This is a genomic window from Cupriavidus sp. 21MJTG02-4, from assembly GCF_057798975.1.
Map to the genome: position 1 here is coordinate 166,851 of NZ_JBYOJP010000003.1, position 113,112 is coordinate 279,962.

The 113,112-nt window shown below is 63.5% G+C and carries 108 protein-coding genes and 3 pseudogenes (2 of these 111 running past the window's edge); 40 read left to right on the plus strand and 71 right to left on the minus strand.

Annotated features, from left to right (window positions below; translation table 11 throughout):
- The 6 genes in view from AC3FKH_RS07105 to AC3FKH_RS07130 are tightly spaced (at most 48 nt apart) and all read right to left on the minus strand, a layout consistent with a single transcriptional unit that may run on beyond the window.
- Positions 1-431, minus strand: the 5' portion of a protein-coding gene (locus AC3FKH_RS07105) for a maleate cis-trans isomerase family protein (RefSeq protein ID WP_488674150.1). 340 nt of this gene lie to the left of the window's left edge; 431 of the gene's 771 nt are visible here — the first part of the coding sequence; it begins with the start codon at positions 429-431; the stop codon falls past the left edge of the window.
- The gene (locus AC3FKH_RS07110) at positions 428-934 is read right to left on the minus strand and encodes an acyl-CoA thioesterase (RefSeq protein WP_488674152.1); all 507 of its coding nucleotides are present in this window, start codon (positions 932-934) and stop codon (positions 428-430) included. Before AC3FKH_RS07110 ends, AC3FKH_RS07105 begins: the two co-directional genes overlap by 4 nt.
- Entirely contained in the window at positions 931-2,640 is a 1,710-nt protein-coding gene (locus AC3FKH_RS07115) for an AMP-binding protein (RefSeq protein ID WP_488674154.1), read from the minus strand. The genes AC3FKH_RS07110 and AC3FKH_RS07115 overlap by 4 nt, the downstream gene beginning before the upstream one ends.
- Before the next feature lie 28 nt (positions 2,641-2,668).
- Entirely contained in the window at positions 2,669-2,941 is a 273-nt protein-coding gene (locus tag AC3FKH_RS07120) for a hypothetical protein (RefSeq protein WP_488674156.1), read from the minus strand.
- The gene (locus tag AC3FKH_RS07125) at positions 2,938-3,591 is read right to left on the minus strand and encodes a VOC family protein (protein ID WP_488674158.1); all 654 of its coding nucleotides are present in this window, start codon (positions 3,589-3,591) and stop codon (positions 2,938-2,940) included. The genes AC3FKH_RS07120 and AC3FKH_RS07125 overlap by 4 nt, the downstream gene beginning before the upstream one ends.
- Positions 3,592-3,639: 48 nt before the next feature.
- A complete protein-coding gene (locus AC3FKH_RS07130; RefSeq protein WP_488674160.1) occupies positions 3,640-4,920 on the minus strand; it encodes an alpha/beta fold hydrolase in 1,281 nt (426 codons plus the stop codon).
- A 217-nt stretch (positions 4,921-5,137) separates the two neighbouring features.
- Here AC3FKH_RS07130 and AC3FKH_RS07135 point away from each other — a divergent pair, with 217 nt between their 5' ends.
- Positions 5,138-5,860 (plus strand): TetR/AcrR family transcriptional regulator, encoded by a 723-nt coding sequence (locus tag AC3FKH_RS07135; RefSeq protein WP_488674162.1) that lies wholly within the window; start codon positions 5,138-5,140, stop codon positions 5,858-5,860.
- A 7-nt stretch (positions 5,861-5,867) separates the two neighbouring features.
- Here AC3FKH_RS07135 and AC3FKH_RS07140 read toward each other — a convergent pair whose 3' ends face one another.
- Positions 5,868-6,803: a LysR family transcriptional regulator gene (locus AC3FKH_RS07140; protein WP_488674164.1), complete on the minus strand. Its 936-nt coding sequence runs from the start codon at positions 6,801-6,803 to the stop codon at positions 5,868-5,870.
- 13 nt (positions 6,804-6,816) lie between these two features.
- Between AC3FKH_RS07140 and AC3FKH_RS07145 the strand changes: the two genes are divergently transcribed.
- The 3 genes from AC3FKH_RS07145 to AC3FKH_RS07155 are packed head-to-tail and all read left to right on the plus strand — an operon-like array spanning position 6,817 to position 10,134.
- The gene (locus AC3FKH_RS07145) at positions 6,817-7,824 is read left to right on the plus strand and encodes an alpha/beta fold hydrolase (RefSeq protein ID WP_488674166.1); all 1,008 of its coding nucleotides are present in this window, start codon (positions 6,817-6,819) and stop codon (positions 7,822-7,824) included.
- 46 nt (positions 7,825-7,870) lie between these two features.
- Complete coding sequence (locus tag AC3FKH_RS07150) at positions 7,871-9,070, plus strand: porin (RefSeq protein ID WP_488674168.1); 1,200 nt, start codon at positions 7,871-7,873, stop codon at positions 9,068-9,070.
- Positions 9,067-10,134, plus strand: coding sequence for a Bug family tripartite tricarboxylate transporter substrate binding protein (locus tag AC3FKH_RS07155; RefSeq protein WP_488674170.1), 1,068 nt, complete (start codon positions 9,067-9,069; stop codon positions 10,132-10,134). Before AC3FKH_RS07150 ends, AC3FKH_RS07155 begins: the two co-directional genes overlap by 4 nt.
- 109 nt (positions 10,135-10,243) lie before the next feature.
- Here AC3FKH_RS07155 and AC3FKH_RS07160 read toward each other — a convergent pair whose 3' ends face one another.
- The 4 genes from AC3FKH_RS07160 to imuA all read right to left on the minus strand — a co-directional run bounded on the left by AC3FKH_RS07160 (position 10,244) and on the right by imuA (position 17,163).
- A complete protein-coding gene (locus tag AC3FKH_RS07160) occupies positions 10,244-11,245 on the minus strand; it encodes a zinc-dependent alcohol dehydrogenase family protein (protein ID WP_488674855.1) in 1,002 nt (333 codons plus the stop codon).
- Positions 11,246-11,460: 215 nt separating this feature from the next.
- Positions 11,461-14,784: an error-prone DNA polymerase gene (locus tag AC3FKH_RS07165; protein WP_488674172.1), complete on the minus strand. Its 3,324-nt coding sequence runs from the start codon at positions 14,782-14,784 to the stop codon at positions 11,461-11,463.
- Positions 14,781-16,367, minus strand: a complete 1,587-nt coding sequence (locus AC3FKH_RS07170) for a Y-family DNA polymerase (protein WP_488674174.1) — start codon at positions 16,365-16,367, stop codon at positions 14,781-14,783. The genes AC3FKH_RS07165 and AC3FKH_RS07170 overlap by 4 nt, the downstream gene beginning before the upstream one ends.
- Complete coding sequence (imuA, locus tag AC3FKH_RS07175; RefSeq protein ID WP_488674176.1) at positions 16,300-17,163, minus strand: translesion DNA synthesis-associated protein ImuA; 864 nt, start codon at positions 17,161-17,163, stop codon at positions 16,300-16,302. Before imuA ends, AC3FKH_RS07170 begins: the two co-directional genes overlap by 68 nt.
- A 411-nt stretch (positions 17,164-17,574) precedes the next feature.
- On the opposite strand from imuA, the gene AC3FKH_RS07180 reads away from it, so the two are divergent.
- The 3 genes from AC3FKH_RS07180 to AC3FKH_RS07190 all read left to right on the plus strand — a co-directional run bounded on the left by AC3FKH_RS07180 (position 17,575) and on the right by AC3FKH_RS07190 (position 20,434).
- Entirely contained in the window at positions 17,575-19,146 is a 1,572-nt protein-coding gene (locus AC3FKH_RS07180; RefSeq protein ID WP_488674178.1) for a hypothetical protein, read from the plus strand.
- Positions 19,147-19,271: 125 nt separating this feature from the next.
- The gene (locus AC3FKH_RS07185) at positions 19,272-19,457 is read left to right on the plus strand and encodes a hypothetical protein (protein ID WP_488674180.1); all 186 of its coding nucleotides are present in this window, start codon (positions 19,272-19,274) and stop codon (positions 19,455-19,457) included.
- 506 nt (positions 19,458-19,963) lie between these two features.
- A complete protein-coding gene (locus AC3FKH_RS07190; protein ID WP_488674182.1) occupies positions 19,964-20,434 on the plus strand; it encodes a hypothetical protein in 471 nt (156 codons plus the stop codon).
- Between the two features lie 123 nt (positions 20,435-20,557).
- Here AC3FKH_RS07190 and AC3FKH_RS07195 read toward each other — a convergent pair whose 3' ends face one another.
- The 8 genes and pseudogenes from AC3FKH_RS07195 to AC3FKH_RS07230 all read right to left on the minus strand — a co-directional run.
- The gene (locus tag AC3FKH_RS07195) at positions 20,558-20,797 is read right to left on the minus strand and encodes a DUF2789 domain-containing protein (RefSeq protein WP_488674184.1); all 240 of its coding nucleotides are present in this window, start codon (positions 20,795-20,797) and stop codon (positions 20,558-20,560) included.
- A gap of 37 nt (positions 20,798-20,834) precedes the next feature.
- Positions 20,835-21,032 carry a hypothetical protein gene (locus AC3FKH_RS07200; RefSeq protein WP_488674186.1) on the minus strand — a complete coding sequence of 66 codons (198 nt, stop codon included), beginning with the start codon at positions 21,030-21,032 and terminating at the stop codon, positions 20,835-20,837.
- Positions 21,033-21,105: 73 nt separating this feature from the next.
- Complete coding sequence (locus AC3FKH_RS07205; protein ID WP_488674188.1) at positions 21,106-21,804, minus strand: hydrolase; 699 nt, start codon at positions 21,802-21,804, stop codon at positions 21,106-21,108.
- Between the two features lie 301 nt (positions 21,805-22,105).
- Positions 22,106-22,840 carry a peptide-methionine (S)-S-oxide reductase MsrA gene (msrA, locus tag AC3FKH_RS07210; protein WP_488674190.1) on the minus strand — a complete coding sequence of 245 codons (735 nt, stop codon included), beginning with the start codon at positions 22,838-22,840 and terminating at the stop codon, positions 22,106-22,108.
- 36 nt (positions 22,841-22,876) lie between these two features.
- Positions 22,877-24,709, minus strand: coding sequence for a cytochrome c biogenesis protein DipZ (locus tag AC3FKH_RS07215; protein WP_488674192.1), 1,833 nt, complete (start codon positions 24,707-24,709; stop codon positions 22,877-22,879).
- 40 nt (positions 24,710-24,749) lie between these two features.
- Positions 24,750-25,268, minus strand: coding sequence for a peptide-methionine (R)-S-oxide reductase MsrB (gene msrB, locus AC3FKH_RS07220; protein ID WP_488674194.1), 519 nt, complete (start codon positions 25,266-25,268; stop codon positions 24,750-24,752).
- A 409-nt stretch (positions 25,269-25,677) separates the two neighbouring features.
- Positions 25,678-26,724 carry a phosphate ABC transporter substrate-binding protein PstS gene (gene pstS / locus AC3FKH_RS07225; protein ID WP_488674195.1) on the minus strand — a complete coding sequence of 349 codons (1,047 nt, stop codon included), beginning with the start codon at positions 26,722-26,724 and terminating at the stop codon, positions 25,678-25,680.
- Between the two features lie 337 nt (positions 26,725-27,061).
- A pseudogene (locus AC3FKH_RS07230) lies at positions 27,062-27,274 on the minus strand (polyphosphate kinase 1); the annotation flags it as partial.
- A 224-nt stretch (positions 27,275-27,498) separates the two neighbouring features.
- Between AC3FKH_RS07230 and AC3FKH_RS07235 the strand changes: the two are divergent.
- Together AC3FKH_RS07235 and AC3FKH_RS07240 are read left to right on the plus strand one after the other, a co-directional pair.
- On the plus strand, positions 27,499-27,777 hold the full coding sequence (locus AC3FKH_RS07235; protein WP_488674196.1) for a DUF3562 domain-containing protein: 279 nt from the start codon (positions 27,499-27,501) through the stop codon (positions 27,775-27,777).
- An 80-nt stretch (positions 27,778-27,857) separates the two neighbouring features.
- The gene (locus AC3FKH_RS07240; RefSeq protein ID WP_488674197.1) at positions 27,858-28,088 is read left to right on the plus strand and encodes a hypothetical protein; all 231 of its coding nucleotides are present in this window, start codon (positions 27,858-27,860) and stop codon (positions 28,086-28,088) included.
- Positions 28,089-28,520: 432 nt separating this feature from the next.
- Here the strand turns inward: AC3FKH_RS07240 and AC3FKH_RS07245 are convergent, their stop codons facing one another.
- The 8 genes from AC3FKH_RS07245 to AC3FKH_RS07280 all read right to left on the minus strand — a co-directional run bounded on the left by AC3FKH_RS07245 (position 28,521) and on the right by AC3FKH_RS07280 (position 39,107).
- Positions 28,521-29,588: a porin gene (locus tag AC3FKH_RS07245; protein ID WP_488674857.1), complete on the minus strand. Its 1,068-nt coding sequence runs from the start codon at positions 29,586-29,588 to the stop codon at positions 28,521-28,523.
- A 1,277-nt stretch (positions 29,589-30,865) separates the two neighbouring features.
- Positions 30,866-31,807: a VOC family protein gene (locus AC3FKH_RS07250; protein WP_488674198.1), complete on the minus strand. Its 942-nt coding sequence runs from the start codon at positions 31,805-31,807 to the stop codon at positions 30,866-30,868.
- Between the two features lie 61 nt (positions 31,808-31,868).
- Positions 31,869-32,711, minus strand: coding sequence for a fumarylacetoacetate hydrolase family protein (locus AC3FKH_RS07255; RefSeq protein ID WP_488674200.1), 843 nt, complete (start codon positions 32,709-32,711; stop codon positions 31,869-31,871).
- 41 nt (positions 32,712-32,752) lie between these two features.
- Positions 32,753-33,724 (minus strand): alpha/beta hydrolase, encoded by a 972-nt coding sequence (locus tag AC3FKH_RS07260; protein WP_488674201.1) that lies wholly within the window; start codon positions 33,722-33,724, stop codon positions 32,753-32,755.
- A gap of 11 nt (positions 33,725-33,735) precedes the next feature.
- The gene (locus AC3FKH_RS07265; protein ID WP_488674203.1) at positions 33,736-35,073 is read right to left on the minus strand and encodes an amidohydrolase family protein; all 1,338 of its coding nucleotides are present in this window, start codon (positions 35,071-35,073) and stop codon (positions 33,736-33,738) included.
- Between the two features lie 4 nt (positions 35,074-35,077).
- Positions 35,078-36,577, minus strand: a complete 1,500-nt coding sequence (locus AC3FKH_RS07270; protein ID WP_488674205.1) for an FAD-dependent monooxygenase — start codon at positions 36,575-36,577, stop codon at positions 35,078-35,080.
- Between the two features lie 61 nt (positions 36,578-36,638).
- A complete protein-coding gene (locus tag AC3FKH_RS07275) occupies positions 36,639-37,709 on the minus strand; it encodes a porin (protein ID WP_488674206.1) in 1,071 nt (356 codons plus the stop codon).
- A 96-nt stretch (positions 37,710-37,805) separates the two neighbouring features.
- On the minus strand, positions 37,806-39,107 hold the full coding sequence (locus tag AC3FKH_RS07280; protein WP_488674208.1) for an MFS transporter: 1,302 nt from the start codon (positions 39,105-39,107) through the stop codon (positions 37,806-37,808).
- Positions 39,108-39,288: 181 nt separating this feature from the next.
- Here AC3FKH_RS07280 and AC3FKH_RS07285 point away from each other — a divergent pair, with 181 nt between their 5' ends.
- Positions 39,289-40,296, plus strand: a complete 1,008-nt coding sequence (locus AC3FKH_RS07285) for a LysR family transcriptional regulator (protein WP_488674209.1) — start codon at positions 39,289-39,291, stop codon at positions 40,294-40,296.
- Positions 40,297-40,397: 101 nt separating this feature from the next.
- On the opposite strand, the gene AC3FKH_RS07290 is transcribed toward AC3FKH_RS07285, so the two are convergent.
- From AC3FKH_RS07290 to AC3FKH_RS07310, 5 genes are read right to left on the minus strand one after another with little or no spacing between them, the layout of a single operon-like run.
- Positions 40,398-40,874, minus strand: coding sequence for a nuclear transport factor 2 family protein (locus AC3FKH_RS07290; RefSeq protein WP_488674211.1), 477 nt, complete (start codon positions 40,872-40,874; stop codon positions 40,398-40,400).
- Positions 40,871-41,623 (minus strand): alpha/beta fold hydrolase, encoded by a 753-nt coding sequence (locus AC3FKH_RS07295; protein ID WP_488674859.1) that lies wholly within the window; start codon positions 41,621-41,623, stop codon positions 40,871-40,873. Before AC3FKH_RS07295 ends, AC3FKH_RS07290 begins: the two co-directional genes overlap by 4 nt.
- Positions 41,624-41,628: 5 nt before the next feature.
- Positions 41,629-42,738 (minus strand): 4-oxalomesaconate tautomerase, encoded by a 1,110-nt coding sequence (locus AC3FKH_RS07300; protein ID WP_488674212.1) that lies wholly within the window; start codon positions 42,736-42,738, stop codon positions 41,629-41,631.
- A gap of 13 nt (positions 42,739-42,751) precedes the next feature.
- Complete coding sequence (locus AC3FKH_RS07305; RefSeq protein WP_488674214.1) at positions 42,752-43,456, minus strand: 4-carboxy-4-hydroxy-2-oxoadipate aldolase/oxaloacetate decarboxylase; 705 nt, start codon at positions 43,454-43,456, stop codon at positions 42,752-42,754.
- On the minus strand, positions 43,453-44,217 hold the full coding sequence (locus AC3FKH_RS07310; protein ID WP_488674216.1) for a PIG-L deacetylase family protein: 765 nt from the start codon (positions 44,215-44,217) through the stop codon (positions 43,453-43,455). Before AC3FKH_RS07310 ends, AC3FKH_RS07305 begins: the two co-directional genes overlap by 4 nt.
- 57 nt (positions 44,218-44,274) lie before the next feature.
- Here AC3FKH_RS07310 and AC3FKH_RS07315 point away from each other — a divergent pair.
- Positions 44,275-44,370: pseudogene (locus tag AC3FKH_RS07315) on the plus strand (IS5/IS1182 family transposase); the annotation flags it as partial.
- 580 nt (positions 44,371-44,950) lie between these two features.
- On the plus strand, positions 44,951-45,427 hold the full coding sequence (locus AC3FKH_RS07320) for a MarR family winged helix-turn-helix transcriptional regulator (RefSeq protein WP_488674217.1): 477 nt from the start codon (positions 44,951-44,953) through the stop codon (positions 45,425-45,427).
- Positions 45,428-45,723: 296 nt separating this feature from the next.
- Here the strand turns inward: AC3FKH_RS07320 and fdhA are convergent, their stop codons facing one another.
- The 8 genes from fdhA to AC3FKH_RS07360 form a co-directional block, all read right to left on the minus strand.
- Entirely contained in the window at positions 45,724-46,926 is a 1,203-nt protein-coding gene (gene fdhA, locus AC3FKH_RS07325) for a formaldehyde dehydrogenase, glutathione-independent (protein WP_488674219.1), read from the minus strand.
- 489 nt (positions 46,927-47,415) lie between these two features.
- On the minus strand, positions 47,416-48,801 hold the full coding sequence (locus tag AC3FKH_RS07330; RefSeq protein ID WP_488674221.1) for a LysR family transcriptional regulator: 1,386 nt from the start codon (positions 48,799-48,801) through the stop codon (positions 47,416-47,418).
- The gene (locus tag AC3FKH_RS07335; RefSeq protein ID WP_488674223.1) at positions 48,777-49,811 is read right to left on the minus strand and encodes a PDR/VanB family oxidoreductase; all 1,035 of its coding nucleotides are present in this window, start codon (positions 49,809-49,811) and stop codon (positions 48,777-48,779) included. The genes AC3FKH_RS07330 and AC3FKH_RS07335 overlap by 25 nt, the downstream gene beginning before the upstream one ends.
- 14 nt (positions 49,812-49,825) lie before the next feature.
- Positions 49,826-50,926, minus strand: a complete 1,101-nt coding sequence (locus tag AC3FKH_RS07340) for an aromatic ring-hydroxylating dioxygenase subunit alpha (RefSeq protein WP_488674225.1) — start codon at positions 50,924-50,926, stop codon at positions 49,826-49,828.
- A gap of 19 nt (positions 50,927-50,945) precedes the next feature.
- Complete coding sequence (locus tag AC3FKH_RS07345) at positions 50,946-51,305, minus strand: protocatechuate 3,4-dioxygenase (protein ID WP_488674226.1); 360 nt, start codon at positions 51,303-51,305, stop codon at positions 50,946-50,948.
- 10 nt (positions 51,306-51,315) lie between these two features.
- Complete coding sequence (locus tag AC3FKH_RS07350) at positions 51,316-52,221, minus strand: gallate dioxygenase (protein WP_488674228.1); 906 nt, start codon at positions 52,219-52,221, stop codon at positions 51,316-51,318.
- Positions 52,222-52,258: 37 nt separating this feature from the next.
- Positions 52,259-53,350, minus strand: a complete 1,092-nt coding sequence (locus tag AC3FKH_RS07355) for a Rieske 2Fe-2S domain-containing protein (RefSeq protein WP_488674229.1) — start codon at positions 53,348-53,350, stop codon at positions 52,259-52,261.
- Between the two features lie 45 nt (positions 53,351-53,395).
- The gene (locus AC3FKH_RS07360; RefSeq protein ID WP_488674231.1) at positions 53,396-54,352 is read right to left on the minus strand and encodes a PDR/VanB family oxidoreductase; all 957 of its coding nucleotides are present in this window, start codon (positions 54,350-54,352) and stop codon (positions 53,396-53,398) included.
- A gap of 219 nt (positions 54,353-54,571) precedes the next feature.
- On the opposite strand from AC3FKH_RS07360, the gene AC3FKH_RS07365 reads away from it, so the two are divergent.
- A complete protein-coding gene (locus tag AC3FKH_RS07365; RefSeq protein WP_488674233.1) occupies positions 54,572-55,237 on the plus strand; it encodes a GntR family transcriptional regulator in 666 nt (221 codons plus the stop codon).
- A 116-nt stretch (positions 55,238-55,353) separates the two neighbouring features.
- Here the strand turns inward: AC3FKH_RS07365 and AC3FKH_RS07370 are convergent, their stop codons facing one another.
- Positions 55,354-56,415: a porin gene (locus tag AC3FKH_RS07370; protein ID WP_488674860.1), complete on the minus strand. Its 1,062-nt coding sequence runs from the start codon at positions 56,413-56,415 to the stop codon at positions 55,354-55,356.
- A gap of 192 nt (positions 56,416-56,607) precedes the next feature.
- Positions 56,608-58,005 (minus strand): MFS transporter, encoded by a 1,398-nt coding sequence (locus AC3FKH_RS07375; protein ID WP_488674235.1) that lies wholly within the window; start codon positions 58,003-58,005, stop codon positions 56,608-56,610.
- Positions 58,006-58,506: 501 nt separating this feature from the next.
- Here AC3FKH_RS07375 and AC3FKH_RS07380 point away from each other — a divergent pair.
- Entirely contained in the window at positions 58,507-59,262 is a 756-nt protein-coding gene (locus tag AC3FKH_RS07380) for a GntR family transcriptional regulator (RefSeq protein WP_488674237.1), read from the plus strand.
- 59 nt (positions 59,263-59,321) lie between these two features.
- On the opposite strand, the gene AC3FKH_RS07385 is transcribed toward AC3FKH_RS07380, so the two are convergent.
- The 6 genes from AC3FKH_RS07385 to AC3FKH_RS07410 are packed head-to-tail and all read right to left on the minus strand — an operon-like array spanning position 59,322 to position 66,463.
- Complete coding sequence (locus AC3FKH_RS07385) at positions 59,322-59,708, minus strand: Zn-ribbon domain-containing OB-fold protein (RefSeq protein WP_488674238.1); 387 nt, start codon at positions 59,706-59,708, stop codon at positions 59,322-59,324.
- Between the two features lie 2 nt (positions 59,709-59,710).
- Positions 59,711-60,898, minus strand: coding sequence for a thiolase domain-containing protein (locus AC3FKH_RS07390; protein WP_488674240.1), 1,188 nt, complete (start codon positions 60,896-60,898; stop codon positions 59,711-59,713).
- A gap of 25 nt (positions 60,899-60,923) precedes the next feature.
- The gene (locus AC3FKH_RS07395; protein ID WP_488674242.1) at positions 60,924-62,660 is read right to left on the minus strand and encodes an acyl-CoA dehydrogenase family protein; all 1,737 of its coding nucleotides are present in this window, start codon (positions 62,658-62,660) and stop codon (positions 60,924-60,926) included.
- 14 nt (positions 62,661-62,674) lie between these two features.
- Positions 62,675-63,436: an SDR family NAD(P)-dependent oxidoreductase gene (locus AC3FKH_RS07400; protein ID WP_488674244.1), complete on the minus strand. Its 762-nt coding sequence runs from the start codon at positions 63,434-63,436 to the stop codon at positions 62,675-62,677.
- A 45-nt stretch (positions 63,437-63,481) separates the two neighbouring features.
- On the minus strand, positions 63,482-65,638 hold the full coding sequence (locus AC3FKH_RS07405; RefSeq protein WP_488674245.1) for an acetate--CoA ligase family protein: 2,157 nt from the start codon (positions 65,636-65,638) through the stop codon (positions 63,482-63,484).
- Between the two features lie 33 nt (positions 65,639-65,671).
- A complete protein-coding gene (locus AC3FKH_RS07410) occupies positions 65,672-66,463 on the minus strand; it encodes a crotonase/enoyl-CoA hydratase family protein (RefSeq protein WP_488674247.1) in 792 nt (263 codons plus the stop codon).
- A gap of 622 nt (positions 66,464-67,085) precedes the next feature.
- Between AC3FKH_RS07410 and AC3FKH_RS07415 the strand changes: the two genes are divergently transcribed.
- Positions 67,086-67,616 (plus strand): MarR family winged helix-turn-helix transcriptional regulator, encoded by a 531-nt coding sequence (locus AC3FKH_RS07415; protein ID WP_488674249.1) that lies wholly within the window; start codon positions 67,086-67,088, stop codon positions 67,614-67,616.
- Between the two features lie 258 nt (positions 67,617-67,874).
- Here the strand turns inward: AC3FKH_RS07415 and AC3FKH_RS07420 are convergent.
- Both AC3FKH_RS07420 and AC3FKH_RS07425 read right to left on the minus strand, forming a co-directional pair.
- Positions 67,875-68,084, minus strand: a pseudogene (locus AC3FKH_RS07420) (IS30 family transposase); the annotation flags it as partial.
- A gap of 79 nt (positions 68,085-68,163) precedes the next feature.
- A complete protein-coding gene (locus tag AC3FKH_RS07425) occupies positions 68,164-68,460 on the minus strand; it encodes a hypothetical protein (RefSeq protein WP_488674900.1) in 297 nt (98 codons plus the stop codon).
- Here AC3FKH_RS07425 and AC3FKH_RS07430 point away from each other — a divergent pair.
- Complete coding sequence (locus AC3FKH_RS07430; RefSeq protein WP_488674862.1) at positions 68,353-69,444, plus strand: sensor histidine kinase; 1,092 nt, start codon at positions 68,353-68,355, stop codon at positions 69,442-69,444. The genes AC3FKH_RS07425 and AC3FKH_RS07430 overlap by 108 nt on opposite strands.
- Positions 69,445-69,475: 31 nt before the next feature.
- On the opposite strand, the gene AC3FKH_RS07435 is transcribed toward AC3FKH_RS07430, so the two are convergent.
- Positions 69,476-69,955, minus strand: coding sequence for an SgcJ/EcaC family oxidoreductase (locus tag AC3FKH_RS07435; protein ID WP_488674251.1), 480 nt, complete (start codon positions 69,953-69,955; stop codon positions 69,476-69,478).
- A gap of 196 nt (positions 69,956-70,151) precedes the next feature.
- Between AC3FKH_RS07435 and AC3FKH_RS07440 the strand changes: the two genes are divergently transcribed.
- Complete coding sequence (locus AC3FKH_RS07440; RefSeq protein WP_488674253.1) at positions 70,152-71,207, plus strand: LacI family DNA-binding transcriptional regulator; 1,056 nt, start codon at positions 70,152-70,154, stop codon at positions 71,205-71,207.
- Between the two features lie 157 nt (positions 71,208-71,364).
- Here the strand turns inward: AC3FKH_RS07440 and AC3FKH_RS07445 are convergent, their stop codons facing one another.
- From AC3FKH_RS07445 to AC3FKH_RS07455, 3 genes are read right to left on the minus strand one after another with little or no spacing between them, the layout of a single operon-like run.
- Positions 71,365-72,072: a sulfite exporter TauE/SafE family protein gene (locus tag AC3FKH_RS07445; protein ID WP_483713949.1), complete on the minus strand. Its 708-nt coding sequence runs from the start codon at positions 72,070-72,072 to the stop codon at positions 71,365-71,367.
- A 2-nt stretch (positions 72,073-72,074) separates the two neighbouring features.
- On the minus strand, positions 72,075-73,538 hold the full coding sequence (locus AC3FKH_RS07450) for an amidohydrolase family protein (RefSeq protein WP_488674255.1): 1,464 nt from the start codon (positions 73,536-73,538) through the stop codon (positions 72,075-72,077).
- A gap of 20 nt (positions 73,539-73,558) precedes the next feature.
- Complete coding sequence (locus tag AC3FKH_RS07455) at positions 73,559-74,890, minus strand: uracil-xanthine permease family protein (RefSeq protein WP_488674257.1); 1,332 nt, start codon at positions 74,888-74,890, stop codon at positions 73,559-73,561.
- A 317-nt stretch (positions 74,891-75,207) separates the two neighbouring features.
- On the opposite strand from AC3FKH_RS07455, the gene AC3FKH_RS07460 reads away from it, so the two are divergent.
- From AC3FKH_RS07460 to AC3FKH_RS07485, 6 genes are all read left to right on the plus strand, one after another.
- Positions 75,208-76,056, plus strand: coding sequence for a MurR/RpiR family transcriptional regulator (locus AC3FKH_RS07460; protein ID WP_488674258.1), 849 nt, complete (start codon positions 75,208-75,210; stop codon positions 76,054-76,056).
- Positions 76,057-76,092: 36 nt separating this feature from the next.
- A complete protein-coding gene (locus AC3FKH_RS07465; protein WP_488674260.1) occupies positions 76,093-77,334 on the plus strand; it encodes a diaminopropionate ammonia-lyase in 1,242 nt (413 codons plus the stop codon).
- Entirely contained in the window at positions 77,331-78,578 is a 1,248-nt protein-coding gene (locus AC3FKH_RS07470; protein ID WP_488674262.1) for a M20 family metallo-hydrolase, read from the plus strand. The genes AC3FKH_RS07465 and AC3FKH_RS07470 overlap by 4 nt, the downstream gene beginning before the upstream one ends.
- Before the next feature lie 46 nt (positions 78,579-78,624).
- A complete protein-coding gene (locus AC3FKH_RS07475; RefSeq protein ID WP_488674264.1) occupies positions 78,625-79,569 on the plus strand; it encodes an N-carbamoyl-D-amino-acid hydrolase in 945 nt (314 codons plus the stop codon).
- 122 nt (positions 79,570-79,691) lie between these two features.
- Complete coding sequence (locus AC3FKH_RS07480; protein ID WP_488674863.1) at positions 79,692-81,023, plus strand: MFS transporter; 1,332 nt, start codon at positions 79,692-79,694, stop codon at positions 81,021-81,023.
- Between the two features lie 17 nt (positions 81,024-81,040).
- The gene (locus tag AC3FKH_RS07485; protein ID WP_488674266.1) at positions 81,041-82,213 is read left to right on the plus strand and encodes a YgeY family selenium metabolism-linked hydrolase; all 1,173 of its coding nucleotides are present in this window, start codon (positions 81,041-81,043) and stop codon (positions 82,211-82,213) included.
- A gap of 39 nt (positions 82,214-82,252) precedes the next feature.
- Here AC3FKH_RS07485 and AC3FKH_RS07490 read toward each other — a convergent pair whose 3' ends face one another.
- The 5 genes from AC3FKH_RS07490 to AC3FKH_RS07510 form a co-directional block, all read right to left on the minus strand.
- Complete coding sequence (locus AC3FKH_RS07490; RefSeq protein WP_488674267.1) at positions 82,253-84,601, minus strand: acetamidase/formamidase family protein; 2,349 nt, start codon at positions 84,599-84,601, stop codon at positions 82,253-82,255.
- Positions 84,602-84,706: 105 nt separating this feature from the next.
- On the minus strand, positions 84,707-84,898 hold the full coding sequence (locus AC3FKH_RS07495) for a DUF1427 family protein (protein WP_483734003.1): 192 nt from the start codon (positions 84,896-84,898) through the stop codon (positions 84,707-84,709).
- 13 nt (positions 84,899-84,911) lie between these two features.
- Positions 84,912-85,133 carry a XapX domain-containing protein gene (locus AC3FKH_RS07500; RefSeq protein WP_483734002.1) on the minus strand — a complete coding sequence of 74 codons (222 nt, stop codon included), beginning with the start codon at positions 85,131-85,133 and terminating at the stop codon, positions 84,912-84,914.
- Positions 85,134-85,218: 85 nt separating this feature from the next.
- Complete coding sequence (locus AC3FKH_RS07505; protein WP_488674270.1) at positions 85,219-86,244, minus strand: acetamidase/formamidase family protein; 1,026 nt, start codon at positions 86,242-86,244, stop codon at positions 85,219-85,221.
- Between the two features lie 540 nt (positions 86,245-86,784).
- Complete coding sequence (locus tag AC3FKH_RS07510) at positions 86,785-87,207, minus strand: hypothetical protein (RefSeq protein ID WP_488674272.1); 423 nt, start codon at positions 87,205-87,207, stop codon at positions 86,785-86,787.
- Between the two features lie 477 nt (positions 87,208-87,684).
- Here AC3FKH_RS07510 and AC3FKH_RS07515 point away from each other — a divergent pair, with 477 nt between their 5' ends.
- A complete protein-coding gene (locus AC3FKH_RS07515) occupies positions 87,685-89,019 on the plus strand; it encodes a glycosyltransferase family 2 protein (protein WP_488674274.1) in 1,335 nt (444 codons plus the stop codon).
- Complete coding sequence (locus AC3FKH_RS07520; protein WP_488674276.1) at positions 89,016-89,957, plus strand: hypothetical protein; 942 nt, start codon at positions 89,016-89,018, stop codon at positions 89,955-89,957. The genes AC3FKH_RS07515 and AC3FKH_RS07520 overlap by 4 nt, the downstream gene beginning before the upstream one ends.
- On the opposite strand, the gene AC3FKH_RS07525 is transcribed toward AC3FKH_RS07520, so the two are convergent.
- Both AC3FKH_RS07525 and AC3FKH_RS07530 read right to left on the minus strand, forming a co-directional pair.
- The gene (locus AC3FKH_RS07525; RefSeq protein WP_488674278.1) at positions 89,944-90,426 is read right to left on the minus strand and encodes a nucleoside deaminase; all 483 of its coding nucleotides are present in this window, start codon (positions 90,424-90,426) and stop codon (positions 89,944-89,946) included. The genes AC3FKH_RS07520 and AC3FKH_RS07525 overlap by 14 nt on opposite strands.
- Positions 90,427-90,548: 122 nt before the next feature.
- Complete coding sequence (locus AC3FKH_RS07530; RefSeq protein ID WP_488674865.1) at positions 90,549-90,839, minus strand: EF-hand domain-containing protein; 291 nt, start codon at positions 90,837-90,839, stop codon at positions 90,549-90,551.
- 276 nt (positions 90,840-91,115) lie between these two features.
- Here AC3FKH_RS07530 and AC3FKH_RS07535 point away from each other — a divergent pair, with 276 nt between their 5' ends.
- Positions 91,116-92,027 carry a sterol desaturase family protein gene (locus tag AC3FKH_RS07535; RefSeq protein WP_488674280.1) on the plus strand — a complete coding sequence of 304 codons (912 nt, stop codon included), beginning with the start codon at positions 91,116-91,118 and terminating at the stop codon, positions 92,025-92,027.
- Positions 92,028-92,096: 69 nt separating this feature from the next.
- Here AC3FKH_RS07535 and AC3FKH_RS07540 read toward each other — a convergent pair whose 3' ends face one another.
- Positions 92,097-92,699, minus strand: a complete 603-nt coding sequence (locus AC3FKH_RS07540) for a glutathione S-transferase family protein (protein ID WP_488674282.1) — start codon at positions 92,697-92,699, stop codon at positions 92,097-92,099.
- A 60-nt stretch (positions 92,700-92,759) separates the two neighbouring features.
- Entirely contained in the window at positions 92,760-93,068 is a 309-nt protein-coding gene (locus AC3FKH_RS07545) for an aminotransferase class I/II-fold pyridoxal phosphate-dependent enzyme (RefSeq protein WP_488674284.1), read from the minus strand.
- 265 nt (positions 93,069-93,333) lie between these two features.
- On the opposite strand from AC3FKH_RS07545, the gene AC3FKH_RS07550 reads away from it, so the two are divergent.
- The 8 genes from AC3FKH_RS07550 (at position 93,334) to catC (ending at position 99,620) form a co-directional block, all read left to right on the plus strand.
- Complete coding sequence (locus AC3FKH_RS07550; RefSeq protein ID WP_488674286.1) at positions 93,334-93,969, plus strand: FMN-binding negative transcriptional regulator; 636 nt, start codon at positions 93,334-93,336, stop codon at positions 93,967-93,969.
- 180 nt (positions 93,970-94,149) lie between these two features.
- Positions 94,150-95,040, plus strand: a complete 891-nt coding sequence (locus AC3FKH_RS07555; RefSeq protein WP_483713935.1) for an MBL fold metallo-hydrolase — start codon at positions 94,150-94,152, stop codon at positions 95,038-95,040.
- A gap of 71 nt (positions 95,041-95,111) precedes the next feature.
- Positions 95,112-96,026 carry a LysR family transcriptional regulator gene (locus AC3FKH_RS07560; protein ID WP_488674289.1) on the plus strand — a complete coding sequence of 305 codons (915 nt, stop codon included), beginning with the start codon at positions 95,112-95,114 and terminating at the stop codon, positions 96,024-96,026.
- A gap of 128 nt (positions 96,027-96,154) precedes the next feature.
- Complete coding sequence (locus tag AC3FKH_RS07565; RefSeq protein WP_488674291.1) at positions 96,155-96,853, plus strand: 3-oxoacid CoA-transferase subunit A; 699 nt, start codon at positions 96,155-96,157, stop codon at positions 96,851-96,853.
- A 4-nt stretch (positions 96,854-96,857) separates the two neighbouring features.
- Positions 96,858-97,520: a 3-oxoacid CoA-transferase subunit B gene (locus AC3FKH_RS07570; protein ID WP_488674293.1), complete on the plus strand. Its 663-nt coding sequence runs from the start codon at positions 96,858-96,860 to the stop codon at positions 97,518-97,520.
- 90 nt (positions 97,521-97,610) lie between these two features.
- Complete coding sequence (locus AC3FKH_RS07575; protein ID WP_488674295.1) at positions 97,611-98,897, plus strand: MFS transporter; 1,287 nt, start codon at positions 97,611-97,613, stop codon at positions 98,895-98,897.
- Positions 98,898-98,966: 69 nt separating this feature from the next.
- Positions 98,967-99,308 (plus strand): 4-carboxymethyl-4-methylbutenolide mutase MmlI, encoded by a 342-nt coding sequence (mmlI, locus tag AC3FKH_RS07580; RefSeq protein WP_488674297.1) that lies wholly within the window; start codon positions 98,967-98,969, stop codon positions 99,306-99,308.
- 36 nt (positions 99,309-99,344) lie between these two features.
- The gene (gene catC, locus AC3FKH_RS07585; RefSeq protein WP_488674298.1) at positions 99,345-99,620 is read left to right on the plus strand and encodes a muconolactone Delta-isomerase; all 276 of its coding nucleotides are present in this window, start codon (positions 99,345-99,347) and stop codon (positions 99,618-99,620) included.
- Positions 99,621-99,632: 12 nt separating this feature from the next.
- Here the strand turns inward: catC and AC3FKH_RS07590 are convergent, their stop codons facing one another.
- From AC3FKH_RS07590 to AC3FKH_RS07600, 3 genes are read right to left on the minus strand one after another with little or no spacing between them, the layout of a single operon-like run.
- The gene (locus AC3FKH_RS07590) at positions 99,633-100,856 is read right to left on the minus strand and encodes an aminotransferase-like domain-containing protein (protein WP_488674300.1); all 1,224 of its coding nucleotides are present in this window, start codon (positions 100,854-100,856) and stop codon (positions 99,633-99,635) included.
- A 13-nt stretch (positions 100,857-100,869) separates the two neighbouring features.
- A complete protein-coding gene (locus AC3FKH_RS07595; protein ID WP_488674302.1) occupies positions 100,870-101,895 on the minus strand; it encodes a DUF1338 domain-containing protein in 1,026 nt (341 codons plus the stop codon).
- A gap of 42 nt (positions 101,896-101,937) precedes the next feature.
- On the minus strand, positions 101,938-102,930 hold the full coding sequence (locus tag AC3FKH_RS07600) for a Bug family tripartite tricarboxylate transporter substrate binding protein (protein ID WP_488674304.1): 993 nt from the start codon (positions 102,928-102,930) through the stop codon (positions 101,938-101,940).
- Positions 102,931-103,092: 162 nt separating this feature from the next.
- On the opposite strand from AC3FKH_RS07600, the gene AC3FKH_RS07605 reads away from it, so the two are divergent.
- Together AC3FKH_RS07605 and AC3FKH_RS07610 are read left to right on the plus strand one after the other, a co-directional pair.
- The gene (locus tag AC3FKH_RS07605) at positions 103,093-104,025 is read left to right on the plus strand and encodes a LysR substrate-binding domain-containing protein (RefSeq protein WP_488674306.1); all 933 of its coding nucleotides are present in this window, start codon (positions 103,093-103,095) and stop codon (positions 104,023-104,025) included.
- Between the two features lie 230 nt (positions 104,026-104,255).
- Positions 104,256-105,359 carry a BON domain-containing protein gene (locus tag AC3FKH_RS07610; RefSeq protein ID WP_488674307.1) on the plus strand — a complete coding sequence of 368 codons (1,104 nt, stop codon included), beginning with the start codon at positions 104,256-104,258 and terminating at the stop codon, positions 105,357-105,359.
- Positions 105,360-105,543: 184 nt separating this feature from the next.
- On the opposite strand, the gene AC3FKH_RS07615 is transcribed toward AC3FKH_RS07610, so the two are convergent.
- Positions 105,544-105,948 (minus strand): SRPBCC family protein, encoded by a 405-nt coding sequence (locus AC3FKH_RS07615; RefSeq protein ID WP_488674308.1) that lies wholly within the window; start codon positions 105,946-105,948, stop codon positions 105,544-105,546.
- 115 nt (positions 105,949-106,063) lie between these two features.
- On the opposite strand from AC3FKH_RS07615, the gene AC3FKH_RS07620 reads away from it, so the two are divergent.
- The gene (locus AC3FKH_RS07620) at positions 106,064-106,528 is read left to right on the plus strand and encodes a YaiI/YqxD family protein (protein WP_488674309.1); all 465 of its coding nucleotides are present in this window, start codon (positions 106,064-106,066) and stop codon (positions 106,526-106,528) included.
- A 21-nt stretch (positions 106,529-106,549) separates the two neighbouring features.
- Here the strand turns inward: AC3FKH_RS07620 and AC3FKH_RS07625 are convergent, their stop codons facing one another.
- Together AC3FKH_RS07625 and AC3FKH_RS07630 are read right to left on the minus strand one after the other, a co-directional pair.
- Positions 106,550-107,920, minus strand: coding sequence for an APC family permease (locus tag AC3FKH_RS07625; RefSeq protein ID WP_488674867.1), 1,371 nt, complete (start codon positions 107,918-107,920; stop codon positions 106,550-106,552).
- 5 nt (positions 107,921-107,925) lie between these two features.
- Positions 107,926-108,846: an ATP-dependent Clp protease proteolytic subunit gene (locus AC3FKH_RS07630; RefSeq protein ID WP_488674310.1), complete on the minus strand. Its 921-nt coding sequence runs from the start codon at positions 108,844-108,846 to the stop codon at positions 107,926-107,928.
- Between the two features lie 182 nt (positions 108,847-109,028).
- Between AC3FKH_RS07630 and AC3FKH_RS07635 the strand changes: the two genes are divergently transcribed.
- Complete coding sequence (locus AC3FKH_RS07635; RefSeq protein ID WP_488674311.1) at positions 109,029-109,595, plus strand: hemerythrin domain-containing protein; 567 nt, start codon at positions 109,029-109,031, stop codon at positions 109,593-109,595.
- A 2-nt stretch (positions 109,596-109,597) separates the two neighbouring features.
- On the opposite strand, the gene tolA is transcribed toward AC3FKH_RS07635, so the two are convergent.
- Both tolA and AC3FKH_RS07645 read right to left on the minus strand, forming a co-directional pair.
- Positions 109,598-110,371, minus strand: coding sequence for a cell envelope integrity protein TolA (gene tolA, locus AC3FKH_RS07640; protein WP_488674312.1), 774 nt, complete (start codon positions 110,369-110,371; stop codon positions 109,598-109,600).
- Positions 110,372-110,607: 236 nt separating this feature from the next.
- Complete coding sequence (locus AC3FKH_RS07645) at positions 110,608-110,778, minus strand: hypothetical protein (protein ID WP_211949625.1); 171 nt, start codon at positions 110,776-110,778, stop codon at positions 110,608-110,610.
- Between the two features lie 246 nt (positions 110,779-111,024).
- Between AC3FKH_RS07645 and AC3FKH_RS07650 the strand changes: the two genes are divergently transcribed.
- A complete protein-coding gene (locus AC3FKH_RS07650; RefSeq protein ID WP_488674314.1) occupies positions 111,025-112,731 on the plus strand; it encodes an ABC transporter ATP-binding protein/permease in 1,707 nt (568 codons plus the stop codon).
- Between the two features lie 185 nt (positions 112,732-112,916).
- Positions 112,917-113,112, plus strand: partial view of an MFS transporter gene (locus AC3FKH_RS07655; RefSeq protein WP_488674316.1) — the beginning only. 1,043 nt of this gene lie beyond the right edge of the window; only the first 196 of its 1,239 coding nucleotides appear in the window; it begins with the start codon at positions 112,917-112,919; its stop codon lies beyond the right edge, outside the window.

The window sequence follows — 113,112 nt, forward strand, 5'->3', positions numbered from 1 at the left end:
TCGGTCAGCGGTTTCATGTACGGCGCCATCAGCGCAATCCGGCGCGCGCCCATCGACTTCAGGCCCGCAACCAGCGCGCCTGCCGATGTCATCACCGGTGCATCGCAGTGGTTCTCGCGCGCCACGCGCAACAAGTCCTGCTCCACCTGCCGGTGGTAGCCGGGGCCCATTGCCATGATGGCGACCAGGCAGGCCGTGCTCATCACGTCGACGCGCGCGTCGGCCAGCTCGGCGGCACAGCGCAGCCCTTCCCGGTTCATGGCCTCCAGTTCTTCGCGCACCACGCGGTGCATGCGCATGCGGCTCGAATGGAAAGTGAATCGATCCGGCAGGATCTGTTCCCGCGCACGCAGCATCGCCGGGATCTCGGTTTCCATCGTCGTGTTGGAGCTGGGCACGATCTGCCCGATGCGGTAGGTACGACTGTTCATGCTGGTTGGCCTCGATGAGATGGGTTGGCGCGCGGATCGGTATTGCAAGCGGTCTCGCAGTGGCGCCGGTACTGTTCCAGTGCGTTGCGCAGCGCGGCGGGCACGCTGATCGCATCGCGCGTCCCGCGGCGCACGCAGATCGGCGTGAGGCGGGCGACGAAAGCGGTCTCGCCGCCTTCGCTCATGCGCGCGGTGATCGCCAGCGTGTAGGTCCGCGTGCCGATGGCCTCGACCGAAACCTCGATATCGATCGATTCATCCGGCCACAGCGAGCGGCGGAAGTCGAATGCCAATGCGCGCGTCGGCGTGCCGAATCCAAGCTCGTCCTTGGCGTGTTGCGGGAGCCCGCCAAACAGACGCTCGTAGAACAAGTCCGCGGTGGCAATCACGTACTCCGAAAAGCATGGCGTGTAGACCACGCCAGCCGGATCGCATTCGCCCCACCTGATGCGCCGACGCACGGTGAACGGTGTATCGGCAACTACGGCTTCGGTACAGGTCATGCCGAGACCCTCCGTTCATCTGCTCCCTGACTACCCGTCTCCTCATCGAGCCGGCGTGCCACCATTGCCCGCAGCGCACCCTTGTCGACTTTCCCGACGCGAGTCACCGGAAACTCCTCGACGACTTCGATGCGCTCGGGACACTTGAACTTCGCAAGCCCCTGCTCGACCAGAAAAGCGGCCAGCTCCGCCACGCCGGGTGCCGCCTGCCCCGCGCGCAGGATCAGGTAGATGCAACCCTTCTCGCCGTAGAGCGGGTCCGGCATCGCCACGAGCTTGGCGTCCGCCACCGCCGGATGGCGGCTGACATACGCTTCCACCTCTTCCGATCCGATCTTCTCGCCGCCGCGGTTCACGTTGTCGCGCAGCCGGCCTTCGAAGGCGAAGCAGCGCAAGCCGTCGATGACACGTTCGGTCATGAGGTCGCCGGAGCGCACGAAGCCGTCCCGCATCAGCGTTTGTGCTGACGCTTCGGGCGCCTGGTAGTAGCCCCGCAGGCTCGACGGACCGCGGAAGCACAGTTCGCCGGGCGTTCCCTGCGGGGCCGGCTCGTCCGTTCCCGGCACCAGCAGGCGGATCTCGTCATCCGGGCAGCCGGAGAAGCCTTGCGTGCCGTGGCGGACCGCCGCCGGGAAGCGCGCGCCCGCGCCCAGCAGCAGCCCTTCGGTGGTTCCGAACAGGTTGAAGCATGGCACCCCGAGGTGAGCTTCCAGCGCGTCGGCACGCGTCATCGTGCCGAACAGTTCGAGCGATGACAGATCGTGCCGCGCGATCTCCTGATAGGCGATCATCTGCGGCGCGACCGGTCCGATGGACATGCCGTGCGTGATGCGATGCTGTTCGATCAGTTCGAGCATGCGCGCGATGTCCACGCGCGGCATCAGCACCGACGTCATGCCGCCGGCCACAACCGGCACCAGCACGTATAGCTGGCCGGCGTTATGCAGCAGCGGCAGCGACCAGATCAGGCGGCTGTGCTCGGTCTGGCCGAGCTGGCGCATGCAGGCCAGCGCATGGCCGATGTACTCCGCATGGAAGCGTGGAATGATCTTCGGCACGCCGGTGGTGCCGCCGGACAACTGGAAGCTGAGAACGTCCTGGCTTCCGATCCGTACCCCGGCCAGCACAGCCACCGCTGTTTCGTAGGGGATGCCGTCGATCAGCGCGTCCAGGCCGTGCTCATCCGGCCGGGCCTGCCCCGGCATGGGGTTGCCGCGCGCCACGATCAGGTGTTGCAGCGAGGGATGGCGCTGCGCCATGCCGCGCGCAAATCCGGCCAGGTCGAAGGCGGTGAAGTCGGCCTGCACGAAGTAGGCACGCGGTTCCGCCTGCGCGGACAACTGGCCAATCTCGACTTCGCGGTATTGCGGCACCGCGCATACGGGAATCACGCCGGCCTTGTAGCAGCCCATCAGCGCCACCACCGTATCGATCGTGGTGCCCATCTGGAAGATTGCGCGATCCCCTGGCCTGAGACCAAGCTGGTGCAGTGCGGCGCCAAGGCGCTCGCTGCGCTCGTCGAGTTCGGCGAAAGTGATCGAGCGCTCGTCGCTGATAAAGGCGAAGCGGTCGGGGTGACGCCGCGCTGCCTTGCGCAGCGCGCCGCCGAGCGTGTCGTCTACCCACGCGCCGGTCTCGAAGTACCTGGCCGCGTCCGCTGGCGGGCAATACACCACGCCTTGGATCGGAAACTGAATTCCGGTCATGCTTGTCTCCTGCTTTGTATTCTGCTTGTCAGGCGGTCTCTTGACCACGTGGCACGATGCGCACCGTGTCGCGGCCGAACGACTCGATCCTTCCATCGAGGCCGCCGGTGAAGAGGCCATACCAGACGGCCGGCTTCAGTCCCAGTGCGCGACGCCCGAACTCGACAGGCTCGCCCGAGGCAATCACGGTATAGTCGCCGAGGTCGCTGACGTGGCAGGCCGGCATGCGGCGCGCGGCTTCCGCCAGCGAGGCGAACTCGGGCACGTTCAGCACGAAGATGCGCAGCGAAGACTTGCTCATGCGTGACACTCCTGGCCCAGGTTCAGGCGGCGGCCCAGGATCTCTGCCTTGCGCAGCCAGATATCATCGATCGAGGTCACGCGTGCGTCGCTGGCTTGCGCCTCGTCCTCCAGTTCGATGGCCGCGGACAGCGTCGCATCGGCATCGCGGGCGTCCAGCGCTTCGAGCGGCCGCAGCTTGCGCGTGATCTCGATGAAGTAGCCGTTCGGGTCGCGGAAGTAGATCGATTCGATCACCTCGTGCGCGGTTTCCGTGGACACCACCACGCCGCGCGCTTCCAGGCGCGCCTTCCATGCCTGCAGTTCTTCCTGCGTATCGACCAGCCATGCCGTGTGGGTGGCATCGAAAACGTGGTCGTCCGGGCGCGGCGGCTGGCTGGCCCGGCCGGCCAGGACCTCCGGCTCGACGCTGCCAAGGTAGTAGAAGAAAGCGATGGTGCTGCCGTTGCCGCTGTCGAAGAAAAAGTGCAGGAAATCGGGGTGCGTCGCGGTGCCCCAGCCACGCGCCGAGATGGTGTGGATCAGCGGCAGGCCGAGGATGTCGCGATAGAACGTGACTGTGTCCTTCAACCGCCAGGTCGGCCGGGCCGTATGGTCGACGCCGCGCAAGCGCAGCGGGGCGGCGTCAGGCCGGGTGGAACTTGCATGCATCGTTGCGTCTCCGGAAAAGTCCAAATCGGGTGCGTTATTGCGGATGCGTTATTGCGGGAAGGTTTCTCGCAGCCACGCCTGCAGCAGGCGTCCGGCCTTGTAGCGGCCCGGCTCTTCGCCTTTGGCCAGCGCGCGGCCATGGTGGTCGCCACGAACACGGTGGCATTGCTTTTCGGCACTGCCAATGCCGTGGAAGATGTCGGCGATGACCGTCGGGAAGCAGGCCTGGTCACCCGTGTACTCGATCAGCAAGGTGGGCTGGCTGATGGCCGGGGCCGTGCGGGACAGCGCGGCATTCGACGACAGCCCCGACCACGTCGACAGCCAGCTCTCGGGCGAGCAGGTGCGCGCAAAGCCGACCGAGCCGTAGTTGGAGGCGAACGGGTCCGCGCCCCAGAGCGACCCGTACTTGCGATCGGACGGATCGAGCGACAGGTCGAAGCAGCGCAGGTCGGCATCGGTGCGCCAGACCGTGAAGAGCTGCGTATGGGCGGCGCGGCGGCGGATGGCATCGCTGACGGTAGCGGGATTGCGCTTCACTTCGGCACGCGCATCCATGCGCTCGGCGATCATCGTCCTGGCCAGTTCGTCCAGGCGCTGCACCCGTGCCATCTGCGCGGCGCGATAGCGCACGACGAAGTCAGCGCGATAGCTCGATGAGGCAGGGGCCGGCGCAAAGCCGTTGGCCGCGGAGAATGCATCGAGCGCCGCGTCGACGGACAGCGGATCGCGCTCGTCGGCCACCGCAGGATCGATGCAGCCTTGCAGCAGCACGCCCTGGCCGGGGTGCGGCGCGACGAAGACGACGCCGTCCACCGCCGGCATCAGCGCCGACGCAAGATTGGTGGCGCGGCCGCCGGGCGTCCGGCCGATGCGCGCTGCGGGCGCGGCATTCGACTGCTGGACGTACAGGGCATACAAGCCGCTGCCGCCCGAATTGCCCAGCAGCACGATGCGGCGAAAGCCCGCTTCACGCAGGAAGCGCACACCGGCCGCCACGTCGTACAGCGCGAATTCATGCTCCAGGCGCTGGTCGTTGCCGACCGAACGCGGCGACTGCGACCACGCCGCATAACCCGCTTCGACGATGTCGGGAATCAGGTAGTGGCAAGCCATGAACTCGCGGGGATGCATGATGCAGACCACGGTATCCGGCTGGCCGGCGGCATAGAGCGATCCGCTCGTGGCCGCACCATCCTCCGTGCGCAGCACTACGTTGCGCGTCACGGTGCCGGGTGGCACGTCACGGGGATTCCAGTCCGTATTGAGAAAGCCCGCAACCGGGCCGGAAGGCGCGGGCGAAGCGCTGGGGGGCGTCTTGATTGTCATCGTCACTCACTCCGTTTTTTACAGAATAGTCCATTTTTCGACGCATACGTAAATATTTTTCGTACACGTCGAAATTCCCGCTAAAAGTCGCGTATTGAGCACGAAAATGCGATATTCGAGCGCACCAAGATGCCGATCCGGCACTGGCACCCGGTCGATTTTTTGGTTATCGTGATGAACTTCTCGACGCCTGCGTCGAAAATGCGAATGACAAGCGATGGCGAAGACACAGACGAAGAGCGATGCGTTGCGGGAATCGATCCTGGAGGTGGCGACCCGCCTGTTCATCGAGCGCGGTTTCGACGGCACCGGGCTGAACGACATTGCCGACGCCGTGGGATTGAGCCGCCCGGCGCTGTACTACTACTTCAAGAGCAAGGAAGCGATTCTTGATGAACTGACCACCGCGGTGACGCGTACCGCCGCCGATCTGGCTACGGAGGCGATCCCCGAAGAGATGCGCACGCCTGCCGGCATCCTGCGTCACCTGGTGATGCGTCACGCGATGCTGATCCTGTCCCACCCGTTGCAGTTCAGGGTAGTGGAGCGCAATGAGAACAACCTGCCGCCGAAGCAGCGCAAACTGGCCGAGCAATCGCGGCGCGCCGTGCTCGCCCAGTTCCGGCAAGCCATCGAGTCCGGTATCGACCAGGGGCGGTTCCGCGTGATGGATGCCAAGGTCGCGGCATTCTCGATCATCGGCATGTGCAACTGGACGGGGTGGTGGTTCAGTCCCGCCGGAGAGGTATCCATGGAGGACGTGGCCGGCCAGATCGCGGACATGGCATTGCGCGCGGTGGAGTTGCCCGCCAGCCGCGCCCTGGACCAGCCTGGTCCGGCGGCCATCCTGCAATTGCTGCGGGACGACCTGACGCTGCTGGAGCGCAGCCTGGAGGCGCCGGCCGCGACCGGGGGTGGCCCTGCGGGCAGCGGCGGCTAGTCGATACCTAATCGATACCGACAGTCACACCTTCCGAGCCAGACTTGTGCAATGCCGTACGCAGCCAGCCGATGAAATCGCGCGCCGCTGCGGTCATCAGATCCTCGTTTGGATAGGCGACGCATATCGCGCCGCGCGGCGTGCCGCCGGCCACATTCAGTCGACGCATGGAGCCGGCCCGAAGGCGCTCATTCAGCACCTTCGCGCCGGCATCGCTCCAGGTCGACACGACATTCAGCCTTGTCACCAACTCGGCGTAGACATAGGCGGACGTGCACCGCAGCACCCGAGCCGGCGGAGCCAGAGCGTGTGCGGCGAAGAGCGTCCGCATGAGGCTGGATTCGTCACTTGCGGCATCGAGAACCATCCATTGCATCGCCTGCAGGTCCTCGACCGTGACATCGAGCGGGCCTACATACAAACGGCTAACCGCCAGCGCCGAGCCGATTTCATATAGCGGCTCAATCTTGTAATAGGCAGCGTCTTCGAGGAATCCATACTCGGGAAACAATGCGACATCCAGGCTGCCATCGTTGAGGCCGGCCACGATCTGCGCCCTGCGCAGCTCCACGATACTGACCTGCACCTCCGGACGAGACTGCGTGAACGCAGTCATGGCGTCGACAAACGTACCCGTCGCCGACGCCGGTGTGATCGCAATGCACAGGCGACCGCCAATGGTTCCGCGCATGGCTTCGGCCGCATCGTAGATCCGTCCCACTTCCCGGTCGATGACCTGCGCCCGCTTCAGCATCGCTGCGCCGAACTCCGTCAGCGAGGCGCCGCGCGCCGCCCGTACCAGCAGCGGCAGGCCAAGCTCGCCCTCCAGCTCGATGATGGCGCGGCTGACCGCTGGTTGGGTCACGCAAAGCCGTCGGGCTGCGCCTTGCAGGCTGCCCGTTTCAGCGACCGCTCGCAGCGCCTGTAGTTGCTTGAGTTTCATGTCGGAACCGTGGATGGCAAGCCTTCGTGAAAACGATAGCAAGGATGCCTGGGTGCGGCAATCGGCTCGAACGCAGAGCATGGATGAAACCCATGACCTGAGCGATAAGAAAAACGCATGCCCCAAAGAATTTCTGGTTTGTGCCACAAGCCTCGCTGTCGAACAATGCCTCCACCCCAACAACAGCGGTGGCGTCCCGTCACCGACAAGGAGGCCCGCCATGCCTACGATTCAACGCAACGACACTACGCTCTACTACGAAGTACACGGCTCAGGCTATCCGGTGGTCTTTATTCACGGAGGCGGCGGCAATACGATGGCGTTCTATCAACAAGTACCGCATTTTCGCGATCGCTACCGAGTCATCACTGTCGACCTGCGAGGCTTCAAGAACTCGGTGTGCGCGCCGGGCATTGTCTCGCATCCCGTCGATTTCCCCGACGACCTGCGCGCCATTCTGGACGCCGAGAACATTGCTTGCGCCGCGCTGGTCTGCCAGTCCCTGGGCGCCTGGGCCGGCCTTCCCTTCGCTGTCCGGCATCCGGACCGGGTGTCCTGCCTATTCATCAACGGTTCCCCCACGCCTGCCTACTCGGAAGAGAACTGGCAGACCCTACGACGCGCCACAGGCATCTTCAATCGCGCCAAATCCGAACGGGATGCCGGCATAGGCTGGAACCGAAAGACAATTCAGGAACGTCCCGATGTGGCGTTCCTCTACAGCCAGATCAAGCAGCTCAATCCGGGCTTCGATTCCACGCCAATGGCGGATGACTGCGTCAAGCTGCATCCGCGAGACCTGGCCGGCTACGCGGTACCAACGATGATCGCTGGCGGATCGCACGACGATTTCCTCAATCCGGAAAGCCACCTGCATGTGGCAACGCTGATCCCCGGTGCCGAGTCCCATACCTTTCCAGACACCGGGCACTCAACCTACTTCGAGGACGCCGAGACGTTCAACAAGGTAGTGGACGCATTTCTCTCGCGCCATGTGCCACTCGACGGTGTCGCACCGTAAACGTCGCACCCCGCCACGCCTCACTATCTCCCGACGAAGCTTCCACATGAATCCCAAAAGTGTATTCCGCACGCTTGGTGCGGCCGGGGTACCGTTCTCCTTCTCTGTGCTCGCGCATGCCTCCTATATCTCGCCCATCGTGGCTGAGCAGCCCGAGTACGCAGGAGCAGTACCGCGCCCAGGCGTAACCCTCTACGGTGTCGTTGACGCGGCGCTCAACTACCAGAACGCCGGTGGAAAATCCGTCGTCCAACTGCAAAGTGGTGGCAAGTCGACGTCCCGGTTCGGCTTGATGGGCAAGGAAGACCTCGGAGGCGGGCTGGCTGCGGAATTCAGCCTCGAGAATGGGTTCAACGCCGACACCGGCGCACCCGGCGCGTCCGGTGTGCTGTTCAACCGGCAGGCGTGGGTGGGGCTGGCCTCCACCACGCTTGGACAGTTGCGGCTCGGCAATCAGGACAACGTGGGCTACCCCATCTTCCTGGACCCGTTCGGGCAGGTTGGCACCAATTCGATCTACACCTCGCTCGGCTATGCCGTCGTGCAGACGCCCACAGGCACCAGCTTCAATGCCGACCTTGGCCCGGGCGCCACTCAAGTGGCGCCCCGGGTAGCCAATGCAGTCTCATGGAATTCGCCACGTATTGCAGGCTTCAACGTCAAGCTGCTGCATGCGTTCAGCAACGCCGCATCGGCTCCGCGTACCAGCAATGACGGCGCCATGTTGACATGGGCACGCGGACCGGTAGCGCTTTTCGGGACCTATAACCGTGTCTGGAGTACGCCGGTCATGCTGGCACCCGGACAGGTGCCCACGTCGGTCCGCAACGACCTGTATAGCGCTGGTGCGCTATACGATTCCAGCACCTGGGTGGTAATGGGCGGCTATACGCAAAATGCTCCCCGTCTTGCCGGGGACGGCATTGCGCGCAACTATACGATTGGTGGCATCGTCCCATTCGGCCGGCATGTGTTGCGGGCATCGTTGCTCTACCGTGACACCTCTGGCGTGCGCGACCGCCTCGGACAACCCGCAAAGGATGCCGGCTTCGGCGGCATGTTTGGATATGACTACCTGCTGTCCACGCGCACCAGCCTGTATGGACGCGCCGGTTTCATCCGCAACTACGGTATCTCGACAGTCCCCTTCAATGGCAACAGCTTGCCGACGATCGAGGGCAGCACCGTGCCGCGCACCGGCATCAATCCGATCACGCTCTCTGTTGGCATGACTCACGCCTTTTGAAGCAGACCTGGCATCGCGCCCATTTCAAGGCGCAGCCGCCCTGCGCCTTCGACAATTTTCCGATGAGATCCAGCATGACTACACGTCGTCAGTTCCTTGCCAGCGTCAGCGTTGGCGCGTACACAGTTGCCGCAGGTACAAATACCGCCTGGGCTCGCAACACCTTTCCATCGCGCCCGGTGCGGCTGGTCTGCGCGGCGCCGGCTGGAGCGCCGATCGACGCCATTTCGCGCAAGCTTGCGGAATTGCTGTCTCGCCGGCTCGGCGTTGCCGTGGTTGTGGAGAACAAGGCCGGCGCAGTTGGCGTGCTGGCGGCCTCCGACGTGGCGCGCTCCACCGATGGCCACAGCTTCCTGGTCACGACCAACTCGCCTCTGGTGACAGCACCCGCGGTCATGAAGTCGCTGCCATACGATCCGGCCACCGCCTTTGCGTTGATCAGCAAGATTGGCGCAAGCCCCGTTGTGTTGGTTGCCAACCCAGCCTTCAAGGCGAACTCGCTTGCCGAACTGATCGCGGATCTCAAGTCCGGAAGGACCAAGGCCACCTATGGATCATGGGGCCCCGGCACCATGCCGGTCCAGGTGATGGAAACGTTTGCCCGCAAAGCTGGCGTGAAGCTGACCGAGATCCCGTATCGCGGATCGCCGCTTGCCCTGCAGGACGTGCTCGCCAACCAGGTCGATATGACATTGCTGTCCCCGCATGTAGCGGCTCCGATGATTGCCGAGAGAAAGCTCAAGCCTCTTGCGGTAGTAGGTAAGCACCGGGCGAAGTCGCTGCCCAACGTGCCAACCTTTTCGGACGCCGGCTTCGGCGACTTCATCTTTACCAATGCCACCTGGGCTGGCATTGCGGGTCCTGCCAGGATGGAACGCGCCACACTGGATCGCATGGCGAGCGAGGTCCAGGCATGTGTCCGCGATCCGGCAATGGAGAGCTACCTGACATCCATCGGTTTCGAAGCCGTGGGCAATACGCCGGCAGCATTTGACGCAGAGTTCCGGGCCGAACTTGCAGTCATACCCCCGCTCCTTCGGGCGCTGGGCATTTCCCCGCAATAAGAGCGGCTTACAAAACTCTCCATCAGGATAGAGACGTCAGAAGAGCGAACTGGCGAAGAACTAAGAATAAGGTAAGCCGCGGGGTTGGATAGCCACACCCCGCGAGCGCTCAGATGTCCAATACGATCTTGCCGAAATGCCGCTGTCCCGCCTGGTAGCGAAACGCATCGGCGATCTCATGCAGCGGAAACTGGCGGTCGATGACAGGCCGGATGCCCGTGGCATTCAGCGCCCGCACCATGTCAAGCTGATGGCGCCGGCTGCCGACAAGCAGGCCCGTGATCCGCAACTGCTTGCGCAGGATCATCCTGACGTTGAACGGCGAATCCGCACCCGACAGGACGCCGATGATGGCCACGTGCCCACCGGTACGTACCGCAGCAACCGACTGTTCCAGCGTCGCCGCGCCACCCACTTCAATGACGTGATCCACGCCGGCGCCGCCGGTCAGCGCCCGGACTGTATCGCCCCACCTGGGGTCGTCACGGTAGTTGATCACATGGTCCGCACCGAGACTGCGCAGGCGCTCAAGCTTGTCGTTAGAGCCTGAGGTCGCAATCACGCGGGCCCCTGCCGTCTTGGCAAACTGCAGCGCGAATATGGACACGCCACCCGTGCCCAAAACCAGCACCGTCTCTCCGGGCTTCAGAGCGCCGTCAACGAACAGCGCCCGCCAGGCGGTCAGCCCGGCAGTGGTCAGCGTCGCCGCCTCGGCGTGGCTATAGCCATCCGGCGCGTGCGTGAAAGCCGTTGCGGGGAACGTCACGATGTCTCGAGCAAAGCCGTCGATCCCATCACCGGGAACGGTGGCAAAGTCGGACAGGGCAGGTTCACCATCGAGCCATGTCGGGAAGAACGTGCTGACCACGTGGTCGCCGACCGAGAATTCCTTCACGCCTGCGCCCACTTCCGTGATGATCCCCGCGCCATCCGACATCGGAATGCGCCGCACTTCCCCGACTCCGCGGCTGACGACGCCGAAGTCGTGATAGTTCAGCGAGCTGGCGTGAATACGCACTGTGACTTCACCAGGGCCGGGCGGTTGCGCTGCGACTGTTCCCAGGACCAGGCGGTCAAGCCCTCCAGGTGGCTCGAGGTAAATGGCTTTCATGGCGGTCAATGGTGTTTGCTACGGAGGCTTTCACAACGGGAGTTGCTTCACGGATCACGAGTATTGGCGAAGATGCGGCTGGCCATTTGATATTTCGGGACCAACGCTTGATGCGTCGGGACATCCGAGGGGAAACCCCCGCACCAACGGTTCGGCAGAACGAAGGGGATGACCGCTCCGGGTCAATCAGTCACCTGGCGCATCGGTCCTGTGGCTCAGTGAAAATCGCGGCTCCCCACCATCAACCGCCCCAGCATCGGACTCAGGTCGATCAGTTCCTGCGCCACGAGATGGCGCACCTCGCCCTGCCGCTGCCAGATACCGACCACGCCCAGCAGCGTCGCGCCGAGCACCTCCCTGCGCTGCCGCTCGATCAGGTCGGGCCAGTAGATCAGGTTGACGGTGCCGGTTTCATCCTCGATGGTGGCAAAGATGGTGCCGCTGGCCGTGGCGGGCCGCTGCCGCACGGTGACGATGCCGCAGGCGCGCACGCGCCGGCCATTGCGGCAATGGGAAAGCTGCTCCGCCGTGGCGTAGTCCATGGCATCGAGCTTCGCGCGCAGCAGCGCAAGCGGATGCGACTTGAGCGACAGCCCCGTGGTGGCGTAGTCGGCGGCCACCTCTTCACCGAGCCGGGGCGCCGGCAGCGACAACTGCTGCTCGATCAGCGGCGCTTCATGGAGCAGGTCCCGATGCGCCACCTGCAGCGCCGCGGCGCTGGCCTGCCAGCGGGCCTGGCGCCGGTTGCCGGCCAGTGCCGCCAGCGCGTCGGAGGCAGCGAGTACATCGATATCGTGCCGGTCCAGCCGGGCACGCAGGGCCAGGTCTTCGACGCTGTCGAACCGGCGTTGCGCACGCGCGGCCTCGATGCGCAGCGCGGCGTCCTCGCGCATGCCCTTGACGCGGTTCATGCCCAGGCGTACGGGCGGCTTGCCGGCGCCGGTCTGGCCGGGCGCGGGTTCCAGCGCGCTGTCCCAGTTGCTGACCGTGACATCGACCGGCAATGCCACCACGCCATGACGCGCGGCATCCTGCACCAGTTGCGACGGCGAATAGAAGCCCATTGGCTGGCTGTTCAGCAGCGCGCACAGGAATGCCGACGGGTGGTGGCACTTGAGCCACGCGCTGATATAGACCAGCTTGGCGAAACTGGCCGCATGGCTTTCCGGAAAGCCGTATTCGCCAAACCCCTCGATCTGCTTGCAGATGCCCAGCGCAAAGGACATCGGGTAGCCGTGCCCGGTCAGGCCTTTGATCAGCGCCTCCTGATGCCGGCCCAGGTCGCCCCGGCGGCGCCAGGCGGCCATCGAGCGGCGCAGCTGGTCGGCCTCCCCCGGCGTGAAACCGGCCCCGTCGATGGCTAGCTGCATCACCTGTTCCTGGAAGATCGGAATGCCCAGCGTGCGGCCCAGCACCTTCTCGATCACGTCGTCATAGTAGGCCGGCGGCTTCTTCATGAGGCGGAACGCTTCACGCCGCTTCAGGTACGGATGGACCATGCCGCCCTGGATCGGCCCCGGCCGCACGATGGCCACTTCCACCACCAGGTCGTAATAGGTGCGCGGCTGCAGGCGCGGCAGCATCGACTGCTGGGCGCGCGATTCGATCTGGAACACGCCAACGGTGTCGGCATGGCAGATCATCTCGTAGGTCTCCTCGTCTTCCTTCGGGATATCTTCCATCCGCGCCGGCACGCCGGCGCGGGCCAGGTTTTCGTCCGGATTCGGAATCATGGCCAGCCCGCGCCGGATGGCCGACAGCATGCCCAGCGCAAGTACGTCCACCTTGAGCAGGCCGAGCGACTCCAGGTCGTCCTTGTCCCACTGGATCACGCTGCGCTCGGCCATGGCCGCGTTCTCGATCGGCACCAGCCGCGACAGCTTGTCGCGCGCCATCACGAAGCCGCCCACGTGCTGCGACAGGTGGCGCGGAAAGCCATGCAGTTGCGTCGTCAGGCTCGCCCACTGCTGCACCGCCGGCGATTCGCGGTCCAGCCCGTAGCGGCCGATGCGGTCCAGGAAGCCCTGCCCGCTTTCCCACCACGCCTGGCCCTTGACCACCTGCTCGACCACGCTGGCATCGATGCCCAGCGCGCGCCCGACGTCGCGCAGCGCGCTGCGCGAGCGGTAGGTGATCAGCGACGCGGCCAGCGCGGTGCGGTCGCGGCCGTACTTGCCGTAGATGTACTGGATGATCTCTTCGCGCCGCTGGTGCTCGAAGTCGACGTCGATATCGGGCGGCTCGTCACGTTCGCGCGAAAGAAAGCGGCCGAACAGCAGGTTGGCCTGCTCGGGGCTGACCTCGGTGATGTAAAGGCAGTAGCAGACCAGTGAATTCGCCGCGGAGCCGCGGCCCTGGCACAGGATGCCCAGCCTGCGCGCCTCGCGCACGATGTCATGCACGGTGAGGAAGAAATGCTCATATTTCATTTCCTCGATCAACTTCAGTTCGTTTTCGAGCTGTTCCTCCCACTCCGGCTTCAGCCCGTTGGGGAAGCGCACGCGCTTGCCGGCCTCCACTTCCTTGCGCAGGTAGCTGATTGGCGTCTCGCCTTCGGGCACCAGTTCCTGGGGGTACTCATAGCGCAGCGAATCGAGCGAGAAATCGCACAGCGCGGCAAGCTTCAGCGTCTGCGCCAGCGCCTCGCGCGGATACAGGCGCGACAGCACCTGCCGCATGCGCAGATGCTGCTCCGCATTGGGCGCGAGCGCCATGCCGCATTCGGGCAGCGGCTTGCCCAGCCGGATCGCGGTCAGCACATCGGACAGCGGCTTGCGCGAACGCACGTGCATGGTCACCGCGCCCGATGCCACCAGCGGCACGCCGGACTGTGCGGAAGCCGCCTCGACCCGGCTGCGATGCAGCGCATCGGCATGGCCTTGCAGTTGCTCCAGCGCGAGCCATGCGTGCTCGCCGAAGACCTCGCGGCACCATTGCGCCTGCGCCAGCAAGTGCGCCGGATCGGGGCAGTAGTCCGGCAGCAGCACGGCCATGCAGCCCGGCATGCCGCGCAGGTGGAGCAGGTCTTTATCGGGTGCCGAGAGGTCTTCCGGATGCAGCCGGTAGCTGCCCTTCTGCGCGCGCATGCGGCCCAGCGTGATCAGCTCGCACAGGTTGCCGAAGCCTTCGCGATGCTGCGCAATCAGGATCAGCCGTAGCGGCGGCCGTTCGTCCGCGCCCGCTGGCGCGGTCAGGCTGAAGCGGCTGCCGATCAGCAACTGGAAGGCACTGGCGGCTGCGGCGTGTTCCTTCAGCGCGTTGAGTTCGCCGTCGTCCTGCGCGTCGCCGGCGGCCTCGCAACGTTCGACTGCCTCGTGCAGTTGCTTGCGCAGTGTCTTGATGGCGTCATGCGCACGCGCGGTACCGGCCACCGAGCATTCGTCGGTCAGCGCGATGCCGCGGTAGCCGAGCTGGAAGGCGCGCTCGATCAGTTCGACCGGATGCGACGCACCGTTCAGGAACGTGAAATTGGAGATGCAGTGCAGCTCGACGTAGTCGGGCAGCGTGGGCAGCCATGCGGACAGCTCGGGCACGCTCATGCGAACAGCCCATGCAGGAACCAGCGGTACTCGCCGCCATCCTCCTGCCCGTCGCGTCCCGGATGGCCGGGGCGCTCGCGATAGACCCAGCAGCGCAGGCCGTCGGCGCGCTCGGCGATGAAGTAGTCGCGCGTGGCCAGGCCGCCGTCCCACCAGCCGGCTTCGATGCGCTCCGGCCGGGTCAGCATGCTCAGCGGCCCGCCGTGGTTCGGGCGGTGGTTGCGCACCGGCAGCGGCTGCGGTTGCGGCAACAGCCACAGCGGGCGCTCGGGCAATGGCGGCAGCGGCGCGTCCGCCGGCTTGCCGGCGGCCTCATCGAGCGGGCGCCAGCGGTTGGCGCACTCGGGCCGGTGGTCGGCCAGCGGCTGCGGCTGCAGCACGTTGTCGCGGCCCAGGCGGGCCACCAGCGTGTCGAGCACGCGGCCGAGTTCGGCCGGCGTGCCGCCGGGCTCGGGGAACAGCGCGTCGCTTTGCGGCAGGTATTCGGCCATGGCTTCCACGCGCAGCGCCAAGCCTGTCACCGGGGCATGGAAATTCAGCTTGTCGAGCTTTTCGCGCAGCAGGCGCGACAGGTGCGCCGGATCGCGGCTGGGCTGGGCCAGGCCCACCATCACGGGCGTGCCCACGGTATCGGCGCCGAGCCGGTAGCGCTCATGTTCGAGCACCAGCACGCAGCGCGTCACACCGGCCTGCTGCACCGCCAGCCAGCCGGCCAGCGCCAGCAGCAGGCGCTGCGCGCCGGCCAGCACGCCTTCGGCCGATTCGATGCGGCCCGGCAGATCCATGCGCTGCGCGAACGCGGGCGGCGCGGCGAACCAGGTGAAGCTGGCTGCCGCCTCGCCATAGGCCTGGTCCAGCCGGGCCAGCAGTGTCGGGCCCAGCCGGCGTGACAAGCCGGCGCGCGGCAAGCGCCGCACCTCGCCCAGCGTGCGGCACCCGATGCCGTCGAGCCAGGCCGGATCGGCCAGCAGGCGCAGCGCCTCGACCGGCAGGCGATCCAGCAGGCGTCCCGTGCGCGCGGGCTGCACTGCCCGTCGCGCCGGCCGCACGATGCCGCGGCGGGTGCGGCGCATGGGTTGGCGCGCGAGCCATGCCGCGCCGTGGGCCGTGGCCCCGCTGCCCACCTGCGCGAACGTGCCGAGTTGCCGCACGCACGCGCGCACCGCCCGGCACAGCGCGCGGTGGCCGCCGAACAGGCGCAGGCTGGCGGTGACGTCGAGCATCAGCGTGGCCGCTTCCGGGTCTTCATCGAACGTGACGAGGGGCGTGAAATGCAGCAGCGCCAGCGCCGCCGCGTGCAGCAGCCCGGCTTCGGCGGCCGGGTCGCGCTCCAGTTGCACCACGTCGGCCGAGAGCGCCTGCACGCCGCCGCGCCGCATGCCGAACGCCACGCCCAGCGCCATGGCCGGGGCGTTGGCGAGCATCACGCGCTCGCGCTCCATCACCACCACCGGCACGGCATGGTGCAGCGTGCCGAGGGGTGACGAAGGCGCGGAGGAAGGCGCCGTGGCCGGCTCAGGCCAGCTCGGCTGCAGCGCGTCCAGCGACAGGCGCGGCAGATGCACCGCGATCCAGTACGACATGGGCGGAACCTCCCGCAACAACAGGTGAAACAGCCGGAGCCGGCGCGGCATGGCCGCCGCGGCGAGCGCCCTCCAGGCCATCCAGCCGCAAGCGCAGCGGTGCTTCGCGCACCGGGCCGCGCCGCTTGTGGAAAACGATGGACAGTTCGTTGCCCGGCAACGGCGACAGCAGCAAGCGCAGCACGGCCGGCGACGACTCGCGCAGTGCCGCGGCCGGGCGCATGGCCCACACGGCGGCGTCGCCGGCCTGTGCCAGCACTTGCAGGCGGCGCATCGCCTCGGGCCGCGCGGCCGGCAGCCACACCAGCACCGCGCCGAACGCCTGGCTGCGCAGCATCTGTTCGGCTGCCCACAGGACGTCGGCCTGCTGCGCCTGCTTGCCGGCGCTGGCGGCGGCGCGCACCCAGTAGAGCTGGCGGGCCGGCAAACCCGCCGCGGCCAATCCCATTGCATTGGGCAGGTAAGGCGGCCCCACCAGCCCGATGCGCCGCCCCGCCGCCGCCAACGCCCGCAGCGCCGGCAGGAGCAGGCGCAGTTCGCCCGCTCCGCCCTGCGTGGTCAGCAACTCCGTCACCCCGCCCACGGGCCAGCCGCCGCCGGGCAGTTCCGCCGCCAGCGTGGCATAGCCGGCCGGCCACACCGGCTGGCTGCCGGCGCGGCCAAGCTGGCCGGCACGCCATAGGCTGGGGTAGCGATGCTCGAGCGCGGCCACGGCATCCTCCCGGCTTGGCGGAGGATGCCGGGCAGGCGACGGGAAAGCGGGAGCCTCCGCGGCGGGGGCTGCGGGTGCGATCATGTGGAGTTTGAGTCTCGCCGAGGTGGCGAATGGTGTTTTTACGATAACTGTATATTTATACAGTATCGGTCGGAACGCAAGGGGGAGGTGGAATGTGATCGGGCCCAGGTGATCCAGCGCGAGGATCGGCGTGAGCCAGGGAGGACCGTTGTCGGCCACAACCTGCCTGTCGCCGGTTCTCCAAAGCAGCCACCCGAGAGGCAGTTCCGCTCTCAAACCAGACAGTCGGGCTACGGAAGCACGTCGGCCAAATGACCATGGGCCTCCGGCCACAATGGGGGCGGCAATGTGGCCGGTTACCTGCCGTTCGGCTGTGAGCGGCAACGGTGTTTGCCGCAATCGCGATTTTGATACTTAGTAAAGAAGCAGTCACCTCGGTAGGATGGCGACAGCTTTTCTTAAGGAAGAAATATGCGGCCAACAACTAATCAACTGCCGACGCTAGGCTACTTGCACAAGGTCGTGTGCGACTGCCTAGGACTGTGGAACAGCGATAGCGAAGATGTTACTTTCCACGTCTCCGCCACGGAGAAAGATCGACGCACCGCGTTGCGGCAGGCTTTCGAGGCAATTAAGAAAGAGGATGGCGGGTACGGATCTCTCGACGACCTGATCGCGGTGACTACCCATTTTGCCCCCCAGGACACGCAGAAGGTCAAAAAAAGCAGAACGATCCAAGCCTACGTAAACCACCTTTCAAAAACCGACTTTGAATCCGTCGATGAATATAGTGAGTTAAACCAATACATCGAGGCTCTAATCACCGAGCGTTACGCCCTCTGGGGCGTTTCCGAACTGGCGGTAAGATTTTACATATCAGCGCTTGGTCACTATCGGGAGTTCGTTAGAGAGTACGCCTGCAATGCGCAGAGCCAGACGCACAGCTTTCAGTGTTTTCTCAGTCAAGATCTTCGCGCGCTGTCGAAGACACTAACCCGCGAACTATTACCAGACGACGCCTGGCCAGATGCGGATCTGAATGAGCCGTGGCCCTTGAAAGGGTTCGCGGATGGTGCTTGCCGGGTCACCGGTATTTCACTACATAAACTTCATCAGTACCACGAGTTTCAGCAAAAGGAGCCGCTCAAAGAGAAAGCATGGACCCGTGACTTCACCGCCCAGCATGTCAACACTCGGTCCAAACAAGTGATTGATCGACTACGTAAGCACCACAGGATGAAGTGGGAAACCTTTTATCCAACCCTTCAACCGCTTACCTACCGCCTGCCGAAGGCTGTCAGCGAAAACGCTTTCGCGATTCACGCGTTTGCGGCAATGATCGCGCACAACCTTAATGTCCATGTGGCAGCTTACGGGCCATTCGCGCCCCCGGCGCGAGGCCGCTTGACGAACGACCCGGTAGAGCACAGCCACTCAATCCCCAGCAGCGACTTGATAGATCTGCAAATCAACGGCTACACCATTACCGATGAATCTGTCGCTCAACACGCGCCCTACCGCTATCGAGCTCTGCTCGACGGGATCAGGAGCTTACCTGGGTCACTCAACCTCGCTGCAGACATTCCGGGCAGCGCTGAGCTAGTCTACAAGAATGAATATAGGCGGTTCACTGAAGCGGCTTGGCATGTAACGTTAGAGAACGCCCCCGGTTGGCTCACCGAATGGGCACGCGCTCGGGATGCGATGTTTACCCGTGACAGCCTGCTGGCTCTCACGCACTTCAAGTCTGCGCTTGAACAGGCAAAGTACGCCGCAGGGCCACTTTTCATCTCTTTTTACATTCAAGTCTGTGCGTTCTGCAAATCTCAGTATCGACTGCTTTCCGAGCGAAATGAGGTTGAGTTGTTCGATCGCTTTTACGAAGGCTTGGGCCAGGGCGCAGCAAACTATGCAGGATTGATGGGCTACACCCCACAGCACGTGCGAGACCCCAAAACTCTGACGCCCCATACAACGCTACCTCTGAAGACTCAGTGGATTATCAGAGAAATCGACGCTTATGCAAGAACCTTACGTAGCTGAAACGCCCCGAATTCCAGGGGCGTGTTCCAGGTAGGCATGAAATTCAAAATGCATCACTAAGCCGGAGAGTGATGTAACCCTTAGTGATCCGGCAAGGAGATAGAAAATGAGCAAAGGTGGCGGTAATGGCGGTGGCCTTAGTGGTGGCTCCCAAGGCGGTGGCGGCAAAGGTGGCGGATCATCTGGAGGTGGCCGTGGCCAAGGGAATGGCGGTGGATGGCCCAGTGGAACAGGGAAACCATCCGGTGGAGGGCGCAGCAATGCACCCGCTGGCGGTGGGGAAAAGTAAGTCTGACGCTGGTTTTGCCTAACAACTCCGTCGAGAGGGTTCGCCCGCAAGCTGCGCTTGTGGGTTCCCCTTGCGGCTTCGCCGCTGTGGCGGCCCATCACGTCAAACATTAACTAGCAAGGAGGTTTCATGGCTTATCACTATCAATGCGCAGAGTGTATTGCGCTCTGCACCTAGAAGCAGCACGAGAATGACGAACCCGTATACAGCGTCGTAAACGGCGATCTTTGCTGACGACTTGTCCATGAGTGGTCGCCGGGAATGGCTGCTGTTCTTTTCTTTGTTACCCGACTTCCGGCTACGTGCTGAACGAAGGTCCGTTGAGGGTCGAGAACAGCCGACCGCACCGGGCCTCGCAACACAGTGCTGGGCAAGGGCCGCCCTCGCTACCCCGGTGCACGAGGCGTGCCCTGCATTGGCTCGGCAACCGAACCCATGCGGACCCGGCGACGCTTCCAGAGTGGCACTTGACATCTCTGCCGGCGCGAACTTTGCTTGCGATAGGAAGCGGCCCTCCAGTTATCGCCCATGTCCTTGCAGATGCCTCCTTCGCCCTCCGCCCATACTTGGGCTCTACACTGCACGCTCTTTCGCGGGCAGACGCCGCCGCGCGCATGCCTGTACCTGCTCGCGGACCTGCGCCGGGGCGTCGCGCTGTCGGCCGTACTGGCCGAGCAGCCGCTGGGTTGTACCTTGGCCGCATGGCTGGAGGCGGCCGCTATCGGCAGGCCCCGGCCACGGGCGCTGCAGTCGACCGAGTTGCCCTCGGAGCAAGACCGGCGGGCTCTTTGCGCATGGATTGCGGCCTACGACGTTGTTCTAGAGCCGCAGAATCTGGGTGGGCGCTTCTGGAAGCCTGTCGATCAACTCCTGCAGTCGGCATGGGAAAGCCTTGGCCTGGCGCCCGGCGCAGTCGGCGAGATGCCGACCTGGTCCGGCGCGCAACAGGGTCTGGACCGCTGGTTTCGCGAACATTGCCAGCACCTCAGTGGCGTGTGAGACCGCGTGCAGAAGGCGTCTGCGATATTGGCTACCCGCTGGAAGTAGCAGTGGCACCACCGCTTGCCACCGCGGATTTTTTCAACCACGCCTTGCGCCACGTGCATTCGAGACGTCGAAAGATCAGGCAATACCTCGCAGCGCCAGATTCAGTTGGTCAATGACGGGTACCCAGTCAGCGTCATCGATGAATTCGTCTCGCAGCAATGCCGCCTGAGATGGTGTCCAGAATGGCGCCTCGCATAACTCGATGCTGCGCGGTAAAGGTGAGTGTGCGGCAATGAACTCGCCGATGGCGGCTTCGTCGGTAGGTAACCCAAGTTGGGCGAACAGATCGACGAAGGTCGGAAACTGCTTGGTCATGATGGTTTCTCTTTTGAACGCGCACCGCGACGTTGCGTCATGTCTGGGGCAGCAACACCAGGCCCAACCTCGGCGAGCGCTTGTTGAACGCGCTGCGTGCGACCAGGGCACAAACCGCCAGCGTTCCAGCCAGTACCCCGAGGGACGACGAGGTGTGCCCGTGAGATGAAAATCCCGTCGCGAACGCGACGGCGGCCATTTCCAGCTTACGACCGAGTTTGTGATTGCGTGCCATAGCGGTTGCCGCCCTTCGCCTGCGCTCATTCATGGTGGCCCGGCTCTCAATGCCGCGCCACCGACCGTGGATATCAGTACTCAGTCACCGGCGCATGCACCGGAGCGATCGATTGGTGCGGCGTCTGCGTGCGCTGGGCGGCTTTGTGCACCATCGTGTAGGCGTAGTCGATGCCCATGCCGTAGGCGCCTGAATGTTCCTTGGCCAGGCCGGTCACGGCGTCGTACGTGTCGCGGTTCTTCCAGTCGCGCTGCCATTCGAGCATGACCTGCTGCCAGGTCACAGGTACCACGCCGGCCTGGATCATGCGCTGCATGGCGTAGTCATGGGCTTCCTTGCTCGTGCCACCCGAGGCATCGGCCACCATGTAGATCTCGTAGTCACCTTCCAGCATCGCGCTCAGTGCGAAGGTCGTGTTGCAGACTTCGGTCCACAGGCCGGCGACGACGATCTTCTTGCGGCCGTTGGCGGCCAGCGCGTCGCGCACCTTCTGGTCATCCCATGAATTCATCGAGGTGCGTTCCAGCGTCTGCTTGCCGGGAAACACGTCGAGCAGTTCAGGGTAGGTATAGCCGGAGAACGATTCGCTTTCCACGGTGGTGATGGTGGTCGGCACGTCGAAGATCTTCGCGGCCTTGGCCAGACCCACGACGTTGTTCTTCATGGTCTGGCGGTCCATCGACTGCACACCGAAGGCCATTTGCGGCTGGTGGTCGATGATGATGAGCTGGCTGTTGCGCGGGGTCAGGACTTGCAGCTTGGCGTTCGACATGGGTGGTCTCCGGTGAATTAATTCAGTCAGTTTGAAGTTTTGATCTGGCAGTTCCTTCGCGAGCAGCACTGCCACGTGCAGAACTATAGCGACCGCCACCCCGGAGAAAGTGGCGTATCGCTGTCATAGTTATTCAAAATTACTGAATATGAGTCCTCATCATCAAAACCACGCCTGCCACGGCCAAATTGCAAAGCTGTAGTGGTGTAGTCGGGCTAGAATCGAAGTCGGAGACCGGCCAGTGGAGGGTCGGACTCAGCTATCAATGCTCCCCGGCCAGCGGGCGCCCCGTACCCCAGTCTCAGGCCCCGGACCTGCTCAGCAACACGGGATCGTTGCGATAGAGATCGGGAAAGATCTGCTTCAGGTTGCCGATCTTGGGCAGGTCGTTGATCACGATGTATGGGTGGTGCGGATTCTTCGTCAGGAAGGCCTGGTGATAGGCTTCGGCCGGGTAAAACCCCTTGTAGTCCTCCACGCGCGTCACGATCGGTGCGCGGAACGACTTGGCTGCCCCAAGCTGGCCGATATAGGCCTCGGCAATCGCGCGCTGCGCCGGCGTGACCGGAAAGATCGCGGAGCGGTATTGGGTGCCGTGATCGGGCCCCTGGTAGTTGAGCTGGGTCGGGTTGTGTGCCACCGAGAAGAAGACCTGCAGCAGCTTGCCGTAGCTGACTTGCGCCGGGTCGTAGCGGATCTCGACGGATTCCGCGTGGCCCGTCGTGCCCGAGCCGACTTTCTCGTACTGCGCCGTGCTGGCCGCGCCGCCGGCATAGCCTGATGTCACGCGCGTCACGCCACGCACGTGCTCGAATACGCCCTGCACACCCCAAAAGCAGCCGCCCGCAAACACGGCCGTCTGGATGTGGGCATCGCCGGGCTTCTCGTCCTGCGAGGGCGCGGGAATGCGTACCGCATCCTCCGCGGACAATGCGGGCCGCCCCCAGAATCCGGCAGCCGCAGCCAGCATGGAGACACCAATCAGTCTGAGCGTTGTAGAGCGCGTCAGGCGCTGCAGTGTTGAGATCGCGTTCATGTGAATCTCCTTGGGTTCTAATGGTTGGCCGAGTGCTTAGCCGAATGTGAAGGCATAGGCCTCGACGCCAGGATCGAGGAATTCGATGGCAAAGGTACGGTCCCTGATCGCGCCGTCCTGCCGCACCAGTTGGTACAGACGCTGGGCCGTGACCTCGCCGGTTCCATCCGGCGCGGTGTCGGTGCCGTGCGACGCGCCCGGCGCGGCGCCGTCGATCGTCACGCGGAACCTGACCGGCTTGCCGTCCTGGCTCGGGCCGAGTACGAGATGCAGGTCGCGCGCGTGGAAGCGGTAGACGATGCGTCCGTTCGGGCGATCAAGCGTGGCGTGCTCCGCGCCGATGCGCCAGTTGCCGGCCAGGCCCCATTGGTTCAGGCCCGGCTGCGCGGGCACCGTGTAGTCCTTCGGCAGGTCGGGCACCGCACCGCCAGGCGAGCCGAAGTTCTCCGCGCGTTCATAGCCGACATAGGTTTCCGGCGATCGCATAGCCCCGTTGTCCGCCGCCATCTCCACTCCGCGGGCGGCATGGTCGTGCAACGTTGCCCGCATGGCCGTCGCCATCCTTGCCACGTCGGCGTGGCCGGCTTCTTCCAGCAGTTGGCGGATGACGGCTTCAGACCGTTCGTATTCCCCCTCGCCGAAATGGTGGAAGCGGATCCGGCCCTGTGCGTCAATGAAGTAGTGGGCGGGCCAGTACTGGTTGCCGAAGGCGCGCCAGATGGCGAAGTTGTTGTCGATCGCCACGGGATAGGTCACGCCGAGGTCGCGGGAGGCCTTCTTCACATTGTCGATATTGCGCTCGAACGCGAATTCCGGGGCGTGGACGCCGATGACGACGAGGCCCTGTTCCTTGTACTTCTCAGCCCACGCCTTCACGTAGGGCAGCGTGCGCAGGCAATTGATGCAGGAGTAGGTCCAGAAGTCGACCAGCACGACCTTGCCGCGCAGGCCCTCGGCGGTCAGCGGTGGGGAGTTCAGCCATTCGACGGCACCATTGAGTCCCGGGAAGAGGCCTTCGACCGGCAGCGCCGCTGCCCCACCCCCGGCACGCATCATCATCGCGCCCCCGCTGACGTCGTCCGGCACCGCGGCTTTCGGATTCGCGCTCATCATCATCGTGCCATCCTGCTTGTCGGCGGCCTTGTTGCCGGCCAGCCTGTTGACGAGGTGCTGCTCCAGTCCGCCCGTGGCAAGCGTCGAGACACGCGCCAGCACGCCGGTATCGAGACCCAGCCCGATCGCCACCACGCCGACGAGCATGGCGGCGCCGATGCCGCGGCGTATCCATTCGCCAGCGTCGAGCGAACGCTTCATGGCCGCGAACACGCGTCCGCCGATCAGCAGGGCCACTGCCAGCGACGTCGCCGCGCCGGCGGCATACGCCAGCAGCAGCAGCGTGGTACCAAGGTTGGCGCCTTGCAGTGCCGCGCCGGTCAGGACGAGGCCCAGGATCGGTCCCGCGCAGGGTGCCCAGAGCAGCCCAGTGGCGATGCCCAGCAGGAACGACGAGGCCGGGCTGGCTGCTCGGCCATCGGCCTGCGCGAAGTTGGACAGGCGGCTGCCTGCGTTGACCAGCGGACGCATCAGCCGCTCGGCAAGCCGCGGTAGCAGCAGCGTCAGGCCGAACACGGCCAGCAGCGCAATGGCGAGCCAGCGTCCATACTGGTTGGCCTGCGCCACCCAGCCGCCGCCCACGGCCGCCAGCGTGGCCACCAGCGCGAAGGTGATGCCCATGCCGGCCAGCAGCGGCAGGCCGCTGCGCGCGAAGGGCTGGTCCGCGCGTGCGAATACGAACGGCAGTACGGGCAGGATGCAGGGGCTCAGGATGGTGAGCGCACCGCCGAGATAGGCAAGGATCAGGAGCAGCATGGTTCTGTACGTATCGAGAGGGAGGGCTTCACGGAAGTCGTCAGGCGGCGGGCCGGAATGTCATGGCGACGCCGTTCATGCAATAGCGCAGGCCGGTCGGCTTCGGGCCATCGTCGAAGACATGTCCCAGGTGACCGCCGCAGCGCCGGCAATGGACCTCGGTGCGCAGCATGCCGAAGGTGCGGTCCTCGGTGGTACCCACGGCGTTCTCCAGCGGCGCCCAGAAGCTGGGCCAGCCGGTCCCGCTGTCGAACTTCGTCTTCGAGGAGAACAAGTCGAGCTCGCAGCCGGCACAGGCAAAGATGCCGTTGCGGTGCTCGCCATTGAGCGGGCTGCTGAAGGGTCGCTCCGTGCCCTCGTTGCGCAGCACGGCGTACTGGGCCGGGGACAGCTTCCGGCGCCACGCCTCGTCGCTCATGTTGACCTCGAAGCGTCCCGCTGCCTTGCCGGCCTCGCCAGCAATCGCCGCGCCGCCGGCCAGCGCGCGCCAGCCGCCCACGGCGGCAAGCGTGGCGGCCAAGGTACCGCGTGACAATAAAAAACGCCTGTTGATGCGCATGATGGCCTCCTATGCAGGTCAGGGCGGCGCAGGTCTGGCAAGCACTTCCGCTGGCTGCTCCTGTCGCGTCACTGCTGCATTAAAGGTGACCGGTGTATCTGGCCTGTAGTGTCTTGCGACGCAGATTGTCAGCGCAAGTAGCCAGACTCCAGCTTGATACGGAGCGATACAAGAATCCGACGGGACCGCTCTGCGTGTGACGCCGGCACGATGTAGCGGCCGCCGTTCATCTATGGCCGCATGCTGCCGATTCTGATCCTTTTTGGAGTGGCCGTATCGTATCTATAGGCCTGCGGCCCCCAGTCGGCTCGCCCGGAATCGCTTCAGCGAAGCAAAGACCGTGTCGGACGGTCCCCCGACACTAGTTCCAGTAGCTTCCATGCGCCAGAAGTGCTTGCGCGGCACCCGGTCATTGAAATGCCTCCTTCCAATACTCCTCAACATACCTTACGAGACCCGCGGGGAGTGCGACATAATGCTCGGCCGCCGCATCTGCCTGCCCCTGCGAGAGCGCCCAACGAAAAAACGTGATCGCGTCTTTGGTCTCAGCAACGTTGCCGCGCGCCTTGGAGACCAGGACAAACACGACACCGGCTATAGGCCATGCGTGCGGGCCAGGGGCATTCGTCAGTACCTGGTAGAAATCGGCTCTTGGATTCCACTCGGCCGCTGTGACTGCAGCACTAAAGCTTTCAGTTGTTGGTTGCACGAATACCCCGTCTCGATTCCTGACCGCGGCATAGGACAACTTACCCTGCAAAGCGTAAGTCAACTCAACGTAGCCAATGGATCCCTTCACATTGCGTATGTAGGTGGCTACCCCTTCGTTTCCGTTTGCGCCTATACCGACGGGCCATTTCACAGTTGTGCCCGCGCCAACGCTTTCGCCCCACTGCGGGCTGACCTTCGCTAGATAGTCCGTCCAGTTGAACGTGGTGCCAGAACTGTCGCTCCGATGAACGACCACGATCTTCTGATTGGGAAATGTCATGCCCGGATTTACCGCTGCAATGGCCGGGTCATTCCAGTTCGCGATCTTTCCCTGGTAGATGTCCGTCAGCAGCGAACCGGTCATACGCAACTGCCCCGGTCCGACGCCATCCAGATTAATGACCGGCACAACGCCGCCGACGACGATTGGAAACTGCACCAAACCTGCCACCCGCAAATCCTCTGGCCTGAGTGGCATGTCGGTGGCACCAAACGTCACGCTTGCCGTTCGGATCTGGCGAATCCCGTTCCCGGATCCGGTGGGCTGGTAGTTCACCTGCTGACCGGTTCTTGCGTAGTACGTCGCCGCCCACTTGGACATTAGGGGATAGACGAAAGTGGATCCTGCCCCGGTGATATCTCCCGCATGAGCAGGCGAAATGGCGCCAACCCCCAGCAACAGGATTGCCACCAACCGAACCACAATATGGAAGGACCGTAACCGGTAATCTTGCGTGCGCCTCATGATTGTTCTTCCTTCTTCTGGACGGCTGCTTCTCTGCCCTGCGCAATTCAGGCCAGCAGTTCCTCCCGCTGCGAGGCGTCATCAGACACCACACATCTTCATCGGACCAAGCGGTACTGCCCCCGTCTGGGGGCTCCCTGTATCCGACACGAGGAGAGTTACGGCCCCACATGCCAGCGGTTGTCTTGCGATCGTGACAGTCATATTTCTGTCACTTGGCATGCCGCTGGCATCCGAAGGATTGACAGGGCATGCGAGGAGGATAGTGCAGGAAACCACACGGTGGGTCACGTTAATACTGACAGCAACAGATGCTGCGCACCCTCTCTGTCCTGCGCGTCAATCCTTCCGCGATAACGCGGTTCTTCAGCTTGCCGTCGAGGATAGAAAAGCAGATCTCGATCCGCCGCGACAGGCTGCGCTCCATCCACTCGCCACTAGACAGCATCACCTTCTCGGCGCCGCCCTCGTGAAAATAGAAGATGCGCGAGTGTTCGAGAAACCGCCCCATCACCGAAATCACCGTGATGTTCTCAGACAGGCCCGGAACGTTAGCCACAAAATCTGGCCGGCACACGTCACAGCATGGAGTTAGATCGGCGCCCCGATAGTGTGGGCGTTGCCAGCTCGTCTACGCAAATCGGCACGATGCAGATTTCGGTATATCCCGTGTGCGCCCGGGAAGACGTCCGGATTCGCCTGCACGAATTGCAAAGGACATTGAACAGAAGCCGTCTACACTGGAGTCTCCGCTGTTGCCGCCGGATTTATTGTATGAGTCACGTTTTGGCATTTTCACCAGATAAGCTTGATTCGACCGGTCGTAACTCTGGCGGCAGCGGTCCGGCACGACCTGCTTCTGGAACCGATGCCATCGAACGAATTGCGAGAACTTGCAATGTACCCAAGGACGTGATTCAACGAGAATTCTGGCAGGCCTGGGATGCACTTGTGAGTGATGCGAAGTGTCTGGACTATGTGCTGGTCCTTGCTGAGAAAAGAGTCATGGAGGCAATCCGACGAAAAAGCCGCTCGGTAACATCGATCGAGTGATCGCTTTGTTCGCCTCGGGCGCGAGGCTCCCACATCAGGCAGTCAACTATGGTTTGCGAACGCAGAAAGCTTCAGAGCCTATGTCAAAAAACGATAAGAAGCGGTACCTGAAAGCACTTAACCGGCGTCTGAAGAAGGAGTCGACGGGCAAATTCGATACTGTCTTTGTCTTCGATCCTCCCGGCTCGAAGCCGAAGGATGCCACCGGCGTCACTGTGAGTGGACCCGCCAGTGACGAGATCCTTGCCGTGATGAATGCCGTTCAGGCTCGCGTGTTCGCAAAGTACAAGGATCAAAGCTTGGATAAATAGAACACGAACTCAATTCGAGTTGCTCCAAGATCATGCTGCTGCGCTTCGCGTTATGTAGGTCGAGTCGCTGCAGAGCAGCGCCCGGATGACGCGCGTTCTTGTTTCGTGGGCATCGCGTTCATTCCCTGTGGAAAGACTTTCGGCGAAACGAGCGATATTCTTGGGGTCATCGCCGCCTCGCCCGGAGTCCCTTAAGAGCGCAAGCAACTTACTGGCAGGAGCCAAGCGGATTCTTGCAATACGGCACGTTGCTCCAACTGAACAGATCTAGCGCTTCCAACTCGGAGACGGCACCGGCGCGTCAACGACAATTACAGCCACAGGCGAAAAAAAGGCCGGCATTGCCGCCGGCCAACGTCCTTGAACCCAGTGACAAGCCAAGGTCGATATGAGCTGTCGTTGGCACGCGCGAACGGCGTGCCGGAGGATCGATTAGAAGCGGTGACGCACCCCCATCATCGCGCCAGTCTGGTTCTGGCCCGGCAAGGTATTGGCGGTACCGGTCACGCCGAAGGTGGCATTTCCCTTGTTGCTCACATAGCCGAGCAGCAGGTACGCGTCGGTGCGCTTGGAGAAGGCGTAATCGGCGTTCAGCACAAACATCCACGAATCCTTGCTGTCAGTGCGGGCGTCCGTATAGTAAGCTGCGCCGGTCAGCGTGAAAGCCGGAGTGAACTTGTAGTTCGCGCCAAGCCAGTACAGGTTGTCGTGACGGGCCGTACCAGTCGTGACCTCGTCGCGCATCCAGCGGTAGCCAGCGAACACCTTGGCATCACCGAAGGCATACGAACTGCCAATCGCAGCGCGCTTGGCAGTCAGGTCCGCCGAAGCCAGGGTACTGCCCTGGAACTGGTCATAGGCGACGCCCACCGAGAACGGGCCGTTCCCGTAAGCGAGGCCACCGCCAAAATTGGTGCCGACCTTGAAGTGGCCCGGAACTTCGCCGCCGAGGCCGGAGGTCACGTCGCGCCCGAAGCTGTAGAAGCCGGTTGCGGTCAGGCCGCCGAACTTGCCGGTGTACTTGATGGCGTTGTCGGCGCGGCCGTTAAACTGATTGTCGACGGAATTCAGCGAGTACATCGGGCCTACCGCCATCGGGTCATAGGCACCGAACAGGTCATACAGCGAGTTTTGCTGACGGCCCAGGGTCACGGCACCGAAATCGCCCTGCAGGCCAACATAGGCCTGGCGACCAAACAGACGGCCGCCTTGGGCGGACTTGCCGGTGTCGATATCAAAACCGCTTTCCAGCACGAAGATGCCCTTCAGGTTATTGCCGAGGTCCTCGACCCCACGCAGACCCCAGCGCGAGCCGGACAGGCCACCCGATGTCACACCGGTGACTGAGCCACTTCCGTTGGCGCCACCGTTAACATGGCTTTGAAAACTGATGCCTGCATCAGCGATGCCATAGAGCGTCACGTTGGACGATGATTGGGCAAGGGCGGCACCGGACATGGCGCAAGCTGCAACTGCCACTGCGAAGAGAGTTTTTTTCACTGTCAAATCCCGTTTCTTTTTAAACGAAGGGTCCTGGCGGTGGCGTCACGGCTCGCACGTGAGCCGAAACCGCCTACCGACGCGGCCACGAGATAGTGCGACAGGAATGTGACAGGATTAAGTAAACAATTGTCCGGGCTTGCGGATAATTATTTCAAGCTCACGAACAATGTTGCTTTTGTGTCGCTGCGCAAGGTGCCAACCGACCTAACCCAAGGTCCCGAAATCACCTTGTGCTCCATTGCGGGCGCCGGCGTACTAAGGCGGAGGTGAGCCAGAGACCCAAGACCTAAACGTCGCGACTGGGGCTGACTTGCTCAATAAATCGGCACGATCACTGCAGCGTCTCTGCTGCGATGCGTTCGGCTGTAGGAGAAGTGCAATCTTTCTTGCCTAAACTGCGAAGCGAGGGGCATGGCCGATACTTCTCCAACTGGGGTGAAAAATTTTTGACGAAATCCGTGTCGGTGTGTGCCCCTAACAATCCCTTCGGCTTGCAAATGCTGCATGTCCCAGTAATCGTTAAAGGCCTCGACTGGCACCGTGGCTTTTGAAGATGCGAACTCGTCGATGGCTCTCTGTACGACGCGTACTCCTTGACCGCAGCGACGGTTCAATCGGACCGCCAGCCTATGTATTCGGCGACACCACAAGCCCTCCGTGTTGATTGAAACATGAAGCTCTACTCGTCGGCCGAAGGAATGGCGGTGCGGTATTACTCGTTCAGGGACGGCCGCGACATGGAGGTGGACGGCCGACCGAGACCGGCCACGAGGCGACGCCCGCTCTCGCTGCTGTTGGGACATTCACACGTCCGCTTTCCTCCAGGTCGCAGCCGTTCCGATGGCTTGGATCCCGTTACGTCGGTTTTGCCTGACTTTCCCAGCAAGGATTGATCCCCCGTTGGCACCGCTCCGCTTTGCGAACGCGTGCTCACGACTGAACTAGCCGTCGGCTTTCCATTGCTCGCCATACGACGCCACTAACCCTTAGCCTCTCCGTCGCAAGCACTGAAATCGCGTTGCTCGAAGCCGCGGACATCCGATGGCGTGAGTGCAAACCACTGGCGGCGGCGCGCGACAATGCTGATTGAGCAGGAAAACCAAGCATCAGAGAAATCTGGCCGACCGCCAGCTTGGTGCTTCGAAGATAATGCAGCGCGAGGGCTTTGCGAACCTCGCCCCTCAGTGTTTCGAAATTAGTGCCCTCTTCCGCGAGCCGGCTGCAGCGTTCTCGGATGCATGGCAAGCCTCGAAGCACCTCTCACAACGGCCGCCCTATTCCTCCGTATTTCGCGTGAAATTCGCCGGAACGTCTGGCCCCCACAGGAAAAGAGAGTCTTCGGGAGCAAAATCCCCACTTGGCCACGCCTGCCCGACAGCGATGTAGTCGATCCCGGCTGAGTACTCGCAAAACGAACCCCACGGGTCCTCGACATAATGAAAATAGTTGGACCCAAGCACGTGCCTGCCCGTCCCCCACCCGCCGGCATAACCGGCGGCCGCCATCTGCGCGGCGCCTTCGCCAACCGCGTCCACATCGTCGACATCCCACGAAGCATGATGCCAGCCACGAGCACTGCTTTTAGCAAATGCCAGCAAATGGTGATCGCAACCATGCGGGGCGTGCGTGAACGCAATCAGGTCGCGCGATCGATCTGACAAGCGCAGGCCGAGCGCTCGCTCGTAGAAGTCGACCGCGCGCAACACATCCGGTGTGAACAGCAGGACATGAGACAAGCGATTGGGCACTACGCGGCGCACATGGGCGCGCGTGCATGCGCCGCGCGCATTGGCGTCCGCTCCCGCGCGCTCCTTCCGCGCTTTCTGGTCCGGCGAGGTCTTGGGCCCCGCCCTAACCAGGATCAGGTTGCCATCCGGGTCGTGGAACCACAGTCCATCGTCCCCACCGTTGCCCGGCGCGCAGGCTTCCTTCGCCCCGGCGCGGGCGACCTGATCTCGCAGCAAAGGCATGTCGGCGTCATAAGCGTTGAAGCACAGATAGGCCAGCGATTTGCGCGCCGCCGGCAAAATTCGCGCCCAGCGATGCCCGTCGGCGGCACGCAATGCAAGCTCGCCGCGATCTGGGCCGGCAGCGTCCACCCCCAGCCCAAACGCATGAAAGAAGGCCTGCGCTTCAGCCAGCGATGGAACGTTAAGGGCGAAGTGATCAATCGAGTGGACGGCCGCGCGCGCCGGCCGCAGTGCGGAATGGGTCATGAGGATCTCCTGGCGGCGAGCCACCGCATGCATTCGCCGAGGGCTCGCACCTTGCCTGTGTTCAGGCGTCGCTTTCGTCGACCACCGGATTGCGCAGCGTGCCAAGGCCTTCCACGGCCACCTCGCACACATCCCCCGGCTGCATCATCAGCCTTGGCGTGCGCGCCCAGCCAATGCCGGAAGGCGTGCCGGTAACGATCACATCGCCGGGTTCCAGCGTCATGGCTTCACTGATCACGCTGATCAGGGTGGCGACGTCGAACACCATGTCATCGGTACTGGCTGATTGCACGACCTCGCCGTTCAGCCGTGTCTGCAGCAGCAAACCCCTGGCGCCGGGCGGCAGTTCGTCGGCAGTCACCAGGTCGGGCCCGAAGGCACCGGTGCCGTCGAAGTTCTTGCCCACGGTCCATTGCGGCGACTTGAACTGGTACTCACGCACCGAACCATCGTTGAACAGCGCATAGCCCGCCACGTGCGAGAGGGCATCCTCCTTGTCGATATGGCGCCCGCCCTTTGCCATGACTACGGCGATCTCGCCCTCAAAGTCGAGCGAGTCCGACACCCGCGGGCGAACCAGTGGCGCCTGATGGGCGATCAGGCTGGTCTGCACGCGCAGGAAGATGGTCGGATAGTCCGGCTGCTCGTACTGGCTCTCTTTGGTGTGGTCCGCGTAGTTCAGGCCGATGCAGAGGATCTTCGGCGGGCGGGCCAGCGGCGGCAGGTAGGCGATGCCCGCCGCGTCTAGCGTTTCGCTGGTGGCATGCTCGCGGCCGTATGTGCTCAGGTCAACGCCGCGCGCCAGCAGTTGTTCCAGCGAAACCGGTCCGATGACGCGGATGTCCTTGCCATCGCGCACGCCGAGGCAGGGCTTGCCATCGTTCAGGAACGATACATAACGCATTTTCTAGTCTCCAAATTGATCAATGGGTAAAGCTCGTGCCGTCACGTTGGAACGGAACCGGCGTGCTGGCTGAGCCACGCCTGGAAGGCGTGGCAGATGTCGTCATGGGCGCGGCACGCCGATGCGGAGGCTTCAAAGAAGCCGAAGAAGGGATGGAACATGTCATCGAAGCGAAGCACACGCACCGGCACGCCAGCCGCGGCAAGCCGACCTGCATAGGTCACGCCTTCCGCCTGCAGCGGATCGTGTCCCGCCACCGCCACCACTGCCGGCGCCACGCCATGAAGGTCGGCGGCATGCATCGGTGACGGCGGGAAACAGTCGGCCAGCGCAGCGTTCTCGCCGAGGTACAGCCGCGAGATATCGCGCAGGTCGGAAGGCGACAGCATCGGAAAGTCGCTGCGCAACGCTTCGATCCGCCCGATATCGCGTGCGAAATCGACTCCTGGCACGACCAGCAACTGCGCCGCCAGGCGCCCTTGGTCGCGCAGCCTGAGCGCGGTCGAGGCGGCCAGGTTGCCGCCCGCGCTTTCCCCGGCCACCGCGACCCGCGCCCTGTCGCCGCCCAGTTCGCCGGCATTGCGCAGCGCCCACAGCGTTGCTGTGAGCGCGTCGTCATGCGCGGCTGGAAACGGATGTTCGGGTGCGAGCCGGTAGTCGACCGAAACGACGACGGCATTGACGTCGCGGCAAAGCTTCCGCGCGATGTGGTCCATCAGCGCGACGCTGCCCAGCACAAAGCCGCCGCCGTGGAAGAACACGACTGTTGGCAGCGACATCGATGCATGGTAGGGTCGGTAGACCCGCACCGGCACGCGCGCGCCCTCATGGACCGCAATACAGTCCTCGATGGCGCCGACTGCCGGCAGCGGCGCCCGCTCGTGCGCTGCCTGGATGGCAACCCGCATGCGTTCGCGGGCCTCGTCAGGCGTGCCGGAGAACGGAGCCGGCGCATCCGCCGCACGCATCGAAGCCACGATGGCCGCCAGTTCCGGGTCAAGTGGAGTGTGCATGGGGTGTTCCTTCATTGGAGGCCGAGAACGTAGTGCTGCGAGGCCAAGGCGCGCCGGCGCAATGCGTCCAGGTCAATGTTCGTCATGCGGCCATGGCGTTTGACGACACGGCCGGCGACAAACACGGTATCCACATTGCCCGGATGCGCTGCCAGCACAACGGCGCCTGCCGCATCAGAGACCGGCGCGAGATTGAGATCATCTGCGCGGATCATGATGATGTCGGCCTGCTTGCCGGGCGTCAGCGAGCCGACTTTGTGCGCCAGCCCGTTTGCCCTGGCTCCCGCCACCGTGGCAAACTCCAGCACGTCGCGCAGCGACAGCGTTGCCGGCGCATTCGCCACGTGCGAGTGGCCGCCGCCCATCCACGAGCGGTAGTAGGCAAAGGCGTGGCGCATCTGGGTGAACATGTCGCCCGAGCATTTGGTTTCGGTATCTCCGCTCAGGCTGGGACGGATGCCGGCGGCAAGCAAGCGATCGAAGGGAATGTCGCCGATGCCCTGCGCGTTCATTTCGCAATGCACGCCTAGCGACGCGCTGACACCGGCGTCGGCCATCATCGCGATCTCTTCCGCGCTGGAAAAGCAGCAATGCACGAAGGTCAGGTCGTCGCCCAGCACGCCCGTGTCATGCATCTGCGCAATGCCCTGCACCGGTGCATTGCGGGCGTAGGCACCCATGTGGATGGAGGAGCGGATGCCCAGTTCGCGCGCCAGCCGCAGGTCGGCTAGCCAGACATCGCGGCATGCCATCTCCGGCCCGCGCGCGGCCATCGCCAGCGTCAGCAACTGATCATCCGACGAGAAGTAGCGCTCGCGCAGGCGCCGGATATCGGCGGGATGGGCGCGCCGGCTGTCGAACATCCAGGATGGCCCGTCGACCAGCGGCCACCCGTGCGCGAACACGCCGCGGATGCCGGCATCGCGCAAGCCGAGGATGGCGGCGTCCGCATGCTCGGGCGAGTTCTGCACGTGCGACCAGTCCAGCATGGTGGTGATGCCGCTGTCCAGGGCGGACACCGCGCCAAGCATTGTGCCGATCTGGACATCTTCCGGCCGGAACGCCGCGCCTTTGGCGCCCAGCATCTCGGCAAAATATATCTGCGGATCGATATCGGCATAGCGATGCCTGACGCAGCTTTGCCAGGTGTGCCGATGGGTATCGACAAAGCCGGGCAGCACGATCATGCCGCTCGCATCGATCTGCTCCGCTGCCGTAGCCTCGATGTGCGGGGCCACGGCGGTGATCCGGTCGCCTTCGATCAGGACATCGCCCTGGCGCAGGTCGCCCACTGCCGGGTCCATGCTGAGCACCCAGCCGCCGCGCAACAATACACGTCGATCGTTCATCGCCTCACCGCCTCAGCCATTTCGACAGTTGTGCTTCCACCTCGCCGGCGCGTGCCACGTCGGTGCCTACCCAGGCCACGTAGCCATCCGGACGCAGCAGCAGCGCCTTCACGCCGTCCATGGAGGCCGGCGTGCGGGCGGCACGCGCCGCCAGCACGGTGACCGGCAGCGCCGACAGGTCCATGGCGGCGAACTGGCGGCTGAAGCCTTCCAGGTCGATCAGGACAAAGCGGCGCTCCCGGAGGGTCTGTGCCACGGATATCGCGCTGCCGTCCGGCAGTAGCAGGTCGAGGTCCGGGCAAGGCAGGCCGGCCAGCGGGTGGCTGTCCGCCTCTCGCGGATACGGCGCTTCCAGGCCGCACAGTTCGCGTACGAGCTTTCTTTGCACATCAGGCAGCGGGATGATCTGCGCCTGCATGCGGCGCTTCAGCGCGATGGCTTCCGGCCCGAAGCTGAACTGCAGCGCGCACTGGGCCTTCACGCTTTCCAGCAGCGCGTGCATGACCGGCACCCGCTCGGCATCATAGGTATCGAGCGTGGCCGGGTCCGCCAGGCCATGGACGACATTGGCCAGCTTCCAGCCGAGGTTGAAGGCATCCTGCAGGCAGAAGTTCATGCCCACGCCGCTTGCCGGGTAATGGATGCGTGCCGATTCCCCGACCAGGAAGACCCGCCCCTTGCGCAACGTGGGTACCGCGCGCATCTGGTCGTCGAAGCGCGACGCCCAGCGATACGACCGGATGCCGTAGTCGGTGCCGTGCACATCGCGGATGCATTGCAGCGCTTCTTCCAGTGTCACCGGCTCGTCCTTGGGGGCATGCCGCCGGTCGCGATGGACGATATTGAAGCGGGTAATGCCGTCGCCGAACACGTAGCCGCGCACCCAGCCCATCTCGTTATCGACATTGATGCGCCCGCCCGGCCATGGCGCCTGCAGCTCGGCGTCAAGGACGATGCCGCGAAAGGTCCCCGCATGCCCCTCGAACGGCAGGCCCAGCCGGGTGCGCACGACACTGCGACCGCCATCGGCGCCGACCACATAGCGGGCCTGTAGGGTGACGGCGACGCCCGTGGCATCGACCACGTCGACCTCGACACCCGCATCCGACTGACGCACGTCGCGCACTTCCATGCCCGCGCGGATTTCTGCCCCGCTCTCCAGCGCCCAGTCCCACAAGATCTGTTCGGTGAGGTTTTGCGGCAGGCCCAGCGTAAAGCCGAAGCGCGACTCCAGGTGCTTCCATTCGATTGGGTGGAAGCCCGCCCAGATATGCGAAGGCCGGAACGGATAATCCGCGATCGAGCGGGTCTTCTCGATAAAGCGATGCGCAATCCCTCGCGCATCGAACAGCTCAAGCACCCGGGGCAGCAAGGTCCCCGCGCGCGACTGGACCCCGTCGGTGCGGCGTTCCAGCACCAGCGTCCTCACGCCGGACCCGGCGAGCTCCGCAGCCATGGTCAGCCCCGAAGGCCCGCCACCAACGACAATCACATCCCACTGCATGTTTCAGTTCTCCTTCTAGGGCCAAAGCCGGAAGCGCCGTGGCGCGCTAAACGATTTCCAGTCAGAACAGGTGCGTCATGCCCGCTTCCAGCACGAGCTGGCGCGACGACGTTGCGGGCGGCTGGTTGCGCATCACCGCAAGCTGCCCCGACCCCGCCACCTGGAGCACGCCGAGCACATAGAGGCTGGTCCGCTTCGACAACGCATAGTCGAGATGGGCGTGGAACTGGTTCCACTTGTAGGGATCGAGGCTGGTGTACGAATAGCCGCCGCCAAGGCGAAGCTGCTGCGTGACGTACTTGTAGGCGCCGACATCGATAGACTGCGCAGTCTCGCGCGCACCTGCCGCAGACAGGCGCGTGTAGCTGTAATTGGCCATCACCCGCCAGCCGTGGTCGGCATACGCAATCCCGGCGCTGGCAGTGTCCTGGTTCTGGAAGATCGATGCCGTGGGATTGCCGCTGAAGTCGATCCCATACAGCCGGGTAATGCCCAGTTTCTGGCCGGGTGCATAGGGCACGCCGTTGACCGATTCCAGCACGATGACGCCTTGCACCGGCCCGCCGCTGTAGCTGACCTCGGCGCCCACGGCGCGCCCGGTATTGGTCGTCGAACTGGCATTGCCGAAGGCGTACATCGCGCCGAACTGCAGCCCACCAATTGCTGGCGATTTGTACTTGACCGTGCTATTCAGCGAATTGCCCACGGTCCGGTCCAGGTTGCCGGGGTGCGTGGCCAGCAGCGAGGTGTAGCGCTCGGAGGTAAAGGGCACCAGATCGGCCAGCAGGTCGTACATGGAGCCCAGCGAAACCGTACCGAAGGTGTTGGAACTCACGCCGACATAGCTCTCAAACGGCGTCGACAATCCCGTATCCAGGAAGGCATATTTGCTCAACCGGAAGAATGCCGCCGTATCGCCGTTGATCGCGTCCTTGCCCGACATGGCGATAAAGGGCACGGCGTGCGTGCCGCTGAGCTGAAACTGTCCGCCGCCACCGGGACCGGCATTGGTGGTGTAGGACACGCCGCTCCCCAACAGGCCGGACAACGTGACCGACGATTGCGCCCTGGCGGGCAGGTGGCAGACCGCCAACATGGTGGCGCAGGCCAGCGCCACAGCTAACTTCCTCATTCCTGTGTCTCCGTGTTTCTGGTTTTTTCGGGCCGCACGGGTCCCTGCGCGGCCGCCTTGCAACAGCCCGCGTGGATCAACGCGTCTTTGGGGGAATCAGCGCAAAGGGGCTTGCGCGGAGGCGCCGGAGAAACCGGCCGCCGCTTCGGCATGCAACAGCGAGCGGTACATCCAGGCGGCCGCCGCCACCGCCAGCGTGCCGGCAATAGCAAACACCAGGGCCATACCATGCGCCAGCGCTTCCGGGCCGGCGTCGAACAACTGCCCGCCTGCCAGCGCGATTAGCGTCGGCGACAGGCCCTGGCCGATCAGCCCGTTCAGGACCAACACGATCGCCATTACCAGCCCCACCGCATTCGTCGGCACCTTCCTGGCGACAATCGTCGAGGTGACCGCCATGAAGGTCCAGGAGAACAGCACGACCATCGCATCGACCAGCCAGAAGCCGGCCAGGGTATGGGTCATGCACAGCAGGATGGTCAGGGCCGGCACCGCAATGCTCACCACCAGGCCGACCAGCGCCACGCCGGAGAGCCGGTCGGCCCGCGAGCGCGCATCCATGGCCAGCCCGGCGAGCCACAGGCCGAGCGGTCCCATGGTCAGCAGCAGGCTGCCCTGAATCAGCCCGATCTCGGCCATGCCAAGCTGGAAGCGCCGCACCACCATGGTGGGAATCCACGCGCCCAACCCATAGGTGATCATCGCATTGCAGACAGCGAAGGCCAGCAGGGGCACGAACAGCGCCTTGTTGTCGGCGAGATGCCGGATCGCCGCCTTCGTGTCCGGTTTGCCGCTGTGCGCGGCATCCGCGTGGCGACCCGGGTCGCGGTTCAGGAAGATCAGCAAGCCAACGGGCAGCCCGCAGATGCCGATCAGGAACAGCGTCATCTGCCACGGCGCCACTTGCCCGACCAGCGGGATCGAGCGGATGCCCGCCGACTGGATCCAGTGCAGCATCGGCCCGCCCAGCACCAGCGACAGGCCTGTGCCCAGCATCAGCGCCATGGTGTAGACCGACAGCGCGCGTGCGCGCCGCTGGTCGTCGACGCCGTCCCGGATCAGCGAATAAGCGGAAGGCGGAATCAGCGCTTCCGCACCCCCGACAATGATGCGCGCCACCACCAGCGTGACGAACCCCGCCGCCACCGCGTTGGCGGCGACCGCAACCGACCACACCAGCACGCCCACCGCGATGATCAGGCGGCGGTTATAGCGGTCGGCCATCCAGCCCGCTGGCAAACCCACGGCGATATTCGACACGGCAAAGGCCGCGCCGATCAGGTAGCTGATCTGCAGGTCGCTGGCGCCGAATTCGCGCTGGATCGGCCCGACCATCAGCACCAGGATGTTCTTGTCAATCTGCGCCAGCATCATCACCGCCGTCAGGGTGGCGACCAATGCCCATTGTGACGTAGCAGACTGCTCTGTGTGAGGCTCTGGAATCACTGTCTTGTCTCCGTTTTCTAGTTTTCACGCGGCTCTGACTCGCCGTTGCGTTGGATTATTCGCTCCGTAGTGACATTTACAAAATTTATTGTTTAAATTAGAAACATCCATTCTGTAAATACATGCCGCCGCCATGCGCTTCAACAAACTCGACCTCAACCAGCTCGTCGTGCTCGACGCCTTGCTCTCGACCCGCAGCGTCGGCAAGGCGGCGGAGCGTCTGTTCCTAAGCCAGCCCGCGACGAGTTGCTCCCTGAGCCGACTGCGGGAATATTTCGAAGACGATTTGCTGGTCGCCGTTGGCAAGACGCAGGTATTGACGCCGCTGGCCATGGAGCTGATCAAGCCGGTGCGGGACGTGCTGCTGCAGATCCAGACCATCACGCGGGCGCGCCCCTCGTTCGATCCCGCGTCGTCGTCGCGCCGCTTCATCATCGAATCATCCGACTACGTGATCAGTGTGTTCCTGTCGCAGGTCATCAGGCGAGCCGCCGAGCTGGCGCCGCTGATGCAGTTCGATCTGCGCGCGATCAGCCCGCAGACACCAGAGCACCTGGAAAGCGGTGAAGCTGAACTGTTGATCGCGCCGGAGTTCGCCAGGGTGCCCGGCCACCCGTCAGAGCCGTTGTTCCAGGACACCTTCTCCTGTCTCGTCTGCGGCGACAGCGCGCTGGCGCGAACCGGCCTGACGGCCGAGTCCTACTTTGACGGCGCCCACATCGGCGTCGAATGGGGTGGCGGTCGGCGGCTAACCTTCGATGCGCGCCTGCTTGCCACGGGCAAGCGCACGCGCCGCCAGGACGTCATCGCCCCGAGCTTCACGCTGGTTCCCGCGCTACTGTCCGGCACGGACCGCATCGCAACACTGCCGACGCGTCTCGCACAGCAAATGGCCAAGCGCTTCGGCCTGCGACGCCTCGACTGCCCAATCGAGCTGCCGGCGTTTTCCGAGCATCTGCAATGGCAGAAGTACCAGGAAACCGATCCAGCCATCGCCTGGCTCAGAGAATTGCTGCGGGATACCGCGCGGCAGTTGGACTCGGTGGAAAGCGCGAAAGCGGCGGGAGCGGGGGACGGTGCATCTGCGCCGGCGGACCCGCTGATGGCTGCACCGGCAAGGAAACGCGCTGCGAAAGCGTAGAACGATGGAAAGTCGCTAGCGTGGACGATTTGGCGATGCCCAACCGCGCGCAGGAAACGGCGCGAGGCGTCCATCCGGGATCGGCAAAGACTCGACCCGGGTCATGATCGTCCCTCTGCGAACATAATGAACTTCGCCTCCCGCCGGGAGATGAGCCACTCTCCGTCGCACCGCGTGAAGACATCATGAAACTCCCCGACGACCTGGCGCGGGTGCGCGGGCCTGCCGAACGGCCCGCAGAATTCGCCTTGGTCGGTACTCCACAGCAAGACAGTGCTGACCGCAGACGCGGCGTGGCGCGAAGCAACCGTCACGGAAACATTGGTGAGTAGGTGGCGGGTAATGCGCTCCACCGGACGCCCACGATAGGCGGCGGCGATGGCTGCCCTGCCTTGAAGTGGTGCGGCGCCGGGCCGTACCAGAACACCCTCCGGAGTGTAGAGGTTGGAGAGGCCATCCGCATCCGGCGCATCGGCACGTGACGCGGATTCCAGAATCAATCGACGACAGGCCTCCTCCGCCATTAGCCGGTCCATCGCCGCGATCCGTTCTTGGTCTCGTACGTGGGATGGATTCATGCCAGATAGCCGGTTTCGCCCATGGCGAGGTTTGCATCGTTGCCCAGCCACTTGGCAAGCGCGAGCGAGACCGCTTCCGGCTGCTCCATGGTTGTCATATGCCCGGATCGTTCGATGACATCCAAGGCCGCGCCACGAATGCGCTCCTGCATTTGCACGTGTCGGGCCAAGGGACTCCAGTTGTCCTCTCGCCCACAGAGCAGGAGGGTCGGGCAATCGATTTCCGTTAGGACAGAGCTGGCATCCGGTCGACGTAGCAGAGCTTCGATCTGCGCTTCAAAAACCTCTGCCGTCTTCCGTTCAATCATGGCAAGAATGTCTTCGAACACGTCCGAATTAAGTCGCCCCGGATGAACCATCCCCCGAGCCCATTGACGCCCCATCGCACGCATGCCTTCGGCGCGCGCCTTCGCCAGTAGGGCATATCGATTCTTCTTCTCTTCCAGACCGGTCTCGCCCGACGGTAGACTTTGGAAGCCGGTGTCGAGCAGTGCAAGCCGGACGACTCGCTCCGGCGCCTGTCGAACGATCTCCAGGGCCACCCGCCCGCCCATTGAATGCCCGGCCACCGCGAACCGCTGCGCAGTTGTACTGGACAGCACATGCTTGGCCATCGCCTCAATGCTGTTCAGGGTACCGTAGTCCGCGACAAGGCACGTTGCCAGCGAGCTCAGGAACAAACGCTGATGCTCCCAGTTTCTCTCGTCGCACAACAGACCGGGCAGCAGTACAAGTGTTGGCTTACTCATGGTGCTCATAGTTGTTTCGGTAGTTCTCCATCCCACACCGCACGCGGAATATGTACAAAGCCGTCAAATATCCAGCGCGCCGTGCGGAGTAGCGCTGCACGCCGAACCTCGACGGAGTCCCCGCCCTCACGCTCCGTGAGCGACAGGTCCACCGTGAATTCCCCGGTCGGATGCTCAATTGCCAGCCGTCGATGCATCCCGCTCGTCGGAGCGCCCACATCCCGGCACACCGAACCCGGCAACACCGCGGCCGTCGCGACGCTGATGGCGCCCAAAACCCCAATCGATGCATGGCAGCGGTGCGGGATGAAGGTTCGAGTGGAAATCACCCCTCCGGCCCGCGGAGGCGCCACCAGACACATCTTGGGAACGGTTCTGGCCGATACATCGCCAAGATTCATGCGCGGTCCCATTTGAAGTCGGATCGACTCCAGCCGCTGCTTCAATTCTCCGTCGACGTCGAGCTCCTCGCGCGACTCGTAGCCGGTCCGTCCCAGATCTCTGGCTCGAATCAGCACCAGCGGCATGCCGTTGTCAATACACGTGACTTCCAGGCCGTCGACCATATCGACCGCACGGCCGGTCGGCAGCAGCGCGCCGCAAGTGGAGCCGTGTGTGTCCCGAAATTCGATCGGGATGGCCGAGGCAGTCCCCGGGACGCCATCGATGCGCGCCACCCCGTCGTAGCGGACTTCCCCCCCCGGCGTGCTGACCGTTGCCACAGCAAGCTGGCCCGTGTTGACCATATGAATGATCACGCGCGTCTCGTCATCACCGGCCGGCACAAGTCCACGCGCGATTGCAAATGGCGCCACGCCAGCGAGGATATTTCCGCAGTTCTGCCCGTAGTCGACGCGCGCCTCTTCCACGACTACTTGCGCAAAGAGATAATCCACGTCGGCATCCGGCCGTGACGACGGCGACACCATGGCGACCTTGCTCGTCAGTGGATCCCCGCCTCCTAGCCCATCAATTTGACGACGATCGGGGGATCCCATCACCGCAAGTAATACCTGGTCACGTTGGGCCGGGTGGGCGGGCAAGTCCGGCGTGAGAAAATAGGCTCCCTTGGATGTACCACCTCGCATGAGCACACATGGAATGCGTGTCTGCATATGCCCTCCGTCGTTACAGCGCGTCCAGATCGGACAACGAGTTCACATACCGCAGGCCCTTGGCCGCGAGCTTCTCGCGCATGTTGTAGTAGTCCAAGCCCAGCGTGCCATCAGCGAGAATCGCCCGCTTCTGCGCTTCATCTTCACTGCGCGCCGCTGCCGCTCGAGCAACCGTGCCGACGGTCGCTACGGGCACAACAACAATGCCGTCGTCATCTGCGACGACCACATCGCCCGGCGTGACAAGCTGTCCGGCACAAACTACAGGAATGTTGACGGAACCGAGTGTTTCTTTGACGGTCCCTTGCGACGAAATCGCCTTCGACCACACGGGAAACCCCATCTCCTTCAGTGACCGAACATCACGGCAACCCGCATCAATCACCAGGCCACGCACCCCGCGTGCCTGCAATGAAGTGGCAAGGAGGTCGCCAAAATAGCCATCATCGCAAGGCGAGGTCACCGCCACCACCAGGACGTCGCCGGGCTGACACTGTTCCACGGCCACATGCAACATCCAGTTATCCGCGGGCGCGGCAAGCACCGTGACGGCGCTGCCAGCAACCGCGGCCCCTGGCCAGATCGGCCGCATGTAGGTGGAAAGCATGCCCAGCCGCGCCTGCGCCTCATGCACCGTCGCACTGCCCGCGGCTTCGAGCGTCTTGATCAGCGCCGCATCAGCGCGCGGAATATTTCGTACCACTACGCCACGCTTCATGCCAGCGTCTCCAGAACGTTAGGGGAGAGGCGCATATAGGCCTCGGCATACTGAATGTCACGCGCCGCCGTGATACCGATGTTGCGCTTCGCCTGCACGCCCCGCTGAAGCGCGACTCGCGTGTAGTACTCCCACAGGTGCTCCTGTCCGGCCATGCATTCAATGGCCTTACGCTTGGTCTCCCAGACATCGGTAATGTCCAGGAAGGTATTGGGTGTCCACTGGCACTGTTCCGTCTGATGGGGCTCGAAGGCAAGAACCGCGGGAGCTCCCACGACTTTCTGTCCAGGGTTATGTCCCTCCGCCTGCGCGATAATGCGCGCCTCCTGTGCGACATGCATCGCCAATGGATGATCAAAGTTGTAGGGATCCTGTTCCGAATGGCTCAGCACGAAGCTTGGCTGTAGTTGGCGGAAAACGTCAACGAGACGAAACAGCGCGTCATCGGATACACGCAGCGGATAGTCGCCCAGATCAAAGTATTCGACTTCGCAACCAAGCACGTCCGCGGCACGTTGCGACTCCTCCCTGCGAGCCGCCTTTACTTTGTCAAGGGTCATGTCCCCGCCCTTTCGCCAAAGCTTTGCGGACTCACCACGCTCCCCGAAGGACAGACAAACGACTTTCATGCGATAGCCCTGCCGCACATGAGCGGCGATCGCACCACCGGCGCGCCACACGAAGTCTGCCGAGTGGGCGCTAACGACCAGCCCAGACTTGCTTTGCGTGGGTACATTAAGAGTTGGATTGGACGTACTCATAAATTGCTCGTTTGGATACAACACTAAAAGCAGTGCACTGGGTCATGGAGCGCTGGATCGATAGCCTGGCTCCATTCATTCCGACGCCTGAAGATTCGACTCGAACGATATGCCCCTGTCCATAAGCCCTTCCTGTCACTGTCCGCTTATTGATTCGCTGGAGCAGACTAGAGCCATGCCTGAGTTGATTTCGCCACTGAATTGAGGCGCGTCGCCAGCGCTTGCTCCTAGGTCCGTGGGGCCATACCTTCCGTCTCACCGCACGAACAACTGTATGCCGGCACTCAGCTTCCGTCGATTCACTTTGATCGCACAATCGATACGTTATGCGTATATCCCATTGCAAAGAGCATGGGTGCAGTACGGTCAGAAGTCACTCAGTTGCCCGCGATGCCTGTGCCGTGCCACGAGATCGAAACCGGCACTCTCGCACGCCGCCAGGCGTGCTGACTTATCTTCAAGAAATGACGAATGACATATCTGTTGACGCCACAGTGTTCGAGGCGAGTGACCCATGGCGGCACCTGGCCTGCCGCCGCTAATCTTCAGTGGCAACAGTGGGGCTACGTTTGCCCAGCGCCATCAACCGCTCGCTCCTGATCCAATTGCCCGGAGACACCGGCCAACCGCGGCGCTGCGCGCATTGACGACTCACAATACTGTAAGCCTAGCAAACAATATGTTATGCTACGCTGGCCGTTCCTGAACCTTGACGGGTGGTTACCCTCTTCACATGGCGAAGTCGCGTCCCGCACATTCAGAAGCTAAAGGCGTCGTTAGCATTGATCCGCTGATCGACTTCCAGGCAGACTCATTGGGGTATGCCATCAAGCGCGCACAAGTCCGATCCTACGAAGTCTTCTTCAGAGTTTTGGGCCCCGATTCCATATCGCCGGCTCGCATGACGGCACTATCGATGATCGGTGATCAAGACGGTATCAGTCAGTCTGCCCTGGCCGAACGTCTGGGCATCGCACGTGGCAGCATGGTAAAGGTCGTCGACGCGTTGGAGGATGCAGGCTTGATTGAACGGAAGACAGTCCCGGACGACCGTAGAAGTTACGCGCTTTCGCTGACGCGAACTGGACGCACACAGTTGACTGAGTACGGGCGCCAGGTGGCGGAAGTTGAGAAGGCGCTAGCGGTGCGGCTAACTGAATCTGAGCGTCGCCAACTCATTGAGTTGCTGGGCAAAGTCGGAAGGGACTGACAGAGATCGGGAACTGGCGTTCTCTCAGCCCGTATGCGAAGCAGCGCCGGGGCTGACCGTCAGCGAAGCGGTAAGCCGTCAGAATCTCAATCCCTCTGCGGGCCGCTTCTGCATTGGTGATTCGCAGATTCATCTCCATACCGCTCTCTTTACCGCATCGCGGTACCCCGATATCGAAATGAAGACGACATCGCTACCTCTTGTCTGCCAAGGTCTTCTTGGGAGGCACTACTGCCATTCCAAATCCTGCTGCGATACGTGCCGCTAGAGGGGGTCGACACGTATCGCGGATCCCCTTAAGCCGCCTTCTTCAGCATGCCGTGCGGATCGATGACAAACTTCTTTGCTACGCCCGCGTCGAACTGCGAATATCCTTGTGGCGCCTCGCTGAGGTCGATCACTTGCACGTTCACGACGTTCGCAATATCAATCCTGTCCCACAGAATTGCCTGCATAAGGTTCCTGTTGTACTTCATGACAGGCGTCTGACCGGTTGCAAAGGTGTGCGATTTTGCCCATCCCAACCCAAGTCGCAGCGACAAGCTTCCCTGTTGGGCCGCCTTGTCATGCGCGCCCGGGTCATCCGTTACGTACAACCCGGGAATGCCGATACCGCCCGCCACTCGCGTAACCTCCATCAGCGAGTTCAGTACCGTTGCAGGAGCCTCTTGCTGCGATCCGTCATGCCCGTGTCCGCGCGCCTCAAAGCCAACACAGTCAATCGCGCAATCTACCTCCGGTTCGCCCACAATTTCCGCGATCTGATCGGCCAGAGATACATCTAATGACAAATCAACCGTTTCAAAGCCCACCTTCCGAGCGTGTTCAAGGCGCGCCTTGTTGACGTCGCCAATAACGGTCACGGCCGCTCCCAACAACCGAGCCGATGCTGCGGCAGCAAGCCCAACGGGACCAGCACCCGCGACGTACACAGTCGCGCCCGGACGCACACCTGCGGTTACTGCACCGTGGTAGCCGGTCGGGAGAATGTCAGACAGGCACGTTAGATCGCGGATCTTCTCCAACGCTTGATCCCGATCTGGGAACTTCAGCAGGTTGAAGTCAGCATACGGAACCATCACGTATTCTGCCTGGCCACCGATCCACCCCCCCATGTCCACATAGCCATACGCGCCGCCTGGTCGCGCGAGATTGACCGTAAGGCACACACCAGTGTTCATCGCCTTGCACATCGGACAACGGCCACAAGCGACATTGAACGGAACCGACACCAAGTCGCCCTTCTGCAGGGTAACGACGTCAGAGCCAACCTCAATCACTTCCCCCGTAATCTCGTGCCCCAGCACGAGTCCGGCTGGCGCAGTGGTTCGCCCACGGACCATGTGCTGATCGGAACCGCAGATGTTAGTCGAGACCACGCGAAGGATAACTCCGTGGTTCGCCTTTCTTCCATTCGGCTCCACCAGTTCCGGGAAGGGAATTCCCTGCACCTCTACACGGCCCGGCCCTACATATACGACACCTCGATTGGACGACATATGTCTTCTCCTTTCTTCACATTAACTAGGCCTCAAGATTGACAGCCCCTCGCGACTTTGGATTCCCCTGCTCTGCCTGGCTTCAGAATTGGGGGTCTCGCCTTATCCGGCAGAGATAGTGAGGATCGGAACGCGCCGCGCCCGTCAGCCGATCAATCATGGCCTTGAAGATGCACAGCAAAGGTCCAGCATCGCTACCCGACCGTGGATAGATAGGAGGGTTCGCTGTCTCACCGGCCCGACGATGCGCTCGCTTTTCCCAATTCCGCCTCGCCACGTGGCCGTGGCAAGGAAGCAAAGACGGTCTTGCACGTCATTACCAATCTACCAACGCCTCCGTCTGCCGTCGATTCACTTTCTTGACTCAACCGATGCGGACTTCGTATAGTCCTCGCGCGGTCGCATCAGCCGAGCACCCGGCTGTCTATCGGACCGGCAGAGCGTCGGCTCAGCAATGCAGCGCTTCGTCAACGTCGCGGGGCTCGAACGTCAGCGTTCGGAGTGTCCTTGAAAGGACCGGCCAATGAAGTTGAGCTCCTCCAACACTGCTGCTGCGGCTGGCGAGATATGTCCATCTTTTCGCATCGTCACTCCTATTGATCGTGCCGTACTTTCCAGCGTCGGCAACAACTGGACGAGTTGGCCGCTGCGAAGATCGGCCTCGACCTGCAGCGGCGAAAGAAGCGCCAGCCGGTCACTTTCGAGAAGTAAGCTGCGGATTACTGTCGCGCTATTGACTTGCAATAGCGCTGGAGGGCTCTTTAATCCCTCGTGTTGAAAGGCCCGCTCAAATGCCAAACGCGCTGGCGTGTTGGATAGTGGCGCGACCCAAGGCTGCTCAGCGACATCGGCGAGTCGCGCAATTTCCTTCCCGTTGACGCATGGGTGACAGGGACGTGCCACGACCGCGAGCGCATCTTCAAATAGGACTTGCTGGATGAGATCCCCGGGCGGCATGCTAAGACGTAGTGCCCCCACTATCAGGTCAATATCTGCGCACCGCAACTGCTGCAACATCGCCTCGTATGTACCGTCGACCACCGTTATCTGCAACCTCGGATGTCGACTTAGCACCCGGTCAATGGCCCGTGGTAGCACAAATCCACTGGACAAGGGCAGAGCACCAATGACGACCTTCCCAACCATTCGCCCTTCGAACGCAGCAAGTTGCTGCTCGGCCGTGGCCAACTCTGCGAAGGCCAACTTGATTCCTTTTAGCAAAGCGTGGCCAGCCGCCACTAACTGCGTTCCCTGCGGACTCCGTTGAAAGAGTGAGACGCCAACCAAATGTTCAAGCTCTCTCAGATTCCTGAGCACGGTAGGTTGCGTTCTGCCCACACGCACTCCAGCGCGAGAGCCGCTGCCCGTATGCGCAATGGCGAATAGGCTGACCAAGTGGTGTGGCCCAACGATGGCGGCGAATCGCTTGCCCGCCAATTCGCTGATATGCGTATTGGTCCCCAGCGCAACTGCCTGGGCACAGCAATTTGCAAGCAATTCGAATACCCGCCGAGCGTGTATGGCGATAACCTCGCCAACCGGGGTTGCAACCATGCCACGGCTTGCGCGTTCGAATAGCTTTAGAGACAGCACGGTCTCAAGCTCTTGAAGAGCTCGGCTCACGGCTGGCTGTGAGACGTGAAGGCAGAAGGCTGCGCCCCTGACAGTTCCCGCCTCAGTCACCGCCACAACGGCTCGCAGCCCGCGGAGATGACACAGTAGTCTGTCTTGGGACATATCGGCGTACTCATCCGCAACCTGGTTCGCCGTCGAATGATCCCGCGACGGTCGCTCAGTCGCACTGACTGGCAGGAACAGGCCCAATTCCTCCACGCAAGGCTCCTCGGGGGCTACGACGCAGCGGTTGTCCGGCATGCCGCGCCCGGCGCTGTCCAGACTTCTGTCGTTCTCAGGTCGGGATCCCCGCGCCACGCAGTCTCAATGACGATGGTGCCACCATCGGCGCGCGAGACGCAGGCGCACATCTTTCGGTTCTCCCGGTGCTGCTCTTGACTGAAGAAGACATCGCGATGGTCAATCGATGAGCTCGCCTGTACGACCTCGAGGGCGCACAGCCCACATTCACCTCGACGACATTCCGATAGTACGCCGACGCCGGCACTTAGCAGCGCATCAAGCATTGAAGAATTCTGCGGGACCTGCACTTCCAGACCTAGCCGCGGAATCGCCACGGTGAATGCCTTCTCTGCCAATCGACCGCTGGCGCCGAACGTTTCAAATCGCAGACGCGAAACCGGACGGCTTTGCTGGGCCCATTCCTTCTGGACTGCCTCCATCAGGCCGATGGGGCCGCACATATATAGTTCACCATCTTGTGGGAGGGCAGAAACTTCCGCCGCGAGGTCGATCTTGCCTCCACGTTCATCTGCCAAAAGCACAAGCTTATCCCCAAGCATTTGCTTGAGTTCGCTGCCGTAGGCAAACTCGGCTTCATTCCGCGCCGCATAGACCATTCGCACATTAGCCTTCTTGCGGAGCAGGGCTTGCGCCATGGTGACAAGCGGCGTTACCCCAATACCACCGGCCAACAAGAGGTACGAGGGAGCGCCGTAAGACAGTTCGAACGCCGAGCGAGGCGCCGTGGCGAGGAGTCGGTCACGTGGCTTCAGAGACCACATGAATCGCGACCCGCCGCGACTGTTCTCCAACAACTTGACGGCAATTGTGACTACGCCGTAGTCGTCAGAGGACACCACGGAGTAGGATCGAGTCACCTGCGAGTCCAATCCGGCCACCACATTGACGTGGGCACCTGGTGTCGCAGTCATGGGGGCAGCATAGGCAAGCCGAAGCTCTCGTACCGAGGGGGTCAGGTCGCGAGTACTAAGAACCTCGACTTCCAACCAGTTTTCCTGATGGTTCATGTCTTGCAATCCCGCTATTGGTTGGCCGCAATCGGAGCGCCACTAGGAACGACGTCCAGCACTTTGATGGGGACGGTCGCTCGTTGCGGCTTCGTCTCTTTATCGACGAGCTTCTGAATCAACTGGCGTGCCCACAATGAGCCCGCGTCAATGTTCATGTTGTTGAAATCGCCTGGGTTTCGATCAATGGCCCTTTGCTGTGCTTCGATCACGATCTCATCCTCGAGCAGAATGCCTCCGCCACCTTGCAGAATCTCGCGCGTGATTCGCTGCTCATGGACGCGATAGTTGCGCATGTGGCACCAGAAGTAGTAGCAAGACTTCGCGGTCGACGGCGTCGGGATGTGGACCACCCACATCCCGACCCCCTTTGATCTGTCACCCTCCGGTGCGCCGGTGCCAGTTGGCGCGACACCCACGTCAAGGACGATCGTCGACGGTGCCTTGAAGTGGATGATCTGCCAACGGTCGACGTTCCCGCCTTGGCCGAGCTGCGCCCCCCAAAACGGCGGCGCCTCTTCGTCGATCACCCAACGTCGTACTGTCGCTGACGTCTCACCATACGCAGCCTCGAACGGCGCTTCCGCGAGCGCCTCGTTGCCAATGCTCGAAGCATGGACGTAGGTTTCATGCGTAAGGTCCATCAGGTTGTCGATGACGAGTCGGTAATCCGCTTTTACCTCGGTCATATTTCCGTCACCCGCCCAATCCGGATCCTCCATCCAACGCAGATCAGGCACCAGGTCCGGATCGGCGAGCGATGGATCTCCCGGCCATACCCAGACGAACCGGTGCCGCTCAACGATCGGGAAGGATCGCACACATGCAGAAGGATTGATGGTCTCTTGGCTCGGCATATGAGTGCACCGGCCATCCCCATTGAAGCGCAGACCGTGATAGCCACACTGGATATCGTCGTCGACCAGCACACCAATGGAGAGCGGGACTTTTCGGTGCCAGCAGGCATCAGCCAACGCCACGGCGCGACCGTCCCGTTTCCGGTAAAGCACCATATCGTGGTCGCAGATAGTTCTGGCGAGCAGTTTCCTGCCCACCTCTCTATCCCAAGCGGCTACATACCAGGCATTGCGCGGAAAAGATGGTTCTGCTTTCATATAGTCTCCAATGATCCGGTCAGCGCAGATTGGGTACGCGTCGGGTCTTCAAGAATTCTTCGAGAGTCTCGCCGCGCATGAGCGCGTACACCGTCATATTCGGCGTCTTCGCGACACGCGCGAATTTCTCGATGACGAAGAAATTTGCGCCGTGGCGGACCATGCCGATCCAGTCTCGTTCGCGGACGAGACTCTTCTCAATGTCACTGAGCCCTGCGTCATCCATGGCCTGCTCGGGGTCCGCCACATAGCGCTCGCGCGCGGCGGCGCCAATCATGTTCCAAAGGAAGCGGTTTAGGCGCAGGGTGCGATTGCTGGTGCGCAGATCGAAGAGATACGTTCCTTCAATTGCTTCGATTCCGATGGTCTGCGGGTTCATCTGGCCTCCTTCACGCGATCACCGGGTTCGCTTCCGCGCCGGTCATCGCTTGTTCGGCATTCGCCGATTCCGGCTTCGCGGAATCTTCTTCGTACAGGACGACCGTCATCGCCGTAGTTGTCGCCAGGTAGTAGTTCAAGTGTTTTCGCTGGATCTTGTTCCCCAACGCGCCTCGCATCGAGAGCCACATGATTTGTTCCACGCTCTCGGCGCCGCCCAGCCTGACGTAGTCAGCATGCGTCATGTTGACCAGCCTGTCAGGATCGTTTTCAAGCAGCTCAAGGAATTCTCGATCCCACTCCTCGTTATTGAACCCAGTTCTCTCGCCATGGATCTGGTGGGACAGACCGCCCGTACCCACGACTACAACTCTGAGGTCTTCGGGGTAGGATTCGATCGCACGTCGAACAGCTTGACCAAGTCGGTAGCATCGACGTGCCGTGGGCAACGGATACTGAAGCACATTGATCGCGATCGGCACGACGCTACCTGGCCAGTCAGGCTCATGAGACCAGAGAAGCGGCAGCGGCGATGCGCAACCATGATCCAAGGGCTTGTCCTGGAAGACTGTGAGATCAAACTCGTCGTTCACCAGCGACTCGGCGATGTGCGCCTGCAGATTCACGTCGCCACGAATGGCCGGCAACGGGCGAGGCCCTGCCCCTTCATCCGCAACGGCGAAGCGTTCTCCCACGCCCAACGCGAACGTCGGATACATGTCGAAGAAGAACGTGGTGCAGTGGTCGTTGTAGAAGAACACCAACACGTCCGCTTGTTGCTCCTTGAGCCAGGAAGCGACCGGTTTGTATCCCTCAAACAGCGGCATCCATGCCGGATCGTCCTGCTTGCCTTTGTCGTACGCGATGCCAATCGTCGGCACATGCGACGTGCCGATACCACCAATGATCTTTGCCATACCCTGCGTTTCCTATCGATCTATTTCGGTTGGCCTTTCAAAGGCGGTAGTCGTGTTCGCTTGCCGCACGTTCGTAGATATTTCGGCGCATCAGTAGTCCGGGCTTGTCAGGAGCAAAGCTAAGGTCGAATTGCTTCTCAACATCTTTCTGTACGACCTCCTGGATCCATTCCAGCGCGTCAACGTCCTCCGTGTACGCCTGCAACGACGCGTTGTACAAGAATTCATCGGCCTCCTGGTCGGACACCTTGAAATTGCGGGTGTTAAACCACCAGTAGTGAATGCTCGATTGAGTCTCCGGCGTGATCAAATGGGTAATATTGAATTTGAACTCCAGCGGCTGACCTGGCACCGGTTCGTGGTCGATAATCTTGGCAAACGCGACGTGCATGGCCGGCGACACGAAGCGAGCTTCTGATAAGCGATCCACCTTCTTGTCCATCACTCCCGCCGGCACACCATAGATGCTTGGCGGTGGCGAGTTGCGCAGTGCTCTATGGATAATGACCATGTCGTTCTCCTGCCTCACATCGAGCTTCGAACGGGCATAAGCAGGCGTGCCGACCGTGCCCGGATGCAGGAACGGAAAGTGCGTCTGGTCAAGGAGGTTCTCGTGCATGGCAACGTAATCCGAGCGCATATGAAATCCGCCCGTCACACTCTTCCAAGTAGGGTTGCTCAGCCACTCCGTGTCCGGAATGAGGCTCTCATCGGCCAACTCCGGATCGCCCATCCAAATCCAGACTAAGGGCGCACGCTCGGCAATGGGAAAACTGCGAACGTTTGCGTTGGCCGGTACGATTGGCATCGCGGGCATGCTCACGCAATGACCATCCGGATCGAATTGCATGCCGTGATATCCGCACACTAGGACGTCGCCGACAAGCTTTCCCTTCGCCAGAGGAAAGGAGCGATGGGGACAGCGATTGCGAACGGCGACGGGCGCACCTGCCAGCGTTCGGTACAGAGCGACGTCGGTACCGAGAAGGCGGCGGCTAATGATGTCTCGAGAGATTTCAGAACTCAGGCCGGCGACGTACCAACAGTTGCGCACCAACGGCGTGTTCTGATCTGCAAAACCGCCTGCCTCAAAGACAAAAGCAGGCTCACGTTCGAAGACTTCGGACATTTGAGTTTCCTTATTTTCAGTAAGATCTTTGAGAGGGACCGGAACTCATGCGTCGAGAACCAGCAGAGATCCCTTGACTCGCGAGACACAGATGCACATCGTGCTCTGCGAGTCCCGTTCCTCATCGGAGAGATATACGTCCCGGTGCTGCAGCACGCCGTCCGACTCCAAGACTCTCATCGGACATAGGCCACACTCGCCTCGCCTGCAATCGTGCAGGGGATGAATGCCAGCCGCTTCAAGTGCGTCAAGAATGGTGGTCCCATTCCCGACATGGATCCGTCGATTGGATTGCCGCAACTCCACATCGAACGACGTTTCATCGCCCGCCGGTCCCGCGACAAAGAGCTCACTTCGAACACGGCGCGGATCCCATCCGAGTTGCTGCGCTGCTTGTCGGGTCGCCTCGACCATCGCGGCGGGCCCACATACATAGACATTGCTTCCTTGGGGTTGCGACGCAAGCACCTCCGCCATGTCCAGGTGCCGTCCATCGCCGCTTTCGTGAATACGAGCTCTGGCGCCTGCCAGCCGTAGAACGTCTTGGCGAAACGCCATTTCGGCTGCACTCCGGCCGGCGTAGACGATGTCGAATGACCTGCCGCGGCGCACCAGGCTGCGCAGCATGGAGAGGATTGGGGTAATGCCGATGCCCCCGGCAACCAGCAGGCTATGGTCGTCTCGGCGATTGAGCGCGAAGTGGTTCTTCGGCTCGGAGATCTTGAGAACGGTGCCGATGGCAAAGGACTCATGAATATAAGCGGAGCCCCGTTGCCGATCCTCCCGCTGCACAGCGATTCGATAGGTATCGCCCGAATCGCTCCAGAGACCAACTCCGCCAATCAGCGAGTAGTGGCGCACGATGGGTCCACTTCCAGGCAAGGTCAGGTGGAGCTCGATGTGTGCACCAGGCTGGTACTCGGGCAACCGCTGCTGAGCCACCGGTGTCAGCAAATATTCGCGCACACGGGAGGTCAATTGGCGAATGCCACTGACCGTCACTTCTATAAGTCGTCTCTGTACCACCTCTCTGCTCCTGCCGTTCTTCGCTCGTGTTCGGGACACATGAAGTTTATTATTGGATCCCGTAATTGCCAATTGCGGGTATTCCCTACGTATTTTGCGTCGTTACGGGATCCCGTAGGCCGGCAAACGTGGATCGTTGTGTACAATCAAGGGATTTCGAAGACAATGTCGCTTTCCCGCGATGGCAGCCAGCACATGTCCCAAACCACAACGACCCTCCAACTCCGGGAGATGATCCTGCGCGGTGAGCTCTTGCCGGGGGAACGTGTACGCGAAGCCGATCTTGCGGAACGGCTTGGCATTTCGCGTACCCCAATTCGGCAGGCGCTACCTGCTCTTGCCCAAGAAGGGCTGCTGGTTCGGGCAGGACAGCGCGGATTCGCTGTCCGCTCGTTTAGCTCGGACGAGAGTCTCGAGGCATTACGGCTGCGCGCACTACTGGAGGGTTTTGCTGCTCGACATCTTGCCGAGAGCGGATGTGAGCCAGGTCTGCTGGCCTCCCTACGGGCATGCCTGCAGGAGGGTGATGCGTTGTTCAGTACGCGCACGCTAACGCCCGGGGATGAAGTCCGCTACGGAGAGATCAATGCACGCTTTCACGAGCTGGTACTGACCGGCTGCGGTATGCCGTTACTCACCACGCTCGTCGAGCGTTGCAATCTCGTCCCCTTCACGGGACCCAACCGCATCGCGTTTTCGGCCTTGGGTAAGGCTGCAATGTTCGACCTTCTGTTTCATGCCCATCGTCAGCATCATTCAATCGTCGAGGCGATTGCCGCAGGACAAGGCGATCGTGCAGAGTTCCTCTTTCGAGAACATGCAACACTCCAACAGCAAAGCATGAGTCTTGGCCATCTGTGATCCATACGATAGGGCAGCTTCCGCGCCGTGGTCGCTGCACACCGATGAGCCAGACTGACTTCACGGTTGCCGACGTCCGGCTGATTGCTCTTGACGTCGGCATCACGCGAACGAGCTTAGAAGATATGCTTCACACCGAGCATCGCACCGAACTGATTGCCACCAGGTAGCGGACTGGATCCCGGAGCCCCCCCACTGACCGAGAATGCCGCCTGCCCGCCGTTATTGATGTAGCCAAAGCTCGCATAGGTCGAGGTCCGTTTGCTGAACGCGTAAGATGCTCGCATGGCGTAGAGGTTCGCTTTGTCGGCACTGTTCCTGAACTTGATATAGTAGGCCTCACCGGCAAGCGTAATGGCCGGCGTGATGTCATACGCTACGCCACCATAAAGGAGATCACTATGAGGCGTGACGCTCCCTTCGTTCTGTCGATGGATCCAGCCGAGCCCGATCTTGGCCCGATCAAGGATGACAAAGCCCCCTAGCGAGAGGCGGTCATCCGTCAGACTGCTCTTGGTCAGCCCGGCGAAGGCACCCGGGCCGCCGCGCAGAGAATCATAGGCAGCAGACACCCCCCAGACGTTCGTGCTGTACTGGAGCATGACTGACCATTCCCGACAAGCCTTCTGGTCGGCTGGATTCTCCCCGGCGCAATTGGTGCCCACCGGGCTCGGCCCTGCATTCACCGTATCCCGTCCGAAGCTATAGGTAGCTCCTAACGTAAAGCCGCCGAACGTTCCCTTGTAAGAAATGGCATTGTCCGTGCGGGCGTTCGGGAGATAGTTATCGAGGTTGCCCGAGCCATGGACATCCGGGCCGATAATATCGGAGTCAAGCAACGCCCAGAACATCATCGTGTACTGGCGACCAAAGGCAACTTGCCCCCATGGCCCTGACAGACCGACAAGGGCCTGCCGCCCAAATAAGCGACCACCCTGGTTCGATACGCCCGAGTCTGGTGCGAAGCCGGACTCTAGTACGAAGATGCTCTTCAGTTGCCCCCCCAGATCCTCAGTTCCGCGTATGCCCCAGCGAGATGGGACGGTAGCCGAAAGCGACGTCATCCGGACAAGGCCATCCTTCTGAGGCCCCACGTTATTCACATACTCAACCCCGGTATCGACCACGCCGTACAACGTCACCGCCGATTGAGCCGAGGCCATCATCGGTGCGGCCATACCGGCCGCGAGAAGCAGGGACTTCAGTTTCAATTTATCTCCTCCTTGTAGAGCAGCAGCCAAAACGCATTTCACGGGCGTAAAGGTGCCGTCGCGCACTTTCTGATGGGATTTGCGCTACTTTTTATTACGAATTTAGGGAAATGCGGACGGGTCTATTGCCTACTATTGAACCGCCGTCCGCAGAACTACCTACGCATTCACCTCAGGGGTGATTTCCTTCAGGACCGTAATGCTATGAACCGAGCCTTTCAGGTAAAGGAATGCCAAGAGGCCGAGCACACAGGGCATCGCGGTCACCTGGAGCAACGTCGCAAGTGGGATCCCCGACGCTAGCAGCCAGCCACCACTCATCGCGCCCACAATGGAGCCGACTCGGGCGAATCCAGTCGTCCAACCGATCCCGGTAGCACGGACTTTGTTTGGATAGATGAAGCTCGCCAGAATACTGGTGCCAGTGACACACGCGCCGCAGCTCGCACCGAGAAGCGTAATGGTGACTGCAGCCAGCGCGATATCGGTGACTACGTAACTAATCACAATGAAGCAGGCCGCCGCGACGAATGCGCACACTGCCATGGACACGTAGCGGTCCATACGATTCATCAGATAGCCCACGCTAAGACTGCCCGCCGGCGAGCCGAACAAAAACAGGCCAAGAAGCAGGGACGTCTGTTCCATCGAATAGCTGGTGGTCCGGAAGAGCACAGGCAACCAGTTGGTGAGGAAATAGGTCACCATCAACATGCAGAAGGCCGAGACCCAAAGAGCAATGGTGGAGCGTGCCAAATTATGGCGAAAGAGTTCCCCCACCAGGCCACCGGCTTCGGACGATTCCGCCGAAGTGGTAAATTGCTGCGCGCTCGTGGTTTCATGCTCGGGGACAAGCTTCCTCATGAGCTGGCGCACCCGCTCCTGCCCGCCGGGCTGAACGAGTAGGAAGCGAAGCGACTCCGGCAGCCAAAGCATGAGCCCGAATACGATTGCGAGCGGCAGCGCCCCGCCCAGCACGAACATTGACTTCCAGCCGTATCCCGGGATCAACTTGGCAGCCACGAAGCCGGCCAATGCGCCGCCCACCGGAATGCCGCATCCGAGCCACGCGATTTGAGACGAACGAACGCGTGTCGGGGAGAGTTCGGCGACGAGGGCCATCGCGCTAGGGCCGGCGCCCCCGAGGCCAATGCCCGCGAGAAAGCGCAGCACCACAATCATCCACAGCGAGTCCACGCCGGCCGTAGCCAAGGTAAAGCCACCAAAAATCACTACCGACGCAACGAGTACCGGCTTGCGACCGAAGCGATCGGCTGCCGGCCCGCAGAGAAAGGCTCCGAACGTAAGCCCCGCAAGACCCGAGGCGAAGAGCGTGCCAAGTTTGGTCGGTGCCACGCCCATCGTTCGAATCAACTCAGGCGCCACGTAAGCAATCATGACAGCGTCGAAGCCGTCGAGTAGCAACACGACACAGCAGCATGCGACCACCCAGATCTGAAACGCGGAGATCCGGCTCCGGTCAATTAGCGCGCGTACGTCGACCCGCTCGGTCGGCTGGCCGTGGCCGGTAGATCCCGGCTGATAGTTCTGATGCATCTGGTCTCGCTCCATCAATTTCTGTTTATTGGCAACTGCGGCATGCGCAACGGCCCCTGGCTTTGTGGCGACACGACGTCATCACCTGGGCACCGCCGCGGCGCCTTCACGCCCCACATGAGGCGGTTTCTCACAGACTCAGCTTCTCGACTCGCACCTCCTCACGCTTCTTGGGCTCTCACCGACACATGCGGGCCACTGCAACCAGTGTGGCGCGAGGACTGGGCTTCCCCGACTCCCCACAACTCCCAACAACACGATATGCACACATTTGTCGCTCCCCATCGCATCAAACCCGCCAAATAGTCAGCCTAGCAAACAATCCTTATATGCACACATTAGCACCGGCAATATAGAACTTCACTAATAGTTTCCCCTATGTTTTGCAAATCATGCACACATTCACGTGCGACGCGGCCGTAAATAGGCATCCAAGGCGACGTGGAACCTTTGCCGTATAATTGACTCCTGCGCATACATAGGCAAAAAGGAGACAGGACGATGAGCCAGGAAGCCAAAGTGATCGTTCAGTTACGCGAGCTGATCTTGAGTGGCGAGTTGAAAGGCGGCGAGCGAGTACTCGAAGTCGCGCTTGCAGAAAGATTGGGCACATCGCGTACTCCCGTCCGCTACGCTCTGAGCGTCCTTGCGGCGGAAGGTCTCATCGTCGGCGGCGGCAAGCGGGGCTTTTCCGTTCGCAGCTTTACCGTGCAAGACATCGCGGACGCGATCGATGTACGCGGAGCGTTGGAGGGACTCGCAGCCAGGCTTGCGGCTGAGAAAGGCGTTAGCGCCGAGATCCTTATCGCCCTTAAGCGGTGCTTGGCGGAGGGAGACGCGCTGCTTGCAAAAGGTGCGATCGGCAAGGACGATGATGAAGCCTACGAGCGCATCAACAGAGAGTTTCACTCGCTCATCCTGACCGCAGCAGGCAGCGACTATCTGCGGAACGCCATCTCGCTCAACGATAGGCTTCCATTTGCAGCGGCAGGCGCAGTTGCACTTTCGATTCACAACCCGTCGTTGCATAGCGCCCAGTACAACATGCTCGTCACCGCACACGCGCAACACCATGCCGTGGTGGAGGCCATCGAACGTCGAGAGAGTTGGCGCGTGCAATCGCTGATGCAGGAGCACGCTTTGATTGCCAAGAAAAACCTGACGATGATGGCCAAGATCAACGATGAGATCTTGGACCCCTCCACTCTGATGACGAGCGGAAGGATCCAGGAGCTTCGTCTCGTGAGCGCCGTCTGATTTCATCGGCCACATGACGGACGCGGCCTGTAGTCGACTGGTCCCGCAGTTCGACCGATCTAACGTGGAACGAACATCGGGACCTTTTGCCCGTTCTCGCTTGCCACGAACGTCACCGTCACGGGCTGGTCAATCCGCAGGCTATGGAAGTCATCGGTCACGACGTTGGTCAGAATGATCGGGCCTTCCTCGAGTTTGACGTAGGCAATGCAATACGGCGGCTGAGCGCGAGGCAGGACACTGTATGAATAGATCACGCCGTCACCGCTGGCCTGAAACCATTCTGTTTCGGCGCTGCCAGTGAATGGGCTATGCGCGCGCGGATAGTGGAATGCCTTGCCGGTAGTCGTGCATCGCTTGAGCAGGAGTCGACCCTCATTGGCCGCCGACCAGAAATCCTGCGTTTCGGGCCACGGCTGCGGCGACGGGGGAATGCGAGTTTCCATGATTAGTCCTCTCGTTCCAAAATAAGGGTCGCGCTGCCATGGCGAGCGCCAAGCTGGCCTCCAGTACCATGGGCCAGCGCCAGTCGGCAGTCGCGAACTTGAACCTCGGGATGCGCTTCGCCGCGTAGTTGGCGAACCGCCTCGATCAGCTTGGTCATCCCGCCCCGATTTCCGGGATGGTTGTTGCAGAGGCCACCGCCGTCGGTATTCACGGGGAGCTTCCCTACCCCAGCGATCAACCCGCCATCCGCCACAAACCGGCCGCCTTGACCTGGGGCGCAAAAACCAAGGTTTTCCAACTGCACCAGCACGGTGATAGTGAAGCTGTCGTATAGCGAGGCGTACTGGATGTCCGCGGGAGTGACTTCAGCCTGCGCAAAGGCCTCGGCCCCCGTCTGCACAGCTCCCGATGCCAGGATGTCAAAGTAGCCGCCGTTCAGATGCTTTACGGTAAATCCGGCACCGATGGGTGTGACCAGAGGGCGCTTCAGGCTACGCGCGATCTCTGGATGCGCGAGAACAATGGCTCCGCCCCCATCGCTGATCACGCAGCAGTCCAGGCGGTGCAATGGCGTGGCGACAATCGGCGAGTCCAGAACATCCTGGACACTTACCACCTTCGGCAACATGGCATGCGGGTTGTGCTGCGCGTGATGCGACGCTGCAACCTTGATCCACGCCAGTTGTTCGGCAGTCGTGCCATGCTCGTGCATATGCCGGGCGGCACACATACCGTATACGTTTGTTACGACTGGCCCGTAAGGCAGCTCAAACTGCGACTCTGCGGTCGTCTGCGCCTGCAGTCGATGGCTCGCTTCGGGTGAAAATTTCTCGGCACGCGGGCGACCGGCTTGCGTAATCAGGGCCACGCGACACTTTCCGGCCGCGATCGCGCGCGCGGCATGTTCGACATGATTGATGTATGCAGAACCCCACGTTTCGGTGGTGTCGAGATGACGGAGTTTCAGTCCCAAGTACTCCACGACCGATAGAGGGCCGACACCTGGTGATTCCCAGCCCGGCACATCGCCAGCACAGAAATAGCCATCAACGTCCTCTACCGTCAGGCCGGCATCCGCGAGCGCACCGATGGCGACTTCCGCATGCAACTGACCGAGTGATTTATCTACAGCATGCCTTGTCGGATGTTCGTAGGCACCCACGACATAGGCTTGTCCCTTGAGACTCATCTTGCATGTCCTCTTTGTCCACTACTCACTGTGACAGCAGGTCTGTCACGTCAGAAAAGCCAGCAGCCACCGACTTCTCCAGGGCGAGAGTCTCTGGCAGCAACTGATTGAAATAGAATCGCGCTGTTTCAAGCTTGAGCGCGTACCAGGGATCATTCGCCGAATGCGGGATTGACGCTGCGCTCATCCTTGCCCACAGCCAAGCGAAAACAAGATGGCCAATCAAACGCAGATAGGCCGTGCACCCTGCCAGGGCCAAGTCTAACGAGGGCTGCTCTAGCAGCATGCGGCTGACGTTCTGCACGATGGTCAGCACGTTCATCAGCCGTTCCACGAACTCATCCGGCAAACTTTCCCCCGTTGCGCTTGCGAGCCACTCCAAGATCCGGCATTCCAGCACCTTGAGACGATGCCCTCCGTCGTCCAGAACCTTTCGCAACAGGAGATCCTGCGCCTGTATGCCGGTTGTGCCTTCATAGATTGTCGTGATACGGACGTCGCGCACGAGTTGATCCAGTCCGGTCTCGGTAACGTACCCGTGCCCACCAAATACCTGCAGCGCAAGCGATGTCGACTGCTGTGCGTTCTCACAGAGAAACCCCTTCACAACGGGCGTGAGCAGCTCAACAAGCGCCATGGCGTCCCTCCGTGACTCCGGTAGGTGATGGCACTCCGACTCATCGATAAGCAATGCCGTCCAATGAACCAGGGCACGTCCACCCTCTGTCCAAGCCTTCTGCGTCAGCAGCATCCGTTGAACATCAGGATGCTCGATGAGCAGGGCCGGTTGCATCCCGATCTTGGAGCGCCCCTGGCGCCGTTCGAGCGCGTAGCTACGGGATCTCTGAAGCGCGATTTCGCTCAAACCCACTGCTTGCAGACCAGATAGCAGTCGTGCTTCATTTAGCATCGGGAACATCGCACGCAGCCCGCCGTTGAGATCGCCAATCAGCCAGCCTTCTGCCTCCTCGAAGCGCATCGTGCACGTGGGACTACCGTGCAGCCCCATCTTGTGTTCGATGCCGTCACAATGAACCGCATTGCGTCGACCATCGCTCATGAATTTGGGGACGAGAAACAGGCTCAGCCCTCTGGAGCCGCTTGGCGCGCCGACGACTCGCGCCAGAACCAGATGCATGATGTTAGTGGTGAGATCGTGCTCGGCTCCACTGGCAAAGATCTTGGTTCCCGACACGCGGAACGTTCCACCAGTGCCCGCTACCGCGCGCGTAGAGATCAAACCGATGTCGGAGCCCGCATGTGGCTCTGTGAGACACATGGAGGCCAGGACTTCCCCCGAGGTCAACTGCGGTAGCCACGCCTCACGAAGTCCTCGGCTCGCCGAATGCTCCAGACATGCCGACGCGCAGTGGTTGACCGCAGCGAACATGACGAATGCATGGCTAGCAGACGCCACAAGTTCATTGACGATGCTGAACGCCAGTTTCGGCAATGCCTGCCCGCCCCACTCAGCCTTCGCGCACACCGCCGGCCACCCGAGCTCGCAATAGGCTCGCCAGGTATCGGAGAATCCGGGGGCAGTTGTGACGGCGCCCGCCTGCCAGGCGCAACCGACCCGATCCGCTTGCGCATTAACGGGCAGGATGCGCTCGGCCGCAAATCGGCCTGACTCCTCTGCGAGTGCGCCCAACATCGGCGCATCGATGTCGGGGTAGCGCGAAAGAGCGTGCAGCGCATCCGTGGCAGCCAGCACCTCACTGACGACGAAGCGAATATCTCGTAGCGGCGGCGCGAAGGTCATAATCGGCTCCCGATTTATCGCGGCGCCAATCGCACGGCGCCGTCGATGCGGATCACCTCACCATTCAGGTAACGATTGGCAATAACGTGACCGACCAGTTCGGCAAACTCTTCGGGGCGGCCAAGACGCCGAGGGAATGGGATGGAATCGCCGAGGGCACGTTGCACCTCGGGCGAAGCGGTGCTCAACAGCGGCGTTTCAAAAATGCCAGGCGCAATGGCCATGGCGCGAACACCGAACTGTGCAAACTCCCGCGCGAGCTGAATGGTCAACGATGCCAAGCCTCCCTTGGACGCGGTATAGGCGGCCTGGCCAATTTGCCCCTCATACGCTGCGACTGAGGTCGTGAAAAGGATCAGGCCGCGTTCTCCGCTTTCCTTGGGCTCCGCCCCGATCATGTCCGCGGCAGCGAGCCTGGTCATATTGAAGCTGCCCACAAGGTTCAAGTTGAGCACCTTGACGAAGTCCTCCAGGGGCATCGGACCATCCTTGCCAACTACCCGCTTTGCGCCACCACCACCAGCGCAGTTGACCAGGACCCGTGCGACGCCATGCGCTTCCCGCGCCCGTGCAATCGCCTCCTGCGCGCTTGCGGGATCGGTGACGTCACAACGCACAGCGATTCCACCCACACGCGCCGCTACCTCCTTGGCACGTTCCTCTTGAATATCAAGCACCGCTACGCGCGCACCAAGTGACGCGAGATGGTGAACGGTCGCCTCGCCAAGACCCGACGCGCCACCTGTCACCAATACAGCCTGTCCGTTAATGTCCACAGTCGTTCATCCTTCTACGTTGTCATTTCATACTCACTGAGCTCATCATTCAGTGACAATCAGCGCATCCAGTGCGATCACGCCTCGTCCCTGGCCGTATGCAACCAGCGGATTGATGTCGATCTCCGTGATTTCCGGGTGGGCGAGCATCAGTTGACCCACTGTGGCGACGACTTTCGCTACCGCGTCAAGGTCGACCGGCGGTGCACCGCGGAATCCCGCAAGCAACTTGGCAGCCTTCAGGCGCTTCAGGCGCTCGATGATGGCTTTCCGCGGGAGGTCGGGTGGCAGCAACTGAACATCGCCCAACGCTTCAACCCAGATCCCGCCCAGTCCGACCATGACGATCGGCCCCCACTGCGCGTCACGGCTCGCGCCGACAACCAATTCCAGTCCGCGTTCGCCCATCGCCTCGATCAGCACGCCATCCAGAACCAAATTGGCGTCTGCACGGGCAACGTTGTCGTAAAGTTTTTGCCACGCTGCGCGCAACGCTTCCTCGTTCTGGATTCCCAGCAGCACGCCGCCCACCTCGCTCTTGTGCGCCAACGTTGCGGCCTGCGCCTTCGCGACGACTGGATACCCAATCCGTGCTGCGATCTCGACGGCTTCATCGGCGCTACGGGCGAGTGTCCCTTCCGGCGTGGGAATGCCTAGCATCCTCAGCGCCTGCTTTCCGACCCACTCGGCTTGAGTTCCGCGACCAAGGTTCAAGTGAACTTTCGGAAGTTGCTTGGTTTCACTTGACGCCCCTTGAGCGGCGGAAATGCTGCGCCCGAACTGGGTTACGCGGGCCAACGCGCGCATCGCGCGCTCCGGGGACCGCATCACGATGGCCCCGTTTCGGCGTGCCTCTTCGATGAACTCCGCCGATAGCGGGACGTCCTCGTTCTGCATCACGAAGATGGCCGGCTTACGGCTTCCTGCCAGACCGCTCAGGTAGTACTTCAACCAAACCACGGATGCCTCGGGTCCAGGCATCGCCATTGAGACAAGCAGGCTACCGATTGAAGGATCGGCCAGGAGCGCCGCAACGCCCTTTTCGATGAGCTCTGGCTTGTAGCTGGAGATCGTGCCGAGATCCAGCGGATTGCGAGGCGGGAGGAAGACCGGCAGATGCTCGCGAAGTGCGTCGGCTTGCTCGTCAGCCAGGTCCGGCAATTCAAGGCCCAGGGGTTCCACGTAGTCCTGGGTCAGGCCGCAGATGGCCCCCGAAGCGGTAACCAGACCCAGGCCGCCAGTCGGCGCATTCGGGAAGCGCAACAAGATCTGACCAACGTCAATCGCCTCTTCCAGGCTATCCACGACCGTGACGCCCGCATGTTCCGCCATGAGCCTCATCGCCGCATAATTACCAGCCAAGGCGCCGGTATGAGACTTTGCCGCTTCTTGCGAGCGCTCACTGCGTCCCGGATGCAGGAGCACCACAGCCTTGCCTCGCAAGCGAGCCTCCCGCGCGGCGGCAACAAAGTCCGAAGCTGAGCGGATCTGCTCTGCGTACACGATGATGGCGCCGGTGCGGTCGTCACTGGCGAAGAATTTGATCATCTCCGCCAGTCCGGTTTGCGCCTCGTTCCCGGTGGTCATCATGTATGACAGCGGCACACCGCGTGCCATGAGCGATGCCGCAACGTGGGCGCCAATACCACCGCTCTGCGCGACAACGGCAATAGCGGGTCCGGCATCTGGCGACAGCCGCGGGGGAAGGACCAGTTCGACCATCATTACGTAGAATGCGTCTACATAATTGAAGTAGCCGACCGTATTCGGCCCCAGCAAAGCCATGCCGCCTGCGCGCGCGACCGCACCGATTTCGCGTTGCAGAGCCCGGCCTTCCTCTCCCATTTCGGCGAAGCCGGAGGCGAAGCAAACGGCGCCCCGAATGCCCCGCTCCACGCAAGCCTTCACTGCGTCGAGCACCGCTTCGGAGGGCAGCATTAGGATGGCAAGATCCACGCCCAGAGGCAGATCCGAAACCTCCGTCATCACCGGCCGACCTTGTATCTCGCCGCCGCTGCGACCAACCAGGTACACCTCACCAGAGAACCCGCCATTCACCAGGTTGTTCAGAACTACCTGCCCGGGAGAGCCAGGCTTGGCAGACATACCCACAATTGCGACCGACTTCGGGCGGAAGATGGGGCTAATATCCAACCGCTTATCCGCGGTCACTGCAGTGTTGTTTTCAGAAGCGTGAGTCATTGCTATATCTCTCCTCAGGTATTACCGACCACTTTAGGCTGGGCCAACCTTCGCCGCGCGCTTCTCCAGGAACGCATTGACGCGCGCCTTGGCCTCGGGAGCACCCTGGGTTACCGCCGCCATCAATGCTTCGGTCATGAGCCCGTGCGACATCGGTTGTTCCGCGATCAGCGGCAATGCATTGAGGATCGCAAAGTTCGAAAGTGGGGCATTGGATGCAATGCTTGCCGCCAGTTCCCGTGCTTTCTGCATGCCTTGGCCGGCGGCCGTTACATAGTGCGCCAAGCCAATAGCGTGGCCCTCGTTGGCAGTCACGACATGACCTGTCAGCATCATTTCCGTTACCCGCGAAAAGCCAATCAGCTTACTCACCCTCACTGATCCGCCACCGCCGAGGAAGATGCCGCGCTGCCCTTCCGGCAGGCCGAAATAGGCACTGTCTTCTGCGACGCGAACATGGAAGGATGAGGCGAGTTCCAGCCCACCACCGACCACCGCACCTTGCAGTACTCCGATCACTGGCACACGACCAAATTGGATCTTGGCGAACGCGTCATACCAAGCCAGAGAGTGTTGAATTCCTTCCGCTGAAGTCGATTCGGAGATCTCCGCGAGATCCAGACCCGCGCTAAAGTGACTACCGGCGCCCGCCACGATGGCCACGCGCACAGTGTCCGGCAGCGTGTCGAAGCACTCCCTCAGCTCACGGATGACACGCAAACTCAGTGCATTGCGCTTTTCTGGCCGGTTCAGCGTAATGGTTGCGATAGCTCCCTCAACCTCCAGCGTGACTAGGCGGTCATCTGAACTGGGTCGTGCGGTCATACCAATCTCCAAAGATTCAGTAGTTAGGTGCGCATTGTTTGGGCACCATGCGCTTTCAGCGCCTCGTTTAGACGGACTGCCCGCCTATCCATGTTGTTAGCCAGACATTCTGTTTGCCTAGCTAACTGTTGGCCAATGATATGCCTCTCTTGCGATGTTCGCGCCTTAGGGAAAACCCGAATCTCAAGGGCCAACATTGAACTGACTCATTGCGACCTTGATAACAACTATGGCGCGGCAGAGGGGGAAAGAGCCGACACGATCTCATCGGGCGAGATCTGCAGAGGACGTTTTGGGCTATACGGACGGAACCGCTTATCGGATCGCCCGATCGTCCGGAAACCAGGAGAGCACACAGTGCTTTTCGCGCACCGCCTTTGTGGGAGCGTTCACTTCCAGTCCCCGGCGAACACTGTGTTCAAGTCGAGTCGGAGATATCTGCCAAGTCCGGCAGCCGCAACAATGCCGTCCCGTCACGTGCGCCCCCCCCTGGCTCGGCAACTTAGCGCGGCGCTACGCCAAACAAGCAGAGCGAGACACGAGTCAAAGCATCTGTTAGTCTATCTAACTGTTTGCCTGTTGCATTATTTCCCCCTAAGGTTTGTATCTTCGAGAAAGCTGTATGACCACACAAGCGACTCAACTTGCCCGACCTAGCAATTCTTCCGCATTCGTCGGCACACCAGGCTCGTGTAGCGAAGAACTGAACGGACTTGATTTGCAGCGAGACTCTCTTGGCTACGCAATAAAGCGCGCCCAGGTGCGCGCATACGAAATGCTCTTCGCGATCCTGGGCTCAGACGCCATTTCACCGGCTCGAATGACGGCCTTATCGATCATCGGTATTAAGCCCGGGACCAGCCAATCTGCCCTTGCCGACCAATTGGGAATCAGTCGCCCGAGCGTCGTCAAGGTCGTCGATACGCTCGAATCCATGCACCTGGTAAAGAGGCAAACCATTCCTGGAGACCGCCGCAGTTACTCTTTGGTACTTACCGAAGCAGGTCGCAACGAACTCCTCAGCCTGCAGAAAAAAATTCAGCGCTACGAAGAAGCTATTGCGGCCAACCTTACGCCTGCGGAACGTGACCAATTGATGCGGGTTCTCGATCGGGTCGCAATTACTCCGGATCCGTCAACAAATACAGACTAGTGCGCCGCCCGATAGAATCCGGCAAACTCGATACCAAAGTAGGCGTAACGCGGAGGCGTGGCTTCGCCGAGCCGCCCATAAGTTTGCATTTGGTGCCATGTGGCGATGAGTGCGCATGGTATCTGATCTGGTCCAATACGCAGGTACGAGAGGAGAGACAATCTAATATCTAATGCGGTGGTCGCGAGTTTTTATTCTGGGTCGGCCAGGGACAACCGCAGCTTGGCGCTGGGCGGCCGGCCGAGATCGGCTCTGGATTCAACCGGTCGATGCAACGGTTTGATGGAATCGTTCAGCCGGTGTATCGAAGTTCAGTGTTTTGCGCGGGCGTTCGTTGAGACGCTTGGCAATAGCGTTGAGTTTTGCTTGCGAATAGACAGAGAGGTCGGTTCCTTTTGGGAGGTACTGTCTCAAGAGCCCGTTCGTGTTTTCGTTCGTGCCGCGTTGCCAGGGATGCTGAGGATCGCATTCCACCGCGAAGCAGCAATGGAATCAGATGTTAACTCATTGATTTTTTGGGAACCGCAATCCAGGGAATTCCGGTTCCTCACAGTGCAAGCGGAACCTCCGGGAATTCCACTGGATCGCCAATTTCAGTGCTCAAGCGAGCATTCAGGAACGCTGGCGCGATTGGAACTACCGCCAGAACGCGTAAGATCGATTCTCCAACGTTTTCCGGCCCGGCAAATCTTCCTCTGGAGCAACCATGCGACTGGCTGATTTCATCCTGCGGGATATGGAGCACATCCTGACGGAGTGGGAGCACTTTGCGAACACCCTGCTGCCGGCCGCGCGACACATGAACTCCCTCGCCTTGCGCGACCACGCGCAGCAGATCCTGCAAGCCGTGGCCAAGGACCTGTCGACCCCGCAAACGGCACACGCCCAGCGCGAGAAGTCCCTGGGACGAGCGCCCAAGCCGATTGGTGCGCCGGAAACCGCGGCACAAACCCACGCGCTTCTGCGCGCGCGCAGCGGCTTCAACATCAACCAGCTGGTGTCCGAGTACCGCGCGCTGCGTGCCAGCGTGCTGCGCTTGTGGATGGGCAAAAGCCGGTTGGGCGCGGCGGATCTGGACGACATGATGCGGTTCAACGAGGCCATTGACCAGGCCGTCGCGGAATCCGTCGATTTTTTCCATACGCAGGTGGAACAGTCCCGCAACCTGTTGCTCGGCATGCTGGGGCACGATATGCGCAGCCCCCTCCAGACCATTCAGGCAACGGCGTCATACCTTGCTGCGCTGAACGCCGGTGCGGCAGTATCGGAGGCCGCGGCCCGGCTGATCCGAAGCGGCGCCAGCATGAATGCCCTGCTGGATGACCTGTGCGATTTCAACCGGACCAAATTCGGCCTCGGTATCAACGTCACCCCGGAAGACGTCAACCTGGCCAATGTGGTTGGCGATACCGTCGACCAGTTGCGTGCCGCTCATCCGTCCCGCCACATCGATCTTGAGGTAACGGGCGACATGCAGGGCATCTGGGATGGATCGCGCCTGCAGCAACTGCTCTCCAACCTGGTGCTCAATGCGCTCAGGCACGGCGCGCAGGACACGGCAATCCGCGTGGTCGTCACGGGCCATGACACGGAAGTCCGGCTCGAGGTCAGGAACAGCGGCACGGCGATTGACCAGCTCACGATGGAGGGCATGTTCGACCCGCTGACCAGGGGTGCGGTGCAGCGGGACAAAAGCCCGGACGGCCTCGGACTCGGGCTGTATATCGCCAGCGAAATTGCCAAGGCCCATCACGGGTCGATCAGCGCACGATCGGACCAGTCAGAGACGTCGTTTGAAGTGCGTCTGCCACGCCGGCCTTCAACCTGAATCCGCCCCCGGCGTACGCTTCGCCGCCCGGTCATTTCTCCGGCATCGCCGACGAATGATGGCTGGTGATGCGCCATTGCGAGCCGTCCCAGCGATAGGTGTAGGTATAGCGGGCCTTGACCACCGCGCCCGTGCGGGCGAAGGTGAAGGTATAGAGCCCGGCATCGACGGCGGTATTGCATCCAATCTCGATCTGGCGGAAATCGATCTTCCCTGAAGGCCGGTCTTGCAGGAAGTGCTGGAAGTAGTCTTCCCGCTCCGCCACGGTCACGCGCGGCTTGTTGGAGACCGTCGGCAGCAGAATCGACCGGTCCGCATAGTTGGCCGCGACCTTGCGCGGATCTCCCGTCTGCAGCGACTGGTTCCACCGGTCGAACAACGCCGCGATCTCCTGTTCCGAAGTCGCCTTGCAACTTGCCGCGGGCGCCCCCGGCGCGTTGCCCTGCGTACCCTGGTTCATGGCGCACCCTGCGAGCGCGGCCGCCAGCACTGCAATGGGAATCAGCTTCATGGCAACGTTCCTCCGTTTGGTATCCGGCGCCTGGCTCAGGTTCACCGCATGAAAAGTATGGAACATCCCGCCGGCAAGTGTTAGGCCTATCCGGCCGGGGCCTGTCCGGCGAGCACCATCGCCGCGCCGGATGCCCCGCCACCCTCAACGGTCCCCTGCGCTGTTGTATCCTCCCGGCACCGCTTCCGGAAATGGCATGTCCGACCCCAACACCCCCTCTTCGTCCGACCCGGCCGGCAAGCCGCGCCGCCTCACCATCCACGATGTCGCGCGCGCGGCCGGCGTGTCCCTGACCACCGTTTCGCACGCGCTCAATGACCGTGGCGTGGTGGACCCGGAAACGCGCGCACGCGTCAAGCGCATTGCGGCCGAGCTTGGCTACCTGCCCAGCGTGCGCGCGCGGCGCCTGCAGTCGGGCCGCGCGAACTGCATCGCGCTGCTGTCATCGATGCCGTTCGCCGTGGCCGGCGGCACGTCGCGCCTCGGCTTCATGATGGAAGTCGCGGCCATCGCCGCGGAAGCGGCCATGGCACGCGGGCTGGGCGTCGTACTGGTGCCGCCGCTGGAAGGCGCCGGCGGCTTGCTGGAAACGCTCGACATCGACGGCGCGGTGGTGATCGAACCCGTGGCCGGCGACCCGCATATCGCACGCCTGCGCGAACGCGGCGTGAGCATCGTGTCGATCGGCCGCGAACCGCTGACCGATCATCCGGTGCCGTATGTGGACCTGCAATCGGCGCAGACGGCACGCCTGCTGCTGGAGCATCTGCATGCACATGGCCGCAGGCAGATCGGCCTGATGATCGGTGACGGCGCGCGGCAGTCCTACGTGGAAACCGAACGCGTCTACCGCGAATTCACGCGCGACATGAACCTGCCGTGCGAACTGGTCAAAGCGCCCGAGGCGCTCGGCGAGGCCGCCGGCGCCAAGGCATGCGCGCAATTGCTGGCGCGCATGCCAGGCCTGGATGCGCTGTGCGCGCCCGTGGATGCGTTTGCCGTGGGCGCCATGGGCCATCTCCATGCAACAGGCAAGCGCATTCCGGAAGACGTGCAGGTGGTGACGCGCTACGACGGCATCCGCGCGCGCACCGCGCAACCACCGCTCACCGCCGTCGACCTGCACCTTGAACGCGTCGCCGCGCTGGCCGTGGAACTGCTGTTCGCGCACCTGTCGGGCGATCGCAGCCAGCATGCCATTGCCGCGCCGGCACCGGAACTGCTGGTGCGCGCGTCGTCGGCAACGGCCTAGTGTCCTGTTTCAGAAATTCGTTGAATAAGTCAGCCGATAAGTCGCGCGATGCGTCGTCGCCAATGCTCGCAAGGCTTCAGCCTTGCTGCGCTTGGCTCCTAGCCTCGCACGCCTTCTCGGCAGACTTATTTCTTCAACGAATTTCTGACTCAGGACACTAGCCGCGCAGCAGCACGACCGCCCCCGATACCAGCGCAAACACCAGCACGCCCACGCGCAGCATGCGCTGGTTGATGCGCCGGTGGACCAGGTGGCTGGCCACCATGCCCGCCGCCAGCACGGGCAACAGTTCCATCGCATAGACGACTTGCTCCATGCCGAGACGGCCCCCGACGGCCAGCACCACGAGCGAAAGTGTCTCGCCCACCAGGAAGCACAGCGCCACCGTGGCACGCAGCGTCGCCACGGGCGCGTGCTGGTAAGCCAGCGCCAGCGGCGGCCCGCCGACACCGGTGGCGGTTTCGGTCACGCCCGTGATCAGGCCGGTGGAGGCGAAGGTCAGCCGGCCCGGCGTGAACGCCGGCGCCAGCAACGACACGAGCGCCGCGGCAATGGTGCTGCCGCCCACGATCATGTTGAGCCACGCCATCGGCATCGCCACCAGCACCCACAGCCCGCCAAACGTGCCGGCCACGCGCCCCGCACTGATCCACCCCGCGCCGCCGAGGTCGATGGCGTGACGCTCGCGCCAGGCCACGTAGGCATTGAGCGGCAGCATGGCGAGCAGCAGCGCGCCGGGCAGCATGTCCGGCGCCGCCAGCGCCAGCACCGGCACGACGATCAGCGCAAAGCCCATGCCGGTCGCGCCCTGGATCAGCGCGCCGGAGAACACCGCGACGCAGACACTGAACAACGTCATATCCATGGTCATGCTCCCGCCTGGCCAAAACGCGGCGTTTGCGCGTGGCGCGCGCGGTGCGCATCGGCGGGCTCGTGCAGCTTGCGGATCGGCGCGCCGGCAATGGTGTCGCCCGCCATCGCGCGGATATCGCGCATCAGCGCGCGCGCGTCCCAGTCCACCGGCCAGCCGTCCCACAAGCGCAGCCTGCCGTCGACGAACACCGCGCGGATCTGGTCGCGGCTGGCCAGGCGCACCAGTTCCCACGTCAGGTCCCACGAAGGCGCCAGCTCCGGCACGTCGAGATCGACCAGCAGGAAATCCGCGCGCTTGCCCGCGGCAATCTCCCCGGTCACGGTGCCAAGGCCCGCGACGTCGGCGGCATCGTGCGTCGCCATGTCGAGCCAGCGCCAGCCCGCCCCGCAGGAAGAATCGCCCACGCCGATGCCGAAGGCGTAGCGTTGCGCCGCTTCGGCATGGTCGAGCAGCCGGAAGCCGTCGCTGCGCGTGCCATCGGTGCCCAGGCCCAGCCGCACGCCGAACGTCGCCATGGTTTCGGCGGGCGCCACGGCATTGCCCTTCCACGCGCTCGCCACGGGGTTGTAGGCCACGGCGGCACCGCTATCGGCCAGCAGGCGGATTTCATGCGGCGTGACCAGCGTGGCATGAGCCAGCAGCGCGGCCGGCCCCAGCGCGCCGACGGCCGCCAGGTGTTCGATCGGCCGGCGGCCACACGCGTTGAGCGAACGCTCCACTGCCACCAGGTGCTCGTTGGCGTGCGTCTGGAAGACGCGGCCCGCTTCCATGCACAGGTGATGGACGTGGTGCAGCATGGCATCGCTCGCCACTTCGGGGATCGAGATCGCGAGCGACGGCGTCACCAGCGCATGGTGATCGTAGCGGCCAAGGTGATCGACGGCGCGGCGCAGGATGGGACCGGCATCGAGCGTTTCGGCGCCCGGCCTGTCATTGCAGATCAGGCCCAGCACGCAGCGGACCCCTGCATCGGACACTGCCCGCGCGATGGCATCGAGCCCCGCGTCGCTGCGCGTGCCCGCATCGACCACCGTCGTGAAGCCGCCGCGCAGTGCTTCCAGCGCCGCGAGTTTCGACGACAGGTACAGATGCTCGGACTTGAGGCTGCCTTCCAGCGGCACCCAGACGCGCCGGAAGATCTCCGATGGCTCGCCGAAGACAAGCGACTTGCCGAACGATTGCGTCAGGTGGTGATGGGTGTCGATCATGCCCGGCATCAAAAGCATGCGCGGCAACGCCAGCGTCTTCAGCGACGGAAACTGCGCGGCAACGTCCTCGGAACGACCCACTGCCGTGAAGCGCCCACCTTCTACCGCGGCCGCATGGTCGCGCACGGCACCGTGGCGCAACAGCATCCATTCGGGTTGCAGGATATGCGGTTCGGCAAAGCATGCCGGATCCAGGGAAGGCGCCACGGCGCCGGGCCATGCAGGTTGGAATTCAGCTTGATAAGTCATACAGATTGACGGATACGGGTTCAGTGCGTAACGGGTGCGACCTCGGCCACGCGCCGGGCGCCCGTGTGGAAGAACAGGAAATTGAGCAGGGCCGCGGTGAAGGCGCCCATCGCCACGCCATTGCCCAGCAGGATGCGCAGGTTGGCCGGCAATGCGCCGTAGATGCCGGGCACGAGGATCGGCAGCAGGCCCGCCGCCAGCGCCACGGCCACCACGTACATATTGGCGTGGTCGCGCAGGTCGACGCGGCGCAGCACGTCGATGCCCATCGTGCCGACGATGCAGAACACCACCAGGCCCGTGCCACCGACCACCGCCTCGGGGATCGCGCTGATCAGCGCCGACACCGGCACCAGCAGCCCGAACGCCACCAGGATCACGCCGGACATCGCCGTGACATAGCGCGAGCGCACGCCGGTGGCGCGCACGATGCCGATGTTCTCGCCGCTGGTGATGATCAGCGACGTGCCGAACACACCGCCGAGCAGCGACGTCAGCGCATCGCCGCGGATCGTGCGGGGGACGTCGCGCTCGCCGTCGACGGGCCGGCCCACGGCATCGCTGATTGCCAGCGTCTGGCCGGTCGCCTCGACCATCGAGATCACGGCGAACACCATCAACGGGATGGCTGCGATGACATCGAACTGCGGCCAGCCGAACGGGAACGGTGTGGGCAAGGCCAGCAATGGCGACATCGCCACCTGTCCGGTGTGAAACACGCCGAGCGCCATCGCCGACACTGCACCGCCCACGAGCCCAAGCAGGATCGCCAGCCGCGCCAGCGTGCCGCCGAACCAGCGCGACGCGGCAACGGTGCAGGCGATGGTCACGAACGCCAGCAACAGGTTAAGCGGGTCGACCGCCGCGCCCGCCGCCGGGTGCCCGGCGATGAGCCGGCCCGAGACCTGCGCGAGGTTGATCGCCACGAGCAGCAGCATGGTCCCCACCACCACCGGAGGGAAATAACGCAGGCAACGCCGGAACACCGGCAACGCGCAGAAATAGAACACGCCAGTCAGGATCACCGCGCCGGCCGCGGTCTGCACGCTGGTCTGCTGGGCGATCAGGATGAACAGCACGATGGGCGCGCCACCGGGCAGCATCACGAATGGCAGGCGCGCGCCGATGCCGCGCCGCCCCAGCGACTGCAGCAGCGTGCCGAGCCCGCAGACCACGAAGGTCGCGCTCAGCAGCTGCACCGACAGCGCAGGCGCAAGGCCCAATGCCTTGCTCATCAGGAAGACCGCCGCGATCGGCGATGCGGCCATCACCAGCACGTGCTGGAGGCCGAAGACGAACAGCTGCCGCCATGGCAGGCGTTCGTCCACGGGGGCGGGGGCGGTTTGGGACATGTCGTTTTGCTCCTCGATTTGGTGGGTCAGTCGTGCACCGGTGACCGTCTCGGGCGTTGTCTTGCGTCTATGCGCAATTCGCCACTTATTCTGACATTTCTTCTTAACCAAAACGTTTTGGTTAATGTAATCGATGCCGGATGGAAGCGCAAGGAACGAATTCGACCATTACCGGCAGCGGAATTGGCGTTCGTGAATCGGCGCGGATGTGACCAAAAACCCATATCATGAAACTTTGGTTTCACACTTTCTTTTGTTTGACACCAAAGTTTCATTCACCTATATTTCTGAAACCGAAGTTTCATTCGGACCCAATCATGACCTCATCGTTGCAAGACAAGATTCTCGCCCTGAACGACCAGCTCACCGAAAGCGAACGCCGCCTGGCCGCCGTCACCCTGGAGTGCATCGGCAACCTGGCCGCCTATTCGGCGACGGAACTTGCGCAGAAAGCTGGCGTTTCGAAAGCGACGGCCGGGCGCTTCTTCCGCCGGCTCGGCTATGAGAATTTCAACGAGGTCCGCGCGCTGCTGCGCGACGAGGCGGACCGTGGTTCGCCGCTGTATGAACTCGCTGGCGTGCAGGCGCCTTCGGAAGACCAGACGCCGCTGGCGCGCCATCTCTCCAACGACCTGCAGAACCTGGCGCAGACCTTTGACCGGCTGAACGTGGCCGACGTCGAACGCGCCATTGCGCTGTTCGCCGAGTCGAAGCGCGTCTTTATCGCGGGCTTCCGCAACGGCCGCGTGCTGGCGCAATACGCGTGGGCGCTGCTCACGCAGCTGCGCCCCGGCGTGACGCTGGCCCCCGGCGCGGGCCTGAACCTTGCCGAAGACCTGGCCGACCTCGGCGCGGGCGACGTGCTGCTGGTGATGGATTTCCGCCGTCGCGTGACGCTGCTGTGGCCGATGGTCGCGCACGCCAACCGCGTCGGCGCCAAGGTCGTGATCCTGACCGACCCCAGCGCCACGGACCTGCCCGCGCGCTCGGACGTGGTGCTTCGCTGCGTCAACCATGGCGCGGCGGTGTTCGACTCCTACGTCGCCGCCGTCAGCCTGATCAACCACCTTTGCACGAACCTCGCGCTGGTCCTCGGCGACGCGGCGCGCGAGCGGCTTGAGGAAATCGAGTCGCTGCATGACCACTACGGCGATCTGCATCGCTAGCGGATCGCTGCCCCAACCCGAACCAAGGAGACTGTCTTGAACCATCCGCTCCCCAACCTGAAGCTGCAATGCGCGCTGAACCCGGCCGCCCGCCCCGGCACGCCGTACGGCGCGCGCCAGCAGGCCGTGCTCGGCGGCAAGGCCTTTGCCCGCGCCGCCACGCAGATCCGCCGCTGGCCGGGCTACGCGCCGACGCCGCTGGTCGCGCTCGATGGCCTCGCCCGTGCGGCCGGTGTCGCGCAGATCCTCTACAAGGATGAAGGCGGCCGTTTCGGGCTGGGCAGCTTCAAGGCACTCGGCGGCGCCTACGCCGTCAGCCGCCTGCTGGTGCGCGAGATCGGCAGCCGGCTCGGCATCGCCGACGTATCGTTCGACGACCTGCTCGCGGGCCGCTACGCCGACACGGTGCGCAACATTACCGTGACCTGCGCGACCGACGGCAACCACGGCCGTTCGGTGGCCTGGGGCGCGCAGCGCTTCGGCTGCCAGTGCGTGATCTATATCCACGCCACCGTCAGCGCAGGCCGCAAGGAAGCCATCGAGCAATACGGTGCGCAGGTGGTTCGCACTGCGGGCAACTATGACGACTCCGTGCGCCAGGCTGCGGAAGACGCGGCACGGCTGGGCCGCTTCGTGGTGTCCGACACCTCCTACGAAGGCTATATGGAAGTGCCGAAGGACGTGATGCAGGGCTACGCCGTGATGGCCGATGAAGCGCTGCAGCAACTGCCGGCCGGCGAGCTTCCGACCCACGTATTCCTGCAAGGCGGCGTGGGCGGCCTGGCCGCCGCCGTCAGCGCGCATTTCTGGGAAGTGCTGGGCGACGCGCGCCCGCGCTTTATCGTGGTGGAACCGGACAAGGCGGCCTGCCTGTACGAAAGCGCGCGCGCCGGCAAGCCGGTGGCGGTGCATGGCGATCTCGACACGGTGATGGCGGGCCTCGCTTGCGGCGAGGTCTCGCTGCTGGCCTGGGAAATCCTGCATCCGGGCGCGCATGCGTTCCTGACCATCGACGATGAATCGGCACTGGACAGCGTGCGCCTGCTTGCTGACAGCCCTTATGGCGACGCACCTGTGGTGGCCGGCGAATCGGCTGTCGCGGGCCTGGCTGGATGCCTTGGCGCCCTCGCCGATGCCGCCACGCGCGACGCGCTCGGCCTCGATGCCAACAGCCGCGTGCTGGTGTTCGGCAGCGAAGGCGCCACCGATGTCGCACTGTATGCGCGCATCGTCGGCCGCCTGCCCGAAGAGGTGAGGAACGTGAGGAAAGCAGCGTGATCCCGAACCACGACCTCCAGCGGGCAGCGCGGATCGACCTGCCCCGCCTGCTGCGCCGGATCGCCGCGCTCGGCGAAGTCGGCGCGATTGACGGCGGCGGCGTCTGCCGGCTCGCACTGACCGACGAGGATCGCGCCGGGCGCGACCTCGTGGTGTCGTGGATGCGCGAACTGGGCCTGTCGGTCAGCATCGACGGCATCGGCAACGTGGTCGGCGTGCGCGCCGGACAGGAAGACCTGCCTCCGGTCATGACCGGCTCGCATATCGACACCGTGCGCACCGGCGGTCGCTACGACGGCAACCTTGGCGTGCTCGCCGGGCTGGAAGTGATGGCCGCGCTCGACGATGCGGGCATCGTCACGCGCCGGCCGCTCGCGGTCGCCTTCTTCACCAACGAAGAAGGCGCGCGCTTCGCGCCCGACATGATGGGCAGCCTCGTCTACCAGGGCGACCTGCCGCTGCAGCAGGCACTGGAAACGCGCGGCATCGATGGCACCTCGGTCGGCGAGAACCTCGCCCGCATCGGCTATGCCGGCCCAGCGCCGGTTGGTCGCAACCGCGTGCATGCCTTCATCGAACTGCATGTGGAACAGGGCCCGGTGCTGGAGCATGAGGAAGTCACCATTGGCGCCGTTACCGGCGTGCAAGGCATCCACTGGACCGAGTTCACCGTCGAAGGCACATCGAACCATGCCGGCACCACGCCGATGCGGCTGCGCCACGATGCGGGGCTGGTGGCCGCGCGCGTCGCCTGCTTCGTGCGCGACCTGTCGCGCGAACTGGGCGGCGCGCAGCTCGCGACGGTTGGACAGGTGCAAGTTTTCCCGAACCTCGTCAACGTGATTCCCAACCGCGCGGTGTTCACGGTGGACCTGCGCAATACCGACGGCGCGCTGCTTGCCGAAGCGGTGGCCCGCACGCTGGCCTACGCCAGCGACGTGGCGAAGACCGAGGGCGTGCGCCTGTCCCAACGCACGCTGGCCGACTTCGCGCCGGTGGCGTTCGACGATGGCATGGTCGCCCGTGTCGAGGCCATCGCGCGACAGCACGGCCACAGCGTGCGGCGCATGCCCAGCGGCGCCGGGCACGATGCGCAGATCCTGGCCCGCATGTGCCCCGCCGGCATGATTTTCGTGCCAAGCGTAGCCGGCCTGTCGCACAACGTCGCCGAACTGACCCACGACCACGACATCGGTGCCGGCGCCGGCGTGCTGCTCGACCTGATGCTCGAACTCGCCGCCTGACGGCCTGACAGACTGACATTCACCGCATAACAGGAGACTCCCGATCATGTCCCGCCTTGTCCATGTCGCCGCAGCGCAGCTCGGCCCGATCCAGCGCAGCGACTCGCGCCGCGACGTCGTCGCGCGCCTGCTGGCGCACCTGCACCACGCCCATGAAATGGGCTGCCATCTCGTGGTGTTTCCCGAACTCGCGCTCACCACGTTCTTCCCGCGCTGGTTCATGGAAGACCCCGAGGAACTGAACGCCTTCTACGAACGCGAAATGCCCGGGCCCGAGACCCGCATCCTGTTCGACACCGCCGCGCGCCTGGGCATCGGCTTCTATCTCGGCTATGCGGAACTGGCAGTCGAACAGGGCGTCGAGCGCCGCTACAACACCGCGATCCTGGTCAGCCGCGACGGCAAGATCATCGGCAAATACCGCAAGGTCCACCTGCCCGGCCATGACCAGCACGAACCGTGGCGCGCGTTCCAGCACCTGGAAAAGCGCTACTTCGAGCCGGGCGACGACTTCGGCGTCTGGCAAGGCTTTGGCGGCGTCATGGGCATGGCGCTGTGCAACGACCGCCGCTGGTCAGAGACCTACCGCGTGATGGGCCTGCAAGGCGCCGAGATGATCCTGCTCGGCTACAACACGCCCGTGCATAACCCGCCCGCCCCGGAGCACGACGACCTGTCGATGTTCCACAACCATCTTGTCATGCAGGCCGGCGCGTACCAGAACGGTACGTGGGTGGTCGGCGTGGCCAAGGGCGGCAAGGAAGAAGGCTGCGAGATGATCGGCGGCACCTGCATCATCGCGCCGTCCGGCGAGATCGTCGCGGCGTGCTCGACCAAGGGCGACGAGCTGGCCATCGCACGCTGCGACCTGGACCTGTGCCAGTCGTACAAGAGCACCACCTTCAACTTCGACCGGCACCGCCGCCCCGAGGCCTACGGCCGCATCACCAGCCAGCGCGGCGCCACGCCGCCGCAAGCGATGGCCGCATAAAGAAGCGCTAGCCGCCCCCTTCCCCGACCCATAAAAAAACCACGATGCAGGCGCTTCCGGGCGCCCGCAGGGGGGCGTTTTTGTCTCACCAAATCCAAAGGAGGAACATAGTGAGCGATTCCCTGCATTCCGCGCAGACGCTGCGCAACCCGGCCACGGCCACGGCGACGACGGACACGATGGATGCGTACGACAACACGCTCTACCGCAAGGTGGCCTGGCGGCTGCTGCCGTTCCTGATGGCCTGCTATATCGCGGCCTTCCTGGACCGCGTCAATGTCGGCTTTGCCAAGCTCCAGATGCTGGACCAGCTGAACTTCAGCGACACGGTTTATGGCCTTGGCGCGGGCATCTTCTTTATCGGCTACTTCCTGTTCGAAGTGCCGAGCAACGTGCTGATGCACCGCATCGGCGCCAAGAAGACGCTGGCGCGCATCATGATCCTGTGGGCCTGCATCTCGGCCTGCATGGCGCTGACCAAAACGCCTACGCAGTTCTACATCCTGCGTTTCCTGCTCGGGGCCGCCGAGGCCGGCTTCTACCCGGGCATCATCCTGTACCTGACCTACTGGTTCCCGTCGCATCGCCGCGGCCAGGTCATCGCCGTGTTCATGACGGCGGTGCCGTTCGCCGGCATCCTCGGCGGCCCGCTGTCGGGCTGGATCATGGAATCGCTGCACGACCATCACGGCTTCGCCGGCTGGCAGTGGATGTTCCTGATCGAAGCGATTCCGTCGATCGTGCTCGGCCTGGCCGTGCTCTGGTATCTCGACGACCGCATCACCGACGCCGGCTGGCTGAGCACAGCCGAGAAGAACCGGCTTGCGCACAACATTGCAGCGGAGAAGACCACCAAGGTCGAGCACGTGTCGCTGCTGAAGCTGTTCCGCGACCGTCGGGTGATCCATATGGCGCTGATCTGCTATTGCACGGTGTCCAGCCTGTCGGGCCTGGCCTTCTGGATTCCGTCGGTGATCCGCTCCACGGGCGTGGTCTCGCTGCTGGATGTCGGGCTGCTGACCGCGATCCCGAACGCCTGCGCGGTCGTGTCAATGATCCTGGTGTGCCGCCATTCGGACCGTACCCGCGAGCGCCGCTGGCATATGGTCATCCCGTTCCTGGTCGGCGGCGCCGGCCTGGCGCTCAGCACGCTGTTCAGCCACAACCCGATGCTTGCGGTGGCCATGCTGTCCGTCGCCGCCGCAGGCTGCATGGTTTGCTCGCCGCTGTTCTGGAGCCTGCCGACCGCGTTCCTGGAAGGCCGCAGCGCGGCAGCCGGCATTGCCGCCATCAACGCATTCGCCGGACTTGCCGCGTTTGCCAGCCCCTATGCGATCGGCTGGATCAAGGACCTGACCGGTTCGACCGACTGGGGCATGTACTTCCTCGCCTCCTTCACCGTGATCGGCGCGCTGCTGGTGCTGCGCGTGCCGGCCACGCTGGTCAACCGTTGATTGCACAAGACCACAACATGATTGATCAGACTACAAGCAACCCCGGTGAACTCAGCGACGTCACCGCGCTGACGCGCGAGCTGGTGCGCATCCCCAGCCTCTCCGGCCGGGAAGGCGATGTGGCCGCGCTGCTGGCGCGCCGCATGACCGAAGCCGGCTTCACCTCGGTGACCACGGACCGCAATGGCAGCGTGCTCGGCCATATCGGCCCCGAAGACGCCGAGGTCGCCCTGCTCTTCGACGGCCACATGGATGTCGTGCCCGTGACGGGACAGTGGCGCTTCGACCCGTTCGGCGGCACCGTCCATGACGGCCGGCTCTATGGACGCGGCAGCACCGACATGAAGGGCGGCATTGCCGCGGCCATCTGCGGCGTGGCGGCCGCCGCGCGCGAACGTCCGCTGCGCCGGCGCATTGCCGTCTCCGCGAGCGTGCTCGAGGAAGTCATCGAGGGACACGCGCTGTCCACCGTGCTCGATCGCTGCCAGCCCGGGGCGGTCGTGATCTGCGAGCCCTCGAAGCTGCAGGTCAAGCGCGGACAGAAAGGCCGGCTCGAGATCCTGCTGACCTTCCATGGCAAACCCGCGCACGCGGCCACGCCGCATCTCGGCGTGAACCCGCTGCATGCCGCCGCGCGGGCGCTGGGCGCGCTGGAAGGACTGCGCCTGCCGACCGATCCGGTGCTCGGCCCCGCGTTGCTGGTGCCGACGGATATCGTGTCGTCGCCCTACCCGTCGATCTCGATGATCCCGACATCCGCCACGATCCGCTTCGACCGCCGCACGCTCGACGGCGAAACGCGCGAGGACGTGCTGGGCGAGATCGACGCCTGCCTGCGCACCGCTGGCCTGCATGATTTCACGCTGGCCGTGTCGGACGATGAAGTCCGCACCTTCACCGGCGAATCGGCGCGGCCCACGCGCTGGCTGCCGGCGTGGCACCAGCCGGACAACGCGCCGCTGGTGCAGGCCGCCGTGCGGGCCATCGGGCAAGCGGGCCGCACGCCGCAGGTCGGGACCTGGGCCTTCTGCACCAACGGCTCCGAATCCGCGGGACGTCGCCAGATCCCGACCATCGGGCTGGGGCCGGGATGCGAGGAAGATGCGCACACCATCGATGAATCGATCGCGCTGGAGCAACTGGAAGGTGCTCGGGAGATCTATCGCAACCTGGTGCTGGCGATGGCGTGACCGCCCGGTCCCGGTTCTGCGGGCCGTCTCCGGCCGCCGTCATGAGGCCGCCCTGAACATGGACTTCCGGATGATGGCATGCACCCCCCAGTTGCCGTTGACGACTTGCGTGACGCCGAAGTCGACGGCGACTGAAATCAGCGTGACCGCCTCGTCTTCGCTGAGCCCCTTGACCGTCATGAGGAAGCGGCGCGCCTTGCGGAACGCGTCGCGCATGGCGTCGTCAAGCGTCGATTTCTGGTAGATGTGGCTCTGCGCCATCTGGCCGAGTTCGGCCAGATGGTTCGGCGAGCTGAAGCCGTGCAGGATCCACTCGTCGGCCGTTTCCACCAGCGGATAGCTCAGGTCGGCAAACGGGGCGCCCGGCTCGATCATCGTGCTCTTGTGGAGCACGAGCTGGAAGTCGCCCGTCAGCGAGCATTCGATGGCGGTTCCGCAAAGTTCCGAGTCGCCCTGCGAAGCATGCGGATCGCCGATCGACAGCAGCGCGCCCGGCACCGCCACCCGCAGGTAGACACTGGCGCCGCGCGTGACGCGCCAGTTGTCGAGATTCCCGGCAAAGCTCGATGGCGGGATGGAATCGATCAGCCCGTCCTGCGCAGGCGCCACCGCAATCACGCCGAAATGCGGGCGCACCGGGATCTCGACATCGCGCAGCACGTCGTAGTCCTTGACGATGGTGGCATGGTCGACCGGCACGCCGGGGTAGTCGATGGTGCGATGCAGTACGCCGAAAGGATCGCGCTGGGGCGTCCAGCGGAAGCTGTAGACCGCACGCGCGCGGCCATCGGCACGCTCGCAGTCGATTTCAAAGACCGTCACCACCTCGCGTTCGCGCGGCTCGGTCAGCATGTCGCGGTAGTGAAAGCCCCACCAGGTCGCGGCGTTGCTGCCGAACGCCCGCCCCGCGAAATGCGGATTGGCGCAGGGGCGCGGCCGGATGTCGAGGATGCGCACCTCCAGCACATCGCCGGGCATGGCGCCGCGCACCGCGACCGGCCCCGTGCAGATATGGACGCCGAAGCCTTCGCCGGCACCGCGGCCATAGACCGAAGCGTCGATGGGCCCGGCGCCGCGCCGATCGACGTTCTTGTGCTCCGCGGTCCAGTGGAACACGCTTTCGGCGCCAGGGTCCCCGTCGATCATGCGCTCGCGATCGTCTGACGCATGCTGGGTCAGCGTTTCGATGGTGACGGTGTCGCCCGACGCCACCTCCAGCACCGGTGGCAGTTCATGGCTCAGGTAGCCCCAGTGCACGGTCTTGTCCGTGGCCTGCAGCCAATGGTGCCTGCGCTCGGTCCGTGCGGCGTGCGCGCGTCCCTGCGCAATGGGCACCACGGTGGCAGGACGCTGCGCCCGCGCACGCGGGCCGTCGTTGGCCGGCGCCGCTTTCGCGCTGGGCGGCAGGCCGCGCGATATGTTCTGCGGTGGAGGCGGTGCCGGCGCGATGGTCATCTGGTCGCGGTAGCCGCGCGGCGAGATCCCGAACTGCTCGCGGAACGCGTGGCTGAAGTAGGACGGGTCATTGAAGCCCCATCGATAGCAAATGTCGGAGACCGAGAGCTTGTCGTACTGCGGGTTCGCCAGGTCGGCCCGGCATCGCTCCAGCCGGCTGGTGCGCAGGTGGGAAGAGAAGCTGCTGCCCGACTTCTCGAACAGCTTCTGCAGGTAGCGGGCCGACATGTGCTCGTCCGCCGCAATGGCCGCCAGGCTCAGCTCCGGCTCGGAAAGCCGCGCGTCGATGCGGCTGCAGACGCGCGCGAACACGGTCGCGCGCGACGGCGTCATGCCGGCGGACGGCGCTGACTGGTTGTCCGCGAGCGCCGCGGCGAGATACGCGGTGATCATGCTCTCGAACGGCTGGATCGCCCGGGCATCCGCCGACACGACCGTATCGAAGCTCGCCGCCAGCGACTGGAGCAGCCGGCCGAAGAGTTCCGCCGTATCGCCGGCCAGCCTCAGCACGCCCGCCGGCAAGGGCGCGGTCATGCGCGCTCCCGGCAACGCCTCGGCAATATGCACGAGCAGCAGCCGGAAGCTTGTGGCAAACATGAGCTTGCGCATGGCGTGTGCGGGGATGCATAGGATGTGGCCAGGCCGCAGGGCGTCCCGCTGGTCCGGCGTGGCCAGCGTCGCCTCGCCTTCGACCAGCATCAGCAGCATCAGCCCGCGGCCGCCGCCAGCAGCGAGGGCCAGCGTCTGGGGCACCGATGCGATGCAGGTCAGTTCGATGCCGCCGGGTGTGGTCCTGGACTGGATCGTGCCGTGCAGCGTGTGGTCGGCGCACAGGCTCTCGCAATGCAGGCGAGCCGCCTTGAGTTCGTCGCGCCAGGCAGCGCCGCGCCGGTTGTGCGGATAGGCTTCGGTCGAAAAGCGCAACAGTTGCAATTCAGCCTCCCAGGCATTGTCCCGCGACTGCGGAAGCGGACGAAGAGCCGGGACGGACACGTTGCCCGTCCCCGATACGTCCGACGTGAAGCCCCTTGCGCGCCGCTAACCGAACATCAGTTGCCCGCGCATGGCTGCCACCAGCACGAATCCCGCGAAGGTGCCGAAGATGGCGAAGATTCCGCCCAGTACATTCGGCGCGGGAATCGGCGCACGCACAGCAGTGTAGACAACACCGGTGACCAGGCCAACGGCAGCAGCCTGCAATTCAGTCGTACCTAAAGTGAGCTCAATCATGGCCTTCCCCGCTTCATGAGTTGCCGGCGATGCGTGACGGCGGCCGCCCGAACGCGATGGTCTTGCGCCACGCGTGCACCAGCAGGTAGCCGATATAGGTGAAGAGGATGGCGCAGATGCCGCCAGCCACGTTCGGCGCGGGGATCGGCAGGTTCAGCCAGGAATACAGCGTACCGGTGACCAGGCCGACAAACAACGCAACGATCTCGTTGCGCCCGATGTAGACGTATTGCATGGTTTTCTCTCCTGTCGTATTGCCGCACGGACGCCGCACAGGCAGCGCGGCGTCCGCGGGCGCATGGATGCGGTGCCGCTGCCGTTCAGGCCTTGCCCTTCGGCGGGAACATCGCGCGCGGCATGGTGCAGTGGATGCCTTGCGTGCCGTCGACCACCTGCGTCACGCCGAAGTCGCCCGACACGCTCAGCAGCGAGTAGGCATCGTCGCGCGACAGGCCCTGCTGCTCGGTCAGCAGCCGGATCATGTCGCGGGCCGCATTCTTGCCGGCTTCGTCGAGGTCTTCGTGGAAGCCATGGACCACCCAGCAGTCCGGCGTCTCCAGCAGCGGCGACGGGAAGTGGAAGTCCTTGCGCACGACCACCTGGAACAGCACGTTCAGTGACGCTTCGATGGCCGTGCCGCTGACCTCGCCGTCGCCCTGCGAAATATGCGGATCGCCGATCGAGAACAGTGCGCCGTCGACCTGCACCGGGTAGTACATGGTCGCGCCGGCGCCGATGCGCCAGTTGTCGATATTGCCGCCATGCAGGCCCGGCTCCACCGTCGTGACGCGGCCGGGCTTGTCGGGCGCAACACCGGCCGTGCCAAGGTGCGGCCGCACGGGCACGCGCACGCCAGCCAGGGCTGGCTGCCGGCAGCATTCGCGGTCATCGACGACCTTGCCGGGAATGGTCAGCTTGCCCGGATAGTCGTAGGCGTACAGCGCGTGCGCCGTGTTCGAGGCCTGATCGAGTTCATAGATGGTGACCCGCTCCTTCTCGAATTCCCGGTAGAGCTGGCCCCAGCTCGCCGCCACGTTGGCGCCGAAGCGGAAGCGCGGAATCATCTGCAGGTAGCGGACTTCCAGCACATCGCCGGGCTTCGCGTCCTCGATGTAGATCGGCCCGGTCATGATGTGGACGCCAGGATTGCGGTCGTCATGCGGGACCTTGTTGTAGATCTCGCGGATGGCGGCATCCATCATCAGGTCGGGTGCGTCGCCGGCGTGATGGGTCACGGCCTCGGCGCGGATGAAATCGCCGCTTTTCACGGTCAGGGCGGGCGCCTTGGTGGCATCGAAGTAGCCCCAATGGATCGTTTCGAGGCGGGCGGGAAGGTCATGCAGCATGCTGTCTCCTGGAATTTTTATGCGACCGCACCCGCAGCCATTCACGCGGTGAACGGCTGTCCTCGGTATTGGGTAGAGGGAGTGCGGTGATGCGTGGTACCGATGAATCGCCGGATTCAGTCCGGCGGCTCATGTCCGGGCAAGAAGCCCCGGGTACCGTGCTGCATGTTTCCTGGCGCCGCACGGTGGTTCCATACTAGGAACACCGCCCGCCGCACCGGTAGGCCGATACGCCCCAAACTCTTGTGCTGGCGCGTACTAGGGTAAACCTGCGCGCATTCAACGCGTCCCGGCAGCCTTTGCCGGTGCGCAGCAACGCTGGATATCGATGGCTCGGCCGCGGCATGCAGGCAGCCCCGGCTGGCTCTTGCACAAGAGCCGGGCGGCCGGGCCCGCATACGTGAACCGCTGTTCGACCATGCACAGTTCGGCCGCGGCGATGTCATTCAGCAGCATGTTGTCGAACGGCCTGCCGACCTCGGTATAGCCGCACGCAAGCATGGCGCGCTTGACACCTTCGGTGTCGGTATCGGCGCGGCTCTAGTAGGAATAAGCGGGAGGCGTCGACGCGTGCCGCCTGACCTTGGCCGGATCGAAATCCGGGTCCGAGCCGAAGGTCTTGCCGCGCGGCACGCTGGCGCACGCGGGCAACTCCGGGTTATCGGCACACAGGATGCGCCGGTCCTGGTAAAGGAACCCTTTGTCCAGCATGCAAAGCTCCGCGCGGGCCTGGGCGTTGGTCGTCATTATGGTCTTGTCGACATACGCCGGATCCGCATAGCCGCAGCCAAGCATGGCGCTGCGCACGCCCTGTTCGCTCACGCCCGGTCGGGCCCACAGCTTGTACAGCGGCGGGGGCGGCTGGAACGGCCGCGAGGTGCAGGCCGTCAGGGCAAGAACGATGGCGGCGAACCCCGCAAGACGGAGGGCGTTCGCATGGCGATGCAATGAGGGTTTCGACATATTGTTGGCAGTCGGAGTCCCGGCGGTCCGGTCACTCCAGGTTTGACCGGATGGCGCGACATACTTCGTCCTTCAGGGAGGGGGAAGGATAGCGCGCACGCCTCCGGCGTCCTTTGTGCCCCCCTCCCCGGGCCTGCAGCCGCCCGAACGTTAGCGCCCGAGATTGTTGGCAAAATAATACAAAGCCTCCGTAACATTTGACGTAAGACCCGGTTGACAAGACAATCGCGGCCGGGCTGTTGCTTCACCGCCGGTGCAACCCTGTTGATGCCGGGTTGCCCGTCGCACAGTCGCTTTGTGCCCTTACCGCACCGGTGTCAATCCTCCCCTCCGGCTGACAGACACCCTTCGCTGCAATCGCTGAGACATGGTTTCGGGGGAAACCGGATCACCGCGGCGGGGCGACGGGCTCTACCTCCTGTCATGACCTGCTTCGCCTGAAGATGTTGTGACCTGCAACACGTAAAAAAATACAAAATGGCGGAAGTCGAGTCCGGCAAATCATCGCGCATCTATCTTTCGGTGCGAGTCAAGTTTGCGATTGCCTTTGGCGCGGCGGTCGGCTGGACCGCCTTCTCCGTGTGGGCGGCGCAAGACTGGCTGACATCGCTTGGGTCCCACATCGGCATGGCGGGCGCCTGGGTGATCATCGGCGGTATCGCCATTGTCCCGGGCTTCATGAATGCCTTCCTGATCGGCAGCCTGGCCATGGACCGGCGCCCGATGCGCCGCCACCTGGACACCTACCCGCCGCTGACGATCCTGATCGCGGCCTATAACGAGGAAGCCTCGATCCTGGACACGATTGCCAGCATCGATCGCCAGAAGTATCCGGCACCGCTGCAGGTCATCGTCATCAACGACGGCTCCCGCGACCAGACCGCTACGCTGGTGCGCGAAGCCGAAGCCACGTATCCGTGGCTGCGCCTGCTCGACATGCCGAAGAATGGCGGCAAGGCCAAGGCGTTGAACGAAGGGCTGAAGCTGGCCACGAACCAGCTGGTCGTGACCATCGACGCGGACTCCTACCTGCATCGCCAGGCGCTGACCAGTATTGTCGAGCGCTACCACCTGGACCCGCCCAACACCCGCGCCGTAGCCGGCAAGATCCTGGTGCGCAATTCGCGCAGGAACTGGCTGACGCGCTGCCAGGAATGGGACTACTTCCAGGGTATCGCGGCCATCAAGCGCATGCAGTCGCTGTACCACGGCACGCTGGTCGCGCAGGGCGCCTTCTCGATCTACGACCGCGACGCCCTCAATGAAGTCGGTGGCTGGGAGGACTGCGTGGGCGAGGATATCGTGCTGACGTGGGCCCTGCTCAAGGCCGGCTACCGCGTAGGCCACTGCGAGGACGCCTGTATTTTTACGAACGTCCCCGAGAACGTCGGCCAGTTCGTGCGCCAGCGCCAGCGCTGGGCGCGCGGCATGATGGAAGCGTTCCGCCAGCATCCCGACATCCTGCTGGTGCCGCGCCTGTCGACGTTCTTCGTCTACTGGAACCTTTTCTATCCCTGGCTGGACCTGGCGTTCACGCTGTGCTTCGTCCCCGGAATCGTGCTGGCCCTGTTCGGTTACCACTGGATCGCCGGACCCATGACGCTCGCGCTGCTGCCGCTTGCGGTGCTGATGAGCTACCTGATGTTCTCGATCGAGAAAGAAATGTTCGATCGCCTGGGCCTGAAGGTTAGGCGCAACCGCCTTGGCCTGTGCATGTACATGCTCTTCTACAGCCTGCTGCTGCAACCCGCCAGCGTGCTGGGCTATATCGACGAGATTTTCAAGACCAGAAAGACCTGGGGTACCAAGTGAAACGCAGCGCATTCGCGATTCTGAACACGGTGCTGGCGTTGCTGTTCACCAAGGCGGCGCTGGCTGAGGAAGAAAAAGTCCTCGATCAGGGCATCGGCCCCGAATTCCTCGCCAGCTACGATAGCGAGAAGTTCTCGATCCACAAGGTGTCGCTCGAATACCTGCCGAGCATGTCGCACGCCGACAGCCTGTTCGGCGTACGCGCGAGCGACTATCGCTACCAGCAGGACGACTGGACCCGCCACGGCCAGAAGATCAGCGTGCTGGGGCGCCAACTGGATCCCGCCACGCTGAACGGCTGGAACCTGGAGGGCGGTGTCTTCACGCAGGGCGGCCACACGCTGGCGACCGTCGACGGCAACTACCGGCTGTCGCTGGCCAAGCGCACCTCGCTCGAGGTCTTCGTCAACCGGGACTGGGTAGAAACGCAGACCGCACTGGATCGCGGCGTCAGCTACACGTTTGCCGGCCTGGCGCTGGACCAGGGCATCGGGCCGCATGTCACGCTGGTGGGCGTGGCGGGCCAGCAGTATTTCTCCGATGGCAACCGCCGCGACCATGGCCGCGTGCGCATCATCTACCAGCCGCTGCTGGACCTGGGCCTGACCCTGCAGGCGCGTTACCGCGCCTATCACAGCTCGCAGGAAGATGTCGGGCGCGCCTACTTCAACCCGGATCACTACGCCGAAGGCATGCTGGCGATCGGCTGGCGCCAGCGCTACAAGGGCTGGACCGGACTGCTGGTCGCTGGCCTGGGCCGGGAAAAAGTCGCCGATGCCACGCAGCAGCCGACACGGCTGTTTGAAGTCGGGCTGCAGAGCCCGGTGCGCGGCGCGCAGTCGCTGCGCCTGCGTGCGGGCTACAACCGCAGCGCCTCGTTCAACGGGCCAAACTACCACTACCGCTACGCCCTGGGCGAGTGGATCATTCGCTTCTGAGCGGGCTGCCCTGGCGCTCGTGCCAGGCCTCATAGAGATCCGGGCCCTGGTCGCGCGCGGGCACATAGGCCAGCTTCATCTCGCGCAATTCAGGCGGCCGCGCCAGTTCGACATAGCCGCGTTCCGCGGACAGGTCATAAGGCGCGCCGTCTTCGTTGGAATAGGCGTAGTAGACCGCCCCGACGCCGGCCAGGTACATCGCCGTCAGGCACATCGGGCACGGATAGCCGCTGGCGTACACCGTGCAACCGGTCAGGTCCGGCTTGCCGAGGGCCCGGCTGGCGGCGCGCACGGCCTGCATCTCCGCATGCGCGCTCGGGTCGCAGGTGGCTTCCACCTCGTTCACCGCTCGCGCCACCACCTGTCCATCCTTGACCACCACGGCGCCGAAGGGCCAGGTATTGCGCTCGCGCACGTTCTCCATGGCAAGGCGGATGGAGTCGATCAGATAGGTTTCCTTGTCAGACACGCGTTGTCTCCCGTCAATGGCCTGGCCCCGGCAGGTGACTGGAAAGGGGCCTGCCGACTATAGGACAGTGAGAGCGCGCGGCGTGCGCCGGGTTGTTATACGGCGTATTCGATTCGCCGAGATCAGCGCGACATCATTGCCTGCCCCACAAACGCCTCGATCTGCGGCAGCGTCACATAGCCATTGCGCTGCGCGTCGATCTGGTCGAAGTGCTGCGCGACCCTCGGCAGGCCGGCGGCGGCCTGCTCGCGCGTGAGCTTGCCGTCATGCGTGGTATTGGCACGGGCGAAGCGCTCCTGCAATTGCTGCATCGCACGCTCCATACGCGGACTGGCGGCGGGCATCGGGGCGCTTTGGGCAAACGCGCCTGCGCAAGCCATGCACAGGGCGAGCACCGCAATCATCTTCTTCATCATGTTTTCTCCGTAAAGAATGGCCGGGCCTTGCCGGCGAGTGTTGAACGTTGGCCAGTGCGGCGGCAACGGACCGAACTATAGGAGGCCATCCCGCCCCTGTCGCCGTGGAAAACATGTCGCGGTATTTCACGGCTCGGCACGACCGCGGGCATGACACATGGCGAAATATTTGATGCATGGCGCCCGGCGCGGCCGCCCGCTACATTGGCCTCACCGACGCAGCGATGCGGCTCCGCAAAGCCAGGCGTCCCCCGCTCCCCACACAGGACGATCATGCACAACCTCCACAAGATCACCCTCCTCGCCACGGCCTTCGTCGTGTCGGTCTCGCTGGTCGAGGCCTTCTTCCTGGCACGCAAGGCACGCCGGCAAGGCAAGGCCTATCCCTGGCATGAAATGGGACTGTCGCTGGTCGACATGATCGGCCGCAAGCTGATGGTCCTGCTGCCGCTGTCGCTGGCCACGCCGATCTTCGCCTTCGCCTGGGACCACCGCCTGTTCACCGTCGAGATCAACAGCGTGCTGGCCGTGCTGCTGCTCTTCATCGGTCAGGAGTTCTGCTACTACTGGTACCACCGCGCGTCGCACCGCATCCGCTTCTTCTGGGCGACGCACGCGGTGCACCACTCGCCGAACGAACTGACGCTTGGCACCGCGTATCGCCTGGGCTGGACCGGCAAGCTCACCGGCACCGCCATCTTCTTCACACCGCTGGTTCTCCTTGGGGTGCGTCCTGAAGTCGTGCTGGCCACGCTGAGCCTGAACCTGCTGTACCAGTTCTGGCTGCACACCACCTGGATCCCCAAGCTCGGCTGGTTCGAGTACGTGTTCAACACCCCGTCGGCGCACCGCGTGCACCATGCCTCGAATGTCGATTACCTCGATGCCAACTATGGCGGCGTGCTGATCGTCTTCGACCGCCTGTTCGGCACCTATGTGGAAGAGCGTGAAGACGAGCCGTGCCGCTTCGGCCTGGTCCACCCGACCACCACGCATAACCCGCTGGTCAACCAGTTCGAGCACTGGGTCAGCCTGGGCCAGGACATGATGAAGTCGGGCAGCGCGATGCATGCGATCGGCTACCTGACGATGCCGCCGGGCTGGGCACCGGATGGAAAGGGGCAGACGACGGAAGCGCTGCGCCAGCAGCAAGCCGACGAGCGGCTGGTGGCGAGTGTGCGGTAACGGAAGCGGGTGGGAAAAACAGAACGGGCAGCCTGAGCTGCCCGTTCTGTTTGCGGGAACCGCCGCCCCTCAGTCCCGCGCAGCGCGCGCAAAGGCCTCGCGCGCGGTCACCCGGCCGACATAGTCCTGGATCACCTTGCTCTCCCCCACAAGTGGCGCCCCGAATCTGCCCGCCCAGGCCAGCGACGCCCCGAGATAGACGTCCGCGGCACTGAACGCCGCACCAAGCACGAACGGCCCGGGTGTCAGGGCCTTTTCGATGGTGGCGATGACATCGTCATAATCGCCCCAGCCAACCGCCTGCCTGGACAGCGGCGCGTCCTTGCGCATCATGCGGTCCGTCAGTGCAGGCTCGAAGCAACTGCCACAGAAGAACAGCCACCGCAGGACAGTCCCGCGTGCGGAAGCCCCCGGCGGCGGCATCAGCCCGGCCTGCGGAAAGGCGTCCGCCAGCCAGGCGATGATCGCGCCGTTCTCGGTCAGGACCGTGCCGTCATCCAGCACCAGCGTCGGGATCTTTCCCATCGGATTGATGGCGAGGAATTCCGGCGACCGGCTCTCCCCTTTGGTGAAATCGATGTGCTGCAACTGGTAGTCAGCCCCGACCTCCTCCAGCATCCAGCGCGCTACCGACGCGCGGCTCTGGGGGTTGTAGTAGAGCGTCATGGTCATACCGTTCTCCTGCTGGTTGTCGGGTCAGGTGATGCAACCGCAGCAGGATAGCACCCTGCACTACGCAGGTGGATCCAGCCGCCGCAGCGCCTCAGCCAGGGCGCGTTGCCGCGCATGCTGCAGGCGCCGCATGCGCCGGACGTGGCGATCGTAGCTGCCATCCTCCAGCAGCACGGCCAAAGCGCGCTGGACACCCGTCGCCGCGTGGCGGTCCGTCAGGCGCTTGGCCGCGGCAAAGGTCTCCACCAGCCGGTCGGAGACCACCATATAGCCCAGCCGAAGCTGGGGCGAGAGCGTCTTCGAAAACGTGCCGACGTGGATTACGCATCCGTGCGTATCGAGCGACAGGAGCGAGGCTTCCGGCCGCACCGAGTAGCGGTATTCGCTGTCGTAATCGACGGGAGCGGTGCCCCCATCGCGTAGGTGCCGTCCGCGATACGCGCGCGGAATTCGTCGTACAGGGCACGGCCGAGGCCACCCTGGCCATGCTTGCTACTGGGCATCCTATTCCCCGGCCGGCTCAACTGGCATGGTGAAATGGTATCAAACTGGCTGTTTTCACCCAACCGGAAGCACGGCACACTGTCGATCGGCGTCGCATCGTGGCGACGCGCGTTCAAAGTGGACCAGTCCCATGTACCTGCCGAAACATTTCGCCGAGCCGCGCGCCGAAGCCCTGCATCGCATCATGCAAGAGCATCCGTTTGCCACGCTCGTCACCCAGACCGCCGCGGGACTCGATGCCAATCACCTGCCCTTCCTGTTCGAACCAGCGGAAGGCGCGTGTGGCGTGCTGCATGCGCATGTGGCACGCGCCAATCCGGTCTGGCGCGAAGTGGCCGACGGATCGCCGGTGCTTGTGATCTTCGCCGGCGCGCAAGGCTACATCACGCCCAACTGGTATCCCGGCAAGCAGGAGACGCACCGCAGTGTCCCGACCTGGAACTACGAGGTCGTGCATGCGCACGGCACGCTGCATGTCCGTGACGATGAAAAATTCGTCCGCGGCGTCGTGGCCCGCCTGACCCGGCAGCACGAAGCTAGCCAGCCGCAACCGTGGAAAATGGGCGACGCGCCTGCCGATTACATCGCGGAGCAACTGCGCCACATCGTGGGCATCGAGGTCCGCGTGTCGCGGCTCGAAGGCAAGCGCAAGCTGAACCAGCACCATGAGGTGCCGGATCGGGAGGGAGCGATCCAGGGGCTGGAGGCGCGAGGGAACCGTGAACTGGCCCAGGCGATGAAGGACACGGCCAAGCCGGTGCAATGAAGGCAACAGGCGCCCGGGCGCCTGATGAAGATCGTTCCTAAAGCTCCCTGAAAGCCCTCTTTCGGATTGCGAAATTTGCCGCGACGGAGAAATCACCGATCCTTTAGCCGACGGCCGCACTCCCCGCTCCCACGGCGCGGCGGGAGACGGCGCCACCATGAAACTACGGAGACAAGGCAAATGATGCAATCGCGTACCGTCGGCGATCTCAAGATCACCCGCATTCTGGAGTACGCGGGTCCGACGCACGATCCCGCCTTCCTCTTTCCCGACATCGACCGCGGCGTGCTGGATGCCAATGCGGATCTGATGGCGCCGCATCATTGGATACCGCACATGAACAAGCTGATCGTGACGATCCAGTTCTGGGTGGTGCATGCCGGCGACAGCATCATCGTGGTCGATACCGGGGTCGGCAATTTCAAGCCGCGGGCCGGCATCGCCCGCATGAACATGCTCAATACACTGGTGCGCGAGTGGATGATCGCGGCCGGAGCCCCGCCGGAAAAGGTCACGCATGTGGTCATGACGCACCTGCACGCCGATCACGTCGGCTGGAATACCACGTGGCAGGACAACCGCTGGGTCCCGACTTTCCCGAACGCGCGCTACTACATCCCGAAGGATGACTTCCTCTTCTGCGACGAAGGCCGCAACAAGGAGGCGGGCGTGGTCGATGTGTTCGGCGAGTCGTTCTTCGACAGCGTGATGCCCGTAGTCAACGAAGGCCTTGCGGAGATGATGAAGCCCGGAGAGGAAATCGCCGGCTGCCTGCAGGTCGAACCCGCCGTGGGCCACAGTCCTGGCCAGGTCGCGTTCCGCGTGCGCTCCCGCGGCGAAGAGGCAATCTTCTGCGGCGACATCCTGCACAGCCCGCTGCAAATCGTGCGCCCCGACGTGAACTCCGGCTATTGCATACGGCCGGACCTGGCACGCAGCACTCGCCTCGCCTTCTTAAACCAGGCCGCCGACACCGGCGCGCTGATTCTACCGGTGCACTTCGGCGAGCCCTATTGCGGCTTTATCAGGCGCCAGGGCAGCGGCTTCCGCTTCGAGCCCGCCACGTGGTAGCCAACCAGGCAATCCGCCTGGCCTGCGCGGTTATCATCGTGGCTCAGTGAGTTTGCCGCGAGACCAGCTGCATGCCTGTTCCGTTTGATATCACCGATTTCCGCCTCTTCGTCAACGTCGCGGAGACGCGCAGCCTGACCCGCGGCGCGGAACGCTCGTTCCTGTCCGTGCCGGCGGTCAGCAACCGGATCAAGAACCTTGAAGACACGCTCGGCGTGCGCCTGCTGGAGCGCTCGCCGCAGGGCGTGACGCTGACGGCTGCCGGCGAGGTCTACCTGCAGCACGCGCGCGTGGTACTGACCGAACTGGAACGCCTGACCGGCAACCTGCAGCCGTTCACCGCGGGCCTGAGCGGACAACTCAAGCTGGTGGCCAATACCACCGCCATCACGGAATACCTGCCACCGGTGATCGGCGATTACCTGGCCACGCACCCGGATGTCCGCATCGAGGTACGCGAACGCCTGAGCGACGATATCGTGCGCCTGGTCCGCGAAGGCGGCACCGATCTCGGCATCATCTCGGGCAACATCCCCACCTCAGGCCTGCAGGCCGTACCGTTCGTCAAGAGTTCGCTGATCCTTGTCGCGCCGCTGGGCCATCCCCTGCTGGCCCAGCGCGACATCTGGTTCGAGCAGGCGCTCGACCATGCCTTTGTCGCGCTGCTCGAAGGCAGTGCCTTCCAGATGTTCTTGACGCGCGCAGCCGGCGCGCTGCACAAACCCATGACCATCCGCGTACATGTGGCGAGCCACGACGCCACATGCCGGATGGTGGCCGCCGGCGCCGGCGTGGCCATCATGCCCAAGGCCGCATTCACCCGCCTGAAGGGCGACCAGCAGATTGGTTCCTGCAACCTGCGCGATGACTGGGCCGTGCGCACCTTCCAGGTCTGCGCACGCGACCTGGACGGCTTGTCCAGCTTTGCCCGGGAGTTTGCCAATCTGCTGATCGACCGCTACGCCGCGGACGGCGAACCGGGCTAGCGCATTCGCGCACGGCGCGCTCCACCGGCTGCGTTAAGCCATCGCTAAGGACGGTTGCAGAAGTCGAAATTGTGTGCCATCGGGCAGCATGGCAACCTTGTCTCGCCAGACAACAACGAAGGCCAGACATGATCGACAAGCTTTATGGAACAGCGCGCGATGCCGTCAGCGAAGTGGCCGACGGCGCCACCATCGCGGTCGGCGGATTCGGGGGCGCCGGCATGCCCGACGACCTGATCGACGCGCTGATTGAACACGGTGCTACCGGCCTTACCGTCGTCAGCAACAATGCCGGCAACGGCGACACCGGCCTCGCCGCACTCCTCAAGGCGGGCCGCGTTCGCAGACTGGTGTGCTCGTTCCCGCGCCAGCGCGATGCCCACGTATTCGAAGCGCTGTACCGTGCCGGCGACATCGCGCTGGAGGTCGTACCGCAGGGCACGCTGGCCGAACGCCTGCGCGCCGCCGGCAGCGGCATCGGCGCCTTCTACACACCCACCGGCTATGGAACATTGCTGGCAGAGGGCAAGGAAACGCGTGAAATCAACGGACGCGGCTACGTACTGGAATACCCCATCCATGTCGATGTCGCGCTGATCAACGCCGAGGCAGCCGATCGCTGGGGCAATCTCATCTACAACAAGACCGCGCGCAACTTCGCGCCCGTCATGGCGATGGCCGCGAACCAGACCATCGCCGCCGTTGCTCGCGTTTGCGAGCTCGGCGAACTGGATCCGGAAGCCATCATCACGCCCGGCATCTTCGTCAGCCGCGTGGTGCTGCGTGACAGCACCGCCACGCGTGCAAACCCCGTGCACACGAGCTGAAGCCATGGATCAAATCGCAAAGAACCTGCTGGCCGCGCGCGTGGCGCGCGATATCCCGAACGGCTCGTACGTGAATCTCGGCATCGGCCTGCCGACGCTGGTCGCCAACCACCTGCCGCGGCATCGCGAAGTCATCCTGCACAGCGAGAACGGCGTGCTTGGCCAATGGTCGGCCGCCGAGCCCGGGCAGGAGGACTGGGAGCTGATCAATGCGGGCAAGGAGCCGATCCGGCTGGAGAAAGGCGCGGCATTTTTCCACCATGCGGACGCCTTCGGCATGATGCGCGGCGGCCATCTCGACATCTGCGTGCTCGGCGCCTTCCAGGTATCCGAGCACGGCGACCTGGCCAACTGGCACACCGGCGCCCCCGACGCGATTCCCGCGGTAGGCGGCGCAATGGACCTCGCCATCGGCGCCAGGCGCGTGTTCGTCATGATGGATCACATGACAAAGGATGGCGCCAGCAAGCTGCGCCGCCATTGCAGCTATCCGCTGACCGGCCTGGCCTGCGTCAGCCGCGTCTACACGGAGCTCGGCACATTCGCCATCGGCCCGCAGGGCGTGGCGGTGATCGAAATCGTCGGCGACATGTCACCGCAGGCTCTCCAGTCGGTCACCGATGTGGAGCTCGATTTCACCACCCTGGCGACGGCCGAACTGGCCTAGCCCCGCAACGAACAGTCCGGCGGAAACCGATCCGCACGGCGGCGCCGGTACCGCTTCGACAAAGACAAGAACCGACTTCAGGAGACAAACATGTTTGCTTGGTACAAGGCTGGATCGCCCCAGCAGAAGAAGACATTCTGGGCCTGCTATTCCGGCTGGGCGCTGGATTCCTTCGACATGCAGATGTTCAGCTTCCTGCTGCCTGCGCTGACCCTCACGTGGGGCCTGACCAAGGCGGAAGTTGGCGTGCTCGGGACCGTCGCGCTGGTCGTCACGGCGATCGGCGGCTGGGGCGCCGGCATTCTCAGCGATCGTTATGGACGCGCGCGCATCCTGGTTCTCGCCATTGTCTGGTTCACCTTCTTCGGCGTGCTCGCCGGCTTCGCCCAGTCCTACAACCAGTTGCTGGTTGCGCGTACGCTGCAAGGGCTTGGCTTCGGTGGCGAATGGGCGGTCGGCGCAGCGCTCATGGCCGAAGTCATCGATCCGAAGCACCGTGGCAAGGCCATCGGCTTCGTGCAGTCGGGCTTCGCGCTGGGCTGGGCACTGGCCGTGGTGGTCGCCACGCTGCTGCTGGCGTGGCTGCCCAAGGAACTGGCATGGCGCGTGGCATTCTGGAGCGGCATCATTCCTGCCCTGACCGTGCTGTTCATCCGTCGCCACGTCAAGGATTCCTCGATGTTCGAGCGCGCGCGCCAGAGCCGTGCCCCGCGCGCCTCGCTGGCTTCGGTGTTCAACCGCCGGTACGCACGTTCGCTGACGCTGTCCAGCGTGCTGGTGATCGGCCTGCAAGCTGGCTGCTACGCCATCCTGGTGTGGCTGCCGTCGCTGCTGAACCAGCGTCAGGTCGCGGCAAGCTCGTTGATCGTCACCGTGTTCATCATGGCCTTCGGATCGTTCTGCGGCTTCGCAGTGACCGCGGACCTTTCCGACCGCATCGGCAGGCGTCCCACGCTGATCCTGCTTTCGGTCTGCGCCTGGATCGTCACGGCCAGCTATATGCTGCTGCCGCTGAACGCGACGCTGGCGGCCATCCTGGGCTTCCTGGTCGGCTTCTCGGCCATCGGCATGTTCGCCGCACTGGGTCCTTTCCTCAGCGAACTGTTCCCGACCCATGTACGCACCACTTGCATGGGCTTCGCGTACAACGTCGGCAAGTCCGTCGGGGCCGGGTCTGTCGTCGGCGTCGGCGTGCTGTCGACCCATATCGGCCTGGCCAACGCCATGGGCGCGTTCTGCCTGGTGGCCTACGCCTTCGCGGTATTCGGCATCCTGATGCTGCCCGAGACGCGCGGCATCGCGATCGAGAACATCGGCGAAGCGGATGACCACCGCGAGTCAGGCGAGCTGGTGCGGCCCGCAACGGCTCATACCTGACCTGCCGCCGCGCGTGCCCCGGTGCCTGATACACAATCGAACCCACACACCAACCAGAAGAGCCAACACATGATTCGACTGCTATATCTGCTGGTCAAGCCAGCCGGCATGTCCGACGAAGCCTTCCGCGCGGAGTGCCTGCGCCACTACGAGATGTCGCATGAAGTACCGGGCCTGCACAAGTATGAAGTCCGCTTGGTCGCCGAGCAGCCGACCGATACGCACGTGCCCTTCCTTGACATCGGCCATGTGGATGCCATCGGCGAATGCTGGTTCCGGGACAACGCCGCGTATGCCCAGTACATGGCCTCTGACATCCGCAAGGCATGGTTCGAGCACGGCAAGACCTTCATCGGTCAGCTCAAGCCCTTCCGCACCGCACCGGTGGGCGCAGACGACGCGTCAAGCTGAACCCGCTCCCCCCAACATTCGACACCAGGAGACCCCATGCTTTACTGCGTACAGATGGACGTGAAGTTGCCCCATTCCCTGCCGGCCGAACGCGCCGACGCCATCAAGGCCGCGGAAAAGGCCCGCGCCGTCGAGATCCAGCAATCCGGCAAGTGGCCGCACCTGTGGCGCGTGACTGGCCGCTACGCCAACATCAGCATCTTTGACGTGGACAGCCACGACGAACTGCACGAACTGCTGTCGTCTCTGCCGCTGTTCCCGTATATGTCGATTCAGGTGACGCCGCTGGCTCGCCATCCTTCCGCGATCTGATATCTGCGCGCGCTAGCCGCCGCCCTTCGTCACAGCATCGAGCCGCGCCGCCGCCCGCGCAAGCCGGCGCACGCCTTCGTCGACCTGCGCTGCATCCGTGCTGGCGAATGACAGTCTGATAGCCGCGCGCGCGCGGCGCGCCGCATAAAATCCGGTCCCCGGAACGAACAGGACTTTCTCCGCAATGGCGTGCGGCAACAGCGTGGCGGCATCCTCAACACCATCCAGCGCAGCCCACAGGAACATGCCGCCGCCGGGCAGCGCGAAGCGGATCCGCTCGCCAAACGCCGCGCGCAGCGCCGCCGCCAGCCGGTCGCGCTTGTCCCGGTAGAACGCCACTTCGGTGGCCACCTGCCCCGCAAGCCGGCCCGACTGCAGGTATTGCGCGGCGGTCAGTTGGATCCATGGCGGCGTGCACAGGTCTGACACCTGCTTGGCAATCACCGCGCGGCGAACGATCTCCGGCGCGGCGATCATCCAGCCGATGCGCAGCCCCGGCGCCAGCGTCTTCGACAAGCTGGCAAGATGCACCACCCACGGCCGAGCGTCGGGTACCTGGGCGCACAGCGCCAGCAGCGACGCCGGCGGCGGGCCATCAAAGCTCAGCGCGCCGTACGGATCGTCCTCGACCAGCACCACGCGATACCGCGCCACCAGTTCCAGCAGCCGCAGGCGACGTGCGTGGGTCAGCGTCGCGCCCGTGGGATTGGCGAAGGTCGGCACCGTGTAGATAAGGCGCGGACGCAGCGACGGATCGGCCAGCAGGGCCTCCAGCGCATCGACGTCCATGCCGTCGTGGTCGGCCGGGACACCGCGCACATCGGCGCCGGCAAGCCGCAATGCCTGCAGGGTCGCCGGATAGGTCGGCTCCTCCACGAGCACCACGCTGCCCGGCTCCACCAGCGAGCGCACCAGGAAGTCGAAGCCCTGCTGCGATCCCGTGGTGACCAGCAATTCCTCCGCCGCCACGACCGCGCCGCGCTCCGACATCAGCGCCACCAGGGCGCCGCGCAGCGCCGGCGCGCCTTCGGTCGCGCCGTACTGCAGGCATTCCGCGGGCCGCTCGCGCAGCACCTGCGCCGATGCGGCGCCGATGCCCTCGGCATCGAACAGCGCGGCGCACGGGTAGCCGCCGGCGAACGAGATCATTGCCGGGTCGGACAGGTACTTGAACAGCTCCCGGATCGGCGATCCTTCGGGCTCCCGCAATGCCGGCACGAACGGATAAGCGGTCATGGCGTGTCCCCACTCAGCATGCCGCGGCGGTCATCTTGAAGATGCCCTGCGCATTACCTGCGTCAAAGCCCAGGTCGGTGCGCGAGACCGCCTGCGCGTCGTCGACATAACGGTCGCGGGTGATGAACTCGTAGAACGAGCCCGGCACCTCGCGCACGACCTCGGCGCCTGCGGCGTCGATGAACACGCGCTGCACGGGGTCCGCACGGAACGCCGTCTGGCGCACGCGCCCGCTCTGCGACACCTCGACCTTTTCCTTCATCGGGCGGCCGATGCGCTTTTGCTGCTCGGCCAGCGCGAACACGTCTTCCACACGGTCGGTCGCGTGATTGAAGGCATTGCCTTCGGTCGCGATCCAGGCCATCTCAGGCGACTCGGCCAGCAGGCACTCATAGTCATCCAGGCGCGGCGCGGCGTGCTGGCGGTCGAAACAGCGCGCCAGCGCGCCGATCAGCTCGGCGGCGTCTTCCAGCGACAGCGAACCCTCGCGCTCGAGCTCCCACAGCAGCGACTGCGCGCGCGGCGTCAACGGGTCTTCCGAGGTGCCGGTGATGCGGCTGACGGCCTGCCGGAAGTCCTCGCTGAAGCGCTCGGGATGCAGTTCGCTGACAAAGAACTGCGCAATCCCTTCGGGCGCGTCCTCATGCGCGTACGAGCGGCCGGTCATGCCGATGCGGTCCAGCGGATAGGTGCCGTTGAGCCGGTAGCCCAGCGGACGCAGGATGCGCGTGAATGCCGCCTCGCCAGCCGGCAGCGCGCCATTGTCCTGCCAGCGCACCGTGCGCAGCGCGCCGTGGTCGAAATACACCTTGCCGCCGGCCGTGGCCACGTCATCGGTATACGCCTTGCCCGTCGGCACGCGTTCCAGGATGCCGGCGAACAGCACCAGGTTCAACGCGTGCGCGACTTCCGCGCGCGAAGGGCGCCCCGCTTCGCCGGCGGGAAGCCCGTCCGGCGTGGCGACCAGTTGCGCCAGGCGATCCGCGGCCGGAGCGCCAAGGTGGAGGGAAAGGAGAGGAACGACGTTCTTGTCAGACATGATCGAATGCAGCAGGAAATAAAAGGGAAAAGCCGTGCGGTGTCAGTCCACCGACGCGCCCGACAGGCGAACGATGTCGCCCCACTTCTGGCGATCCTTCTTCAGCACGTCGGCAAACGCGTCCGGCGTGCTGGGCGCGGGCTCGGCGCCGAGTTCGCGCATCTTGGCCTGCACCGCGGGATCGCCGAGCGCGCGCGTCAGGTCCTGGCTGATCTTCTGCGCCACCGTCGCGGGTACGCCGCGCGGCGCGAGCAGGCCGAACCACGGGCTGGCGTCAAAGCCTGGCACGGGGCCGGCGGCCGCGACGGTCGGCACATTGGGCAATGCCGACGAGCGCGCCGGCGCGGTCACAGCCAGCGGCTTGAGCTTGCCGGAGCGGATAAAGGGCAACGATGCCGGCAGGTTGTCGAACATGACATCGACGCTGCCGCCCATCAGGTCGGAGATGGCCGGGCTGCTGCCCTTGTAGGCCACGTGGCTCATCTCGGTACCGGTCATGCGCTGGAACAGTTCGCCGGCCAGGTGCGTCGAGGTGCCGTTGCCGGCCGACGCCATATTGACGCGCTTCGGGTTGGCCTTCAGGTAAGCGATGAACTCCGCCAGCGTCTGTACGCGGGCACGTTCGGCGAAGGCCGGCGACAGCACCACCACATTGGGCACGCGCGCCACCATCGTGACCGGCGCGAAATCCGCGGCGGCGTCATAAGGCAGCTTCTTGTACAGCGTGGGGTTGATGCCGAACTCCCCAACCGAGCCCATCAGCAGCGTATAGCCGTCCGCCGTCGACTTGGCGGCGGCCCCGGTGCCGACGATGCCGCCGGCACCGGGACGGTTGTCGACCAGCACGGCCTGCTTCCACTGGATGGCAAGCTGCTCGCCGATCAGTCGCGCCACCATGTCGGTAGTGCCGCCCGGCGGGTACGGCACGATGATGCGGACCGGCTTGGCGGGAAAATCCTCGGCGCACGCGATGCCGGGCACGGTGGCGCCCACGGCTAGGGTCGTTGCGGCGAGCGCGCTGAACAAGCGTTTCATGCTGTCTCCTGTCTACCTGATGTTGTCGTTATTAGTGGCCGCAATCGAATGCCGAATGCGGTCAAGCAAGGACAGAATGATTTCTCATCAACTCTACGAGTTCAAGCGAGATTTCGGTATAGGATGATGACTTTTAGTCATCAACTCCGCTATCGCCCCCCCATGCGGCATCGACTTCCCAGCCTTTCCAGCCTGCGCGCCTTTGAAGCCGCCGCGCTGCACCTGAACCTGCGCCGTGCGGCGGCCGACCTGTTCATCACCGAAAGCGCGGTATCGCGCCAGATCGCGGCGCTGGAGAGCCTGCTCGGCGTGCCGCTCTTTCACCGCGCCAACCAGCGCATCACGCTGACGGCGGCCGGCGCGCTCTACAGCGGACAGGTGCGCGAGATGCTGCGCAAGCTGCAGCGCGACACGCTGGACGTCATGGCGCATGAAGGTGCGGGCGGCACCGTGGAGCTCGCATGCGTGCCCACGCTGGCGGTCGAGTGGCTGATCCCGCGGCTGCCCGATTTCTACGCGCGCCATCCGGGCGTCGTGGTCAACATCAGCGCGCAGTCCGACGTGTTCCTGTTCGATGGCACGCCCTACGATGCCGCGATCCACTTTGGCGAAGCGGTGTATCCCGGCGCGCACGCGGACCTGATGTTCAACGAGGAATCCGTGGCGATCTGCCATCCGGACTTCTTCGGACGCAGGAAGCGGATCGATGCCGCGGACATTGCGCGCGCGCCGCTGCTGCACCTTGCCACGCGCAGCTTCGGCTGGAAGCAGTGGATGGACGCGGCCGGCATCGACGACGTCAATGCCATGCGCGGCGCCCGCTACGATCACCACAGCATGGTGATTGCCGCCGCGCGTGCGCGGCTGGGCATTGGACTGGTGCCGCGCTTTCTCGTCGGGGAATACCTGTCCAGCCGCCAACTGGTGATGCCGGTTGCGCGCACGCTGCGCTCCACGCGCGCCTATTACCTGGTCTTGCCCGATTCGCGGCCGATGAGCGCCGCGATGCAGCATTTGCGCGCCTGGCTGCTGGAAGCCGCCGGCGCGTTTGCCGCGGCGCAGTCGGCGGCGGATGCCGGCCCCGCATCGCGTTAGCAAGGTTTGCACCCGGCATCCCTTCTTACATGCTCTGCAATCGTTGCAATGCTTCGAGGGCCACAAAGGTCCCCTGAAGCAACGCGAACACCGTGCCCTGCCAGGCTTGCACTCGGTACGAATCTTGCCGCTTTCCCGATACACGCCCATGCGAGAGCGGGCGCGATCGTGTCCGCGCGATCGTGTCCGTGTTCGCACCAGGCATCTCCCCGGTAACTCAGGACACGAGCATGAGCAACTATTACGACGACGCGCGCGAACGCGGCAAGCAGTGGGACGACGACGACTGGCAACCGGAATCCGGACGCGACACCTGGCAATCGGAACGCAGGCGCAGGCAAATGACCCCCGGACAGACCAGCTATGGCGGGCCCGCCCGCCAGCAAGGCGGCGATGACGAACGCTACCAGGGGTCGTACGGCCAGCGGTCCGGACGCCAGTCCGGCAATCCCGACGACAGGTACAGCGATTATGGCGCGCAGCGCTCCGGGTTATCCGAGCGTGATCCTTATGGGCAGCGCTATGGTGAGCGCTATGGTGAGCGCTATGGGCAGCGCTACGGCGGCCGCGACGAAGGACGCGCCTCCCAGCGCGAAGAATACCGTGGCAGCCACCGCGAGGACGAAGACCGTCGCCAGGGCAGCGACCTGCGCGCCGGCATGAACGGTGGCTACGGCTGGGAGCGCGCCCGCGAATGGCGCGATCCGCACGCGTGGCAGCGCGATGACAGGCAAGCCGAGCGCAATTGGCGCCAAAGCACCGAGCGCGCGCGCGAGCGAGATCGCGGCATGGGCGGCCAGGGTCCGTACTTCCGCGACCTGCGCAGCGATACGCGCTACTGGACCGACCCGGACGACGACCGGACCGAGGATCAACGCCACGGCCGCCACTACAGCCGCGAGGCGGCGCAGCAACGCGGTTGGGAAGTCGACGACGATCGCGATCGGGACGAAGACCATGGCACGCTCTACAACTTCGGGCGCCGCATCGGCGAGGCCGTGGGCGACTTGTTCGGCACCTCGGAACGGCATGAGCGTCCGACCGGCCCGCGCGGCTACAAGCGTAGCGACGACCGCATCCGCGACGATGTCTGCGAACGCCTGAGCTACGCGCACCGGCTGGACGTCAGCGATGTCAGCGTCGAGGTGAAGGACGGCGTGGTGACGTTGTCCGGGTACGTGAACGACCGCAGCCAGAAGTACGACATCGAAGAACTGGTCGATGCGACCTACGGGGTCAGTGAAGTCAACAACGACATCCGGGTGCGCCGGGATGCCGGCGGCACATCGCAGGCTGGCGGCGACGCGTCGTCGGGTAGTACGTGGAGGGCGTGATTTTTTTGGGAGAACGGTACGGCCCGGTTGTGACTGGGTCGTCGTTCTTGGCTGGCGCTGCTGTTTCGCCGGCGTCGCCGGGGCAAACCCCGCGCGTGCCCAGGGCCCTGCCCCCGCAATTCGGCAATGACCCAGAAGAAAGACCTGCACCAGGCAGGCCGTCTTGTATCGCCGTGCACGCAGCCTAATGCGCTTCGACATGCCTCTTGAAGTTGTCCAGGATGCTCTGCCACCCGCTCTGCTGCTGCTCGATCGGAAACTCCGATTCGGCATCGAAGCTCACGCGCACGGTAACCCCCCGCGGGGTATCGGCGAACTCGACCTGCGCGGTGCGGTCGCCAAAGGCGTACTCGATCAGCCTGTGCTCCTCGATCCTGGTGTAGGTACCGGCAAAGTCGAATCCCATGCTGCCATCCTTCGCTTCCATCCGCGAAGAGAAGTCTCCGCCCACGCGCAGATCGACCGTGGCGGCCGTGGTATGCCAGTCCTCTGACGCGGCATTCCATTGCTTGATGTCCGCCGGCGTGGTGTAGGCATGCCAGACCTTCTCCATGGGGGCCGCGACCGTGGTTTCTACCTGGATCTTCATAGTTTTTCCCTTTGTGGTCAATCCGACTCAATTCAGCATGCACCCGCGTTCGTTCCCACCGACACGCGTGCAGGCAGTAATATGACCGCTCCCTCTCTCAATTGGAAGTATCGCGATGCAAGTCCTGGTGGATGCAGATGCCTGCCCGGTGGTCGTGAAAGACATGCTGTACCGCGCCGCGCAACGTGTCGAAGTCTGCGTCACGCTGGTGGCCAACCAGTATATGCGCACGCCCCCTTCCCGCTTTATCAAGGCCCTGCAGGTACCGGCGGGCTTCGATGTCGCCGATGACCGCATCATCGAGCTCGCCACCAGCGGGGATCTCGTCATTACGGCGGACATCCCGCTTGCAGCCGCCGCGCTCGACAAGGGCGCCCATGTGCTCGACCCACGCGGCAGCTGGTTCAGCCGCGAGAACATCCAGGAACGCCTGACCATGCGCGAGGTGATGGAGCAGTTGCGCAGCGCGGGCGTCGATACCGGCGGCCCCGCAGCCTACTCGCCCCAGGATGGCAAGACGTTCGCAAGCCAGCTGGACCGCTTCCTGGCACGCCATGCGCGGCGGGCTGGCACCGCCTGAAGCCTGGCAGCCCGCGGGCCTTCAGCGTGCCGGGACCGACCGCATGCGCTTGCGATTCAGCAACAGCGGAATGGCACCGATGGCAATGCCGCCCATGCCGACGACATTGGTGACCCAGTCGAAGGTCGGGATGCTGTAGAGCGCGATGAAGAACAAGAAGATCCCGCTGGCCGCCGGCCAGATCACGTGGCTCACGGCCAGCCACGGTCCACGGGCCAGCATCCCGCGGTAGTACCAGCCGCAGGCCAGCCCGGTCAGCCCGAGATAGAAGCAAATCTGGAAGCCGATGGCCGTGATCGAATCCTGCAGGATGACGTTGACGGTTGGCAGGTAAGACGACACGAACAGCAGCACGAGCCCGGTGATCCAGATAAAGAAGATGGCGATGTGCGGCGTGCGCCAGCGCGGATGCAGGCGCGCATAGCGCGGGTGCAGCGCGCCGTCGCGGCTCTTGGCAAACAGCGTGCGCGTGAACTGCAGCATCTGCGTCTCGACCGTTCCCACCGTGCTCAGCAGGACCGCGATGATCGAGACGTAGCCCCAGGTCGGTCCGAACAGCTTCTGCGCGATGGCGAAAATGACGTTGGTGTTGTAGTGCTGGATCTCGGCATCGGACAGGCCGAGCAGCGTGATGACGATGAAGACCAGGAAGAACGCCATCAGGAACACCATCGACCAGAACGCGGCACGGCCGGGGATGCGGTTGGCGTCGCGCGTCTCCTCGCTGAGGTTCATGGTCACGTCCCAGCCGTAAAAAAAGAAGATGGCCACCAGCGCGCCGTTGGCAAACAACCCGGGTGTGAAGGCGAAGGGCGAGAACCAGGCCAGCGAGAACGGGTGCTGCGGCGCACGGGGGAACATGACGAAACTCGCGACGATGATCGCCAGCAGGATGATGGCCTCGATGATCGTCATCAGCACCTGTACGTAGCTGGTGAGCTTGATGCCCTTGACGACGACCGCGCTGACAAGGGTCAGCCATGCAGCCGCGATCAGCGTCACGTAGTGCACGTTGTTCATCATCGGCCGGTCAAGGATCAGCAGCGTGGCGTTGGCCGCCGGGATCATGGCCGAGACCATGAACACGCAGCACAGCACCAGCAGCGCCCAGCCCGCAAGAAATCCGAGCGTACGCCCGAACACCATGCTCACCCATGAATAGGACGTGCCGGCACTGGCCAGCGCGCGGTTCAGGTTGATGAACGCGTAGGCAATGCCGAACATGACGACGCCGCACACCAGGATGCTCGCCGGTGCCAGCGTGCCCGCCGTCCCGATGATCGTCGAAGTCGTGATCTCGATGCTGTAGGCCGGCGCCGTGCCGGCGATGCCCATGATCACCGATTCGACGATGCCCAGCGAATCGGCGTTGAGCCTGGCGGGTTCGTCCACAGGTTTCACGACCGCACCTGCTTCAGCGCGTCCATGCGCAGGCGATAGCTTCGCAGCAGGCAAGCCTTGTCGCTGCACAGGTTGCGCGAACCGCGCAGCCAGTCCCGTTGATCCGCACGCAGGCGCGCCTTGTTCGCGGATGCGCTCAGCTTCTGCTCGTAGAGTCCCGCCAGCGCCTGGTCGGCACTGGCCAGTTCCGCATCGCCGCAAATCAGCTGGGCCGGAACGGAAATAAGCTGGCTGCAGGCAAAACTGCGCATCAAGGCAGGCTTTGTCTCGCTCCGGGTTTCAAGCAGCCCCGCCTTGCACAGCCCTTGCAAAGCCCTGCAAGCGACATTGCGGTGGATCCACGCCATGTCTTGCGCACCGTATTGCTTGACGAACCGATTGATGGCGTCGTGGCTGACCCCGCGCTGCATGGCGTTTGCCGCGATAACCTCGTTGCAGAGCGAGTCCTCCGTGATGGTCTTCCCGTTGCGCCGGTAGCAACTGTGGAAGCCCAGCTGCCCCGTGCCCACGACGCTGCGGCGTTCGCCGGAAGCGAACAGGATCGACGCGCAAGCGGACGCGCACCTGGCGCTGTCCGGAACGGTGGTGTAGACGCGCACCTTGTCCATGGCATCGACCATCCGGAACGCGGCTTCGACATTGCCACCCGGACTGTTCAGGACCAGCGGCACGAGTCCTTCGCGATCACGGCCAGCCATTCGCGCCACCGCGAGAAACCGGTCGGCGTCGCCGTCCTGGATCTTTCCATCGCCGATGACCATGTTCAGATCCAGTTGCGGCTGGTGATAGATCCTGAACTCCATTCCCATCACCCCACCCGGCGACATCAGCGCGGCGAGACCCAGCGCCCGGAACCACAGCCGGCTTGCAAGCCAACCCACCACGCCCCTCGCCGCCGGGTGCCCGCTGCTGCGCATAGACGTCTCCTTGGCTGTGAAGGCTGAACGCATAACCACGACCAGCTGCCTGGAAGATCCAGACCCCATGCAGAACTTTGATCCAGATCAGAGAGAGGCGCGGGCGGAAGCATAGTGTTCAGCGTGAGGCTTCGATACGACGTGGCCTCAAAGGCGACCAAACTTAACCGATGGAGCCCGCCATGGCCACCCCGTTTTCCACCTGGCATGAAGACCATGTCCATTTCGCCCGGCTGCTAGACCTCCTGGAAAGCCAGGTCATCCTGTTCAATCGGGGAGAGCGGCCGAACTACAGCTTGATGGCGTCGATTATCCATTACATGCGGCATTTCGGTGATCGTGTGCACCATCCGCGCGAGGATATCGCCTACGCCCGTCTGGTCGAGCGCGATCCCGACATGGAGATCATGGTCAACCGACTCCAGCAAGAGCATCGTGTCATCGCGAACGTCGGCGAGACGCTGGTGGACCGCCTGAACGAGGCCGAGAGCGACATGATCAGTTCGCGCGCGGCCCTTGAGGCGGCCGCGGCCATGTACCTGGTGTACTACCGCAACCATCTTTCTTCCGAGGAGAGGCACGTCATGCCGCGCACGGCCCGGTTGCTGACGGCAGCGGATTGGAAAGCCGTTGACGAGGCCGTTCCGGCCGGCGCGGACCCGCTCTTTGGCGCGGATGTGCACCAGCGCTTCGTGGTCCTGCGCGCGCAGATCGAGAGCGAGGAGCGCGCGTTGTCCAGCCCGGGCTAAAACTACGAACTCCCAAGATCCTTCGGCCAGAACGTGATCCGGATCTCGGGCGGCGCAGAACCGCTTTCGTCCCGAGGCAACGGGTCGGAGAGCGACACGGCGCGCAGCACGGCGTTGTCCCAGGCGGCATTGCCGCTTGACCTGGCAAGCCTGGCGGACAGGATCGAGCCGTCGGGTGCCATGCGCACCGCCACGACGGCCGCCGGATTGCCGTTGACCTCTTCGCTGAACAGGATGTTTGGCTTGACCCGCTGCCGGACGCGCTCGGCATAGGCGGACGATGGCTTTCCGGACGTGCCGGTACCGTTGTTCGGTTCGGCGCCGCCCGCCTGCGCGCGCAGGCGCGACAGTTCGCTGGCGCGTTCGGCGCTGCTGGCCTGGCGCTGCGCCTCCCGTTGCGCCTCCCGTTGCGCCTCCCGTTGCGCGGCCTGGCGGCCCGCATCGGCGCGAGCCTGCGCTGCGTGCTGCGCCCTCTCTTCATCACGCGCCGCACGCTCCTTGCGCGCTTTCTCCTGCAGCGAGATATCGGCGCTTTGCTGTTCCACCGGCTTCACGGCCGGAGCCGGCTTGACCGGTGGCTCCGCGGGCACGTTCGGGACCGCCTCGGGGACCGCGTCCCACAGTTCGGCGGATACCCCTTCCGGCACCGCGTTGTGCCAATGCACGCCGTAGTACAGCAGTGCGCCAAGCAGCACGTGCATGAACAATGCCGCCAGGAAACAAGGCAGGGAGCCCCGTTCCTGGACGGGCTGGAAGGGAAGGACGCCGGTCTGCATGGATCACCTGCCTCGCCGCTTGTTCGCTGTCGGGATGGCAACCATCTCGTACGATGCGACGTGCGCCCCAGGCGGGTCAAGCTTCGCTACACTCGACGAAGCAGGACAGGCCCGAAGGGCCGCACTTCATGGTCCATTCTATGAAGTGCGGCGCAGGAGCGGAAATATTCCGGATGGCCGCGCCAGGACCAGGCGGGCAGCATGGCCGCCCGTGATGCGCGACCGATCCGATGTGCCTAGGAAGGATCCTTCGTGCGCGTACGGGAAACGGCGGCCATGATGCCAAGGCCGAGGATGACCAGGCAGGCAATGCCGATGTACACGGGCGCCAGGCCCGCGATCGACAGCCCCCAGGCGATCCCGCCCACCAGTACCAGCAGTCCGATCAGGAAGAGCGCGAATGACATAACTATCTCCGGCGGTGAATCGGCTAAAGTCAATGTAGTTGCCGATGCTCCGACGCAGCATCGGCGGGAGGCGCAAAGGTGCGTAGGCGGGTTCTGACTCCAGACGTGCCGCAACCACCACGACGCAAGTCGGGGCAGGACCGTGCTTCCCCTGGCATGCCCTATGCTGGTTCGCCCAATGTTAGCGGCCGGAGCCCCGGCAAATCATCGGCAAGAGGCTCCCCGCCTTGTCAAAACGATACGGTCATGTCTACGCGCGGCGGCAATCTGTGGAAGCGGTTCCTGGACATCGCCAAGCCATACTGGCTGTCCCGGGAGAAGTGGAAGGCATGGGCACTGTTGTCGGTGCTGGTGTGCCTGCTGCTTGGGCAAACCTGGACCAATGTGCGATTCAACGAGCAGACCGGCGAGTTCGCCTCGGCGCTCGCCGCCGGCGACGCGGACCGCTTCTGGTACGCCATCCAGATCTTCATCTACGTGCTGATCGCCGCCGTCCCGGTCTACGCGTTTTATTACTACACGCGCAACCGGCTGTTCATGCAGTGGCGGACCTGGATGACGCACCAGTACCTGGACAAATATTTCGGCGGCTGCGCGTTCTACACGCTGAGTGCCAGCACCGCCATCGACAACCCGGACCAGCGCATCTCGGAAGACATCAGCACCTTCACGCAGCAGTCCCTGTACTTCCTGCTGCTGATGCTGGGTTCGGTGCTGCAGCTGGTGGCGTTCAGCGAGGTGCTGTGGTCGATCTCGCGCGAGCTGGTGCTATTCCTGGTGCTCTATGCCGTCTGCGGCACGGTGGTCTCGGTGATGTGCTTCGGCAAGGTGCTGATCGGCCTGAACTTCTACCAGCTCAAGCGCGAGGCCGACTTCCGCTTCAGCCTGATCCGGGTGCGCGAGCATGCGGAGTCGATTACCTTCCATCGTGGCGAGCAGCATGAATCCGATCACGTGCGCGGCCGGTTCCAGCATGTATTCGCCAACTACAACCGCCTGAACCGCTGGCAGCTGAACCTCTACCTGTTCCAGTACGCCTATGCGTTCCTGACGCTGATGCTGCCCAGCGTCATCGTCGCCAACCGCGTGCTGGACGGCGAACTCGAAGTCGGCAGCGCGATCCAGGCCGCGGGCGCCTTCACGGCCGTGCTGGCGGCGCTGACGGTGATCGTCGACAACTTCGAGAGCCTGAGCCGTTTCGTTGCGGGCCTGGACCGGCTGGCCACGTTTGCGTCGTCATTGGCGCACACGCGCGTGCTGCGGCGCAAACCGGGCAGCCAGATCGAACGCCGCCGGGGCGACACCTTGTCGGTCGAGCACCTGACCCTGCATACGCCCGACTACGGCCGTACCCTGCTGAAAGACCTGACCGTGACGGTCGGCGCGGGCCAGAGCCTGCTGATCGTCGGGCCCAGCGGCGGCGGCAAGAGTTCCCTGATGCGGGCCGTCAACGGCCTGTGGAATTGCGGCAGCGGCCGCATCGTGCACCCCGGGCCCGGGCAGATGCTGATCCTGCCCCAGCATCCGTACATGGCGGTCGGCAACCTGCGCTGCCAGTTGCTGTACCCGCGCCACGAGGAGCGCCACATCGCGGACAGCGAGCTGTTGAAGCTGCTCGAGATGGTCAACCTGCCGGACCTGGCCGAGCGCGTCGGCGGACTGGATGCGGAACTCGACTGGAGCAAGGTCCTGTCGCTCGGCGAGCAGCAACGCCTGGCGTTCGCGCGCCTGCTGCTGGCGCGCCCGCGCTACGCGCTGCTCGATGAAGCCACCAGCGCGCTGGACGTCGACAACGAAGCCCGGCTCTACAGCCATCTCGCCAGCGGCCCCACCACGATCGTCAGCATCAGCCACCGCCCCACCCTGCTCAAGTATCACGTCCAGGTGCTGGAACTGCGCGGCAATGGCGACTGGCAGCTGCAGCCTGCGCACGACTACCGCTTCGCCTGGTAGGTTCCGCCCGCGCAGGTGGCATTGCCCGCACGCGCGCGGCGCATCCGTCACCGCCAGCACACATTGGGGTTTTCCGGCACAATGCGCACTCGCGCTGCGCCGGAGCGCGCTGGCAGCACGAGGCAGGACGCAGATCCCGCCCGCCAGCGAGCAGCGAATGAACCAACAAGATCTCGCGCTCCCCCATGACGGCTCCTCACGGCACCCCCGATTCCCTTTCCGCGCCCTCGTCCGGCAACACCCTCTCCGCCTTTCAAAGCCGCCGTGCCCTGCTCGCGCTCGGCGTAGGCAGCTTCGGCATCGGCACCGGCGAATTCGTGATCATGGGCCTGCTGCCCGACGCCGCGCGCGATCTTGCCATCTCGATCCCGCAGGCCGGCC

Bases quoted from the DNA above. Each gene is read 5' to 3' on its own strand.
- AC3FKH_RS07110 (WP_488674152.1), bottom strand. From the start codon at position 934: ATGACCTGTACCGAAGCCGTAGTTGCCGATACACCGTTCACCGTGCGT.
- AC3FKH_RS07115 (WP_488674154.1), bottom strand. From the start codon at position 2,640: ATGACCGGAATTCAGTTTCCGATCCAAGGCGTGGTGTATTGCCCGCCA.
- AC3FKH_RS07120 (WP_488674156.1), bottom strand. From the start codon at position 2,941: ATGAGCAAGTCTTCGCTGCGCATCTTCGTGCTGAACGTGCCCGAGTTC.
- AC3FKH_RS07125 (WP_488674158.1), bottom strand. From the start codon at position 3,591: ATGCATGCAAGTTCCACCCGGCCTGACGCCGCCCCGCTGCGCTTGCGC.
- AC3FKH_RS07130 (WP_488674160.1), bottom strand. From the start codon at position 4,920: ATGACAATCAAGACGCCCCCCAGCGCTTCGCCCGCGCCTTCCGGCCCG.
- AC3FKH_RS07135 (WP_488674162.1), top strand. From the start codon at position 5,138: ATGGCGAAGACACAGACGAAGAGCGATGCGTTGCGGGAATCGATCCTG.
- AC3FKH_RS07140 (WP_488674164.1), bottom strand. From the start codon at position 6,803: ATGAAACTCAAGCAACTACAGGCGCTGCGAGCGGTCGCTGAAACGGGC.
- AC3FKH_RS07145 (WP_488674166.1), top strand. From the start codon at position 6,817: ATGGCAAGCCTTCGTGAAAACGATAGCAAGGATGCCTGGGTGCGGCAA.
- AC3FKH_RS07150 (WP_488674168.1), top strand. From the start codon at position 7,871: ATGAATCCCAAAAGTGTATTCCGCACGCTTGGTGCGGCCGGGGTACCG.
- AC3FKH_RS07160 (WP_488674855.1), bottom strand. From the start codon at position 11,245: ATGAAAGCCATTTACCTCGAGCCACCTGGAGGGCTTGACCGCCTGGTC.
- AC3FKH_RS07165 (WP_488674172.1), bottom strand. From the start codon at position 14,784: ATGAGCGTGCCCGAGCTGTCCGCATGGCTGCCCACGCTGCCCGACTAC.
- AC3FKH_RS07170 (WP_488674174.1), bottom strand. From the start codon at position 16,367: ATGTCGTACTGGATCGCGGTGCATCTGCCGCGCCTGTCGCTGGACGCG.
- imuA (WP_488674176.1), bottom strand. From the start codon at position 17,163: ATGATCGCACCCGCAGCCCCCGCCGCGGAGGCTCCCGCTTTCCCGTCG.
- AC3FKH_RS07180 (WP_488674178.1), top strand. From the start codon at position 17,575: ATGCGGCCAACAACTAATCAACTGCCGACGCTAGGCTACTTGCACAAG.
- AC3FKH_RS07185 (WP_488674180.1), top strand. From the start codon at position 19,272: ATGGCGGTGGCCTTAGTGGTGGCTCCCAAGGCGGTGGCGGCAAAGGTG.
- AC3FKH_RS07190 (WP_488674182.1), top strand. From the start codon at position 19,964: ATGTCCTTGCAGATGCCTCCTTCGCCCTCCGCCCATACTTGGGCTCTA.
- AC3FKH_RS07195 (WP_488674184.1), bottom strand. From the start codon at position 20,797: ATGACCAAGCAGTTTCCGACCTTCGTCGATCTGTTCGCCCAACTTGGG.
- AC3FKH_RS07200 (WP_488674186.1), bottom strand. From the start codon at position 21,032: ATGGCACGCAATCACAAACTCGGTCGTAAGCTGGAAATGGCCGCCGTC.
- AC3FKH_RS07205 (WP_488674188.1), bottom strand. From the start codon at position 21,804: ATGTCGAACGCCAAGCTGCAAGTCCTGACCCCGCGCAACAGCCAGCTC.
- msrA (WP_488674190.1), bottom strand. From the start codon at position 22,840: ATGAACGCGATCTCAACACTGCAGCGCCTGACGCGCTCTACAACGCTC.
- AC3FKH_RS07215 (WP_488674192.1), bottom strand. From the start codon at position 24,709: ATGCTGCTCCTGATCCTTGCCTATCTCGGCGGTGCGCTCACCATCCTG.
- msrB (WP_488674194.1), bottom strand. From the start codon at position 25,268: ATGCGCATCAACAGGCGTTTTTTATTGTCACGCGGTACCTTGGCCGCC.
- pstS (WP_488674195.1), bottom strand. From the start codon at position 26,724: ATGAGGCGCACGCAAGATTACCGGTTACGGTCCTTCCATATTGTGGTT.
- AC3FKH_RS07235 (WP_488674196.1), top strand. From the start codon at position 27,499: ATGAGTCACGTTTTGGCATTTTCACCAGATAAGCTTGATTCGACCGGT.
- AC3FKH_RS07240 (WP_488674197.1), top strand. From the start codon at position 27,858: ATGTCAAAAAACGATAAGAAGCGGTACCTGAAAGCACTTAACCGGCGT.
- AC3FKH_RS07250 (WP_488674198.1), bottom strand. From the start codon at position 31,807: ATGACCCATTCCGCACTGCGGCCGGCGCGCGCGGCCGTCCACTCGATT.
- AC3FKH_RS07255 (WP_488674200.1), bottom strand. From the start codon at position 32,711: ATGCGTTATGTATCGTTCCTGAACGATGGCAAGCCCTGCCTCGGCGTG.
- AC3FKH_RS07260 (WP_488674201.1), bottom strand. From the start codon at position 33,724: ATGCACACTCCACTTGACCCGGAACTGGCGGCCATCGTGGCTTCGATG.
- AC3FKH_RS07265 (WP_488674203.1), bottom strand. From the start codon at position 35,073: ATGAACGATCGACGTGTATTGTTGCGCGGCGGCTGGGTGCTCAGCATG.
- AC3FKH_RS07270 (WP_488674205.1), bottom strand. From the start codon at position 36,577: ATGCAGTGGGATGTGATTGTCGTTGGTGGCGGGCCTTCGGGGCTGACC.
- AC3FKH_RS07275 (WP_488674206.1), bottom strand. From the start codon at position 37,709: ATGAGGAAGTTAGCTGTGGCGCTGGCCTGCGCCACCATGTTGGCGGTC.
- AC3FKH_RS07285 (WP_488674209.1), top strand. From the start codon at position 39,289: ATGCGCTTCAACAAACTCGACCTCAACCAGCTCGTCGTGCTCGACGCC.
- AC3FKH_RS07290 (WP_488674211.1), bottom strand. From the start codon at position 40,874: ATGAATCCATCCCACGTACGAGACCAAGAACGGATCGCGGCGATGGAC.
- AC3FKH_RS07295 (WP_488674859.1), bottom strand. From the start codon at position 41,623: ATGAGTAAGCCAACACTTGTACTGCTGCCCGGTCTGTTGTGCGACGAG.
- AC3FKH_RS07300 (WP_488674212.1), bottom strand. From the start codon at position 42,738: ATGCAGACACGCATTCCATGTGTGCTCATGCGAGGTGGTACATCCAAG.
- AC3FKH_RS07305 (WP_488674214.1), bottom strand. From the start codon at position 43,456: ATGAAGCGTGGCGTAGTGGTACGAAATATTCCGCGCGCTGATGCGGCG.
- AC3FKH_RS07310 (WP_488674216.1), bottom strand. From the start codon at position 44,217: ATGAGTACGTCCAATCCAACTCTTAATGTACCCACGCAAAGCAAGTCT.
- AC3FKH_RS07320 (WP_488674217.1), top strand. From the start codon at position 44,951: ATGGCGAAGTCGCGTCCCGCACATTCAGAAGCTAAAGGCGTCGTTAGC.
- fdhA (WP_488674219.1), bottom strand. From the start codon at position 46,926: ATGTCGTCCAATCGAGGTGTCGTATATGTAGGGCCGGGCCGTGTAGAG.
- AC3FKH_RS07330 (WP_488674221.1), bottom strand. From the start codon at position 48,801: ATGCCGGACAACCGCTGCGTCGTAGCCCCCGAGGAGCCTTGCGTGGAG.
- AC3FKH_RS07335 (WP_488674223.1), bottom strand. From the start codon at position 49,811: ATGAACCATCAGGAAAACTGGTTGGAAGTCGAGGTTCTTAGTACTCGC.
- AC3FKH_RS07340 (WP_488674225.1), bottom strand. From the start codon at position 50,926: ATGAAAGCAGAACCATCTTTTCCGCGCAATGCCTGGTATGTAGCCGCT.
- AC3FKH_RS07345 (WP_488674226.1), bottom strand. From the start codon at position 51,305: ATGAACCCGCAGACCATCGGAATCGAAGCAATTGAAGGAACGTATCTC.
- AC3FKH_RS07350 (WP_488674228.1), bottom strand. From the start codon at position 52,221: ATGGCAAAGATCATTGGTGGTATCGGCACGTCGCATGTGCCGACGATT.
- AC3FKH_RS07355 (WP_488674229.1), bottom strand. From the start codon at position 53,350: ATGTCCGAAGTCTTCGAACGTGAGCCTGCTTTTGTCTTTGAGGCAGGC.
- AC3FKH_RS07365 (WP_488674233.1), top strand. From the start codon at position 54,572: ATGTCCCAAACCACAACGACCCTCCAACTCCGGGAGATGATCCTGCGC.
- AC3FKH_RS07370 (WP_488674860.1), bottom strand. From the start codon at position 56,415: ATGGCCGCACCGATGATGGCCTCGGCTCAATCGGCGGTGACGTTGTAC.
- AC3FKH_RS07375 (WP_488674235.1), bottom strand. From the start codon at position 58,005: ATGCATCAGAACTATCAGCCGGGATCTACCGGCCACGGCCAGCCGACC.
- AC3FKH_RS07380 (WP_488674237.1), top strand. From the start codon at position 58,507: ATGAGCCAGGAAGCCAAAGTGATCGTTCAGTTACGCGAGCTGATCTTG.
- AC3FKH_RS07385 (WP_488674238.1), bottom strand. From the start codon at position 59,708: ATGGAAACTCGCATTCCCCCGTCGCCGCAGCCGTGGCCCGAAACGCAG.
- AC3FKH_RS07390 (WP_488674240.1), bottom strand. From the start codon at position 60,898: ATGAGTCTCAAGGGACAAGCCTATGTCGTGGGTGCCTACGAACATCCG.
- AC3FKH_RS07395 (WP_488674242.1), bottom strand. From the start codon at position 62,660: ATGACCTTCGCGCCGCCGCTACGAGATATTCGCTTCGTCGTCAGTGAG.
- AC3FKH_RS07405 (WP_488674245.1), bottom strand. From the start codon at position 65,638: ATGACTCACGCTTCTGAAAACAACACTGCAGTGACCGCGGATAAGCGG.
- AC3FKH_RS07410 (WP_488674247.1), bottom strand. From the start codon at position 66,463: ATGACCGCACGACCCAGTTCAGATGACCGCCTAGTCACGCTGGAGGTT.
- AC3FKH_RS07415 (WP_488674249.1), top strand. From the start codon at position 67,086: ATGACCACACAAGCGACTCAACTTGCCCGACCTAGCAATTCTTCCGCA.
- AC3FKH_RS07430 (WP_488674862.1), top strand. From the start codon at position 68,353: ATGGAGCACATCCTGACGGAGTGGGAGCACTTTGCGAACACCCTGCTG.
- AC3FKH_RS07435 (WP_488674251.1), bottom strand. From the start codon at position 69,955: ATGAAGCTGATTCCCATTGCAGTGCTGGCGGCCGCGCTCGCAGGGTGC.
- AC3FKH_RS07440 (WP_488674253.1), top strand. From the start codon at position 70,152: ATGTCCGACCCCAACACCCCCTCTTCGTCCGACCCGGCCGGCAAGCCG.
- AC3FKH_RS07445 (WP_483713949.1), bottom strand. From the start codon at position 72,072: ATGGATATGACGTTGTTCAGTGTCTGCGTCGCGGTGTTCTCCGGCGCG.
- AC3FKH_RS07450 (WP_488674255.1), bottom strand. From the start codon at position 73,538: ATGACTTATCAAGCTGAATTCCAACCTGCATGGCCCGGCGCCGTGGCG.
- AC3FKH_RS07455 (WP_488674257.1), bottom strand. From the start codon at position 74,890: ATGTCCCAAACCGCCCCCGCCCCCGTGGACGAACGCCTGCCATGGCGG.
- AC3FKH_RS07460 (WP_488674258.1), top strand. From the start codon at position 75,208: ATGACCTCATCGTTGCAAGACAAGATTCTCGCCCTGAACGACCAGCTC.
- AC3FKH_RS07475 (WP_488674264.1), top strand. From the start codon at position 78,625: ATGTCCCGCCTTGTCCATGTCGCCGCAGCGCAGCTCGGCCCGATCCAG.
- AC3FKH_RS07485 (WP_488674266.1), top strand. From the start codon at position 81,041: ATGATTGATCAGACTACAAGCAACCCCGGTGAACTCAGCGACGTCACC.
- AC3FKH_RS07495 (WP_483734003.1), bottom strand. From the start codon at position 84,898: ATGATTGAGCTCACTTTAGGTACGACTGAATTGCAGGCTGCTGCCGTT.
- AC3FKH_RS07500 (WP_483734002.1), bottom strand. From the start codon at position 85,133: ATGCAATACGTCTACATCGGGCGCAACGAGATCGTTGCGTTGTTTGTC.
- AC3FKH_RS07505 (WP_488674270.1), bottom strand. From the start codon at position 86,244: ATGCTGCATGACCTTCCCGCCCGCCTCGAAACGATCCATTGGGGCTAC.
- AC3FKH_RS07510 (WP_488674272.1), bottom strand. From the start codon at position 87,207: ATGTCGAAACCCTCATTGCATCGCCATGCGAACGCCCTCCGTCTTGCG.
- AC3FKH_RS07515 (WP_488674274.1), top strand. From the start codon at position 87,685: ATGGCGGAAGTCGAGTCCGGCAAATCATCGCGCATCTATCTTTCGGTG.
- AC3FKH_RS07530 (WP_488674865.1), bottom strand. From the start codon at position 90,839: ATGAAGAAGATGATTGCGGTGCTCGCCCTGTGCATGGCTTGCGCAGGC.
- AC3FKH_RS07535 (WP_488674280.1), top strand. From the start codon at position 91,116: ATGCACAACCTCCACAAGATCACCCTCCTCGCCACGGCCTTCGTCGTG.
- AC3FKH_RS07540 (WP_488674282.1), bottom strand. From the start codon at position 92,699: ATGACCATGACGCTCTACTACAACCCCCAGAGCCGCGCGTCGGTAGCG.
- AC3FKH_RS07550 (WP_488674286.1), top strand. From the start codon at position 93,334: ATGTACCTGCCGAAACATTTCGCCGAGCCGCGCGCCGAAGCCCTGCAT.
- AC3FKH_RS07555 (WP_483713935.1), top strand. From the start codon at position 94,150: ATGATGCAATCGCGTACCGTCGGCGATCTCAAGATCACCCGCATTCTG.
- AC3FKH_RS07560 (WP_488674289.1), top strand. From the start codon at position 95,112: ATGCCTGTTCCGTTTGATATCACCGATTTCCGCCTCTTCGTCAACGTC.
- AC3FKH_RS07565 (WP_488674291.1), top strand. From the start codon at position 96,155: ATGATCGACAAGCTTTATGGAACAGCGCGCGATGCCGTCAGCGAAGTG.
- AC3FKH_RS07570 (WP_488674293.1), top strand. From the start codon at position 96,858: ATGGATCAAATCGCAAAGAACCTGCTGGCCGCGCGCGTGGCGCGCGAT.
- AC3FKH_RS07575 (WP_488674295.1), top strand. From the start codon at position 97,611: ATGTTTGCTTGGTACAAGGCTGGATCGCCCCAGCAGAAGAAGACATTC.
- mmlI (WP_488674297.1), top strand. From the start codon at position 98,967: ATGATTCGACTGCTATATCTGCTGGTCAAGCCAGCCGGCATGTCCGAC.
- catC (WP_488674298.1), top strand. From the start codon at position 99,345: ATGCTTTACTGCGTACAGATGGACGTGAAGTTGCCCCATTCCCTGCCG.
- AC3FKH_RS07590 (WP_488674300.1), bottom strand. From the start codon at position 100,856: ATGACCGCTTATCCGTTCGTGCCGGCATTGCGGGAGCCCGAAGGATCG.
- AC3FKH_RS07595 (WP_488674302.1), bottom strand. From the start codon at position 101,895: ATGTCTGACAAGAACGTCGTTCCTCTCCTTTCCCTCCACCTTGGCGCT.
- AC3FKH_RS07600 (WP_488674304.1), bottom strand. From the start codon at position 102,930: ATGAAACGCTTGTTCAGCGCGCTCGCCGCAACGACCCTAGCCGTGGGC.
- AC3FKH_RS07605 (WP_488674306.1), top strand. From the start codon at position 103,093: ATGCGGCATCGACTTCCCAGCCTTTCCAGCCTGCGCGCCTTTGAAGCC.
- AC3FKH_RS07610 (WP_488674307.1), top strand. From the start codon at position 104,256: ATGAGCAACTATTACGACGACGCGCGCGAACGCGGCAAGCAGTGGGAC.
- AC3FKH_RS07615 (WP_488674308.1), bottom strand. From the start codon at position 105,948: ATGAAGATCCAGGTAGAAACCACGGTCGCGGCCCCCATGGAGAAGGTC.
- AC3FKH_RS07620 (WP_488674309.1), top strand. From the start codon at position 106,064: ATGCAAGTCCTGGTGGATGCAGATGCCTGCCCGGTGGTCGTGAAAGAC.
- AC3FKH_RS07630 (WP_488674310.1), bottom strand. From the start codon at position 108,846: ATGCGCAGCAGCGGGCACCCGGCGGCGAGGGGCGTGGTGGGTTGGCTT.
- AC3FKH_RS07635 (WP_488674311.1), top strand. From the start codon at position 109,029: ATGGCCACCCCGTTTTCCACCTGGCATGAAGACCATGTCCATTTCGCC.
- tolA (WP_488674312.1), bottom strand. From the start codon at position 110,371: ATGCAGACCGGCGTCCTTCCCTTCCAGCCCGTCCAGGAACGGGGCTCC.
- AC3FKH_RS07645 (WP_211949625.1), bottom strand. From the start codon at position 110,778: ATGTCATTCGCGCTCTTCCTGATCGGACTGCTGGTACTGGTGGGCGGG.
- AC3FKH_RS07650 (WP_488674314.1), top strand. From the start codon at position 111,025: ATGTCTACGCGCGGCGGCAATCTGTGGAAGCGGTTCCTGGACATCGCC.